Below are 113,706 nucleotides of genomic sequence, written 5' to 3' on the forward strand. Positions count from 1 at the left end.
CCCAACGCGCCCCAGTGGCAGGCGACACCTTCAGCCGCAACGCAGCCGCACGCCCGCTTAACCCTTCTTCAATCAATCTCTGAAACCGCGCCCGAAGAGCTTCCGGTAAAGGTGCCGACATGATCCATCCTCCCAAACAGGATGAATCACAATTCAGCTCTCATGGGAATCCCAACGATTCAGGTTTTTGGCGGGGTGCTTTAGAACGCAGTCATGCTCTGCCGGATGTCGGCGCAGAGCGCCTGCACATAGGCCGGCTGCCCTGTTCCGATGTAGAGGTTGATGAACTGCGTGCCGAGCTCCGGCAGGCCCGGCCCGTCGATCGGCACCATGTAATCGGCGAAATGCCCCTCCAGACGCGCGGTGATGGCGAGATCGGCGCTGACCGTGGCGTCGATGGTGGTGTCGCTGTCCGAATCGACCGCCAGTTCCCAATTCAGCCCCGCCGCGTCCAGCCGCCGCATCGCCTCTCCGCGAAAGCCGCAGGTGCGGGCAAAGGCGATCCGCAGCGGTCTTTGCCGCCAGGCCTGCCCGTCTGGCGCGCCGATCCAGCGCAGCGGAACCTCCAGCAGGCTTTCACCGCCCGGCTCCACCCCGGTTTCGGTGGTCAGGATGACGTCGATTTCGCCGCGCGCGAACTGTGCCTTCAGGACGCGGGTGAACGAGCTGACAAGTTGCACTTTGACTCGCGGGTGGTTGCGCGCCATCCGCGACAGCACCTGCGGAATCACCGGGTAGACGATGTCCGACGGCACCCCCAGCGTGACCTCGCCCTCCCAGCTCTGGTCGGTCAGGCGGGTGTAGACCTCGTCGTTCAATTCGACGATCTTCTGGGCGTAGCTCAGCAGCTGCGCCCCGGCCGGGGTCAGCGACACGCCCCGTCCGGTCCGGTCAAGCAACTGCTGGTCCAGCATCTCTTCCAGCCGCTTGATCTGCATCGACACGGCCGACTGCGTGAGGTTCAGAAAGCCCGCGGCCCGGGTCACGCCGCCGGATTGGGCGACCGCCACGAAAGAGCGCAGGGTGGTGACATCGAGATTTCGCACTGTTCACGTTCCGTGATGACTCGGGTCACATACATTCACTTCTCAAATCAATCACAATCCCCCAAATTCATCAACGGAAAACATCTCTCCTGATCAACACATCACTCATTCCGAAGGAAGACATCATGATCCGCGTCCTCGATCCGCTCTTCTCGCGGCTGGCCCGCCGCCGCCATTCAGACCGTGCCGGGACAAGGCTCGTCCCCGCCCTGATCGGCGCGCGGACTGCCGGACCCTGCGCCACGCAGGTCCGGCCACAGTGGAATGCCCCGGCGCATTGGGTCGAACCCGACAAGGATTGGTGAATGCCCGAGTTATCTTTGTGCGGTTTCCGATCCCTTCGCGCCTTGAAAAACGCGGCGAGCTTGCCAATATCGAACAGGAAAGTCCGGGCGAGACTGCCCGTTTTCGGAACCCAATACGGAGGCTTTTATGGCAGAGTATCAATCGGTCCGGGCAGCTGGCGTCTCCGGCGCACGCGCTGCCCAGATTGACGAAGGGCTTCGCGCCCACATGAACAAGGTCTACGGCACGATGTCCGTAGGCACTTTCATCACATTCCTGGCCGCCTGGGCGATCTCCGGCCTTGCCGTGACGACCGACCCGTCGGCAGGCGCGGTGATGTTCCGCGACGGCCAGTACCTGACCGGCCTGGGTCAGGCGCTGTACCTGTCGCCGCTCAAGTGGGTGATCATGTTCGCCCCGCTGGCGTTCATCTTCTTCGGGTTCGGCGCCGCCGTGAACCGCCTGAACGCCGCCGGCGTGCAGCTGGTGTTCTACGCCTTCGCCGTTCTGATGGGTCTGTCGCTCAGCTCGATCTTCCTGGTCTTTACCGGCCTGTCGATCATCCAGGTCTTTCTGACCACCTCGATCGCCTTCGCCGGCCTGTCGCTCTGGGGCTACACCACCAAGAAAGACATCTCGGGCTGGGGATCGTTCCTGATCATGGGCGTGATCGGCCTGCTGGTCGCCTCGATCATCAACATCTTCCTCGGCAGCCCGGCGATCCAGTTCGCCGTGTCGATCCTTGGTGTGCTGATCTTCGCGGGCCTGACCGCCTACGACACGCAGAACATCAAGAACACCTACATCCAGCACGCTGCGCATGGCGATCAGGACTGGCTGGGCAAGGCCGCCATCATGGGCGCGCTGAACCTGTACCTCGACTTCATCAACATGTTCATGTTCCTGCTGCAACTGTTGGGCAACCGCGAGTGACCTTTGGTTAACCGCGCGTACCAACACGCGCCAAACATGCTATAGGGAAAGGGCCGGTCGGGGGACCGGCCCTTTTCTATTGGGGCAGGACGGCGGGGAGACGACATGCCAATCATCACCGAAGACACGGTCAAGCGCGAGGCGGGAGACGGCGCGCTGGGCGCCTACGAGGCCTTGCTGTTCAGCGACAGCGGCGGGCTGACGCAGTTCGGCGCCTTTGTCGAAATCCTGTCACCGGGTGCCGCGTCGAGCCATCCCCACTGGCACGCCGAAGAAGACGAGATGGTCTACATGCTGGAGGGCGAGGTCGTGCTGACCGAGGGCGAAACTGAAACGCCGCTGACCCCCGGCATGGCCGCGACCTTTGCCGCCGGGGTCGACATCGGCCACCGGCTGGAGAACCGTTCTGACAGCCCGGCCCGCTACCTGGTGATCGGCACACGCGCCCCGCGCGACCGGGTGCATTATCCCGGTCAGGACCGGGTGCTGCACGTGGACCGCCCCCATGACGAGCGCCGCTGGAGTTCCGAGAACGGCGCCCCGGCCGATCCGCTGCCGAAATAGGCGCTCGGCCGGTCAGCCAAGCGGCCGCACCATGAACACGGTCGGAAAAACGATCCCACCCGGAAGGGGCACCGCCATGTCGCCTTGCGCGACAAACCCCATCGCCCTGTAGAAGGGCACGGCCGTCAGGGTGCTCTGGCAATGCATCCGCGCCATGCCGCTGTCCTCGGCCACGCGCAGGATATGCTCCAGCAACAGCCGCCCGACCCCGCGCCGGGTGGCGTCGGGATCGGTGGCGACGTGGCGGATGTGGCCGATCCCGGGCTGCGCAGGCCGCCGCCCCGGCGCCCCCAGCGACCAGCCCCCCGCGCCCAGCACGCGCTGTTCAGAGTCCTCGACCACGTAGAACAGGCCGGACGCCAAGAGGTCGGGCTGCGCCCGGGCGATGGCCGGGACCGCGGTGACCAGCGTCGAAGGAGGATAGTCTGCTGCCAGCAACCGAGAGTAGCTGCGCCGGAACAGCCGGTCGAGCGCGGTGATGTCGGATTGCCGAGCGGTGCGGAGTAAGATGCCTGCGGTCATGGTCGGCCCTCTTGCGGGGCAGGTCGCGCGCGGGTCCGCGCCCTGCCGGCGGCACCTGCGCATTCCGCCCCGGCGGCCAGGAATCTGGGGCCGAGACACGACAAAGGCCGCGCCGGGTGTTCTCCCGCGCGGCCCTAGAAAGACGTTCAGCCGGGTCGGCTTACTTGATCTTGCCTTCCTTGTATTCCACGTGCTTGCGCGCGACGGGGTCGAACTTGCGGATGGTCATCTTCTCGGTCATGGTCCGCGCGTTTTTCTTGGTCACGTAGAAGTGGCCGGTGCCCGCGGTGGAGTTCAGGCGGATCTTGATGGTGGTGGGCTTCGCCATTTGTCGTCTCCTGCAACGCGAGGCGACCCCCCGCGTGAAATCGGTGTGAGGCCCGCCTTTTACCTCAGTCCGGCCCCGAGTCAACACGGGAAACCGGCAAAAGAGTTGCGCGGAAGGCCTGTAAGCCGGATTCTGGTCTTGGCCGGGTCGCCCCGGCCTCAGACGGCCATTCCTCTGGGCCGCGCGTTGCCGCGTGGCTCTAGCTGCCAACCCGGATCGCTCGGGCGGAAGCGGCCCTGCGCCCGGAGGCGCGCGTGATCCCTATTCGGCATTGCTCCCGGTGGGGCTTGCCATGCGGGTCCTGTTGCCAGTCCCCCGGTGGGCTCTTACCCCACCGTTTCACCCTTGCCGCGCCCGAAGGCGTGGCGGTCTGTTCTCTGTGGCGCTGTCCGTCAGGTTGCCCTGCCCGGGAGTTACCCGGCACCGGTGCTTCGGTGAGTCCGGACTTTCCTCTCGCATCGCTGCAAGCGGCCGTCCGGCCTTCCGCGCCCGCCCGACATAGGCGGTGAAGGCGGGACGGTCAATGGCGTGCGCGCCGCGATCGGTGCGCGGCCAAGCGCGTTGCAACGCGCTTGCAAGGATTTTGCAAAATCCTTGGCCCCGGCCTTGCCGTTCAGCGCAAGAGCAGCGGCTGCCCCAGCCAGTCGCGCAGCGCCGTGGTGACTTCTTCGGGGCGTTCCAGCACCGGCAGGTGACCCGCGTCCTCGATCACCGTCAGCGTCGCCTTGGGGATCATCTCGGCCATGAAGGCGTGGCGTTTGACCGGGCAGAGCGTGTCCCCGGCGCCGCACAGCACCAGTGTCGGCACGCCGATGCGCCGCAGCGTGCCCTGCTGGTCGCGCCGCCGCTGCAACGCGCGCACCTGGCGGATGTAGGACTCGACCCCCAGCCCCAGCGCCATCTCGGCCACCAGCTCCAGCACCTCCTTGCGCTGCGGGCCGGGGGCGAGGCAGGAACTGGGGAATTCCTCGGCCAGCACCTCGCGCAGGCGGCCCATGCGGGCGCGGATGATCCGCGGGTCGCGCAGCGCCGCCGCCTGCGGGGTGTCGGCGCTGGAATGGGTGGCGATCAACGCCAGCCGTGTCACCCGGTCCGGTGCGCGGCGGAACAGTTCCAGCGCCACAATCCCGCCAAAGCCCAACCCTGCCAGCGCAAAGCGCCGCGGCGCCATGTCGAGCACGTTCGAGGCGATCTCCTCGATCCGCTCGCCCTGCGACACGGGCGCCGCCATGACCGCGTGGTCACGCGACAGATCGGCGATCTGCGGACCAAAGAGGCGGGCGTCGCACATCATCTCGGGCAGGAAGACGACGGTTTCGGGCATTCAGGCGATGGTCTCGATTGAATGCAGCCTGCCGTGGCCGCTTCTGGCTGTGATGCTGCTCACCCTTTTGCCCCTGTCAGGTCGCGATTGGGCGCACCCTAACAGACCGGGCAGCGGTTGAAAGAGAGGCACGGCGGCACGGAAGAAACCCGCCCTGCGGCGTTTGACCCGGTCGCGCGGCATGTCAGGCGTCATCGGTGGCCGCAAGGCCCTTGTCGGCGACAGGGCGGCGGGCCAGCAGGAGAGAGTGACCCCGGCAGGACGGGTCTTCGGGCACGTATGCCTCGACCGGCGCGCCGGCCGCCGCCAGCAGCGCGGCGTAGTCCTCGGGGGCAAGCGAGGCGTGGTAGACCGCTTCGCCTTCCACCTGGCCCCAGGCTTCGCCCGCAGAAGGCCCGACGGTCAGCAGCAGTCGTCCGCCGGGGGCGAGGTGGCGCGCGATCCGCGGCAAGGTCCGGCGCTGGTCGCGCGCATCAAGATGAAAGAAGCTGCCCCAGCCGACGATGGCATCGAAGCGCGCGTCCAACGCCAAGTCGCGCATGTCCGCCAGAACGACACAGGCCTCTGGCACGTGGCGGGCATAAAGGTCCAGCATGGCCGGGGCGGCATCGACGCCCGTCACCGCGTAGCCCTGCGCCGCGAGATACGCACCGATGGGCCGTCCCGAGCCGCAGCCGAGGTCCAGCACCTTGCCGCCCGGCGGGACATCAGCCAGCAGCCGGTCGAGCCAGGGTTTTTCGAACAGACTCTGGTCGCGCGACCGGTCATACCCCTCGGCAACGCGCTGGTAGACCTCGATCGTGCTCACCCGGTCTGGGCCACGATCTGGGTCCAGACCGCCGCCTCGTCCCAGACCGTCCATTCGCGCCTGAGGCCCCAGGGGCCGAATTCGGCGTGGCTGATGCCCATCACATGCAGATCGGCCCCGCTTGGCCGGCCGAAGGCGCCCCAGCCCTCGTGCCGCCCGGTGAGCGACCAGCGCAGCGCCGCGCGCGGCGGCATCTGCGGCTCTTCCATGCCGATCTTGTGGTGGATCTCGAACCGCGCCGAGGGCAGCGCCGCCCTGAGGCCCAGCCAGAAGGCATCCGCCGCCGCCCAGCCGTGCGCCTCGACCCCGCCGGGATGGCACAGATGGCAGGCGCGGTCGTACTGGTCGCGGATGACCGACAGGTCGCCGTCCATGATCCGGCCCAGCAGGGTGGCATAGCCTTCGCCCCACTGGTCGGTGTTGCCCTGCCCGGTGTAGGGGCCGGTCACGTCCACGCGCGGCGTGAAGGGCTGCGTTTCGGGGTCGAGGCCCGGCACCAGGCGGCGCGCCCAGGCCTCGGCCGTCAGGCCCAGCTGGCGCAGGATCGCTCCGGTGTCGGTCACGGTCCAGACGTCGCAGATCTGGTCGCGCTTGGCATAGCTGTCGATGATCTCGCGGTAGCGCAGCACCCGGCCGGTCGGCGGCCCCAGCGGCCCCGCCCCGCCATGGGTGGCGACCGACAGGATGCGCTGCGAGCCCAGCATGCCGATCCTCGGGTTGCCGCTCCAGATCACGTCCTCGCCCAGCAGACGCCGGTCCGGCAGGCTGACCAGCGTCGCCATGGCCGAAGCCGCGACCGTCTGCGCGCCGAACTGGATGCCGTCGCCGGCGCGCAGGATGACCTCGGGGTGATACCAGGCGCGCGCGCGGGTGGTCAGGCCACGGCCCTCCCAGATCTCGCGCGTCGCGGTCAGCAGGAAATCCGGAAAGCTGCCAAAGGTCGGATCAAAGCCCTGCATCATCTGCTGGCCCGCCAATGGGCGGCCTCCCTCGGGAAAAGGGCGCGCAACGGGCAGGTGCAGGTCTGGTCCAAGGGCTAACCTCCGGTTGTGAGTCCCGTGCAGGCTAGACGCCGCTCCCGGCGCTGTCCAGCGGCGGTCATGCCGGCAGGTCGAGGCCGCGAAACGGCGGAAAATCGGCGTAGCGGGCAGCCCGCGTCGCCGCGTTTTCAACGGGTTCCGCCCCTGCCTTCAACAGCGTGCCCCTGGGCGCGATGTAGCTGTCGATCCGCCGCTGCGGCACCGGTCGCCAGGCGATGTTGAAGGCGCAGAGCTTGGGGAAGAACCAGAGTTCGGAATGGTCCAGGTGATCGTGCAACCACCAGGCCAGGTCGCGCCAGTCGCGCCCCTGCGCGTAGCGGTCGGCGAACCAGGGGATGACGATGGAGGCGCCGGCAACAGGGCGGTCCGGCAGGTCCCAGATGTGGCATTCCAGCGGGTAGTCGTTGCGCGCGCAGTTCAGCCGGTGCGCATTGCCAAAGGCATTCAGCTGCGGCGAGCGGTAGCCGGAGCGGACAAAGACACGACCAAAGGTTTCCTCCAGCGGGTCCAGCAGCGTGGAGGCAAAGGCCCGCCCACGTTCAAGCGCAAGGTCAGGATCGTCCGGGATATTGCTGATTTCGTGAAAGTTTCCGATCTCGGAATACAGAAACTCGCGCATCCAGAAATGCCGCGACAGCCGTTCGCGCCCCAGCGTTTCCAGCGACCACATGGAGCGCGGCCGCCTCATCCCGGCAGGCTCCTGGCCCAGTCCAGCACCCGTGCCGCCACCGGGATCGACAGGCGCGGCGACAGCACGTCGCCGGCGATCAGGTGGCGTGCTGGGTCATCCTCGGGACCCAGTGTCACCTCGTGCAGCGTCGCGGGCGCGCCCCAGCGCGCGGCCACCTTTCGGGTGATGCGGTGGTCGACGATCTGGTCACCGGGATCAAAGACGAACAGCGCCGGGGTGCGCACCGCCTCGTGCCGCCGCCGGTGCACCGCCCTGACCGCCGCTCCCATCGGCAGCACCGCGCGGCTGGGATAGCGCGTGGTCCAGAGCCGGCCGTGTTCCGCGTTGCGCGGCTCGAACCCGATCTCCCGCCCTGCCATCCAGGGCAACCACCAGCGCGCGCCGGGCCAGGTGATCAGCGCCGACTTCGGGTCCGCCACGCGAAAGTTGGGCGATACCAGCACAATCCCCGTCACCCGGTCTGACATCGCCTCGTGCAGCGCCAGGGTGGCCAGCGTCGCCCCGGTGGAGGTGCCCATCAGCAGCACCCGGTCGCCCACCCGGCGGGCGATGGCCAGCGCTTCGGCGACGTCCATCATCCAGCCTTCGACCGTTGCCTCGGCCATGGCGGGGCCATCCTGCCCGTGCCCCTTGAGCCGGGTGAAGACGAGGTTCGCGCCCAGCCCCTCGGCCACCAGGTCCGGCACCGGGCGGATTTCGTCCGGAGCGGCAGAGAACCCGTGCACGTAGACCACCGCCCAGCCGCTGCGCGTCTCGGGCGTTTGCGCCCAGTGGACACGCTTGGCCGCGCCCGGGCGGAGGTTGGGCACGCGCGATTCGGTCACTGACAGCCAGGCGTCGATGCCGCCCTCCAGCAGGCTGTCGTCAAAGCGGATATTGGTCACCGCCGGTTCGCGCGGCGCCAGCAGCCATGCGCCCCCGGCCACGCCCAGCCCGGCCAGCGCCCAGCCCAGCATCAGGCACCGCCCTCGGGCGACCAGGTTTCGATGCGCGTCCAGTCCTGCACCAGCCGCCAGTCCGGCAGGGTCACGATCATCAGGTGCCCGCCACCGCTGCCCGCGGGCTGGTCATGGCTGCGGTCGATCCCGACGCCTGTCAGATGCGCCCGGAACAGCGCCCCGACCCCGCCATGCGCCACCACGGCGATGTCGCCCTCTGGCGACTCTGCCACCACCTGCCGCAGCGCGCGCAGGATCCGGGCCTGCGCGTCCACCGCGCGTTCCCATCCCCGGACGCTTTCCTCGGGTTGGGCAAAGAAGGCATCGGCCGTCGCCTCGAACTCCGGTCCGCGCAGGTAGCCGGTGGCGGAGCGGTCATTCTCGTGCAGGGCGTGCAGGATCCGGGGCGTAACGCGCTGTACGCCTGCCAGGCTCTCGGCCCCGTCGCGCGCCTTGCGTTCATCGCTGGACCAGATCGCCGCCAGCGGCGGGCAGACCTGCGCAAAGGCCGCGTGCCGCGCCCTGCCCCGTTCGGACAGGCGCCAGTCCGGCACCGGCACCTGCGGGTCGATCACCACGTCCGCATGGCTGATGTAGAACAGCCGCCTCACGCCAGCACCTCGGCCAGCGCCGCCTCGATCGCGTCCAGGCAGCCGGGGGTGGAAAAGCGGTGGTCGGCCCCGCGGACCAGCATCAGCCGCACGTCCGGGCTGTCGATGTGGTCCAGCAGGCGCAGCGCGGTCGCGCGCGACACTGCCTCGTCCTCGGTTCCCTGCAACAGGCGGACGGGCCAGTCCATGACCAGCGGCGCGCGCAGGACAAGGTTCCGACGCCCGTCCTCGATCAGCTTGCGGGTGACAAGGTAGGGGTCCTCGTAGGCCGACGGCATCTCGAGATGGCCCTGTTCGATGACCTTTTGCCGCTCTGCCTCGGTAAAGCCGGCCCAAAAGCTGTCCTCGGTGAAATCCGGCGCGGCGGCGATGCCGACAAAGCCCCGGATGTCAGCCAGCCGCCGCGCCAGCAGACAGCCGATCCAGCCGCCCATGGACGAGCCGACCAGCACCACCGGACCGGGCGCGGCATGGCGGATCACCGCCTCGGCATCACCCGCCCAATCGCCGATGCAGCCATGCTCGAACGCACCGCCCGACTGCCCGTGGCCAGAGTAGTCGAACCGCAGAAAGGCTCGCCCCGCCGATTCGGCCCAGGCCTCGAGGTGCAGCGCCTTGGTGCCCGTCATGTCGGAGCGGTAGCCCGACAGGAACACCACGCAGGGCCCCGCGCCCTCGGTCCGCGCATAGGCCAACGGCACGCCGTTCGGTCCCTCGATGTGTGAAATCGCCGCCATGTCGCACGCCCTCCCTGCGCCCGGACCATAACGGCAAGCCACGGGTTCCAAAAGGCTTTCTTGAAATTCGTTCCACCAATTGGGTCATCCCCTGACCCACCTGCACCGACAGCGGCGCCCCGCGCACCGACAGCGGCCAAATGGCAAATACGTTACCCTATTGTCACGTTACTATTGAGTAACGTATATTCACATCACACGGCCACGCCAAAAAGGAGCCTGGATGCCGCCCCCTTCACTCTCCCTGTCCGCCAATCACCGCTGACCTGCGATGGACGCGATCTTCAAGGCCCTGAACGACCCGGCCCGCCGCGCCCTGCTGGACAGCCTGCGCCGGCAGGACGGGCAGACGCTGTCCGAACTGGAAGAGCAGATCGACATGAGCCGCTTTGGCGTCATGAAGCACCTCAAGGTCCTCGAGGAGGCGCACCTGGTCACCACCCGCAAGGTGGGCCGGTTCAAGCATCACTACCTCAATCCGCTTCCCCTCAGGGAAGTCATCGACCGCTGGATCAACCCGTTGATCCAGCCGCAGACCCAGCTTTTGTCCACCCTCAAAGCCAGACTGGAGACCCCCATGAAACCCGATCTCGTCATGTCCACCTTCATCAACTGCACCCAGGATGCGCTGTGGGAGGCGCTGACACAGGGTGAGTTGATCTCGGCCTATCATTTCGCCTCGTCCAGGGTGACGGGCGACTACACCGCCCCCGGCGATCAGGTGGACATGCATTTCGACGCCGGTGGCGTGATGCTGTCGAACCGCGTGATTGCGATCGAGCCAAAGACCCGGATCGAGATGGCGTTCCTGCCGCAGTGGGGCGAGGACAGGACCGAGTCACGCTGCGTCTACCTGGTAGAGCCGCAGGCCACAGGGATGAAGTTGACGGTCGAACATTACGGGCTGACCGGCGCGCAGCCCGGCATCGAGGACGGTTGGGCGCGCTACCTGTCGGGGCTCAAGACCTGGCTGGAAACCGGCAAGGCGCACCGCTTTGCACCGCAGATGGCGGAGTAACCGCGGTTACGCCGTGTCTTCGGGCATGGAAAAGACGCCCTGCCAGGTGTCTTTCAGCCGTCGATGCTTTGCGCGAGGACCCGGCTGATCGTGGTCAGGCTCTCGCCGCTTTCCTCAGCCCAGGTGTTGAACGCCGCCTGCACCGCCGCCATGGCCTTTTTCGACGTTGGCGGTTTGTCCACCACGCCCTCGGCCTCCAGCCGCGCCACGACGGAGGACGACAGGATGTAGCTTTCCTTGCCCATGGAACGCATCACGTAGGCCCCGGTCGTGCCGCCCAGCCGCGCGCCCTTGGTCTTGAGCCAGTCCAGCAGGCCGGCGAAATCCTCGGCCGGCCAGTCGCCCACCCGGCGCCCGAACGAGCCGAATTCCGCCGCCGTCTCCTGCACCAGCACCGCGTTCTGCTGGATCGCCTCCACCTTGGGCGGGCTGCGGATGATGCGGGGGTCCGACAGCAACTCGTCGAACCAGTCTTCGGACATCAGCGCCACGCGCCCAACGTCGAAGTTGTAAAAGGCTTCTTCGATGTCGGACCATTTCTTTTCGACCACGGTCCAGCTAATCCCGGCCTGAAAGACCGATTTCGCCATGCAGGACAGCCAGCGATCGTCGGGGATGGCGGCCAGGGCGTCCGGTGTTTTCGGCACGGGTGTATCGGCAAATACGGCGTCCCGCCCGCCCTTGCGCTCTGCCGCGATGTCCAGAATTTCCGCAAACGTCCGCATCGCGCCCTCCTGTCAGGTTCCCGACCAGAGTGCGCCGCCACCCCGCCGGGCGCAACCCGTCACTGTTCCACTTCGTCGAGACCCAGCGCCAGCCAGCCGCCCAACAGGCTGAGACCGGCGAATCCGGCCAGCGCGACCAGCGGCCCAAGGGTGGCCAGCGCCGCCCCCAGCGCCCCCACGACCAGCAACAGAACGCCGATCGCCGTGTTCGCCAGCGCCGCGTAGGAGGACCGGGCGTCCTCGGGCGCCATGTCCACCAGGTAGACGGACCGCCCCTGCCGTACACCGTGATACGCCACCATCAGGCCGAACAGGATGGCCGGGATGACCCAGGGCGCGGCAGTCCAGCCTGCCAGGTCGGCCTGCACGGCCAGCGTCATGAACCCGGCGCCCGCCAGTCCCGCCAGCGCCAGCACAAGGCGCGAGGAACGGTCCGCCAGCCGCCCCCAGACGTAGGAACTGACGAACGAGGCCGCGGCCGAGGCCACCATCAGCGCGCCCAGCGCCTGCAACGCGCTTTGCCCGCCGCCCAACAGGACGAAATAGGGCGGCGCCAGCGCGGTGACCGTCAAGGCGCCGCGCGCGGCGATGAAGCGGCGGAACTGCGAGTCCTGCCACAGCGGTGTGAGGTCGATGGCCGGGCCAGTCTGCGGCCGAGACTTCTGTTCTTCGAGCCGCGAGAACAGCGCCGCCGCCAGCAGCCACAGGGCAGAGGCGGCCGAGATCGCCGCCAGCACCGGCCACAGCGCCTGCCCGCCGCCCAGGATCAGCGCGGCCGCGAACCCCAGCACCAACAGCGCCGAAGCGGACCCGGCGATCCCCGTCACCGCCCCGCGCCGGGTCTTTTCCACCGTCTTGCCCAGGATGTCCTTGTAGCTGACGGAACAGAGCGCGCGGCTCACCGCCAGCCCGGCCAGCGCCAGCGCCATGACCACGCCCAGCGTCCAGCCCTCCAGCGTCAGCGCCGCCAGCACGATCAGCCCGGCGCCCAGGCCCTGCCCCACCGACCCGCCGACCCAGGCCCATTTGCGCCGCGGCATGGCCTGCACCCGCCCGGCCAGCAGGATCTGCGGCACCAGCGCCCCGGCCTCGCGGATCGGCACGAACAGCCCGACGATCCCGGCCGGTACGCCCAGCGCCCCGCCCAGCCAGCTGAGCACCAGCTTGGGGTCGATCAGCCCGTCGGCCAGCTTGGTCATGGTCAGGGCGGCGGCGTGGCGCAGCCCGTTGCGGGCCTCGCGTGCGTCGACCTCCCCTGCCCCGGTCAGGGTCTCGAATACCGCCATGCGTGCTGTCGCCTCCCGTTCTCCAGTCATGGCAACGCCCGTGCGGCCGGAAAGGTTGCACCGCGCCCATGCGCGCCGCCGCCGACAGCCCGACCACGAAGCATGACAGCCGCTTGACACATTCCGCGCGTGCCTGCATCAAGCCGCGACACACCATACCCGCAACCGGGCGTTCCGTGGGCGCCGAACCGACGAGGAGACGAGGCCAATGGCCCAGATTTCCCTGACCTTCCCCGATGGCTCCAAACGCGACTATGACCAGGGCGTGACCCCGGCGCAGGTCGCCGAGAGCATTTCCAAGTCCCTGTCGAAAAAGGCCATCTCGGCCAGCGTCGATGGCGCCCACTGGGACCTGCAATGGCCGATCGACGGCGATGCCGCCATCGCCATCCACACCATGGCCGACGACGCGCCGGCGCTGGAACTGATCCGTCACGACCTCGCGCATATCATGGCGCGGGCCGTGCAGGAGATCTGGCCCGAGGTCAAAGTCACCATCGGCCCGGTGATCGAGAACGGCTGGTACTACGACTTTGACCGCAAGGAGCCGTTCACGCCCGAGGATCTCGGCCTCATCGAGAAGAAGATGAAGGAGATCATCAACAAGCGCGACCCGGTGACCACCGAGGTCTGGGAGCGCGAGCGGGCGATCAAGTATTACCAAGCCAACAACGAACCCTACAAGGTCGAGCTGATCGAGGCCATTCCGGGCAACGAGCCGATCCGCATGTACTGGCACGGCCACTGGCAGGACCTGTGCCGCGGGCCGCACCTGCAACACACCGGCCAGGTGCCCGGCGACAGCTTCAAGCTGATGAGCGTGGCGGGGGCCTATTGGCGCGGCGACAGCAAGCGCCAGATGCTGCAACGGATCTACGGTGTCGCCTTCCGGAACAAGGAAGACCTGAAAAAGCACCTGCACAGGCTGGAGGAGGCCGCCAAGCGCGACCACCGCAAGCTGGGCCGCGAGATGGACCTGTTCCACATGCAGGAAGAGGCGCCCGGCCAGGTGTTCTGGCATCCCAACGGCTGGACGATCTACACCCAGTTGCAGGACTACATGCGCCGCAAGCAGCGCGCCGGCGGCTACCGCGAGATCAACACCCCGCAGGTCGTCGACCGTAAACTGTGGGAGGCCTCGGGCCACTGGGACAAGTACCAGCACCACATGTTCGTCGTCGAAGTGGACGAAAGCCGCGACGGCGAGCACGATGACGCCGCCGTCAAGGACAAGTCCCAGACCCGCATCAACGCGCTGAAGCCGATGAACTGCCCCTGCCACGTGCAGGTGTTCAACCAGGGTCTGAAGTCCTACCGCGACCTGCCGCTGCGGCTGGCCGAATTCGGCTCCTGTGCGCGGTTCGAACCCTCGGGCGCGCTGCATGGCATCATGCGGGTGCGCGGATTCACGCAGGACGACGCGCATATCTTCTGCACCGAGGATCAGATCCAGGCGGAATGCGCGCGCTTCATCGACTTCACTGCCGAAATCTACCGCGAGCTGGGCTTTCCCGAGTTCGAGATCCGCTTTGCCACCCGCCCCGAAAAGCGCGTCGGCAGTGAGGAAAGCTGGGACTACGTGGAAGGCGCGCTGGAAAACGCGATCAAGGCGGTGGGCCGCGACTACACGCTGGAGCCGGGCGACGGGGCGTTCTACGGGCCCAAGCTGGACTTCTACCTGACCGACGCGATCGGGCGGGTCTGGCAGTGCGGCACCTTCCAGGTGGACCCGAACCTGCCGGAACGGCTCGGGGCGTCCTATATCGCGCCCAACGGCGAAAAGACCCGGCCTTTCATGCTGCACCGCGCGACCCTGGGGTCGTTCGAACGCTTCATCGGCATCCTGATCGAGGAACACGCCGGCAAGCTGCCGTTCTGGCTGGCACCGCGGCAGGTGGTGGTGGGCTCCATCGTGTCCGAGGCGGACGACTACGTGGCCGAGGTGGTGGCGGCGCTGACCCGCGCGGGCGTCCGGGCCGAGGCCGACATCCGCAACGAAAAGATCAACTACAAGGTGCGCGAACACTCGGTCGGCAAGGTCCCGGTGATCCTGGCCATCGGCCACCGCGAACTCGAGGAACGCACCGTCACCGTGCGGCGGCTGGGCGAAAACCGGACCGAGGTCATGTCGCTGGAGGAGATCACCGCCGCGCTGGCCGGTGAGGCGACACCGCCCGACCTGCGCGGCTGAGGTCTCGAACACGTTACTGTAAGGGCCGCGTCCTGCCGGGCGCGGCCCTTTTTTCATGCGCGCCCGGTGCCCCGGCCGCTGTCACATTTCGTGATCGGTGCGCCGCCGTCGTGCGCGCGCCGCGTGGCGGCTGAAACATTCTGCCCTGCAGCATGGTGAATTCGGCGGGTTTCGTTACATCGACCGCCGGGAAATCGTCCCGGGTCAGGCTTTCCGGACCTTGAAACTTCACGGCATCGACACGGGGCCGCACGGCCGCGTGATGCACGGGCCCGTGAGTCGCTTGTGGCACGGCGGGCCTGCACTCTGTGTCTACCGGATGGCCTGGACGCCACCGGCCAAGTTTCACAACACCCAGTCCCTGAAAGGAACTCACATGTCCTCCAAGATCAAGACCGCCGCTCTCGTTGGTATCGTCGCCGCCGCCGTTGCCGCCACGGGCGCGCATGCCGCCGACCAGGAAAAGTGCTTTGGCGTCTCGCTTGCCGGCGAGAACGACTGCGCCGCCGGTCCCGGCACCACCTGCGCCGGCACCTCGAAGGTCGACTACCAGGGCAACGCCTGGACGCTGGTCGACGCCGGCACCTGCGCCGAGATCGAACTGCCCGCCATGGCGGACGGCAGCGCGCGCATGGGGTCGCTCGAGGCGCTCGAGCGCGACCTGCCCCAGATGTGACATGACCCGGTCGGGGCGGGCCTTGCGCCTGCCCCTTCCGGCCTCCCCTCTCTCAGGACCGATCCGCCGCCCGCCCCACGCCGCAACCCGACGAGGCCTCCCATGTTCGACACCGCCAGGTCCCTGCCGCCGATGCCCGGAGTCGGCTACAAGCCGCAGCATTTCAAGGCGATCCTCGAGGATGCGGCCCCGGTCGGCTGGCTGGAGGTGCATGCCGAGAACTACATGGGCGAAGGCGGCCGCCCGCTGGCGCAGTTGCGCGCCCTGTCCGAGCGGTTTCCGATCTCCGTGCACGGCGTCGGCCTGTCGATCGGCGGCCCCGAGCCGCTGGATACAGACCACCTCGCCCGGCTGAAGCACCTTGTCGGCTGGCTCGACCCGGCCAGCTTTTCCGAACACCTGGCCTGGTCGACCCATGACGGCCATTTCCTGAACGACCTGCTGCCCCTGCCCTATACCCCGGCCACGCTGGGCCGCGTCGCCTGCCACATCGACCAGGTACAGGAGGCGCTGGGGCGGCGGATGCTGCTGGAGAACCCTTCGTCCTACCTGGCTTTTGCCGAAAGCACGCTGGAAGAGACCGAGTTCCTGCACGAACTGACCCGCCGCACCGGCTGCGGCCTGCTGCTGGACGTCAACAACGTCTTCGTCTCGGCCACCAACCTTGGCTATTCCCCGCAGGACTACATCGCGCGGTTCCCGCTGGAGGCGGTGGGCGAGCTGCACATCGCCGGCCACGACGAGGATCAGGACGATTTCGGTGCGCCGCTGCTGATCGACAGCCATGGCCGCGAGACGGCCGAGCCGGTCTGGACGCTGCTCGATCTCGTGCTGTCGCGCGCAGGTGCGCTGCCCGTTCTGATCGAATGGGACACCGACGTGCCGGACTGGCCGGTGCTGGCCGCCGAGGCGGCGCGGGCCGCGACGGCGCTGGCCCGGGTGCCGGCATGAGCGGACGGGTCCCGGTGTTGGGGGCGCTGCCCCCGTCGCCTGCGGCGACTCCGCCGGGATGTTTTCCGCCAGAAGAAACCCTGCGCGCGGGCACAGGTGACATAGCAAGCGCCACGGAAACAGCGTTGCGCGCCGGGCTGCTGGATGCCGTAGTCCCGGTTCCCGAGGGGCTGACCGATGGCGCGGGACGCCCGGCGGGGCGAAGATATTCGGTCTATCGCAACAACGTGGCGGTGGCCCTGCACGAGGCGCTGGAGGCCGGGTTTCCGGCGGTGGCGCGGCTGATCGGACCGGAGAACTTTTCTCGCGCGGCGGGGATCTACTTGCGCACAGAGCCACCCGCAACGCCGCTGATGATGCAGTATGGCGCGGGGTTTCCCGCATTTCTCGAAAGCATCGAAGCGCTGCGCCCGATCGGCTACCTGGGCGACGTGGCGCGGCTGGAGCTGGCCATGCGGCAAAGCTATCACGCCGCCGACGCGCCGGCGCTGGACCCTGTGCTGCTGGCCGGCCTGGACGAGGATGCCCTGCTGCGCGCGCGCCTGCGCCTCGCGCCTGCGACCCGGGTGCTGCGCTCGGCCTGGCCGGTGCTGTCGGTCTACCGCTACACGCTGGAGCCGGGCAGCCCCAAGCCGACTGCCCGCGCCGAGGAGGTGGTGATCACCCGACCCGGCCTCGACCCGCAGCCGCACCTGCTGCCGCCGGGCGGCGCGGATTTCCTGGCCGCCCTCGACGCGGGGGCCGCCTTTGGCGCGGCGCTGGAGCGGGCCGGCACGGATTTCGACCTGGGCGCCACGCTGCCCCTGCTGTTGCAGCAGGGCGCCTTTACCGACCTATTGACCGAGTGAGGACCCCGACCATGGACCGACTGCTATCCCTGCACCGCGCGCTGTTTGCCCCTGTCGAGCGGCTGGGCGACGCGCTGATCCCCCTGCTCACCCGGTTGGTCTTTGCCGCGACGCTGTTGGGGTATTACTGGGCCTCCGCCGGCACCAAGGTCTGGGACCGCAAGGGAGAGGAAGGGCTGTTCGACGTCTTCACGCTGGAATCCGGGGTCTATGCGCAGATGTTCCCCAAGGCCTTCGAGGCGGCGAGCTACAACACCGACAACCTCGGCTTTGTCTATGACCTGGTGGCCTATGCCGGGACGGTGGCGGAATGGCTGCTGCCGCTGCTGATCCTGCTGGGGCTGTTCACCCGCCTCGCAGCGCTGGGCATGATCGGCTTTGTCACCGTGCAGACCCTGGTCGACATGACCGGCCATGGCGCGGACCCGGGCGCGCTGTTCGATGCGCGCTACGGGCTGATCGACGAACGCACGCTCTGGATCTTTGCCCTGCTGTTGCTGGTGATCCGGGGGGCGGGCGCGCTGTCCATCGACAGGCTGCTGGGGCTGAACCCGCCGGCGCGGCCAGTCGCGGCCTGAGACTGCGCGGCAGGTGACCCAGGGTCAGAAATGCGCCTTGGGTTCGTCCGGCTTGCCCGCCGCCAGCGCCAGCACCCCGCCCAGCCCGGCAAAGGCGATCGGGAACATGGTGAAGACGTTGAAGCCGAAGCCATGCCAGAAGCCCGCCGCCGAGAGCAACAGCAGGATGCCGCCCCACAGCGCCCGCGCCTTGGCCATCGCGCCGCCGGCAATGGCCAGAAGCGGTGCGAGGATCGAGACGACGCGCACGGTCTGCGGGTCGTCGAACATGCCGAACATCTGTTCCACCTCGGACACGTTGCGCGCCAGCTCGGTGTAGCCGAAACCGAAAAAGCCCACGATCATGCCGAACACCCCGGCGATGATTCCCAATGTCAGTGCCGCGTTGCGCATGGCTGTGTCTCCTTGATCTGTCCGGTCACGCCAGGCCCAGCGCCGATTGCGCGGCCTTGTCCCAGCCCAGCACCATGCGGTCGCCGTCCACGACCAGCGGGCGTTTCATCAGCGCCGGATGCGCCGCAAGCAGCGCCTCGGGTGACTGCGCCCTTTCCGCCTCTGGCAGGCCGCGCCAGGTGGTCGAGCGGGTGTTCAGCAGGCGGTCTCCGAACGCCGCAAGCGCCGCATCGCGGACCGAGTCAGGCAGCCCATCCGCCCGCACGTCGACGAACTGTGCCTCTGGCAGGGCCTTTTGCGCCTTGCGGCAGGTGTCGCAGGTCTTCAACCCGTAGATGATCATGCTCAATCCCTTGGCAGCGTGCCCTGATGACACCGAAATAGGCAAACTTTCCGCGAAATGCGAGGCTTGGACTCTTGTATTTCGGCGATCTGCGCTAATCTCAGCGGCGTCACCGAGACCGATCCTGTCCGGACCGGGCACGGTGGCCATCCCCGGCGCGCTTCGGGGATGCACGTGACGACTTGAATAGGAGCACGGGAAGTATGCCGAATGGCACCGTGAAGTGGTTCAACACCACCAAAGGCTATGGGTTCATTGCACCGGAGGACGGCGGCAAGGATATCTTCGTCCACATCTCAGCCGTCGAACGCTCGGGGTTGACCGGGCTCGCCGACAACCAGAAGGTCAGCTTCGAGCTGCGCGAAGGCCGGGACGGCCGCACCATGGCCTCGGACCTGAAATTGCTCTGAGGCGCAGCCGGACGGCGCCGACGCGATGAAACGGGGGGACACGCCTCCTGTGCATGGTCTGGCGGCCGGCCTGCTGTCAACTTGATGAAAATGCTTGGCGAACCGCGCTATGTGGATCGGCTGGCTCGCGCTATGCTCCCGCACTGCACCGCTCCCTCGGGGCGGTCGCAACAGGCAGATGCCGGAGGCGCTCATGACCGCAACATGGCTGTCGTCAAGGCCCGTGATCTACGCCGCCAGCCTGGTCGGCATAGGGCTTCTCGTGATGGGGGTCCGGGTGTTCCCGCCCCTCACCCAGGGTGGCCTGCCGCGCAGCGGCCCGCCGCCGTTGGGCGCAGCGGCGGCCCCGGCCGATCCGGCCGCCTGGTGCCGCGAAACCCTCAGCGGCGTGAATTGCGCCTGCTTTGCACAGAAGGCGACAGAGGTCATGAATGCGCCGCACCGCCCCGTGCGCGGCCTGGTCTACGCCGACCGGTGGGACCTGGCCCGCGCGCAGGCCAGCGAAAGCTGCTGAGGCGCAGGATCAGGCCGCCTGAAGGCGCTGCGCCTCTTCACCGGCCAGCCGGATCAGCAGCTGCATATAGGGTTTTTCCAGGTCCTCGGTCCGCACCGCGGCATACATGCGCCGGGTCAGCCCCGCCTCGGTCAGGGGCCGCGTGATGTAGTCCGAGTTGTACTTGACCTCGCGCACCACCCAGTCGGGCAGCACCGCGATGCCGCGGTTCGACGCCACCAGCAGCAGGATCACCGCCGTCAGCTCCACCTGCCGGATCGCGGCAGGCTCGACCTTGGCCGGGGTCAGCAACTGGCTGAAGATGTCCAGCCGCGACCGTTCCACCGGGTAGGTGATCAGCGTCTCGCCGCGGAAATCCTGCGCCTCGATGTAGGGCTTTTCGGCCAGCGGATGCGTGGCCGAAGCGACGAAGACAGGCTTGTAATCGAACAGCGGAACAAAGGTCACGCCGGCCAGGTCCTCGGGGTCGGACGAGATGACCACGTCGACCTCTTCCTTCATCAGCGCGGGCAGCGCGTCAAAGGCGAGGCCGGGCTTGATGTCGACGTCCACGTCGCCGAACTTCTTGCGAAAGCCCTCCAGCACCGGGAACAGCCATTCGAAACAGGCGTGGCACTCGATGGCGATGTGCAGCCGCCCCGCCTTGCCCGAACGCAGGCCCTCGAATTCCTCCTGCAGGGCCTCGACCTGCGGCAGAATCTGTTCGGCCAGCCGCAGAAGGCGCATGCCCGCCGCCGACAGCTTCATCGGCTTGGACCGCCGAACGAACAGCTCGACCCCCGCCTGTTCCTCCAACCCCTTGATCTGGTGGGACAGCGCGGACTGGGTGATGTTCAGCTGGTCGGCGGCGCGCGCCACGCCGCCCGCCTCGTGAATCGCCTTGATGGTGCGCAGGTGCCGGAATTCGATGTGCATGGGACCCAACCCTCATCTGGCTCATGTTGATGTTGAGATTTATGAGTTTGTCTCACAATGCTGCGCGTGCAACAAGAGGGCAACTCATAAAGGACTCCCGTATCATGCAGCGCCCCGAGATCTCCTACGAATTCTTCCCGCCGAAAAACATCGAGGCCACTTTCCGCCTCTGGGACGCGGTCCAGGTGCTGTCGCCGCTCAAGCCGCGTTTCGTTTCGGTCACCTACGGCGCCGGGGGCACCACCCGTGACCTGACCCGCGATGTCGTGGCCACCCTGCACAAGCATTCCGGCCTGCGCACCGCCGCCCACCTGACCTGCGTCGACGCCACCCGCGAAGAGACGCTGGCGATTGCCGACGACTTTGCCGCCGCTGGCGTGACCGACATCGTGGCGCTGCGCGGCGACCCGCCCAAGGGCTCGGCCGGGTTCGTCCCCCACCCCGAGGGCTTTGCCAATTCGATCGAGCTGATCGAGTCGCTGGCCGACACCGGCAAGTTCACCATCCGCGTCGGCGCCTACCCGGACTGCCACCCCGAGGCCGGCTCGATGCAGGCCAACATCGACTGGCTCAAGCGCAAGCTGGACGCCGGTGCGACCGAAGCACTGACCCAGTTCTTCTTCGAGGCCGAGACCTTCTTCCGCTTCCGCGACTCCTGCGCCAAGGCCGGCATCGACAAGGCCGTGGTGCCGGGCATCCTGCCGATCGAGAACTGGAACGGTGCGCGCCGCTTTGCCGAGAGCTGCGGCACGCATATCCCCGCCTGGCTGATCGACGCCTTTGAGAAGGCCCAACGCGACGGCCGCGAGGACCTGCTGGCCACCGCCATCTGCACCGAGCTTTGTTCGGACCTGCTGGAAGGCGGCGTGGACAAGCTGCACTTCTACACGCTGAACCGCCCGGAGCTGACCCGCGACGTGTGTTTCGCGCTGGGCGTCACGCCCGAGGTGAAGTTCGAGCAGGTCGCCTGAACCTACGCAACACGGACATGGAAAGGGCCCGGCGTGATCGGTCGGGCCTTTGTGGATGAGTGGATTTTTGGGGTCAGGGTGCCATGTCCGCACTGAGCCCATCTCCCCTCCCGCTTTCGCCGTCGGTTTGGCAAAAGGTTTTTACTTTTTCCAACACTTGGTTCAGCCTCTTAACCCTGAGGACATGTTCAAGAGTCGGTCAATATGAAGGTAGTCGCCGCCAATCCAGATCAATTCGAAGCCGCCATCAAGCTGATGGCTTATTGCTTTATTGACGACCCGGTGTGCCGATACCTTTACCCAAGCACGTCCCAGTATCTCGAGTTTTTTCCTGAATACGTGCGCATTTACGGAGAGAAGGGCGTGGACTGTGGAGGTGCACATGTTTGCGGTGACCGCGGTGCTGCACTCTGGGTTCCACCGGATGTCCATCCTGACGAGGAGGCGTTAGATGCCCTCTTGGAGCGGAGTGTTGCGCCTGATGCGAAGGCCGAACTCTTCGAAGTTTATGCTGAATTTGATCGTGCGCACCCATCAGAGCCTCATTGGTTCTTGCCGCTGATGGGTGTTGATCCGTTCATGAAGAAACAGGGAATCGGTGCGGCCCTGATGGCGCATGGATTGAATATGTGCGATGAGGACGGAACAATTGCCTATCTCGAGTCAACAAAGCTAGAGAATGTCCCGTTCTATGAGAGATTTGGTTTCAGACCGCACTACACGATAGATGTTGGCGGTCACCCAAAGGTCGTCACGATGGTGAGACCAGCGAAGACCGCAAATCGCTAGGAAGTTGGTCGACTAGCAGATTGTGCGAACGGCCGAAAAGCCCGCTGAGCGGACCGCCGACACCCAAGTCTTCGCAATGACAAGAGGTTTCGCCCAAGCCAGCCCAAGCGGCGGCAAAGGGGTGGAGTGCTCGAGGGTCTATTCACCCTATGGGGCCGGGCCCGCCCGTGTCGTTAGCGCGGACAGGCCCCGGATGTGTTCCGGGGCCCGGCCGACTGCGTTGCTTACCGGAACATCGGCGGCCGCGCCTCGACCCAGGCCCCCTCGGCCTTGCCGCTCTCAGCCACGGCAAAGACCGCCGCCATCGACCGCAGTCCATCCTCGGCGCGCGGATAGAGATCCGCCGCCGGGTCCATCGCCCGCCCCTCCTTGCGCGCCCGGATCGCCTCGGCCAGGTCCGAATAGATGTTGCCAAAGGCAAGCGGCATGCCCTCGGCATGGCCCACCGTCACCCGGCTCGCGAGGTCGCCCTCGGGCGACAGCCCGCATTCGCCCCGCTCGATCACCTGCAGCCGCTGGCCCAGCGGCATCCAGAACAGCTGGTTCGGCTGCTCCTGCGCCCAGCGCATCCCGCCCTTTTCGCCGAACACCTGCAAGGTCAGCCCGTGCTGCCGCCCCAGCGCGATGGACGAGGTCCAGAGCCGCCCCACCGCGCCGCCGTCAAACCGCAGGTTCACCTGGGCGTCATCCTCCAGCACCCTGCTCTCGATGCAGGACACCGTGTCGGCCGACAGCCGCGTCACCTCCTGCCCGATGACGAAAGAGGCCATGTGCAGCGCGTGAATGCCGCAATCGGCGAATTGCGCCGACACGCCCGCCTGCGCGGGATCGTAGCGCCAGCGCACGCGCGGGTTGTCCGCGTCAGCCGCGTTGGCATGGTGGCCATGGGCGAATTCCGCCACCACCATCCGCACCTTGCCCAGGTCGCCGCGCGCCACCATGGCCCGCATGTGCCGCACCAGCGCATAGCCGGTGTAGCCGTAGTTGACCGCGCAGATGCGCCCCGTCTCACGCGCAAGGCCGACGATCTCCTCGCCCTCCTCGACCGTCATGGTCATCGGCTTTTCGCACAGCACGTGGAACCCGGCCTGCAAATAGGCCTTGGTGATCGCGAAATGCGTGGCGTTCGGCGTCGCCACGGTCACCAGGTCGATGCGGTCCTCGCGCGCCGTCTCGCCCGCCAGCATCTCTTGCCAGTCGCCATAGGCGCGGTCCGCCGCCAGCCCCAGCCGCTGCCCGTAGGCGCGCCCGGCCTCGGGCCGGTGGTCCAATGCCCCGGCGCGAAAGTCGAACGCCCCGTCCAGCCCCGCCGCCAGCCGGTGCGCCGGGCCGATCTGGCTGCCTTCGCCGCCGCCGATCAGGCCCCATCCCAGTTTCGCCATCACGTCTCCCTTTGGCGCGCTCACACCGGCGCGCGCTTGACCAGTCCCAGTTTCTCGCGGACCTCGGCGGGGCCGATCACCCGCGCCCCCAGCCGTTCGATGATGCCCACCGCGCGGTCCACCAGCTGCGCATTGGTCGCCAGCACGCCCTTGTCAAGCCACAGGTTGTCCTCCAGCCCGACGCGCACGTTGCCGCCCGCCAGCACGGCCGCCGCCACGTAGGCCATCTGGTTACGCCCCAGCGCAAAGGCGCTGAAACACCACTCCTTCGGCACGTTGTTCACCATGGCCATGAACGTGTTGATGTCGTCCGGCGCGCCCCAGGGCACGCCCATGCACAGCTGCACCAGCGCCGGGCCTTCCAGCACGCCTTCTTCCACCAGCTGCTTGGCAAACCACAGGTGCCCGGTGTCAAAGGCCTCGATCTCCGGCTTGACCCCCAGTGCGGTCATCCGCGCCCCCATGTCGCGCAACATGCCCGGCGTGTTGGTCATGACATAATCTGCTTCGGCAAAGTTCATCGTGCCGCAGTCCAGCGTGCAGATTTCCGGCAAACATTCAGCCACATGGGCCACGCGCTCCTCGGCACCCACCATGTCGGTGCCCGCCTCGCGGAGCGGCAGAGGCGCGGAGGTCGGGCCAAAGATGATGTCGCCGCCCATGCCGGCGGTCAGGTTCAGCACCACGTCGACCTCGGCGTCACGGATCCGGTCCGTCACCTCGCGGTAATAGTCCAGCCGGCGCGATGGCTTGCCGGTCTCGGGGTCGCGCACGTGGCAATGCACGACGGCGGCCCCCGCCTTGGCCGCGGCAATCGCGCTCTCGGCGATCTGTTTCGGTGAGCGCGGCACATGCGGGCTGCGGTCCTGCGTCCCGCCCGATCCGGTCACGGCACAGGTGATGAAAACCTCGCGGTTCATCTCAAGCGGCATCTTCTTCTCCCTTGTCTTCGATTGTTCGCAAGCGGATCAGCGCATCCACCGCAACCGCGCGCCCGGGCGCGCAGAGCAGCGGGTTGACCTCGACTTCCTCGACCTGCGCGGCATGGTCGGTGACAAACCCCTGCACCGCAAGCACAGCCTGCACGATCGCTTCCATATCCGCCGCGGCCGCGCCGCGATACCCCGACAGCAGAGGCGCGATGCGCAGCCGGGCCAGCGCCTGGCGCAGGTCCTCATCCGTCACCGGCAGCATCAGCGTCACTGTGTCCTGAAGGATCTCGGTCCAGACCCCGCCCGCCCCCAGCGTCAGCACGAATCCATGCGCCGGGTCGCGCAGCACGCCCACCAGCAGTTCCGCCACCGCGCCAGTCACCATCTCCTCGACCAGATAGCCCCGCGCGCCCATGGCCTCTGCCGCGGCCAGAACCTCTGCCGCCGAGCCAAGGCCCAGCTTCACCGCCCCGGCCTCGCTCTTGTGGGCAAAGCCCTCACCCTTCAGCACCACCGGAAAGCCGATCCCGGCCGCCGCCTGCGCCGCCGCCTCCGGCGTGGCACAGCGCACAAGGCGCGGCACGACCAGCCCATGCGCCCGCAACAGCGCCTTGGCCTCGCCTTCCGCGACCACGCCCATGGCATCTTTGGTCCCGAAATATCCCGGGGGAGTTGCCGCAGGCGACGGGGGCAGCGCCCCCACCTTCTCCGCCACCAGCACCGGCAGCGGGGCAACCTCCTGCCCCAGGAAGGCCGCCGCTGCAACCGCCTCCAAGGCGGCGGGAATGTCGCACAGCGGCACGATCCCCAGATCGACCAGCCGTGCCGCCACGTCCTCGGGCAGCGTCTCCACCAGGCTCGACAGCACCGCCAGGGGCGCCTCTGCCTGCACCCCCGCCATGGCCTCGATCACCGGGTCCCAGTCGGCCGCCGAACAGCGGTCGCCGCGCGGGAAATCCAGCACCACGATGCCGAGGCCGATGTCCTCGCCCGCCATCAGCCCGGCGAAACAGGCCCGCATCGCCGCGACATTGCCCCAGATATAGGTGTGGTAATCCAGCGGGTTGGCCAGCGCCACCCTGGGCCCCAGGGCCTCTCTCAAGGCCCCGCGCTGCGCCGCGACCAACGGAGGAAACACCACCGCGTGGCGCAGCGCCGAATCCGCCATCAGGCTTGCCTCGCCGCCAGAACATGACGCCGACACCAGCCGGCCCGACCGCAACGGCCCGGCCACATGCAGGATCTTCAGGGTCTCCAGCAAGGCGCCCAAGGACGATACCTGCGCGATCCCGATCCGCCGCAGGAAGGCGCGCGCGCCTGCGTCACTCCCGGTCAGCGAGGCGGTGTGCGACACCGCCGCAGCGTTGGCCTGCTCCGACGCCCCCAGCTTCAGCGCCACGATCCGCTTGCCCAGCGCCCGCGCCCGCGCCGCCAGCGCCTCGAAGCCGCGCACATCGCGGATGCCCTCGATATAGAGCCCCAGCGCTGTGATCCGCTCGTCCTCCAGCAGCGCCATGCCCAGCGCCGACAGGTCGACCTGCGCCTGGTTGCCGGCCGTGCCCACAAAGGCAATCGGCAGGCCGCGCCGCTGCATCGTCAGGTTCAACGCCACGTTCGAGCTTTGCGACAGGATCGCCACGCCGCGCGTCACAGGCACCAGCCCATGCTGGTCCGGCCACAGGGCCACCCGCCCCAGCGCATTCAGGAAACCGTAACAGTTCGGCCCCAGCAGCGGCATATCGCCCGCCGATGCCAGCAGGCGGTCCTGCAAGGCTCCGCCATCCGCCAGTTCCGCCTGCGCCTCGGCAAAACCCGAGGCAAAGCAGACTGCCCCCCCCGCACCACGCGCCGCCAGGGCAGCCACCGCCTCGATAGTCGCCTCTCGGTTGATGCCGATGAAACTCGCGTCCGGCGCCTCGGGCAGCGCCTCGATCGAGGCGAAGCACGGCGCGCCGCCGATCTCGGCGCGTGACGGGTGTACCGGCCAGACCGCGCCGTCAAACCCGAACTTTCGGCACTCGCGGATCACGTTTGCGCACCATGCGCCGCCCCCGATCACGGCGATGGAGCGTGGGTTCAGCAGGCGACCCAGCCGACTCATGACCGCCCTACCCGCCCCGGTAGGGTGGGTTTCCAACCCACCGCCCCCGACGCCATCACGCCCCCAGCGGCCGGAAGATCTCCCGGCTGATGATGTGGCGCTGGATCTCGCTGGTGCCGTCCCAGATCCGTTCCACCCGCGCGTCGCGCCAAAAGCGTTCGATCGGGAAATCGTCCATCAGCCCCATGCCGCCGAAAATCTGCAAGGAGGTGTCGGTCACCCGCGCCAGCATCTCGGTGGCATAGAGCTTGGCCGAGGCGATCTCGCGGTTGGCGGGCAGCCCCTGGTCCAGCCGCCAGGCGGCGGCAAGGGTCAGCCAGTCGGCGGCGTCGATCTCGGTCACCATGTCGGCCACCTGAAAACTGACACCCTGGAACTTGGCGATGGCCTGGCCAAACTGCTCGCGCTGCGCGGCGTAGTCCACGGCCAGGTCGAAACAGCGCCGCGCCCGACCGATACTGAAGGCCGCCACCGTCAGCCGGGTCGCGTAGAGCCAGGTGTTCATCACGTCGAACCCGCCGTCCACCTGGCCCAGCACCTGCGCGTCCGGCAGGCGGCAGTCGGTGAATTCCAGGATGCAGTTCTTGTACCCCCGGTGCGAGACCGAGCGATAGCCGTCGCGCACCACGAATCCGGGGTGGCCGCGATCCACCAGGAAACAGGTGATGCGCTTTTTCGGGCCTTTCGGCGTGTCGTCGATACCCGTGGCGATGAAGACGATGAAGAAATCCGCGTGATCGGCGCCGGAGATGAAATGCTTGGTGCCGTTCACCACCCAGTCGCCGCCCTGCCGCACCGCCGCGCATTTCATGCCGCGCACGTCGGACCCGGCCCCCGGTTCGGTCATCGCCAGCGCATCCATCCGCTCGCCCCGCACGGCGGGCAGCAGGTAACGCTCGCGCTGCTCGCCCTCGCAGGCCATCAGGATGTTCTGCGGCCGGCCAAAGAAATGCGTCAGCGCCATGCTGCCCCGCCCCAGCTCCCGCTCGACCAGTGTAAAGTCGAGATGCGACAGCCCCGCGCCGCCGACCTCCTCGGGAAAGTTGCAGGCGTAAAAGCCCAGCTCGATCACCTTGCGCTTGATCTCCTCGCCTAGCCCCGGCGGCACCTCGCCGGTGCGCTCGACCTCGGCCTCATGCGGGTAGATCTCGTTCTCGACAAAGCTGCGCACCGTCGAGACGATCATCTCCTGCTCTTCGCTCAATCCGAACTGCATCACGCGCTCCCTTGCCTTGCCGCGTCACTTAAGGGTACATCGCCCGGCATGACCGTGCAGAACGCCCCCCGAACCATGCCCGATGCGACACGCTCGGTCGCGCTGCTGCTGTTTCCGTCGTTCTCGAATCTCTGCCTTGCCAACGCGGTCGAGCCGCTGCGCGCCGCCAACACGCTGTCGCGCAAGCCGCTCTACAGCTGGCAATACCTGGGCCTGACGCGCGACACGCTGACCTCCTCCTCCGGCCTGCCGGTCACGCCCGAGGAAAGCCTGGCGCGTCACACGGGGGGCGACTACCTGCTGCTGCTGCCCAGCTATGGGACCGACGGGCTGGCCACCCCCGCCACCCTGCGCGCCCTGCGCGCGGCGCGCAAACGGTTTCGCACGCTGGTCGGGCTGGACATGGGCAGCTGGCTGATGGCCTCGGCGGGCCTGCTGGACGGGCGGCGCGCCACGCTGCACTGGGACGAGTTGGACCGCTTCGCCGAGACCTTTCCCGAGGTCGAGGCGCGGCCCGAACGGGTGGTGCATGACGGCGACATCCTCAGCTGCGGCGGCGGCACCACCGCGCTGGAACTGATGCTGGACCTGATCGGCCGCCATCACGGCCCGCTGTTGCGGCTGGAGGTGGCCGCGCTCTTCATGCACGGCGAGCGGCCCGAACCGCGGGACATGCCGCCCCGCCTGGGCGAGGACCAGCTGGTCGAGGCGGCGGTGTCGATCATGCGCCGCCACGTCGAGGCACCCTTGCCCGTCGCCGCCATCGCCCGCCGCCTGCACGTCACGCCCCGCGCGCTGGAGCGCCACTTCGGCGCTGTCCTGGGGCGCGGACCGGGCGCCACCTACCGCGCCCTGCGGCTGAACGCGGCGCGGCGGCTGGTGGAACAGACCCGCCTGTCAGTCAGCGAGATCGCGACCCGCTGCGGCTACGAGGACGCCTCGGCCCTGACCCGCGCCTTTCGCGCGGCCTTTGGCACCACCCCGCGCGACCTGCGCAAACTCCCCTGACGTCACCTTCGCTCTTGCCCCGGCGCGGGTTCGCGGTGATACAAGGCGCACCAACTGATATATCAGAATGGGAGGAGGGACACGATGACTGTCCAAGCGGGCTCCAACGTGAGCCTCGCCCGCCGCGCCTGGTCGATCCGGCGGCTGGCCTTGCGCATGGCCGAGGTCCAGGGCCAGGGCTACATCGGGCAGGCGCTCGGCGTCGCCGACGTGCTGGCCGTCAGCCATTTCCACGCGCTGAAATACCGTCCGGGCGAGCCTGACTGGGAGGGGCGCGACCGCTTTTACCTGTCGATCGGCCACTACGCCATCGCGCTCTATTCCGCGATGATCGAGGCCGGCATCCTGCCCGAGTCCGAGCTCGAGACCTACGGCATGGACGACAGCCGGATGCCCATGTCGGGCATGGCGGCCTATACGCCGGGGATGGAGATCACCGGCGGCTCGCTGGGCCACGGCCTCGGCATCGCCGTCGGCGCCTGCCTGGGGCTGAAGCGCAAGGGCAACCCCGCCTTCGTCTACAACATGATGTCGGACGGCGAGCTGGGCGAAGGATCGACCTGGGAGGCGGTCATGGCCGCCCGCGCGCATCACCTCGACAACCTGATCTGCATCGTCGATTTCAACGACCAGCAGGCCGACGGGCCGACGACGCAGGCGCTGGCGCAGGGCGCCGAGGCACCCAAGTGGGCGGCCTTCGGCTGGCACGCGCAGGAGGTCGACGGCAACGATCTGGACGCGCTGGTGGCGGCCTTCGACACCGCCCGCCAATTGGCCGAGCCGCGCCCGCGCGTCATCATCTGCCGCACCCAGATGTGCAAGGGCGTGCCCTTTCTCGAAGAGCGCGAGATCACCCACTTCGTGCGCGTCGCACCCGAGGAATGGGCCCGCGCCATCGCCCTCCTCGACGCCGACATTCCCGCCTGAGCCGGAGAGCCGCCATGCAAGAAGCCCCCATCGGCGCCACCTCGCGCCGCAAGTCGAAATACACCGCCCGCCGCGTCCCCGTCACCGAAAGCGGCGAGCGCCTGACCACCTCCGCCATGATCGCCTCCTTGGACGCGGAGGGCCGGCAGACCGTGGCTGCGCCCTTCGGACAGGCGCTGTGCGACCTCGCAAAAACCCGCGACGACATCGTCGGCCTGACCGCCGACCTGTCGAAATACACCGACCTGCACGTCTTCGCCAAGGCCTACCCGGACCGTTTCTACCAGATGGGCATGGCCGAGCAGGTGATGATCTCCACCGCCGCCGGTCTGGCGCGAGAAGGCTTTACCCCCTTCGCCACCACCTACGCGGTCTTTGCCTCGCGCCGCGCCTACGACTTCATCTTCATGGCGATCGCCGAGGAGAACCTGCCGGTCAAGATCGTCTGCGCCCTGCCCGGCCTGACCACCGGCTACGGCCCCTCGCACCAGGCGACCGAGGACCTGGCCATCTTTCGCGGGATGCCGAACCTGACCATCGTCGACCCCTGCTGCGCGACCGACATCACCCAGGCCACCCACGCCATCGCGGACCACCCCGGCCCGGTCTACATGCGCCTGCTGCGCGGCCAGGTGCCGGACGTGCTGGGCGACTACGGCTATCGCTTTCAGCTGGGCAAGGCACAGGTGATCCACGGCGGCAGCGACGTGCTGTTCATCTCCACCGGCTTCATGACCATGCGCGCGCTGGATGCGGCCAAGGCGCTGAAGGCCGACGGAACGGACTGCGCCGTGCTGCACGTGCCGACGATCAAGCCGCTCGACACCGCGACCATCCGCGCCGAAGCGGCGAAGACCGGCCGCCTCGTCGTGACGCTGGAGAACCATACCATCGTCGGCGGCCTGGGTGAGGCGGTCGCGGCGGACCTGATGCGCGCGGGCATCCACCCCGCCTTCCACTCCATCGCACTGCCCGACGAATTCCTTGACGCCGGCGCCCTGCCCACCCTGCACGATCAATATGGACTCTCGGTGAGATCCATCACCGCCCGCGTCAAATCGAGGCTCTGACTCCCCGGCTTCTTTGGTTTCAAAAATACCTCGGGGGGAGTTGCGGCACGCAACGGGGGGCAGCGCCCCCTCCCCGGCCAACCACAGGAAATCCAATGCTCTTGAAAGACAAGATCGCCGTCATCACCGGCGCCGCCAGCCCCCGCGGCCTCGGCAAGGCCACCGCGCGCCTCTTCGCCGACCACGGCGCGCGGGTCGCCATCCTCGACCTCGACGCCGCAGCCGCCCAGGCGGCCGCGACCGACCTGCCCGGGACGGGCCACATCGGGCTGGCCTGCGATGTCACCGACAAAGCGGCCTGCCAGGCAGCCGCCGAAGCCGCCCTCACCGCCTTCGGCCAGGTCGACATCCTGGTGAACAACGCCGGCATCACCCAGCCGCTGAAGCTGATGCAGATCGAGCCGCAGAACTACGACGCCGTGCTCGACGTCAATCTGCGCGGCACGCTCTACATGAGCCAGGCGCTGATCCCGCACATGCGGTCACGCAAGTCCGGCGCCATCGTCAACATCTCGTCGGTCTCGGCGCAGCGCGGCGGCGGCATCTTCGGCGGACCGCATTACTCGGCGGCCAAGGCCGGCATCCTCGGGCTGACCAAGGCCATGGCGCGCGAACTGGCGCCCGATGGCATCCGCGCCAACGCGGTCTGCCCCGGCTTCATCGCCACCGACATCACGGCGGGCAAGCTGACGCCGGAAATGATGGAGCAGATCCTGGCCGGCATCCCGATGGCCCGCGCGGGCGAGGCCTCGGACGTGGCGGGCTGCTGCCTGTTCCTCGCATCCGACCTCGCGGCCTATGTCACCGGCTCCGAGGTGGACGTGAATGGCGGCTCGCTGATCCACTGAGCGGGAAAGGGCCTTCGAAGGCCCTTTCAAACCGTTTTGGGAAAACGGTTGAAGCGGCTTCGAAGCCGCTTCAAAGCCCCTTGCAAGGGGCTTGGGAAAGGCGTTTCGAAACGCCTTTCCTCCTGGCTCAGGACGCCGCGACCGCCTCCTGCCGTTGCTCGCCCAGCCCTTCGACCCGCACCACCATCACGTCGCCGGGTTTCAGGAACCGCTGCGGCTTCATCCCCATGCCCACGCCCGACGGCGTGCCGGTGGCGATGATGTCACCCGGCACCAGCTTCATGAAGCGCGACATGTAGGACACGATCGTCGCCACGCCAAAGATCATGTCCGATGTATCGCTGTCCTGCACCGTCGCGCCGTTCAGGTCGAGCGACAGCTTCAGCGCCTGCGGATCGGGCACCTCGTCCGCCGTCACCAGCCAGGGGCCGGTCGGACCGAAGGTCGGCGCCGACTTGCCCTTGATCCACTGGCCGCCCTTTTCCAGCTGGAATTCCCGCTCGCTCATGTCGTTGATCACGCAGTAACCCGCCACATGCGACAGCGCGTCGGCCTCGGAGACGTAAAGCGCCTCCTTGCCGATCACCACGCCCAGTTCGACCTCCCAGTCGGCCTTGGCCGAGTTGCGCGGGATCACCACCGGGTCAAATGGACCAGACAGCGCCGAGGTCGCCTTGGAGAACAGGATCGGCTCGGCCGGGATCGCCATGTTGCTCTCGGCGGCATGCTTGGCGTAGTTCAGCCCGACGCAGTAGAAATTCGGCACCGAGGCAAGGCAGGACCCGATCCGGCCCGGCTCGGCCACCACCGGCAGGCTGGACAGGTCCAACGCCCGAATCCGGTCCAGCGCCTCCAGCGACACGCCCTCTCCGGCGAAATCCGCCACATGGGCGGACAGGTCGCGCACCTGCCCATCCTTGTCCAACATGCCGGGCTTTTCCTGGCCCGCGGCTCCGAAACGCAACAGTTTCATCTCTGTCCCTATCCTTCTTCCAGGGTCTTCTCTTGAATGCTCAGTCCGGCGATGGTGCGGCCGGCTGCTCCTTGCCGCCGGCCTCGGTGTCGAAGAAATCGGCCACGTTGACCAGCAGGTGATCCAGGTGCGCCTGCACCTGCGCCGCCACGGCGACGGCATCGCGCGCCCGCAACGCGGCGACGATCTGCGCGTGCTGGTTCAGCACCCGATCACGCGAGCGTTTGCGGCTGGCCGACAGGTAGCGCGCCCGCCACAGCCGCGCCAGCAGCGCCTGGTGCATCTCGGCCAGCACAGGGTTGCCGGCGGCCGCGGCGATGGCGCGGTGAAACCCCATGTCCAGTTCGAACACGTCCAGCATGTCGAGCGCGTCGTACTCGCGCTCCATCCGCTCGGCGACTGTGGCGATTTCGTCGATCTGCTCGTCACTTGCCCGTTCGCAGGCCAGCCGGGCCGAAAGCACTTCCAGCGCCGACATCACCTCGATGTTGTACGCCACCTCCTCGAAGCTGGGCCGCGCCACGATGGGCGAGCGCGCCGGGCGCAGCTGCACCAGCCCCTCCTTGGCGAGGATTCGAATCGCCTCGCGCAGCGGTGTCCGGCTGACGCCGAGGCCGGCGGCATGGTCCCGCTCCTTCACCGGGGTGCCGGGCGGCAGCACGCCGCGCAGAATGTCCCTGCGCAGCTGCGTCGCGATCTTGTCCGGCAAGCTGGACTCGGGCATCCGGCCCCACCTCTCTGGTTTGCAACCGTTTTTCCCGCGATCCCGGGCGGCGTCCCCTGAGCGGGATTTGGTATACCAAAAAACCTTGCCTGTCGACATGGCTTTGGTTAGCTTGCCTTCACCGGATGGCATACCATCCCACACAGGGGGCTCACCCCCGATCGTACAACGGCGGGACCACCCGTCGAAGGGAGGAACAGATGAAGAATCTTCTGACAACGGCGGCCGCCGTTGCCATTGCCGCATCCGCGGCTCAGGCGCAGGACGTGACCCTGCGCATCCAGACCCACTATGCCTCCGAGCATCCCTCGGGCCAGTTGGCGGCGATGTTCATCGACGACGTGCAGACCATGTCCGGCGGCGAGATCGCCATCGAGATGTTCTATTCGTCCTCCGTCGTCGCCACGACCGAGACCTTCGACGCTGCCATCAACGGCATCCTCGACTGCGACATGACCGGTGGCGCCTACCAGACGGGCAAGAACCCGGCGTTCCAGTTCGTCGGCGACATCATGGGCGGCTACGACACCCCGTGGCAGCAGATCTCCTGGCTGTACTACGGCGGCGGCTACGATGCCGCGCAGGAACTCTACAACTCGCAGAACATGCAGCTGATCGGCTGGTGGCTCTACGGCCAGGAATCGCTGTCCTCGTCCAAGCCGCTCGCCGGCCCCGAGGACCTGAAGGGCTGGAAGTTCCGTTCGCCTCCGGGCCTCGAGACCGAGATCTTCACCGAGCTGGGCGCAACCCCGATCGTGATGGACTTCACCGAGATCTTCACCGCGCTGGAAACCGGCATCATCGACGGCGCGGACGCCTCGGGCCTGTACAACAACGTGGGCCTGGGCCTCTATGACATCGTCAAGCACGCCACCTATCCCGGCTTCCACTCGATGCCGTCGGACCACCTGGCCTGCAACAAGGACATCTGGGACGGCCTGAGCGAAAAGCACCGCCGGATCATCGACACCGCGATGCAGAAGCTGACGCTGCACACCGCCCTGTCGAACGAGAAGAAGAACGCCGAAGCCGCGGCCGAGCTGACCGCCAAGGGCGTGACGCTGTACAACTGGTCGGAAAAGGACCGCGCCGACTTCCGCAAGGCCGCGCAAAAGGCATGGGACGGCTGGGCCGCCAAGACCCCGGAGGCTGCCGCCCTTGTCGCCAGCCACCGAGAGTACCTGAGCGCCCTCGGCCTCGTCGCCAAGTGATTGCCGGGCTAGTCGCCTCGTGACGACGCGGCGAGCCTTTCGCGAGGCTCGCCGTTTTTGTACCTGCAGCGCCCACGCGCGGCCCGCGCGCCCGGTTCCGGGTGCGTTCCGTCCCGGCGCCGCTGGCCAACCCATCCGCGACACCGGGGAACCCGTCCATGGAACAGCAGCACAGCGTCTGGCTGGGATCGCTCAGAAAGCCGGTCCGCGCCGCGATGATCGGCTTTTCTGGCCTGACCATTGCCCTCTCGATCTACCTGATCTTCAACTCCTCCATCGGCATGCACGAGATGATCCGCCCGCAGGGCAAGCCGATCGTGATCGTCACGCTGATCAGTTTCGCGCTCGCCCTGCTGTTTGCCTCGCTCTACCTCAGCGATGACCGTGGCCTGATCGAGCCCGAACGCACCGGCCCCTTCGACATCCTGTCGCTGGTCTGCTCGCGCCTGGCCATGCTGTCGATCGCCATCGTGGTGATCGTCATGTTCTACGAGGTCGTCTCGCGCTATGCCTTCAACGCACCGACCATGTGGGCAAACGAATTGTCGCTGTGGATCGCGGCCTTCCTGTTCATGCTGGCGGGTCTCTACGCCATGCAGCAGCGCAGCCACATCCGCATCTACGTCATCTATGACATCATGCCCCGCTGGATGCAGAAGGCCTCGGACTGCATGTCGGTCTTCCTGATCTGGGTGTTTACCGCCTGCCTGATCTACGGCGGCTACAACGACGCAGTGCGCCGGATGCTGCGGATGGAGACCTTTGGCACGGCCTGGGATCCGCCGCTGCCCGGCACGGTCAAGCCGATGATCCTGATCGTCATCCTGCTGGTGGCCATCCAGGCGCTGTCGAACCTGATCGCCGACTGGAACAAGGCCCCCGAACACCACAGCCCGGCCGACGAGATCGACGAACACGAGATCGAGCTGATCCGCCGCACCCTCGAACAGGACAAGAAGTAATGGTCGATATCGGCACCCTCTCCCTCATCCTGCTGCTGGCGATGTTCGCGTTGCTGGCCATCGGGATGCCGCTCGGCTTTGCTTCGGCCTTCCTCGCCGTCGTGACGCTGGTGCTCAAGTTCGACGTGGACGTGCTGTTCCGCACCTGGGGCCAGGGCCCGTTCAACGTGCTGGGCCAGGCGGTCTACCGGCAGATGACCAACTACGTGCTGATCTCGGTGCCGTTGTTCATCTTCATGGCGGCGCTGCTGGAACGATCCGGCATCGCACGCGACATGTATTCCTCGCTCAACGTCTGGCTCAGCCGGACACGCGGCGGCATCGCCATCGTGACGAGCGTCATGGCCGTCATCATGGCCGCCATGTCCGGCATCATCGGCGGCGAAGTGGTCCTGCTGGGCCTGATCGCGCTGCCGCAGATGCTGCGGCTGGGCTACAACCAGAACCTGGCCATCGGCACCATCTGCGCCTCGGGCAGCCTGGGCACCATGATCCCGCCGTCGATCGTGCTGATCTTCTACGGGCTGGTGACCGAAACCTCGATCAAGGCGCTGTTCACCGCGTCGTTCCTGCCCGGCTTCATGCTGGCCTCGTTCTTCATCCTCTACATCATCATCACCACCCGTCTGAACCCGGAAAAGGCCCCCCTGCCCAAGGAACCCGAGGATTTCAGCGGCTTCGGCACCAGCCTGCCGGCCAAGGTGATCTTTGCCCTGCTGCTGGTGCTGGCGGCGGTGAACTTCGTCATGGCGGTGTCGGCGGGCGGCGGCTGGATCGGCGCCTTTGTCAACCTGGTCTTTGCCGCCGTGCTGCTGTGGCTGACCTTTGCGCCCAAGGGGACGCTGTTCCTGACCTTCCTCTTCGTCATCTTCTCAGGTTTCTTTGCCCTGATGTTCCTGCGGGCGCTCTACTTCACCCTGACCGGGCAGAACAACCTGAGCGAAGGCACCGACCCGATCGTCATGGGCATGACCTCTGACCTGCCCTGGCTGGGCGGCACGCTGGTCTTCGCGCTGCTGTTGCTGGTCTTCGTCTTCGGCAAGTCGCGGATCGAAACCTCGTGGTCGATGGGCCGCGGCCTGGTGGCGCCGATCATCGTGATCGGCGTGGTGCTGGGGTCGATCTACGGTGGCATCACCGGCATCACCGAGGCGGCCGGCATGGGCGCGGTGGCGGTCTTCGTCATCGGCATGGTGCGGCGCGAGATGACCTGGGACATCGTCTGGGACAGCCTGATGCGCACGCTGAAGTCGACCGGCACCATCATCTGGGTGACGATCGGCGCGGCGGCCCTTGCGGCGGCCTACACCCTGGCGGGTGGCCCGCAGTACGTGGCCAACATGATCGTCGGCGCCGACATGCCGACCATGGGCGTCATCCTGGTGATGATGGTGATCTTTCTCATCATGGGCATGTTCATGGACTGGGTCGGCATCGTGCTGCTGGTCATGCCGGTGTTCCTGCCCATCGTCGTACGGCTTCCGGCCGAAGAGATCGGCTGGCTGGGCCATGTCGATGCGCGCTACATCCCGATCTGGTTCGGCGTGGTGTTCTGCATGAACATGCAGGTCAGCTTTCTGTCGCCGCCGTTCGGTCCGGCCGCCTTCTACCTCAAGTCGGTGGCCCCGCCACACATCTCGCTGACCGACATCTTCCGCGGCTTCCTGCCCTTCATCGCGCTGCAACTCTGTGCGCTGGCGGTGCTGCTGGCCTGGCCGCCGATGATCACGCTCTTCCTCGACTGAGCCTTGCCCGGACCGGCCGCCGTTGGCGGGCCGGTCCGGATCTCCCTTTCCCCCGGGTTTCGTCTGACCGAGAATGCCCCGGGGAGTCGCGGCAGCGCCCCAGGCCCACGGAACAGACCCATGCCCGCCATCGACCGCATCCAGACCGACCATTACCTGCTGCCCCTGCCCCGCGCGCTGAAGGATTCCATGCACGGGGTGATGACCGGTTTTGAAGTCGTGACCGCCCGCGTGACCGATGCCGAGGGCGCGACGGGCACCGGCTACACCTTCACCTGCGGCGTCAACGGCGGCGCCATCGCAGACATCCTGCGGCGCGAGATGACGCCGCGCGCGCTGGGCCGCGACGCCGACCTTGTCGAGGCGCTGTGGCGCGACCTGTGGTGGGATTTCCACTACGGCGGGCGCGGCGGGCCGACGGTGCTGGCGCTGTCGGCACTGGACATGGCGCTGTGGGACCTCAAGGCACGCCGCGCCGGGCTGCCGCTGTATCGCCTGCTGGGCGGCTTCGACCCTGCGGTGCCCTGCTACGCCGGCGGCATCGACATCGACCTGTCCCCGGCGGAACTGGTCGACCAGACCCATGCCAACCTGGCCAAGGGGCACCGCGCGATCAAGATGAAGGTCGGGCGCGACCGGCTGTCCGAGGACGTGGCCAAGCTGGCCGCGCTGCGCGACGCCTTTGACCCCGACATGCCGCTGATGGCCGACGCCAACATGAAATACACCGTCGACGGCGCCATCCGCGCCGCCCGCGCCTTTGCCGATTTCGACCTGACCTGGTTCGAGGAACCCATCGTGCCGGAACACCCCGAGGGCCACGCCCGCGTCGCGGCCGAAGGCGGCATCCCGGTGGCCAGCGGCGAAAACCTCCGCTCGGTCTGGGAGTTCCGCCAGGCCATCCTGGGCGGTGTCACCTTTCCCGAGCCGGACGTCACCAACTGCGGCGGCGTCACGCCGTTCCTCAAGATCGCCCACCTGGCCGAGGCCTTTCACCTGCCGGTCACCAGCCACGGCGCGCACGACATCACCGTGCACCTGCTGGCCGCCGTGCCCAACCGCAGCTACCTCGAGGCGCATGGCTTTGGCCTGGAGGCCTATGTCGAGACGCCCTTGCAGATCGTCGAAGGACGGGCCCTGGCCCCCGAGCGGCCGGGACACGGCATCGCCTTTGACTGGGACCGGCTGGAGCGGCTGCGCGCATGACCTGGTGGCCGGACTTGTGGCAGACTGCGGGAGCGAGGGGCCAGCCCCTCGCGCTCCCCGGGATACTTGTGGCCAGAAGAAACCTGACCCGTCTTGCAAGGAGATGACACAATGCCCCTGATGCTGACCCCGGAGCAGGTCCGGCAGTTCGAGTCGGAGGGTTACCTTGTCGTGGAGGATGTGCTTGACCCGGCGGTTCTGGACGCCGTAAAGGCCGAGTTTGCCGCGCTTCTCGACGATCTTTACGCCGGCTGGCAGGCCGAGGGCCGCGTGCCGCCCGCCGAAGGCAGGGATTTCTGGCAAAAGCTGCTGGTCGCCTACCAGGCCGGGTGCGACTGGTTCCAGCCGATGGACATCTCGCTGCCCGGCGGCGAGATCGCGCCGGACACGCCGTTCCACTTCGGCCCGGCGGTATTCGACATGCTGACCGCGCCGCGGCTGCTGGACATGGTCGAGGACCTGATCGGGCCGGAACTGACCTCGAACCCGATCCAGCACGTCCGGCTGAAGCCGCCCGCGACTGCCCTGCACGCCGACGAGGTCCGCGCCCACATCACCGCCACCGACTGGCACCAGGACCGCGCCGTCGCGCATGAAGGCGCGGACAAAACGCGGATGGTCACCGTCTGGCTCGCCGTGGGCGACGCGACGGTCGAGAACGGCTGCCTGCAGGTGGTGCCCGGCAAGCCGCGGATGTACCCGCATTGCCCACAGAAACAGACCGCGATCGCGCCCGGTTTCCTGGACGAGGAGGCCGCCCTGCCGCTGCCGGTCAGGGCCGGCGGCGCGGTGCTGTTCCACCCGCTGACGCCGCACGCCTCGCTGGTCAACCGCAGCGCGGCCTTCCGCTGGAGTTTTGACATCCGCTTCAACGTCACCGGGCAATCGACCGGCCGTGAGCATTTTCCCAGCTTCGTCGCCCGCTCGCGCGCGGCGCCGGAGACCGAACTGCGCGACTGGCAGGCGTGGAAGGCGATGTGGGAGGCCACCCGCGCCCGCCTCGCCCTGAAGCCGCACATCCCGATCCACCGCTGGCAGGCCGACAGCCCGGTCTGCGCCTGACACGGGTGCGTCGACACCCGTCCCGGACCTGATCCGGGACCCCGCCACAGGAGGCTCCGGATCAGGTCCGGGGCGCGCGTATGAGACCCCGAGGACCCAGATGAGCACCGTTCGCCTTTCCGACGCCGACAACGTCGTCACCGCCGTCACCCCGCTCCAGATCGGGCAGGAGGGCGCCACCCAGATGATCCCGCGCGGTCACAAGCTGGCCACGCAGGACATCCCCATGGGGGCGCCCGTCATCAAGTACGCCCAGGTCATCGGCTATGCCGCCGAGGACATCGCCGCGGGGTCGCATGTCCACACCCACAACCTCGAATTCCGCAACGTGGACATGGCCTACGAGTTCGGCACCAACCTGCGCCCGGCGAAACCGGCCGCCAAGCCTGACACCTTCATGGGTTATCGCCGCGCCTCGGGTCGGGTCGGTACGCGCAACTACATCGCCGTGCTGACCTCGGTGAACTGCTCGGCAACCGCCGCGCGCATGATCGCCGGGCATTTCACTCCGGAAAAGCTGGCCGCCTACCCCAACGTCGATGGCGTCGTCGCCTTTGTCCACGGCACCGGCTGCGGCATGGCCGGTCAGGGGTCGGAGGGGTTCGAGGCGTTGCAGCGGGTGATGTGGGGCTATGCCCGCAACCCCAACGTCGGCGGCGTGCTGATGGCGGGCCTCGGCTGCGAGATGAACCAGATCGACTGGCTGGTCGAGGCATACGGGCTGAAACCGGGCCCGCTGTTCCAGTCGATGAACATCCAGGACGTCGGTGGCCTGCGCAAGACTATCGAACTGGGCATCCGCAAGATCGAGGCCATGCTGCCGATCGTGAACGAGGCGCAGCGCACGGAATGCCCGGCCTCGGACCTGATGGTCGCCCTGCAATGCGGCGGTTCGGATGCCTGGTCGGGCATCACCGCCAACCCCGCCGTCGGCTACGCCTGCGACCTGCTGGTGGCGCAGGGCGGCACCGGGGTGCTGGCCGAAACACCCGAGATCTACGGCGCCGAACACCTGCTGACGGCTCGCGCGGTCAATCGCGAGGTGGGCGAAAAGCTGGTCGGCCTGATCCGCTGGTGGGAGGACTACACCGCCCGCAACAAGGGATCCATGGACAACAACCCCAGCCCCGGCAACAAGAAGGGCGGGCTGACGACGATCCTGGAAAAATCGCTGGGCGCGGCGGCCAAGGGTGGGACGACACCGCTGACCGGCGTCTACAAATACGCCGAGCCGGTCACCGCCAAGGGCTTCACCTTCATGGACAGCCCGGGCTACGATCCGGCCAGCGTGACCGGGCAGATCGCCAGCGGCTGCACGCTGGTGTGTTTCACCACCGGTCGCGGCTCGGCCTTCGGGGCGAAACCCTCGCCGTCGATGAAGGTCGCCACCAACACCGAGATGTACACCCGCATGACCGAGGACATGGACGTCAACGCCGGCACCATCCTCAGCGAAGGCAAGACCGTCGAGGACGTCGGCCGCGAGATCTATGCGATGTGGCTGCGCATGGCCTCGGGGGAGAAATCGAAATCCGAGGCGCAGGGTCTGGGCGATTTCGAGTTCGTGCCCTGGCAGATCGGCGCGGTGATGTGATGGTCCTGCGCATCGGTCTCTTCCGCGCCACGCCAGGGGCAGCCCGGGCCGATCGCCACGGAGCGGGCAAGAATTTTCGAAAATTCTTGCAAATTTCCGTGCGGAAATTTGGCCGCCCGGTGGCACCGGTTTCATGACCTCGGCGCTGCCGCTCTGCATCATCGGCGCAGGCTCGATCGGCCGTCGACACATCCAGATGGCGACCGAATCCCCGGCGATCCAGCTGACCGCCGTGGTTGAACCCCATCCAGAAACACGCGCCGCGCTGGCCGGGCAAGGCCTGCCCATGGTCGCCAGTATTGACGACGTGCCAACGGACACCCGCGCCTGCATCGTCGCCACGCCGACGCCCGACCATTGCCCGACCAGCCTCGCCGCGCTGGACAGAGGCTGGGCGGTGCTTGTCGAGAAACCCATCGCCGACACGCTGGACAACGCCCGCGCGGTCGCAAGGACCGCCGCAGACAAGGGCCTGCCGCTGATCACCGGCCACCACCGACGATGCCACCCCTTCGTGCAGGCGGCGCGCGAGGCGCTGCGCGAGATCGGCCCGCTGGTCGGCCTTCAGGGCCTTTGGTCCCTGCGCAAGCACGACAGTTACTACGATGTGCCCTGGCGCCGCCTGCCCGGCGCCGGCCCGCTCGCCACCAACCTCAGCCATGAGATCGACCTGCTGAACGTCTTCGCTGGCCTGCCGGTCGAGGTGACCGCGCTGACCTCAAGCGCCGCCCGGGGGCTGGAGATCGAAGACACCGCGTCGCTGGCCTTCCGCTTCGAAAGCGGCGCGCTCGGCTCTTTCCTGATCTCGGACGCCGGTGCCTCGCCCTGGGCCTTCGAGGCCGCCACAGCCGAGAACCCGGCCATCGCGCCCTCGGGCGAAGATTACATCCGCATCACCGGCACCCTGGGCGCGCTGGCTTTCCCCTCGCTCACCCGCTGGGGGGCCTCCGGCCCGGGCGAGGTGGAGTGGTCCAGACCGCTGCTGCGCCACGATGCGCCGACCTTCCCCAGGGTCGACCCGCTGCGGGTGCAGATCGACCGCTTTGCCGCCTGTCTCGACAGTGGCGCGGACGACGTCCTGTGCCAGCCGCGCGACGCGATCGCGGCGCTCGAGATGACATTGGCCACCGCCCTGTCGGGACTGACGCAGCGACCCGTGAGGCGCGGCGAGGTACCGGGACATTTCAAAGGAGTACTGACATGAGACTGACGGGCAAGAGCGCCTTCATCACCGCCGCCGGCCAGGGCATCGGCCGCGCCATCGCCGAGGCCTATGCGCGCGAGGGCGCCACGGTGACCGCAACCGACCTGCGCGCCGACCTGCTGGAGGGCCTGGACGGCACCACCTTTGCGCTGGACGTGACCGACAAGGCAGCCCTGACAACCGCCATCCAGGACGCCGCGCCGGACATCCTGGTCAACTGCGCGGGCTTCGTCCACGCCGGCCCCCTGCTGGACGCGACGGACGCGGAATTCGACTTTGCCATGACGCTGAACGTCCGCTCGCAGTTCCACGCCATGCAGGCGGCGGTGCCGGGGATGATCGCCCGCGGCGGCGGCTCCATCGTCAACATCGCCTCGATCGCGGGCAGCATCGTCGCGGCACCCAATCGGTGCATCTACGGCACCTCCAAGGCGGCCGTCATCGGCCTGACGAAATCCGTGGCGCTGGACTACGTGACCAAGGGCATCCGGGTGAACTGCATCTGCCCGGGCACCGTGGACAGCCCCTCGCTGCATGATCGTTTGCGCGCCATGGGCGACTACGAGGCCGCGCTGAAGGCCTTCAACGCCCGCCAGCCGATGGGCCGCATCGGCACACCGCAGGAGATCGCCCACCTGGCGGTCTACCTCGGCTCGGACGAAAGCGCCTTCACCACCGGGCAGGCGCATGTGATCGACGGGGGATGGGCCACCGGCTGACCCTGGCTCAAGGACCGGCGCACCGCTGCGCCGGTCCTCGCTGGCACAACCGCCCGGATGAGGCGCCCCGCCACTCCTGGCGGGACGTGTGTTTACCGTCACTTTGCCGATGACCGAACCCATCGGGCCCTCTTGACCTCCCCCCGCCCTGCCCCGACAAGACCCCATGGCCCAAGCCCAACCTCGCGAAGACAAGACCGCCGCCGGCGTCCTGCTGATGGCGCTGGCCGTGGTGTTCTTTACCTGCATCGACAGTTCCGCCAAGTGGCTGATCGTGGCAGGCCTGCCGGCGCTGCAGGTCGTCTTTGCCCGCTACACCGGGCACTTCCTCGTGGCGCTGCTGCTCTACGGGCTGCGTGATCCGGGGGCTTTCCGATCGAATGCGCCGGGACGGCAACTGTTGCGCTCGCTGTTCCTGCTGGGCAGCACCATCCTCAACTTCACCGCGCTGCAATACCTGCCGATCACGGTGACCACGACGATCATGTTCGCAGGTCCGGTCGTGGTCACGCTGCTGGCCATCCCGATCCTGGGCGAGACGGTGGGCCTGCGCCGCATCCTCGCCGTCTGTTCAGGCTTCCTCGGCGTCATCGTGGTGATGCAGCCCTGGGGGGCCGAGTTCCACCCGGCGATGTTCCTGTGCCTGGCCGCGCTGACCTGCGCCTCGCTCTATTTCCTGATGACCCGCCTGCTGGCCGGGATCGAGGCGAACGCCACGCACCAGCTGTGGTCCTCCGGCATCGCCGCGGCCACGCTGCTGCCCTTCGTGCTGTCGGGCTGGGCCTGGCCCACGGGCGGCGACTGGATCCCCTTCGTGCTGATCGGCATCTTTGGCGCGGTGGGGCACATCGCGGTGACCACGGCGCACCGCTGGGCGGATGCCTCCATCCTGGCGCCGGTGATCTACATCCAGATCTTCCTGGCCGCCTTTGCCGGCTGGCTGCTGTTCGACACGCTGCCCACGGTCTGGACGCTGGGCGGCGGCGCGATCATCATCGCCTCGGGCCTCTACATCTGGCAGCGCGAACGCAAGCTTCGCAAGGACGTGGTCCGCCCGGAACCGTCCCCCCGCTGAGTACGGCGCGCGCCAAAAAAAATCGTCCACGATTTTTGCAAATTCCGTCCACGGAATTTGGCCGCCCCACCCCGACGGCGCGCGCGGACGGGCCGCGCCCGACAAGGCCGCCGGCCTCAGCCGCGCCCGATGTAGGGCATCGCCGAGGCCATGACGGTCATGAACTGCACGTTCGCCCCCAGCGGCAAAGAGGCCATGTGCAGCACCGAGGAGGCCACATGCGCCACGTCCATCACCGGCTCGACCGCGATGGAGCCGTCCGCCTGTGGCACGCCCTTGGTCATCTTCTGCGCCATGTCGGTCAGCGCGTTGCCGATGTCGATCTGCCCGCAGGCGATGTTGTAGGGCCGCCCGTCCAGCGACAGCGAGCGGGTCAGCCCGGTGATCGCGTGTTTCGACGCGGTATAGGGGGCCGAGCCCCAGCGCGGCACATAGGCCGAGACCGAGCCGTTGTTGATGATCCGCCCGCCCATCGGATCCTGCCGGCGCATCCGGGCAAAGGCCGCGCGGGCACAGATGAACGACCCGGTCAGGTTGATGTCGATGCAACGCCGCCAGTCGGCCACGCTGATCTCGTCCACCGGAGCCCCCATGACCGACACGCCGGCGTTGTTGAACAGGGCGTCGATCCGGCCCCATTCTGCAACGGCCTTGTCAAAGGCCGCATCCACCTGCGCCTCGTCGACCACGTCGCAGGGCAGCGCCAGCGCGTTATCGTGGCTGTCCGCCATCTCGGCCACGCTCTCGGGCGTCCGCCCGACGATGCCGACGCGCCAGCCGGCGTCCAGAAAGACCTGAGCGCAGGCCTTGCCGATACCGCGGGCGCCGCCGGTGATGATGATGCTCTGACCCATGTCCCTGCGTCTCCTGTCTTCTTTGGTTTTGAAAATACCTCGGGGGGGGCCGCAGGCGGGGGGCAGCGCCCCCCTCCGACCTTGCCACCGGGCACGGCCTCAGTGGTTGTCGCGCGGCAGGTCCTTGCGGATGCGCTGGTAGGCGGTCGCCAGTTCCAGGCAGCCGCCATTGGCCAACTGCCCGACATGCGCGCGGTAGATCTCCTGCCAGGGGGTCTGGTTGACGATCACCGGCGCGGTCCAGGCCGCCTTGCGCGCCTCCCACTCGTCCTCCGGCACCAGCGCGTCCATGCGCGAGACATTGAGGTCCAGCCGCACCCGGTCCCCGGTCTTCAGGAACGCCAAGCCGCCGCCCACCACCGACTCGGGTGAGGCGTTCAGGATCGACGGGCTCTCCGAGGTGCCGGACTGCCGCCCGTCGCCCACCGTCGGCAGGTGGGTGATGCCGGCCTTCACCAGCGCGTCCGGCGGCTGCATGTTCACCACCTCGGCCGATCCCGGGTAGCCCACGCAACCCACGCCGCGGATGAACAGCACCGTGTGATCGTCGATGCCCAGGTCAGGGTCGTTGATCCGGTCGTGGTAGTCCTCCGGCCCCTCGAAGACCACGGCGCGCGCCTCGAACACGCCCTCGTTGCCGGGCTCGGACAGGAACCGCTTGCGGAACTCGGCCGAGATCACGCTGGTCTTCATCAGTGCCGAGTCGAACAGGTTGCCCGTCAGCACCTTGAAGCCCGCCTTGGTGCGCATCGGCGCGTCGTAGCGCTTGATGACGTCGGTATCCAGGCTGTCGACCCCGGCCAGGTTGGCGCCCAGGGTGTTGCCGGTCGCGGTCATCACCTCGGTGTGCAGCCGCCCGGCGGCCATCAACTCGCCCATCACGGCGGGCACGCCGCCGGCGCGGAAAAAGCTTTCGCCCAGGTATTCACCGGCCGGCTGCATGTTGACCAGCAGCGGCACGTCGTAACCCACCGTCTCCCAGTCCTTGACGTCCAGCTGCACCCCCGCGTGCCGCGCGATGGCCTGCAAATGCGGCGGTGCGTTGGTCGAGCCGCCGATGGCCGAGTTCACCACGATAGCATTCTCGAAGGCCTCGCGGGTAAGGATGTCCGACGGCTTGAGATCCTCGTAGACCATCTCGACGATACGCTGCCCGGTCTCGTAGGCCATGGCCATACGCTCACGGAACGGCGCGGGAATCGCGCTGTTGCCGGTCAGCGACATGCCCAGCGCCTCGGCCATGGCGTTCATGGTGCTGGCGGTGCCCATGGTGTTGCAATGGCCCAGCGAGGGCGCCGAGGAACAGACCCGCGCCATGAACTCCTCGTAGTCGATCTTGCCCTCGGCCAGCAGGCGGCGCGATTCCCAGACGATGGTGCCGCTGCCCGCGCGCTTGCCCTTCCACCAGCCGTCCAGCATCGGCCCGCCGTTCAGCGCGATGGCCGGCAGGTCGACCGTGGCCGCGCCCATCAGCATGGCCGGCGTGGTCTTGTCGCAGCCGGTGGTCAGCACCACCCCGTCGATGGGATAGCCATGCAGCACCTCGACAAGGCTCAGGTAGGCCAGGTTGCGGTCCAGCGCGGCGGTCGGCCGCTTGCCGGTCTCCTGGATCGGGTGGACCGGGAATTCCATCGGGATGCCGCCCGCCTCGCGGATGCCCGCCTTGATCCGGTCCATCAGAAAGACGTGGATCTTGTTGCAGGGGGCAATGTCGCTGCCGGTGTTGGCGATGCCGATGATCGGCTTTTCACCCTGCAACTCGTCGCGGGTAAAGGCCTGGTTCTGATAACGCTCGACATAGAGCGCGGTCATGCCCGGATTGTTGGGATTGTCGAACCACTCCTGCGAGCGGAAGCGCTTGTTGGCGCGCGTGTCGGACATGGTCTTCCTCCCCTGGGACGCGCCCGCCGATTCTGGCGGGTCTGGTGTCTTGTACGAGCATTTCAATTTGGTATACCAAATGCAAGCCGCTCGGGACAAACCGGGCGCGACGGGCGCACGGCGCCCAGCCCTGGGAGGACCTTCATGATCCGCAGCCTGGCCGCCTGTGCGGTGCCCCTTGCCCTGCTCCTTGCGGCCCCCGCCGGGGCCGAGGGCCGTCTCGACATCACGACGGTCAACGCCTGTGTCGCCACCTCGACAGAACTTGGCACCTCACCCAACGGCTGCGTCGACCAGGCCCATGCCCCGTGTTTGCAGGTGGACAGTGAAACGCCCGCCGTGGCGACGCTCTGTTTCGAAGAGACCCGCGCCGACTGGTCCGCCGCCATCTCCGCCCGCATGGCCACCCTGTCAGCGACCGCGCCCGAGCGGCTGGCCGCGCTGGCCGGGATCGAACTGAAATACGACCTGCTGACCGCGCTGGTGCAATGCGACCGGATGGAGGAACTGGCCCAGCTGCGCGAGATTGCCGCCGAGGATACCTTGCTGCAAAAGACCCGCTGCGCCGCCACCGCCTCGGGGCTGGCCTATGTCCGCCTGCTCTGGCGCCTGCCCGACCCCGAAACCGCCCCACAATCGCCCCCCGCCCAGGAGAAAGACCAATGATCGGAGAACCGCCCAAGCTGACGCTGATCAAGGGCACACCGCGCCCGACGGCCGCGCAGATCGCCGCCTTCCAGGGGGTCGAGACCGCGTTTCTCTGCGACGCCATGGGCGGCCTCGGCGCCATGCACACCAGCATCGGCCCCATCGGCTTTGGCCGCGACCTCGACTGCCGCGCGGCCGGCCCGGCCCTGGTGGCCGACAGCGGCCCCGGCGACATCATCGCGACCCTTGCCGCCGTGCACCGGCTGACGCCCGGCGACATCCTGGTGCACGCGGCCCACGGCCACCAGGGCTGCGCCACCATCGGCGACCAGCTCTCGGGGATGTTGAAGAACGCAGGTGCCGCAGGCTTCGTCACCGATGGTCCGATGCGCGACTACGCGGGCATCGTCGCCGCCGGCCTGCCCTCCTGGTGCACTGGGCTGAACCCCAACTCGCCCTTCACCTCCGGCCCCGGCACGCTGGGCGGCAGCGCGGTTGTCGGCGGCTGCCAGATCGCCACCGGCGACATGATCGTTGCCGACCGCAATGGCGTGGTGGTGATCCCCTTCGCACAGATCGACAAGGTGCTGGCCCGGTTGAAGGATGTGGCCCGGCTGGAGGCCGAACTGGAAGCCAAGGTCAAGGCGGGCTTCCGCGATCCGCTGGACCTGGACGCCATGTTGGCCGACGGCACTGCGGTGGAGATCGGGTAAGGGGGCGCTGCCCCCGTCGCCTGCGGCGACTCCCCCGGAGGTATTTGCGCAGAGAAGAAACACGGGCTTGCGCTTCTTCTTTGTGAAAATACTCCCGGGGTGAATGGTCCGCAGGACCAGAGGGGCAGCGCCCCTCGGCTTTCCCGATGTATCTGCAAATGGTCAGGCAAAGGCGCTCTTCGCACCTGCGCTCATCTGCGTCTTGAAGATCGAGGTGTTGTCCGGTGCCGGCGGCAGTGGCAGGGTCACGGGCACATTCTCGAGCCTCGGCGTCAGACAGGGCACCCCGGAGATCATCCGGTCCTGGAAATCCGCCCAGAACCTGCGCTGGCCGAGCGAATGAATGTAGCTCGACCCGCCGAGCAAGGGCCAGGCGTCGGCGGCCGCGCATTCGTAGAACAGGATCTTGCGGGCGCGGTCCGACAGGTTGGGCGCCGATCCGTGCAACAGGCGCACATGATGCACCGTCATGTCCCCCGCCTTGCCGGTCAGGGTGACGATGCGCTCCTTCTCGAACAGCGTGTCGTCCGGGTCGATTGCGCCGGCAAAGACGCCGTTCACATGGTGGCTCAGAACCGGTCCCCTGTGCGACCCGGGGATCACCATCAGCGGGCCGTTTTCCGGGGTCACGTCCTCCAGCATCAACCCGAAGGCCAGCAGCGAGTCGTTGGTGGCCGGGTAGAAGGCCCAATCCTGGTGCCACTCCACCGCCGCGCCACCGCCCGGCGCCTTGCAGTTCAGCTTGGCGGTGTTCAGCACCGTGTCCGGGCCGAGAAGGTCGTTCAGCACCTCGGTCACGCCGGAATGTTTCAGAATGCGGTCGTAGACCGGGTGTTGCTTGTGCGGCAGCTTGATCCGGGTCAGGCGCGGGGCGGCGGCCGAATGCCCCTTGTCCAGGTCGAAGCGGTCGTCGCTTTCAATGACCTGGCGCGAGGCCTCGATCAGGTCGTTGGTGACCTGCTGGAGCTCCGCCAGTTCGGCCGGTGTCACCACCTGCTCGACCTTGAGGTAGCCGTTTTCGGCGTAGAACGTTCTTTGATCCTGGCTCAGCATTGCCTGTCCTCCTGCTTATGGTATCGATACCATCGCAGGATCGAAGCTGTCAAACGGAGGCAGGGATGAGCGGTCAGCGCAGATGGGTGACGATGGGCGACGTGGCGCGCGCCGCCGGGGTCGGCAAGATCACCGTCAGCCGCGCCCTGCGCACGCCGTCCAGGGTCAGCCCCGAGACGCTGGAAAAGGTGCAGAAGGCCGTGATGGACCTGGGCTATGTCCGGGACGAAACCGCCGGGGCGCTGTCCTCGCAGCGCTCGCGCGTCGTCGGTGCGCTGGTCTCGACGCTGGAACAGCCGGTCTTTGCCACCACGATTCGCGGGCTGGAGGAGGGCCTGAGTGCAGGCGGTTTGCAACTGTTGCTGGGCAGCACGCGCTACGAGCCGGGAAAGGAGGCCCTGATGGTCTCCACCCTGCTGGGGCGCCGCCCCGACGCCCTGATCCTGACCAGCACCGAACATACCGAGGCCACCCGCCGCCTGCTGGACAATGCCCGGCTCCCGGTGATCGAGCTGTGGGAACTGCCGGACCGGCCGATCCACGCCGCGGTCGGCTTTTCCAACCGGGCGGCGGGGTTCGACATGGCGCGGCACCTGATCGGCAGCGGGCGCCAGCGCCTCGCCTTCCTGCGCACAAGGCGCGGCGCCGACACCCGCGCGGACCTGCGCCAGAAGGGCTATCTCGATGCGCTGGGCGGGCGGTCGCCGCGCATCCTTGCGATCCCGACGGGCGACGACCTCAGCGGGCCGGACTACGGCGCACGCGGGCTGACGCAGCTGCTCGACCGCTGGCCGGACACCGACGCCGTGGTCTGCGTTTCGGACGGGCTGGCGGTGGGCGCGCTGTGCGAGGCGCGGCGGTGCGGGCTGTCGGTGCCGGGCGACCTGGCGGTCACCGGCTTCGGCGACATCGACGTGGCGGGTGACGCGGCGCTGGCGCTGACCACCGTGCGCATCGACGGCGAGGCGATCGGCCGCGAGGCCGCGCGCCTGACCCTTGCCGCCACCTCGGGCGAGGACATCAGGGGCCAGCGCATCGACCTCGGTTACACCCTGATGCGCCGCGCGACCGGCTAGCCGCGCCCCTTTTTCGCCTCCTCCTCGAGGTCGAGCCCGTTCATCCGCGCGATGTGATCGGCGATCCAGGGCACGTAGTCCTCGGCATGTCCCTGCGCCTCGACCTGGGTGAAATACTGCCGCGTGGCGGACAGCATCAGGGTCAGCGCGCCCGCCTCCGCCGCCATGGCATTGGCATAGCGCACGTCCTTCGACGCATTGGCGATCGAGAACATGTGCGCGTCACGGTTGCGGTCTACCGCGTAGCTCATGAAGGTGTCGAAGAACCCGTTACCCATTCGGGATGAGCCGATCACCCGCTGGATCGTCGCCGGCGGGATACCCACCTTGGCGCCCAGCGCCGTCACCTCCGCATAGAGCGCGGCATAGCTCATGGCGATGGAGTTCATGATCAGCTTCATCTTGTGCCCCGCGCCGACCGGGCCCACGTGGTTGATGTTGCCCGCCCAGCACTGGATCACCGGCAGGATGCACTCGTAGACCTCCGGGTCCGCGCCCACCATGGCGTCCAGCGTGCCGGCCTCGGCCTCCTTGGGCGTACGGCCCAGCGGCGCGTCGACCAGGTGTCCGCCCTTCTCCGACAACTCCGCCGCCAGCGCCAGCGTCACGTTCGGATCGGAGGTCGAGCAGTCGACCACGATCAGCCCCGCCTTTGCGCCCGCCAGGATACCATCCGGGCCGTGAAAGACGCCCTGCACCTGCGGCGCGTTCGACAGGCAGATGTGGATGACGCCGCAGCGTTCGGCCATCTCGCGTGGGGTCGTGACCTCCTCGGCGCCGCGCGCCACCAGGTCCTCGACGGGCGCGCGGTTGCGGTTGCCCTTCACCACCAGCGGATGCCCCTTTTCCAGCAGGTTCTTGGCCATCCCGTGGCCCATCAGGCCCACCCCGATAAAGCCAACTGTCACCTTGTCGCTCATGCTCACCCCTCCCGGTCAAAGCGCCGGGGGTGGGACGGCGGGCGGGGCGATGCGGACCAAGGGGCCGCGAGCGGCGTCCCGGCGTCCACGGCCCTGCCAGACCGTTGACATTCCCGCCCCGGCTGGTTTCATTGCAAATGGTATACCAAACGGACCGCCACGCAAGCAGGTCCGGACCGCCGCAAACCCTGGGAGGACGATCATGCCAGCGACACGGGCCTGCGCCCCATGCTGACCTTCGCGCTTGCGGTGCTGTTCCTGATCATCACCCCCGGCCCCGGCGTGCTGTCCACCGCCGGGCTGGGCGCGGCCTACGGGTTCCGCCCCGGCCTTGCCTATGTCACCGGACTGTTCATCGGCACGAACCTGGTGGCGCTGGCGGTGATCTCCGGCCTCGCCGCCGTGGTACTGAGCGTCCCGGTCATCCGCACCGTGCTGATGGTCGCCTCCATCGCCTACCTGGTCTACCTCGCTTCCCGCATCGCCTTTGCCGGCAGCCGCATCGCCTTTATCGAGGCCAAGGCCCCGCCCGCGGTCCTGTCGGGCATCCTGTTGCAGGCGATCAACCCAAAGGCCTATGCCGTCAACACCACGCTCTTTGCCGGCTTTCCCTTTGCGCCGGACAACCTGGCGTTTGAAACCCTCGCCAAGCTGGTCATCGTCAACGCGATCTGGATTCCCATCCACCTCGGCTGGCTCTTTGCCGGGGCAACCCTGCACCGCCTGAACCTGCCGCAACAGACCCAACGCCGGATCAACTACGCCATGGCCGCCTCGATGCTGGCGGTGGTCGCCCTTGCCATCCATGCCGCCGGAGGCCGCAATGCCCAATGACGCCGCCATCGCCGAACTGAAAGCGTTGCTGGGCGACCGCCTGTCTACCTCCACCGCCGAACGCACCCAGCACGGCCGGAACGAGACCTGGTATCCCGTCACCCCGCCCGAGGCGGTGGCCTGGCCGGACACCACGCAGGAGGTGTCGGAGATCCTGAAGATCTGTCACCGCCACCGCTGCCCGGTGACCGCCTACGGCGCGGCCAGCTCGCTCGAGGGCCAGCACCTCGCCCTGCATGGTGGCATCAGCCTCGACATGACGCGCATGAACCGCGTGCTGGCGATCCAGCCCGAGGACCTGACCTGCGTCGTGCAGCCCGGCCTCACCCGCAAGGCGCTGAACGCGGCGCTGCGCGATACCGGGCTGTTCTTCTCGGTCGATCCCGGGGCGGATGCCAGCATCGGCGGCATGGCGGCCACCCGCGCCTCCGGCACCACCGCCGTGCGCTACGGCACCATCCGTGACAACGTGCTGGCGGTCGAGGCGGTGATGGCCGACGGCACGGTGATCCGCTCGGGCACCCGCGCGCGCAAATCCGCCACCGGCTATGACCTGACGCACCTGATGATCGGCTCCGAAGGGACGCTGGGCATCCTGACCGAACTCACGCTGAAACTGCATGGGCAACCGGAGTGCATCACCGCCGCCACCTGCCGGTTCGAGGACGTGCAGCAGGCGGTGGCCTGCGTCATTGCCACGATCCAGTGCGGCATCCTGATGGCGCGGATCGAACTGCTGGACCACATGATGGTGCGCGGCTTCAACGCCTATGCCAACGCCGGCCTGCCGGAAGAGCCGCACCTGTTCCTGGAATTCCACGGCGCCCCGGCCGCCGTGGCCGAACAGATGGCCAGCTTCGAGGAGATTGCGCAGGATCACGGCGGGCGCGGCTGGCGCACCGCGACCACCACCGAGGACCGCACCGCGCTCTGGGCGATGCGCCACAACGCGCATTACGCCTCGGCCGCGCTGGGCAAGGGCAAGCACATCCTGCCCACCGATGTCTGCGTGCCGATCTCGCACCTGGCCGAGGCCATCGCCCAGTCACAGGCGGATGCGCAGCGGCTGGGACTGACAGCCACCATCGTCGGCCATGTCGGCGACGGCAATTTCCACGCCGGCCTGTCGGTCGACCCGAACGACCCGGGCGAAATGGCGCGCGCACAGGCCTTCACCCACGCGCTGGGCGAAACCGCGCTGCGGCTGGGCGGCACGGTGTCCGGCGAACACGGCATCGGCATCGGCAAACAGGATTTCATGACCGCCGAACACGGCCCCGCGCTGGCCTACATGCGCGCGATCAAGCAGGCCTTCGACCCGCTTGGCATCCTCAACCCGGGCAAGCTGCTGCCCCCCGAACACGTTGCGAGGGCCGCCGAATGACCCGCTTTCTTTCCCTAGGCGAAATCATGGTCGAAATGGCCCCCGCCCCCGACCATCCGGGCCTGTTCCGGCTGGGCTATGCCGGGGACACCTTCAACTGTGCCTGGTACGCCCGCCGCCTTCTGCCCGCCTCCTGGACGGTGAGCTACGGCACCGTGCTGGGCGCGGACCCGATGTCCGACGACCTCGCGCGCTTCGTCACCGCGCAGGGCATCGCGGGCGACGCGCTGCGGCGCGATGCCACGCGCACCGTCGGCCTCTACATGATCCAGACGCGCGACGGCGAACGCAGCTTTTCCTATTGGCGCGGCCAGTCGGCGGCCAGGACGCTCGCGGACGATCCCACCTGGCTCGACGCCACGCTGGCCGACCGCAGCGTGATCCAGTTCTCCGGCATCACCCTGGCGATCCTCGCCCCCGAGGCGCGCAAGACCCTGTGTGCCGCGCTGGGCCGCGCCCGCGCCCACGGCACGCACATCGCCTTTGACACCAACCTGCGCCCGCGCCTCTGGGACAGCGCCGAGGCGATGCGCTCGGGCCTGCTGATGGGCGCCAGCGTCGCCGACACCGTGCTGCCCAGCTTTGACGAGGAACAGCTGGCCTTTCACGATGCCACGCCCGAGGACACCCTGCGCCGCTACCGCGCCGCCGGCGCCTCCTGCGTGGTGATCAAGAACGGCGCCGCCACCTTCCAGGGCTGGACCGAGGAGACCGGCAGCGTCACCTGCACCCCGCCGACCGTTTCGCAGGTCGTCGACAGCACCGCCGCCGGCGACAGCTTTGCCGCCGGGTTCCTGGCTGCCCGCGCCATGGGCGAAAGCCTAGCCACCGCCATGACCCGCGCCGCCACCCTGGCCTCGCAGGTCATCCAGCATCCCGGCGCGCTCGCGCCCCAGATCTTTGACGGAGAAACGCAATGAACATCCTGATCCTCGGCGGCGCCGGCCTCATCGGCCAGAAACTCGCCCGCGCGCTGGCCGCCCGCGGCACCCTGCGCGACAAGCCGATCAGCCGCCTGACCCTGGCCGACGTCACCACCCCGGCCGAGGTCGACGCGCCCTTCGATGTCCAATACCGGACCTGCGACATCACCAGCGCCGCCTCGATGGAGGAAACCATCGCGGCCGACACCGATGTGATCTACCTGCTCGCCGCCGTCGTCTCGGCCCATGCCGAACAGGACTTCGACTTCGGCTACAAGGTCAACATGCACGGCACGCTGAACGTGCTGGACCGCGCCCGCGCGCTGGGCACGCAACCGGTGCTGGTCTTCACCTCCTCCATCGCCGTGTTCGGCGGCGAGACCCCGCAGCCCTTCGACGATTTCTCGCTGCCCAACCCGCAGATCAGCTACGGCGCCCAAAAGGCCATCGGCGAGATCCTGGTCAACGACTACTCGCGCCGCGGTTTCATCGACGGGCGCGGCTTCCGCCTGCCCACCATCTCGGTCCGGCCGGGCAAGCCCAACCGCGCCGCCTCGGGCTTCATGTCGTCGATCTTCCGCGAGCCGCTGCAAGGCCAAGCCGCCAACTGCCCGGTCGACGAGGATTTCCCGCATTTCTACCTCTCGCCGCGCAAATGCGTCGAGAACCTGATCAAGGGCGCCGAGATCCCGCGCGACGCCCTCGGCCTGAACCACTGCATGACCATGCCCGGCCGGGTCTGGACCATCCGCCAGATGATCGACGCCATGACCGCCGTCGCCGGCCCCGGCCCGGCAAAGCTGATCACCTGGGAGCCGCAGCCCGAACTCGACTCCATCCTGAACGGATGGCGCATGGACATCCGCCCGCAAAAGGCCGCCCGCCTCGGCCTGGAACCCGACGCCAGCTTCGAGGACAACATCCGCTACTTCCTCGAGGACGACCTGCCGCAGTAGGCCCGGCCTTTCCCTTCTTTGGTTTGAAAAATACCTCGGGGGGAGCCTGCCACAGGCAGGCGGGGGGCGGCGCCCCCCCTTCCTCCCCAAAACAGGAGCACAGACATGTCGACCTTCGCACTCTATCCCAGCCTCAAGGGCAAGACCGTGCTGATCACCGGCGGCGCCTCCGGCATCGGCGAGGACATGGTCCGCGCCTTTGCCGCGCAAGGCGCCCGCACCGGATTCGTCGATTTCAACCGCGAGGCAGGCGAGACGCTGGCCGCCGAGGTCGAGGGCGACGTGGCCTTCGAATACTGCGACCTGCGCGACATCGACCAGCTGCGCGCCGCCTTTGCCGCGCTGGCCGACCGGCTGGGCCCGGCCACCGTGCTGGTCAACAACGCCGCCCGCGACGACCGCCACGGCTGGCAGGACGTGACGCCGGAATACTGGGACGAGCGCATGGCCACCAACATCCGCCACATGTTCTTTGCCATCCAGGCGGTGGCACCGGGGATGATCGCCGCCGGCGGCGGGTCGATCATCAACATGGGATCGAACAGCTGGTGGGAGGCCGGCGGCAACATGCCCGCCTACACCACCGCCAAATCCGCCGTGCACGGGCTGACCCGCACCATGGCCCGCGACCTCGGACCGCACCGCATCCGCGTCAACTGCATCGTGCCGGGCTGGATCATGACCCAGCGGCAGAAGGATCTCTGGGTCACGCCGGAAGCGATCGAGAAGCACCGCCAGCGCCAGTGCCTGCCCGACCTGATCGAACCGGTCTACCTGGCCCGCATGGCGCTGTTCCTGGCCAGCGACGACAGCGCCATGTGTTCGGCCAGCAACTACATGGTCGAGGCCGGCTCGATCTGACGGTTTCGGATCGCGTGCCGCGATCCGACCGGCCGGGGGCTCTGCCCCCGGACCCCCGGGATATTTCGGGCCAGAAGAAGACTGGGCGCGCGCGGCACCGGGCGGAGCGTCGACCTCCGCCCGGAGGGCAAGTCTATTCCGCCGCCATCTGACCGTAGGGGGTGGACAGCGAGATCGCACGCTCTTCGTCGGTCATGTTCTCGGCCACGCCTTCGAACAGCGGCGTCGAGAGATACCGTTCGCCGGTGTCGGGCAGCATGACCAGCATCACCGATCCGGCGGGCGCCTTTTCGGCCACCTGCATCGCCACGGCAAAGCTGGCGCCGCCGGAAATCCCGGTGAAGATCCCCTCTTCGGCCGCCAGGCGTTTCGACCAGGCGATCCCGTCCGGCCCCGCCACCGGCAGCAATTCGTCGTAGAAGCCGTTGTCGATGCTTTCCTGGAGCACCCAGGGGATGAAGTCCGGCGTCCAGCCCTGGATCGGGTGCGGATTGAAGTCGGGGTGGCCCTCGGTCGGCTGGTGGGCGGCGTTGCGGGTGTTGACGTAGCCCGAGCCGACGATGGCCGCGTTGGCGGGTTCGCTGAGAATGATCCTGGTGTCGGGGCGTTCCTTGCGCAGCAGCCGCGCCACCCCGGTGACGGTCCCGCCGGTGCCGTAGCCGGTCACGAAGTAATCCAGCTTTTCGCCGGCGAAATCGGCCAGGATCTCGCGCGCGGTGGTGCTTTCGTGGATGTCAGCGTTGGCGGCAGTCTCGAACTGGCTGGCCAGGAACCAGCCGTTCGCCTCGGCCAGTTCCTTGGCCTTGGTGTACATGCCGAAGCCCTTCAGCCCCTTGGGCGTCAGCACAACCTTGGCGCCGAGAAAGCGCATCAGGCGGCGCCGCTCGATCGAGAAGCTTTCGGCCATGGTGACCACCAGCGGATAGCCCTTGGCGGCGCAGACCATGGCCAGCCCGATGCCGGTGTTGCCGGAGGTCGCCTCGACCACCGTCTGGCCGGGTTTCAGCGTGCCGTCCCGCTCGGCCGCCTCGATGATGCCGATGGCGAGGCGGTCCTTGACCGAGGCCGCCGGGTTGAAGGCCTCGGCCTTGACGTAGACCGTGACGTGTTCGGGCGCGATGCGGTTGATGCGGATCACCGGCGTGTCGCCGATGGTGTCAAGCACGTTGTCGTAGCGGCGTCCGCGCCCTGAAGTGGTGCGTTGTGTCATGGTCGTCTCCCTGTTCCTGGCGGTCCGCTGGAAACGACGTATCGACGCCGCCCCGCGGAGCCCCGCGCGACAACAGCCTAACCGATTCTTTCACCCGGTGCAGATCTCTTCGGACGGCGGAACGCGCGCGGGGCGGCAGGGCTTCCCCTACCGCCCCGCGCCAGCACGCGCCCATCGGCGCCGGTCAGTTGACCGGCGTGACCAGCGGTTTGCCCTCGAGGAAGGCCGAGATGTTGGCCAGTTGCAGCTCGGCCATGGCGCGCCGCGTCTCGACCGTGCCCGATCCCTGGTGCGGTTGCAGCACCACGTTGGCCAGCTTCAGGAAACGCGGGTCGATGTTGGGCTCATTCTCGTACACGTCCAGCCCGGCGCCGGCGATGGCGCCCGACTCCAGCGCATCCAGCAGCGCGCCCTCGTCGATTGTCGACCCGCGCGAGATGTTGATCACCACGCCGCGCGGCCCCAGCGCCTGAATTGCCTCACGCGTGACATAGCCCTTGGTCGCCGGGCCGCCGACCAGCGCGATGACCAGGAAATCCACCGCCGTCGCCAGCGAGACCACGTCGCCGTGCCAGGTCCAGCCGGGCGTCTCCTTTTCGCTGCGCGAATTGTAGTGGATCTCGCACTTGAAGGCGGCCAGCCGGTCGGCGATCTCGCGGCCGATGCGGCCGAGGCCGACGATGCCCACCGTCGAGCCGGACACCTTGCGGCTGAGCGGCATCTCGCCCTCCTGCGCCCAGCGTCCCGAGGCGACATGCGCGTGACCGCGGATCATCGTGCGGGCCTGCGCGACCATCAGCGCCACGGCCAGGTCCGCCACGTCGTCCGACAGCACGTCCGGCGTGTTGGTCACCCCGATGCTGCGGGTACTGGCTGCCGCCACGTCGATGGCATCGTAGCCGACGCCGTAGTTCGCGATCACCCCCAGCCGCGGGAACAGGTCCATTTCGTCGCCGCCAAAGGGCTTGTGGCCTTTGAAGGCGATCGCCTTGATCCCCGACCGCAGGCCCAGGTCCAGGTCGGCCATGCCGGCCGGGCCGGACACGAAGGCCGACGGCCAGGCGCTGCTCAGCCGGTCACGCTCTTCGGGGTTGAAGGCGTCGCCGCAGATCAGAAGGGGTGTCTCGCTCATGTCTTGGCCTCGCTCACAGGAGTTTGCGGATGCGCGACAGCGCTTCCAGGATGTTCTCGGTCGAATTGGCGTAGGAAAACCGCAGGTAGCCTTCGCCCCAGGCGCCAAAGGAGGTGCCGGCGACGGTGGCCACGCCCGCCTCTTCGAGGAAGCGCGTCTCGGCCTGCTTTGACGTCAGCCCGGTGCCCTCGATGTTGGGGAAGGCGTAGAAGGCCCCGCCCGCATCGGCGCAGCGCACACCCGGCAGGGCGTTAAGCCCGGACACGATCACCTGTCGGCGTTCGTCGAAGGCGGCGACCATGTCGCGCACCGCGTCCTGCGAGCCTTCCAGCGCCGCGATGGCGGCATGTTGCGTCGCCGCGTTGACGCAGGAATGGTCATTGATGCAGAGCCGCGTCGCATGGTCCACCAGCGCATCGGGCCAGACCGCGTAGCCGATCCGCCAGCCGGTCATGGCGTAGGTCTTGGACCAGCCGTCCAGCAGGATCAGCCGGTCGCGGATCTCGGGGTAGTTCAACAGCGAGACATGCTCGCGCCCGCCGTAGAGCATGTTGGAATAGATCTCGTCCGACATCAGCGCCACCTGCGGGTGGTCCGCCAGCCCGGCAACCAGCCTGTCGATCTCTTCCTTGGGCGTGACGCCGCCGGTGGGGTTGGCGGGCGAGTTGATGATGATCAGCCGGGTTTTCGGGGTGATCTGCGCCAACACTTCTTCGGCGTTGAAGGCAAAGCCGTTCTCTTCCTTCAGCGCGATCGGCACCGGGGTCGCGCCCGAATACTTGATGACCGACTCGTAGATCGGAAAGCCCGGGTTGGGATACATGATCTCCGCGCCCGGTTCGCCGAACATCAGCACGGCAAAGAACATCGTCGGCTTGCCGCCCGGCACCACCACCACGTTGTCGGGGTTCACCTCGGCGCCGTGCCGGCGGTGCAGGTCCGCCGCTACCGCCTGCCGCAGCCTCGGCAGGCCGTTGGCGGGGGTATAGCCGTGGTGGCCGTCGCGCAGCGCCTTGATCCCGGCCTCGACGATATGCTCGGGCGTGCGGAAATCCGGCTGGCCGATGCCAAGGTTGATGATGTCGCGCCCCTCGGCCGCCAGCTTGCCCGCCCGCGCCAGCACCATGAAGGCCGATTCCGTCCCCAGCCGCGACATGCCCGCCGCGAGTTTCAGTTGCGTCATGATCCCTCCCGCACCGCCGTCCAGCGTTTCCCGATCTGGTATACCAAACCCCCAACAAGGAAAAGCGCCAATGGCGGCGCGGCGCCCGGGTGCATCTCCGTTGACTTGCGCGCCGGGTATTGTTTACGTGGAAACGAAAACGGGCCGGAAAGGCCGCAGCGAGGAGCATACCGCCATGACGGTCCCGCCAGAGACCATGGGCGACGGGTTGATCACCTATGCGCGTGAGGGGGACGTGGCGCTGATCGGGCTGAACCGCCCGGACAAGCGCAACGCGCTGTCGGACCGTTTCATCCTTGCCCTGGGACAGGCTGTGGCGCGCGCCACGTCAGAGGCCCGCGCCGCCGTGCTGCACGGCCACGGCGCGCATTTCTGCGCCGGGCTGGACCTGGCGGAGCATTCCGAAAAGCCGCTGTTCGAGGCGATCAAGGGTTCGCGCCTCTGGCACCGCACCTTCGCAACCATCGAACTGGGCGAGATCCCGGTGATCTCGGCAATCACCGGCGCGGCTGTGGGCGGCGGATTTGAACTCGCCGCCAGCACGCACATCCGCGTGGCCGAGCACAGCGCCTTCTTCGCCCTCCCCGAGGGCCAGCGGGGGATCTTCGTGGGCGGCGGCGGCTCGGTCCGCATCGCCCGGCTGATCGGTCCCGCGCGCATGGGTGACATGATGCTGACCGGCCGCTCTGTCGGCGCCGCCGAGATGGAGCGCTGGGGCGGCGTGTCCTACGTGGTGCCGGATGGCGAGGCGCTGACCCGCGCGACGGAGATCGCCGCGCGGGTAGCGCAGAACGCCCCCTTCACCAACTACGCCGTGCTGAACGCCCTGCCCCGCATCGCCGGCATGTCCTCGGACGACGGGCTGTTTACCGAGGCGATGGTTGCCTCGCTGGCGACGATGACGGACGAGGCGAAACAGCGCCTGCGCGATTTCCTGGACAAGCGCGCCGCCAAGGTACAGGCGCCGCCGCGCGCCGATGGCTGACGGTCGCCCCCGCGCCACGCCCCGGGTGGCGGTGAACCCGCTGGGCGACAGACCCGGCTATCCGAAACGCCCGCCGCGCAATCCGCCCATCCGCATGCCCCAAGGAGGACCGTCATGAACGCCGACGACCTGATCGCCATCGACATCCACACCCACGCCGAAGAACCCTGCTGCGGCCCCCGCGACGACGGTTACGACGATTTCCAGGCCGGCATGGCCAAGTACTTCAAGAACCCCGCCGGCGCCTCCGGCATGCTGCCCTCGGTGCAGCAGACGGCGGACTATTTCCGCGAACGCAAGATCGGCGCGGTGATCTTCCCCGTCGACGCCGAGCGCGAGACCGGCTTTCGCCGCTACTCGAACGAGGAAGTCGCCCAGATCGCCGCCGACAACAGCGACATCCTGATCCCCTTCGCCAGCATCGACCCGGCCAAGGGCAAGGCCGGCGCCCGCGAGGCGCGCCGCCTGGTCAGGGACTTCGGCGTGCGCGGGTTCAAGTTCCACCCGACCATGCAGGGCTTCTACCCGAACGACCGCTGGGCCTACCCGCTTTACGAGGCCATCGCCGAGGAAGGCGCGATCATGCTGTTCCACTCCGGCCAGACCGGGGTCGGCAGCGGCATGAGGGGCGGCATGGGAATGCGTCTGAAATACTCGAACCCGGTGCATGTCGACGACGTCGCCGTCGACTTCCCCGACACGCCGATCATCCTGGCCCACCCCTCTTTTCCCTGGACCGAAGAGGGGCTGATGGTCGCCCAGCACAAGCCCAACGTCTACATCGACATGTCCGGCTGGAGCCCAAAATACTTCCCGCCGCTGTTCGTGCACTACGCCAACACGATCCTGCGCAAGAAGATGCTGTTCGGCTCCGACTGGCCCGCCATCACCCCGGATCGCTGGCTGAAGGACTTCGAAGAGATCGACATCCGCGACGAGGTGCGCCCCCTGATCCTCAAGGACAACGCCCGCCGCCTGCTGAAGATCTGACCCGCGCCCGGCCCCCGGCTTCTTTGGTTTGAAAAATACCTCGGGGGAGTCGGCCGCAGGCCGACGGGGGCAGCGCCCCCTCCTAACCCTCACGACACCGGAGCGCGCCCATGACCCAATCCCGAGTCCTCATCGCCGGCGGCGGCATCGGCGGACTGGTGACGGCGCTGACGCTGCACCAGGTCGGCGTGCCCTGCACCGTCTACGAGTCCGTACGCGCGCTGAAACCGCTGGGTGTCGGCATCAACCTTCAGCCCAACGCCGTGCGCGAGCTGATCGACCTCGGTCTCGGACCGGAGGTGCTGGACAAGGTCGGCCTGCCCGCCCGCGAATGGGCGCTGGTGGGTCTCAGCGGCGCCGACATCCATGCCGAGCCGCGCGGGCTCGACGCCGGGTATCTCTGGCCGCAATACGCCGTGCACCGCGGCCGCTTTCACATGGCGCTGCATGACGCGGTGATCGAACGGCTCGGTCCCGAGGCCGTGCGCACCGGCTGCCGGGCCACCGGATACACGCAGACGGACCAGGGCGTGACCCTCCACCTTGACGGACCGGAGGGCGCTTTCACCAACACCGGCGATCTGCTGATCGGCGCCGAGGGCATCCATTCGCCGATCCGCGCGCAGATGCACCCCGATCAGCCGCCGATCCACTGGGGCGGCGCGCTGATGTGGCGCGGCACGACGCGGGCAAAGCCGATCCGCACCGGCTCCAGCTTCATCGGTCTCGGCACCGCGCGCCACCGCATGGTGATCTACCCGATCTCCCGTCCCGACAGCGACGGGCTGGCCGAGGTCAACTGGATTGCCGAACGGACGCTGGACGCGGGCGAGGACTGGACCAGGGCCGGCTGGTTCCGCGAGGTGCCGATCGACAGCTTCGTGCATCACTTCGAGGCCTTCCGCTACGACTGGCTCGACGTGCCTGCGCTGATCCGCGGCGCGGACCGCGCCTTTGAGAACCCGATGATCGACCGCGACCCGGTGCCCACCTGGGTCGACGAGCGCGTGGCCCTGCTGGGTGACGCGGCGCACGCGATGTATCCCACCGGCTCGAACGGGGCGAGCCAGGCGGTGGTCGACGCGCGCACGCTGGGCGCCTGCCTGATCGCCCACGGCGTGACGCCCGACGCCCTGCGCGCCTATGATGACCGCCTCTGCGGGCCGGTGTCGAACCTGGTGCTGCGCAACCGCGGCGCCGGGCCCTTTGGCCTGCTCGACATCGTCGATCAACGCTGCGGCGGCGTCTTCGACGACATCGACAGCGTGATCCCGGCCGCAGAGCGCGCCGCCTTCCTGGCCGACTACAAGGCCGCCGCCGGTTTCGCGATCGAGACCCTGAACGCCGCGCCGCCGATCATCGCGCCCGGGGCAAGGATAAAAGACGAAACCCCGAATAAATGATGTAATGCCATCATCCGGCATGGCACGCCCTCTCAAGGATGACAGAATTCCCCGCCGTCCCCCTGCTCTTTCTCGACGGACATCCTGCGAGTCGTTAGCGATAACGCCATCCGCCGAGGGGTCCCGGGAGGAGGCAGGTTTTCTTTGCTGACAAGACCCTGAGGCGTTGTTAGGCTCGGCCCCGGAACAAGGCCCGGGACAGGGCCCATCCAAACAATAACCGCTTGAACATCAGGCGGAACGTCCAATGGAGGAGACCACATGAAGAAGATTTTCCTGGCCGCCACGGCCCTCGCCGCGCTGACCGCACCGGCCTTTGCCGAGCGTTACGTGGTGATCACGCACACCCAGGGCACGGACCCCTTCTGGCCGGTGGTGGAAAAGGGCGCCAAGGATGCCGGGGCCGCCATCGGCGCGGACATCGAATACAACTTCGACCCCTCGGGTGACATGTCCGGCATGGCCAAGCTGATCGAGGCCGCCACCGCGACCGAGCCCGATGGCATCATCGTCTCGCTGCCCGACGCCGACGCGCTTGGCGGCGCCATCCGGTCCGCCGTCGACGCGGGCATCCCGGTTGTCACCATCAACTCCGGCCTCGAGTCGTCCAAGGCCGTCGGCGCGCTGATGCACGTCGGCCAGCCCGAGTACGAAGCCGGCAAGGCCGCCGGTGACCGCGCCAAGGCCGAAGGCGTGACCAAGGGGCTCTGCCTCAACCAGGAAGCCTACAACACCGCGCTGGTCGACCGTTGCACCGGGTACTTCGACGCCTTCGGCGCCGAGCTGAACCAGATCGACGTGTCGAACGACGTCACCCAGATCAAGACGCGCACCGCCGCCGCCCTCCAGGCGGACGAGTCGATCGACGGTCTGCTGGCCGTCGGCCCGCACGTCTGCGAAGCGGCCTGGGATGCCGTGCAGGAAGTCGGTGCCGACGTGCACCTGGCCTGCTTCGACATGTCGCCGGGTGTGATCAACCTGATCAAGGAAGGCCACGTCGCCTATACCATCGACCAGCAGCAGTACCTGCAGGGCTACATGCCGGTCATCGTGCTGCACCTCTACAACACCTATGCCGGCATGCTGCCGGGCGCCAACATCCCTTCGGGCCCGGGTTTTGTCGATGCAAGCAACGCGGCCGATGTCGAATCGCAGGCGGGCGTGAACCGCTGATCGCGACCTGACGACAGACAGGCAAGGGGACAGTTGGCGACGGCTGTCCCCTTTTTCGATACATCCACTCAGGAGGGGAAACCCATGTCCGGACGCAGCGAAGCCGACAGGCTGGCGCAGGAAAGTACGTTGATGCGGCTGGTGCGCCGCCCGGAGGCCGGCGCCTTCATCGTGATGATCGTGGTCGTGTCGCTGATCACGGTTGCCTCTGACTTCAAGGCCTTCAACGCGCTTGGGCTCAAGAACAACGTGGCCATCATCGCCCAGTTCGGCATCATCGCCACCGGCGCCGCCCTGCTGATGATCGCCGGCGAGTTCGACCTTTCCATCGGCTCGATGATCGGCTTTGCCGGCATGTCCATGGCGATGATGATGAAATGGGGCCTGCCCTTCGGCCTGGGCGAGGCGACGCCGTTCCTCGCCTTCCTCGTCACGATGATGATGACGCTGGCCCTGGGCTGGCTGCTGGGCACCATCGTGGTGCGGTCGGGGTTGTCCAGCTTTATCGTCAGCCTGGCCTTCCTGTTCTTCCTGCGCGGCGTGACCGAGGTGGCGTTCCGCCTGATCAACCAGTCCACGCAGATCTCCGGCCTGCCCGACTACAAGGAAGAAAGCTGGTTCGCCTGGATCTTTGGCGGCGAGGTCTTTGGCTGGTTCTACGATGCCTGGTTCTGGCTGGGCGGCAACCTCAACCGCCGGGGCGAACAGTGGGTCGAAGGTTTTGACGCCCGCTTCATGTGGTGGCTGATCATCGCCGGCGGAGCCTGGTTCGTGCTGTCGCGCACCCAGCTGGGCAACTGGATCTACGCCACCGGCGACAACAAGGACAGCGCACGCGCCAACGGCGTGCCGGTGAATACGGTCAAGGTCGGCCTGTTCATGTTCACCGCCTTCTGCGCCACCATGTTCGCCGCCTGCCAGGTGTTCGACACCAACACCGCCGACGCGGCCAAGGGCAACCTGATGGAGCTGAACGCCATCGCCATCGCCGTCGTGGGCGGAACGCTGATGACCGGCGGTTTCGGCTCGATCCTCGGCGTGGCCTTTGGCGCAGTGACCTTCGGCCTCGTGGCCAACGCGGTGTTCTACATCCCCTGGCTTGACGGGTCCTGGTATCGCGTCTTCGTGGGCGCCGTTCTGCTGGCCGCCGTCTTTGCCAACGAACGCATCCGCAAGCGCATCACGGGAGGAATTTGAGCCATGGCACAGCCATATCTTCGCGTCGAAAACATCGTCAAGAAATTCGGCCCCTTCATGGCGCTGAACGGCGTCAACCTCGAGGTCTACCCCGGTGAGGTGCACGCCCTGCTGGGCGACAACGGCGCCGGCAAGTCGACCCTGATCAAGACGCTGGCGGGTGTTCACCAGCCCACCAGCGGACAGCTCTACATCGAGGGCAAGCCGGTCAGCTTCCGGTCGCCCCGCGATGCCTCGGACGCCGGGATCGGCACGGTCTACCAGGACCTGGCCGTCAACCAGCTGATGAGCGTCACGCGCAACTTCTTCATGGGGCGCGAGCTGAAGGGGCCGTTCGGCACCCTGCGCATGGACGAGATGGACAAGATCGCCCATGATGAGATGCTCAAGATCGGGATCGACTTTTCCGACCCGACGCAGGCGGTCGGCACCATGTCCGGCGGCCAGCGCCAGACGCTGGCCATTGCCCGCGCCATCTACTTTGGCGCCAAGGTGCTGATCCTGGACGAACCGACCTCGGCGCTGGGGCAAAAGCAGCAGATGGAGGTGCTGAAGACGATCAAGAAGGTCCGCAAGCGTGGCGACATCGCGATCATCTTCATCACCCACAACGAGATCCATTCGCAGCTGGTGGCGGACCGCTTTACCTTCCTCGCGCTGGGACAGGTGATCGGCGCCGGCAAGAAGGGCGAGCTCAGCCACGACGAGATCCGCCGCCTGATGGCCGGCGGGGCCGAGATGAAGGACCTCGAAGGCGAACTCGCGGCCATCTGAGCCATCGGAAAAGCCTAAAGTTTAGGCCCGTCCCCCCCGAGGGGGCGGGCTTTTGCCATCGCATCGGCGGAACACGGCTTGCGCAACTCAAAACATATTGTCGGAATCCTAACTCACCCATAGGCTGAGGAAAAAACGAGCAGGTCTTTTGAAGAGCAGGTAATGTTATGCTTCAGTCCTTGGGTAAAGATCTCTGGACGGTCGAGGGGCCGACTGTCGAGGGCGCGGCGGGCTTCAGGTTTCCCACCCGGATGTGCATTGCGCGGCTGCCCGACGGCAGCCTCTGGCTGCATTCGCCGATCGCCCTGACCCCGGAGGTGCACAGCGCGGTCAGCAATCTCGGGCCGGTCCGGCACCTGATCGCACCGAACGATCTGCACTACATGTCCTTGCCGGCCTGGTGCGCCGCGCATCCGCGCGCGCAGGTGCACACCGCGCCCGGCGTCACGAAAAAATGCCTGTTGACCGGGACCGAAACTCCGCTGGGCGACACCCCGCCCGCGTCCTGGGAGGGCGTCTTTGACCAGGTGATGTTCCGCGGCAACCTGATCACCACCGAGGTCGTCTTTTTCCACCGCTCCAGCGGCACCGCGATCTTCACCGACCTGCTGCAACAGATGCCGGCGGGCTGGTTTTCCGGCTGGCGCAGCGTGGTGGCGCGACTGGACCGGATGACCGGCGACGCGCCCGCCGTGCCGTGGAAGTTCCGGCTGGCGTTCCGCGACCGGGTCGCGCTGCGGGCCGCCCTCGCGCGCGTGCGCGACTGGCCGGTGCAACGGCTTGCCATAGCGCATGGTCCCGTGGTGTCCACGAATGCCGGGACCGCGGTTCGGCATGCCTTTGCCTGGAGCGCCTGAGCGTCCCTGTCAGCGCAGCGCGATCCGTTCGGTCGGATAGGTGATGGTGACGCCGTCCTCGGCAAAGTGGTCAAACGACTTGCGCCAGGCGACATCGGGCCAGAACAACTCGACCTCGCGCCGCCAGGGGCGGTAGGCGGCAGTATAGAGCGTGCCGAACCCACGGTCGAACGCCAGCGAATAGAGCGGCGGCCGCAGGAAGGCGCTGACGAATTTTTCCTGCGTCTCGGGGTGCAGCGACAGGCGTTGCAGCAGGTAGCGTTCGCGCTCGACCGTGGCGGTGGAACGGGCGTGGCTCTTCCACTCCACCCGCTCCTGGTGGTTGGTGGCCACCGCCGCGTGGGTGATCAATGGCGGGCGGTCCGGCGCCAGGTAGGCGGTCGCGAAATCGCGCTGCGCGTCCAGCACGGTGACGTTGTAGCTCATGTGGCAGGGCACGCGGCGCAGCACTTCGCGCGCCTGGGCGGTCGTCGTGCAGGTTTGCAGGATGTAGCGCAGGATCAGCGGCACGCCGAACCCCTCGCCCGTCTCGCGCCGGCCGCCAAAGGTCAGCGAGGCCACGAGGCCTGCGTCGTTCATCCCGTCGACCAGCCCGAACAGCCCGTCCGAGGTGCCGATCACCTGCCGCCCCAGCCAGCCGGTCTTGAGCAGGATCGCGTCCACCGCCTGCGGGTTGTAATCGTAGTTGCGCACCAGCAGCGGCTCATCCCCGGACCAGATCGCCTGGCTGCACCCGGTCAGGTAGCGCGGCGGGCAGTAGACGCTGAGAAACCGCGCCTCCATGTCGCCGCCACCGGCCAGTTCGCACAGCTTTTCCCAGATCGGCACCAGTTCCGGCATGTGCGTTTGCAGCGCGCGGCGGCATTCCATGTAGGTCGGTCGCCCGGTCAGCCCCTCACGGGCCCACCAGCGCAGGTAGGCGTCGCGATAATCGGCAAAGAGCCCGGCCCACTTGGGGCCAGGCCTGGTTTCCGATACCGCTCTGAAGGTGAGGGACATCTTGTCCTTACATGATCTTGAACGCCGGGTCCTGGAAGGCCTGGGCCGAGGGTAGCGCCCGCGCCGAATAACATGCCTTGATCCCGGCTATCCACTGCTTGGCCTTCGGCGTCAACTGGAAGCCCTTGGTCATCGAGCGGCCGCGCGTCACCAGGATGCCCAGGTCGGCGCCCTCGTAACGGTAGTCACCCACATTGGAAATCCGCAGGAAAAACGCCTCGTCCTCGGTCTCGACCGCGCGGCGGTGATAGTCGAAACGGTCGTAGACCACCCGCCCGTCCGGCAGCATCTTGTAGATGCCCGACTGCGGCGCCCCGGTGATGATGTCGACCGAGTCGTCGGTGTGCTTGATCACCATCTGGCTCCAGCTGTCGATCATGTCCGGGTCGGACCAGCGGTTGTTCAGCTCATCCACGTCCAGCGTGAACGGCTTTTTCGAGAACTCCAGCAGGTGGAACAGGAACAGCGGCGCGTCGGCATGTGCAAAGGCCGCGTGGTTGGTCATGGAACTCGCGCCGGTGATGCGCGGGTTCAACTCGCCCAGCCAGATGTCGTCGTTCTTCTTGTCGATCAGGAAGTCTAGCTCGAAATAGCCGCGATAGCCCTCCTTGCGCAGCTGCTCGCCAAAGGCAAAGGTCAGCTCGCGCGCCTTCTGGCGCTGCTTGGGCGAAAACGCGGTCGAGAAGATCTCGTTCCCGCACCAGCCGCCGCGGTAGGGCGTCAGTTCCTTGAAGCCCACCAGTTCCGTCATCAGCGGGCCGACGATGGTGCCCTGCGAGGTGGCGCAGGCCTCGATTGCCGAGCCGCGGCAGTCGATCCGCTTCATGATCTTGATCTCGCCCTCGCCGACGATCTCGTGCTCATGCTTGCGGAAATCGGCCTCGGACTTGATGAAGAAGGTGGTGTGGCCAGAGTCGCCAAAGGCCGACTGCAACACCAGGTCGTCGCCCAGCCCGGCGTCCTTGCAGAGTTTCTTCAGGTGGGCATAGTCCTTGACCTCGGACAGCGTGTTCGGGACCGAAGGCACCCCGGCCTTGTTGCCGACGCGCACGGTCTCGATCTTGTTGTCCATGGCCTGCCGCAGCTTGGCCTTGGGGAACCAGACCTCGCCGCCCAGATCCTTGGCCAGTTGCTCGGTCTTCTCGTCGAACATCAGGAAGACGAACTTGGGCTTGCCGCCGCGCTTCTTGACGTAGTCGACCACTTCCTTGTGCTGCAGGAGGTAGTTGTTGATGTCCTCGATCGACTGGAACTCGTCATGCGGCATCTCGGAGGGGCACAGCACGTTGGGGTGCCGGCCGTCGAAACAGTCCATGTAGCAGATGTACTTGAAGTTCTTCACCCACTCGTCGAGCCCGAGCAGGTTGAAGTTCGTCGCAGAGACGAAATAGATGGGGTCCTGGTTGGTGTGAAAAAATCTCCGGATCTCGGAAATATTCGCCAGTGTCTTCTTCGGCATCAGTCAACCCTCTCCGTTGGATTTGGTCATGAGCGCTTGGAGCGCTTCTTTGGTGAAAACGCGCAGGCCAAGATCCGGGCGGAAGCCATGGATCTCGCTCACGTCGAGCGCCTGCATGAAGGCCATGATCTCCTTGCTGATGACCTGTCCCGGCACCAGGATCGGGAACCCCGGCGGATAGGGGATGATGAAGCTGGACGACACCAGTTCCTCACCCTGCTTCAGCTTGGCCATCGTGTCGTCGAGCGAGAAGTAATCGCAGTTGTCCTCCTCATAGGCCAGGAAGAAGGCCGAGCGGATGTCGCCCTCGGGCGTATCCGGTCCGGCGCGAAAGGCATCGTGAAACCGGCTGAAATCGGGCAGCGGCGGGACGTGTTCCACCAGGGCCGTCACCCGGTTCTCGAACGACCGCCGCTCCATCCGCGAGGCATCGTCGAGAAGTTCGTCCAGTTCCTTGGCGACTTCGACCAGCACCTCGATCAGGTAGGCGACCGAAGAGCGCGTGGTGCCGATGTTCGTCATGAACAGCACCGTGTTGCGCGAGGTCTTGTTGATCTGGATCCCGTACTTGTCCATCAGGATCTTGGTCTTGAAGGTGTCGCCGTCCCAGCCGGTGCCACCCACCGCCAGCGTGACCCGCGTGGGGTCCAGCACGAATTCGTCCAGGTTCCAGACGTTCCACTTGTCGACCCAGCCGTGATCGGGGTCGAAATAGCTTTCGATCCCGCTTTCGCGGTAATCCTCGGGGATCATGTCCTTGGCCGTCAGAACGCGGAAGTATTTTTGCAGCAAGGGATGCGAATGGATCGCCCGGCGGATCGCCATGGCGCTTTCCACCTGCCGCTGGACAAATTCGAACCCCTCCAGTTCCACCTGCCGGCGGCCGACGTCCAGCGAAGCGATGATCTGGTAGTTGGGGCTGGTCGAGGTGTGCGTCATGTAGGCTTCGTGGAAGGACTGTTCGACCTCGCCCTTGAAGTCCTGGTCGTTGACGTGGATCATCGACCCCTGCCGCAGCGAGGTCAGCGTCTTGTGCGTCGACTGCGTGGCGTAGGCCCGCACCCGCGCGTCCGGCGGCGGCAGCAGGCGGGTGTTCAGCAGGGTCTCCTCGTCGGCGCCCTCCAGTTCCTTCTGCTGCTTTTCCCAGGCGGCGGCGGCCTGCGGCGTGCGCAGCGACTCGCGCAGCGTGTTGGCGACGCCCATCGCCGTGCGCTGGCGATAGGTCGGGTTGAACCGCGCAAAGGCGAACCAGGCCTCGTCCCAGAGAAAGATCAGGTCCTTCTTGATGGCCAGGCATTCCTCCATCACGCGCTGCACGTTGTAGACCAGCCCGTCAAAGGTACAGTTGGTCAGGGTGATCATGCGGACCTGGTCCAGCTTGCCCGCCGCCTTCAGCTTCAGCAGGTGATGCTTGATCTCGCGCAGCGGGACCGCGCCGTACATCGAGTATTCGTGCAGCGGATAGCTGTCCATGTAGACCACGTTGGCGCCCGCCAGCACCATGCCGTAGTGGTGCGACTTGTGGCAGTCCCGGTCCACCAGCACGATGTCGCCCGGCCGCACCAGCGCCTGCACGACGATCTTGTTGCAGGTCGATGTGCCGTTGGTGGCAAAGAACGTGTGTTTCGAGCCGAAGGCCCGCGCCGCCATGTCCTGCGCTTCCTTGATCGGACCGCGCGGCTCCAGCAGGCTGTCGAGGCCGCCCGAGGTGGCCGAGGTTTCCGCAAGAAAGATGTTGGGCCCGTAAAAGGCGCCCATGTCCTGGATCCAGTGGCTGCGGCTGATCGACTTGCCGCGGCTGATTGGCATGGCGTGGAACACGCCGGTGGGCTGGCGCGAATACTCCTTGAGCGCGGTGAAGAACGGCGTCTTGTAGCGCCGGCTCACGCCCCGCAGGATGTTCAGGTGCAGTTCCAGAAAGTCCTCCTGGTTGTAGAACACCCGCCGGCAGCGGCCCAGGTCGCGCCCGGCGATATCCTCGACCGACCGGTCCGTCACCAGGTAGGCGTCCAGCTCGGGCCGAATCTTGGCGATCAGGCGGCAGGCTTCGGGGCCGTATTCATGCGGCTCCAGCGCATCCACTTCCTCGTCCTCGGCGACGCGGGACAGGTACTGGTTCAGGATCGGCAGTTCGTTGTGTGACTTCAGCGTCAGCCCCGGGCGCACCACGACCGCCTGCACGTTGTAGTTGAACAGGATGCCGATCAGCGCGTCCTCGAGCGAGGGCACGACAACCGCCTCGTAGATGAACGGGTCCTCGGTGCGGCGCATGCGTTGCAGGCTCTGGCGCAGGAACCGCTCCTGGTGCTCGGTCGTGTCGTCGACGATCAGCACCTCGAAATAGGGCCGGCCCAGTGCGCGCGCCTCGGGCGCGAGCGAGGCTTCGTCCTCGTAGTCCTCGTTGTCGTGGTCGTCCGCCGCCAGCGGGATGGATCGGCGGCGATAGGCGCCGGAGGTCAGCGCCCGCGCGACCCGGCGGAGCGAAACCGCGAGATCCTCGATGCTGTCGTTCTGCAACAGCCGCCGCAGGTGTTCGAAGTTGTGCGCGCCGGGAAAGGCCCAGTACCGCTCGATCGGCTCCAGCGCCTCGAACAGCATCTCTGCCGTCTTGCGCAGCTTCTTGCCCTGCGTTCCGCCGATGCCGTGGGTGTGCAGCCCTTCGACGGCTTCTCTCAGGGCGCTCCAGCGGTCCGCGCGCAATTGCGTCGCGCTGTAGTAGTCGCGGATTGTGGGCAGCTTGCCGGCCGATTTCTGCGAGTCCATGTATTGCCTCCCCTGTGGGACCGGCGCTCCCCGGTCTCCGTTGTTCAGTCAGCCCCGGTCTTGCCGTGAAACACCGAGAAATTGTGCGGTTGGATGTCGGGCCGTTCGACGTGGCCCAGCGCCGCGCGCGGATCCAGCGCCGCCTGCCCGCGGCGCGAGCCCTTGGCCGGCATCTCGAGCGCGCCTAGCGTGTGCAGGTAGGCGTCCGCGCCGCTGGTGCGGTCGTAGACGCTGAACTCGGCATCGCGGTCGCGAAAGCTTTTCAGCACCTGACCCAGGCCCTTCATGCCGGTTTCGCGCTGGCGGCGGACCATGTCCATGTCGACCTCGATCGGGAACATGTCCTCCTGCCCGGCCGACTGGTGCAGCACGGTGGCGGCCGGGTCGATCACGCAGGACCGCCCCACCCCGCCCGCGGCGAGGCCGTTGACGTCGAACACGTAGCACTGGAACTGCGCCGCCGTGGCGCGCGCGATGGCCAGTTCGGCGTCGCGGTCGGTGGTGCCGGTCAGCACCGGGTGCAGCAGCACCTCGACACCCTGCGAGGTCAGCTGCCGCGTGGTTTCCGGGAACCAGATGTCATAGCAGATCGACAGGCCGAAGCGGCCCACCTCGGGCACGTCAAAGACGCAGAACTCGGTCCCCGCGGTGACCCCGGTCTCATAGGGCCGGAACGGGAACATCTTGGAGTACTTCGCGACGATCTCGCCTTGCGGGTTGATCACGACCGAAGTGTTCTTGATCAGGCCGCTTTCCGTCCGCTCGAACATCGAGCCGGGGATCAGCCAGATGCCGTAGCGCTTGGCGTCTTCCTGGAACTGGTAGAGCGCGTCGTTGGGAAACGGCAGCGCGTAGCGGTCGAGCGGGCCGTAGGGCGCCAGCTCGGAAAACAGGACCATCTGGGTCCAGGGAAACCGCGCCATCAGAACGTCGATCCTGTGGCGCATCGCCTCGACGTTGGAGTGAAGCGCCGCGACATGCATCTGCACGCCCGCAATTGCAAAGGGAGTCATACGTTAGGTTCTCCGAAGGCGGGGCTCTGCTCGAAGGGGCCCCGCGCTGTTATTTTGGGTCAGGGGGTCGTGGTGCCCTGTCTAGCGCACCACCATAACCGGTCTGTCGGCGTGGCGCACCACGCGATCTGCATTCGACCCCACGAGGATGGTCATCAGTTCGTCCGGCGGATGCGAGGCCATCACGATCACGTCCGCCCCCGTGGCGCGCCCCGCCGAAATGATGTGCTCGGGCACGTGCCCGTGCCCCACGTGGGCCACGGCGCTGGTGCCTTCGGGGACGTTCTTCGCGATGAACCCCTCGAGGTCCTCCCGCATCTTCTGCAGGGCCTTCTGCTCGAAATCGGCCGGCAGGAAGGAGGCGATCGCCGCCGCCCCCAGGTCGTGCACGATCCCGAGCACATGCAGAGTGCCCGTGTTTCCGCAGAGCTTGACGGCCATCGGCAGGGCCTTTTCCCAGGACGCCGGGTGGTTCAGGTCGATCGGCATGAGGACGTTGTCGAACATGGTGGCCTCCTTCACGCCGTCGCCGGCGTCGGTTGGATGCGGCGACGCTGCATCATCACGACACCCGCCAGCAGCAGCAGCGCCGGCAGATACATCAGGTACTTCGACGGCTGCGACGCCTGCGACAGGACCTGGGTGATCTCCTGGTCCCAGTCGAGCCCCACCTCGGCCCCGGCACTGCCAAAGGCGACGTTGTCGATCATCACCTTGCCGTCGGCGTCCAGCACCTCGACGCCGGTGGCCAGCAGCCTGTCGGCCCCGGTTTCGCCCTCCGGCACCTTGAGCGGCGCGGTAAAGGTCACCGGATCGCCGACCGCGTTCAGGCCGTTGACCGTCAGGCGGATCTCGTCCCCCGGGTTGGCATCGGCGAACGCCTGTTCGAGTTGCGCCGGAGCCACGCTGTTGAACGGCGGCACGATCATGTCCATCCAGAATCCGGGACGGAAGATCGAAAAGGCGATCAGCAGCAGCAGCACCGTCTCGTGGATGCGGTTGCGGGTCAGGAACCAGCCCTGCGTCGCCGCCGCGAACAGCAGCATCGCGATCGTCGCGGTGACGAAGACAAAGATGCCGTGTATCCAGTCCACGTTGATCAGCAACAGGTCGGTGTTGAAGATGAACAGGAAAGGCAGCGCGGCCGTCCGCAGCGAGTAGAAGAAGGCCACGACACCGGTGCGGATCGGGTCACCCCCGGACACCGCCGCCGCGGCAAAGGAGGCCAGGCCCACCGGCGGCGTCACGTCCGCCATGATGCCGAAGTAGAACACGAAGAGGTGCACCGCGATCAGCGGCACGATCAGCCCGTTCTGCTGGCCCAGCGTCACGATCACCGGCGCCAGCAGCGCCGAGACGACGATGTAGTTGGCGGTGGTCGGCAGGCCCATGCCCAGGATCAGCGACAGGATCGCCGTCAGCACGAGGATGGCCATGATGTTGCCGCCCGACAGCACCTCGACCACGTCCGCCAGCGCCGACCCGACGCCGGTCTGGCTGACCGCACCGACGATGATGCCGGCGGTCGCCGTGGCGATGCCGATGCCGATCATGTTGCGCGCGCCGGCCTCCAGGCCTTCCTTCAGCTCGTGGACACCCTGTGCGACAGCGCCGCCCAGCTTGCCTTCGCCGCGAAAGATCGCCTCGATCGGGCGCTGGGTGAGCAGGATGAAGACCATGAAGGCCGCCGCCCAGAAGGCCGACAGGCCCGGCGACAGGCGGTCCACCATCAGCGCCCAGACCAGCACGACGACCGGCAGCAGAAAGTGCAGGCCCGACCGGATGGTCGGCCCCGGGATCGGCAGCTTGGTCACCGGCGCGTTGGGGTCCTCCAGCTTCAGCCGCGCTTCGCGGCAGGAGACGAACAGCAGCGCGACATATACCGCGACCAGCAGCACGAAGATGATGTAGCCGGCGGTCTCGGGGAACGCGGGCCGGATCCAGCCCATGCCGTAGTAGACGGCAAAGGACAGCGCGCAGATCACCGCGATGGTGAAGGCGAGGCTCATCAGCCAGGCGACCAGCGGCTTGGGCGCGACGGCGCGCGGCAGGCCCTGCAGGTTGGCCTTCATCGCCTCGAGGTGCACGATGTAGACCAGCGCGATGTAGGAGATGACGGCCGGCACGAAGGCGTGCTTGACCACGTCGAAATAGGGGATGCCCACGTATTCGACCATCAGGAAGGCCGCGGCGCCCATGACGGGCGGCATGATCTGGCCGTTCACGGAACTGGCCACCTCGACCGCGCCCGCCTTTTCCGACGAAAAGCCCACCCGCTTCATCAGCGGGATGGTGAAGGTGCCGGTGGTCACCACGTTGGCGATGCTTGAGCCCGAGATCAGGCCGGTCATCGCCGAGGAGACGACGGCCGCCTTGGCCGGTCCGCCCCGCATGTGACCCATCAGCGAAAACGCCACCTGGATGAAGTAGTTGCCTGCCCCGGCCTTGTCCAGAAGCGAGCCGAACAGCACAAAGAGGAACACGAAGGAGGTCGAAACCCCCAGCGCGATGCCAAAGACGCCTTCGGTGGTGATCCACTGGTGGTTGACCACCTCGGACAGGTTGTTGCCCTTGTGCGCGATGATGCTGGGCATCATCGGCCCCAGGAAGGTGTAGACCAGGAACACCGTCGCCACGATCATCAGCGCCGGGCCCAGCGCCCGGCGCGTGGCCTCCAGCAGGATAATGATGCCGATGACGGCAACGACAAAGTCCTGCGTGATCGGCGCGCCGACGCGCTGCGCGATCCCGTCATAGGCGACAAAGATGTAGAGCGAGGCCGCGGCCCCGATGATCGCCAGCGCCCATTCCCACGGCGGCACGCGGTCCTTGGGCGATCCCAGCAGGACGGCGGCGATCATGGCCAGGCCGATGAGCGGGATCCACCAGATCGCGGTGTCGTCCTTGGCGCCGTAGATGAACAGGAAGGTCATGATCGCCGGCACGCCGATCGCCAGGCCCATCTGCACGGGCGACCGTTCGGCCGGATAGGCGAGATAGGCCAGGAACAGCGCAAAGGCGAGGTGGATGGACCGCGTCTCGGTGTCGTTCAGGATCGTGTTGCTGCCGATCCACTTGATCAGGCCGATGTCGCTCGCATTCATGATGTAGGGGATCGGCGAGGCGATCCAGAGCTGGAACAGCGACCAGACGATGGCCGTGATCGTGATCAGCCGGACGATGGGCAGCGACGGCGATCTCCCGCCGGTGTCCGACGACGCGACCAGTGCGTCGAGCTCGGCCTGGCTGAGGCCGCCCTTGCCGGAGGCCTGGTTTTCGACCGCGGCCGCCTGGAATTGCTTGTCGTCGCTCATGATGTCCCCCTGTGCGCGCTGCGGCCCGCCGGTTTTCGGTATCGTGACCGCCCGATCCGCGGCCCCTGCCCTGTGGCGGGGCCGCGGAAGTCTTTCAAAGGGTCGGGATCAGTTGATCCAGCCGCGCTCGCGGTAGTACTTCTCGGCACCGGGGTGCAGCGGGGCGCTGAGGCCGCCCGAGATCATTTCCTCTTCCTTGAGCGTCGCAAAGGCCGGGTGCAGGCCCTTGAAGCGGTCGAAGTTGTCGAACACGGCCTTGACCACGGTGTAGACCACGTCATCCGGCACGTCGGCCGAGGTCACGAAGGTCGCCTTCACGCCGAAGGTCTCGACATCGGCGTCGTTGCCGGAATACAGACCGCCCGGAATCACCGCCTTGGCGTAGTAGGGGTTGTCGGCGACCAGCTTGTCGATCGCTTCGCCGGTCACCGGCACCAGGACCGCATCGACGGTCGAGGTTGCTTCCTGGATCGACCCGTTCGGATGGCCGACCGTGTAGATGATCGCGTCCACCTTGTTGTCGCCCAGTGCAGCGGACTGCTCCGCCGGCTTCAGCTCGGACGCCAGGGCAAAGTCATCCGTCGACTTGCCCATCGCGGACAGCACGACATCCATGGTCGCGCGCTGGCCCGACCCCGGGTTGCCGACGTTCACGCGCTTGCCGAACAGGTCGTCAAACGTGGTGATGCCGGAATCGGCGCGCGCCACGACGGTAAAGGGCTCGGGGTGGACCGAGAACACCGCGCGCAGCTTGTCGAACTTCTTGCCCTCGAACTCCGAGGTGCCGTTGTAGGCATGGAACTGCCAGTCGGACTGGGCCACGCCCATGTCCATGTCGCCCGCCGCAATGGCGTTGATGTTGGCGATGGAGCCACCGGTCGACGGCGCGGTGCACTTCAGGTTGTGCTCGGCCGTGCCGCGGTTGACGAGCCGGCAGATCGACTGGCCGACCACAAAGTAGACGCCGGTCTGACCGCCGGTACCGATGGTGATGAAACGCTCCTGTGCGGTTGCGGCGGTGGCCGCAAGGGCAAAGGTTGCTGCGACAACCACCTTTGTAAACTTGGACATTCTTTCTCCCTTTCTTGCGCTTTTTATCTTGGGACAGGCAAAGCACTGGCCTGTTGCAAGGCTACCATGTTCAGCCTTGGCTTCAAGTTTCGCGCCGAGTGACGTATCGGAAACGCGCAGCACGCCGCCCGGTTCCCGATCAGAAAACCGCCCCTTTCGGACCCTTGGGTCAGAAACTGGGCGGGGTACATGCGCTCACGACGATGCACGTCTTCTCGCCCACGTTGCGGAACCTGTGCGGCAGACGGCTGTCAAAGAGATAGCCGTCCCCGGGATTCAGAACGCGGACATGATTCCCGACCGTGACCTCGACGATCCCCTCGATGACGATCCCGGCTTCCTCGCCGTCGTGCTTCAGCAGGTCGGGTCCGGTGTCGGCGCCCGGCGGATAGGTTTCGTGCAGCACCTGCAACGAATGCCGCGATGCATCCCCCACCTGCCGCAGCGACAACTGTGCCGCGCCGCGGCCAAGCCCGAGGTCCTGGGGCGACAATTCGATGAACTCGTCCCCGGAGTAGAAGTACTTGGGCGCCCCGGCCTCTTCGACCTCGGTAAAGAACTCGGACATGGTCATCGGGATCGCGTCCAGCAGGCTCTTCAACGAAGCAACCGAGGGACTCGACTTGTTCTGTTCGATCAGCGAAATCGCCGCGCTGGTCAGACCGGCCCGGGCCCCGAGATCACGCTGGGACAGCCCCCGCGACTCTCGAATTGCCCTCAAACGGCCGCCTACATCCATGCTCGATTCGCCTCTAACCCTTGTCAAGAAAACTTGGCAGACCGGAGACAGCCGGGTCAAGTGAATTTTATCCTCCTGATATAAAAGGTATTTTGTGTCAGCCTGCCCGAAATTGACAAATAAAATAGACGTGCGATAAGGATATTTATCACCGTCAGCCGAGAGGAGAGCCCGGTCATGGCCACCACACGCAAAACCCCCACAGCGCGCAAGAGTCCCCGTACCGCCAAGACCGTCAAGGCGGCAGCGGCCCGTGCTGCCGCGACGGCCACGGCCGAAATCGTGACGCCCGCACCGGTGGCAGCCGCCGCCGCCCGCGCACCCGCCACCACCAACGCCGCGCTTTGGGCCCGCCGCGAAGCCGCCGTGGCACGCGGCGTCGGATCGGCCGCGCCGGTATTCGCCGCGCATGCCGAGAACGCCGAACTGTGGGACGTCGAGGGCAACCGCTACATCGACTTCGCCGGCGGCATCGCCGTGCTGAACACGGGCCACCGCCACCCGGGCGTGATCGCCGCCGCCAAGGCGCAGGAAGACCGCTATACGCACACCTCCTTCCAGGTGGTGCCCTATGAGCCCTACGTCGCGCTGGCCGAAAAGCTGAACGCGCTCGCCCCCGGCGATTTCGCCAAGAAGACGCTGCTGGTCACCACCGGCGCCGAAGCGGTCGAGAACGCGGTCAAGATCGCCCGCGCCTACACCCGCCGCCCGGGCGTCATCGCCTTTACCGCCGGATACCACGGCCGCACCCTGTTGACGCTGGGCATGACCGGCAAGGTCAACCCCTACAAGAAGGACGTCGGCCCCTTCCCGTCGGACATCTTCCGCGCGCCTTTCCCGGATGCCCGCGCCGGGATCACGGTCGAGGATTCGATCCGCGCGCTGGAAACCCTGTTCCTGACCGACGCCCAGCCGGAACGTGTCGCCGCCATCATCCTCGAGCCGGTGCTCGGCGAAGGCGGCTACCACCCGGTGCCGGTCGAGATGTGGCAGGCGCTGCGCGCGATCTGCGACAAGCACGGCATCCTGCTGATCTCGGACGAGATCCAGGCCGGCTTTGCCCGCACCGGCGCGTGGTTTGCCATCCAGCACTCCGGCGTCGTGCCTGACCTGATCACCTGCGCCAAGTCCATGGCGGGCGGCTACCCGGTCGCCGGCGTGATCGGCCGCGCCGACGTGATGGACGCGCTGGCCCCCGGCGGTCTGGGCGGCACCTACGGCGGCAACCCGGTGGCCTGCGCCGCCGCCCTCGCCGCCATCGAGGCGATCGAGGCCGAAGGCCTGCTGGCCCGCTCCACCGCGCTGGGTGAGAGCATGCGCGCCCGCTTTGCCGACATGGGAGCGCGCGTGGCGCCCTACCGGATGTGGGACATCCGTGGCCTGGGCGCGATGCTGGCGGTCGAATTCGTGACCGACTTCGAATCCGCGACCCCGGACGCCGCGCTGACCAAGTCGGTGATCGCCCATGCGCTGAAGCGTGGCCTGATCCTGCTGTCCTGCGGGATGCACGGCAACGCGGTGCGCATCATGGTGCCGCTGACCGCCTCGGACGCGATCATCGACGAAGGCATGGCCATCTTCGAGGCCGCGCTGGCCGAGGCAATCGCCGCCGAACGGACCCACGCCGCGGAATAACCGCGTGATATCAGGGCGGTGCGGGGCAACCCGCGCCGCCCTCTGGCGGTTCGCTCCCGGCTTGGTACACTCATCGGGTCAATGTCCGAACCAATCGCGACCTCGGAGGGTGCGCCATGTCCCATATCTTTCCCCGACACACCCGCCAGAGCCTGCCCGTCGCCGTCGGCGGCGAAGGCTGCTACCTCTTCGATTCGACGGGCAAGCAGTACCTTGACGCCTCGGGTGGCGCCGCCGTGTCCTGCCTGGGCCACAACGACAGCGTGGTGGTCGACGCCATCAAAGCCCAGCTTGACCGCGTCGCCTTTGCCCACACCGGTTTCTTCACCTCCGAACCCGCCGAGGAACTGGCCGACCTGCTGATCGCCAACGCGCCCGGCGACCTTGACCGCGTCTACCTCGTCTCCGGTGGATCGGAGGCGACCGAGGCAGCGATCAAGCTGGCCCGCCAATACTGGGTCGAAAAGGGCGAGCCGCAGCGGTCGCGCCTCATTGCCCGCAAGCAGAGCTACCACGGCAACACCATCGGCGCGCTCAGCGCGGGCGGCAACGAATGGCGCCGCGCGCAGTTCGGGCCGCTGCTGCTGGACGTCAGCCACATCGACCCCTGCTACGAATACCGCCTGAAACACGACGGCGAGAGCCCCGAGGCCTACGGGTTCCGCGCCGCGCAGGCGCTGGAGGACGAGATCCTGCGCCTTGGCCCCGAAACCGTCATGGCCTTCATGGCCGAGCCGGTCGTCGGCGCGACGGCGGGCGCCCTGCCCCCTGCACCGGGTTATTTCAAGCGCATCCGCGAGATCTGCGACAAGTACGGCGTGCTGCTGATCCTCGACGAGGTCATGTGCGGCATGGGCCGCACCGGCAGCCTGTTCGCCTGCGAACAGGACGGCATCGTGCCCGACATCGCCTGCATCGCCAAGGGGCTGGGCGCGGGCTACCAGCCGATCGGCGCCATGCTCTGCACCGCGCAGATCTACAAGGCGATCGAGGACGGATCGGGCTTTTTCCAGCACGGCCACACCTACATCGGCCACCCCACCGCCGCCGCCTGCGGGCTGGCCGTCGTCGGCAGCATCCTTGACCGCGGCCTTGTCCCGCGCGTGCGCGAACAGGGCGACAAGCTGGCCGCCAGGCTGCAAGAGCGCTTTGGCCAGCACCCCCACGTCGGCGACCTGCGCGGGCGCGGGCTGTTTCGCGGCATCGAACTGGTGGCCGACCGCGACACCAAGGCGGTCTTTGACCCCGCGCGCGGCGTCGCCGGCAAGATCAAGAAGGCCGCCTTTGCCGAGGGGCTGATCTGCTACCCGATGTCCGGCACCATCGACGGCAAGCACGGCGACCACATCCTGCTCGCCCCGCCCTTCATCATCGAGGACGCCCAGTTGGACGAGTTGGTCGACAAGCTGTCCAAAGCCATCGCGGCGGTGATCTGATCATGTTGCAACTCAACCGTTTCTCGGTCCTCGTCTTTGCCATTGCCCTGACGATCGCCTCGCTGGCGCTGTCGCTGTTCCAGCCGTGGTTCCTGATCGGCGTCGCGTTCTTCGGTTTCCTGACCGCGCTGGGGGTCTACGACGTCACCCAGACCAGCCATTCGATCCTGCGCAACTATCCGATTCTCGGCCACATGCGGTTTCTGTTCGAAGGCATCCGGCCGGAGATCCGCCAGTACCTGATCGAAAGCGACGCCGACGAAGAGCCGTTTTCGCGCGAACAGCGCAGCCTGGTCTACCAGCGCGCCAAGGGCGTCGAGGACAAGCGTCCCTTTGGCACCCGCCGCCGGGTCTACGACGCGGGCTATGAATGGCTGACCCATTCCGCCCAGCCGACAAAGATCGACGATTTCGACTTTCGCGTGCCGATCGGCGGTCCGGACTGCAAGCAGCCTTACAGCGCCTCGCTGTTCAACATCTCGGCGATGAGCTTTGGCGCGCTGTCGGGCAACGCGATCCTTGCGCTGAACAAGGGCGCAAAGGCTGGCGGCTTTGCCCACGACACCGGCGAGGGCAGCATCAGCCGCTATCACCGCGAGGGCGGCGGCGACCTGATCTGGGAGATCGGTTCGGGCTATTTCGGCTGCCGCACCGGCGAGGGCCGCTTTGACCCCGAACGGTTCCGCGACCAGGCCGCCGACCCGCAGGTCAAGATGATCGAGCTGAAGATGAGCCAGGGCGCCAAGCCCGGCCATGGCGGCATGCTGCCCGGCGCCAAGATCACCCCCGAGATCGCCGAGGCGCGCGGCATCCCGATGGGCGTGGACTGCGTCTCGCCGGCGTCGCACCCCGAGTTCCAGACCCCGATCGAGATGATGCAGTTCATCGGCAAGCTGCGCGAACTGTCGGACGGCAAACCGGTGGGTTTCAAGCTGTGCATCGGTCACCGGCGCGAATTCATGTGCATGGTCAAGGCGATGCTGGAAACGGGCATCGTCCCCGACTTCATCGTGGTGGACGGCAAGGAAGGCGGCACCGGCGCCGCTCCGGTGGAATTCGCCGACCACATGGGCATGCCGCTGGTCGAGGGGCTGACCTTTGCCCACAACACCCTGCGCGGTGCCGGGCTGCGCGACCGGGTCAAGATCGGCGCCTCGGGCAAGCTGGTGTCGTCATTCGCCATCCTCAAGGCCATCGCGCTGGGCGCCGACTGGGCCAATTCGGCACGCGGCTTCATGTTCTCGGTCGGCTGCATCCAGGCGCAGGCCTGCCACACCAACCATTGCCCCGTGGGCGTCGCCACGCAGGACCCGCGCCGCGCCCGCGCGCTGGTGGTGCCCGACAAGGCCGAGCGCGTGGCGCGCTTTCACAAGAACACCATGCACGCCATCGGCGAGCTGACCGCCGCCGCCGGCCTGCTGCACCCCGGGGAATTCCTGCCCTTCCACCTGCTGCTGCGCGAGGGTGAGCGCACCATGGTGACGGGCGACGAAATCTATCCCTACTTGCCCGAGGGATTCCTGCTGAACGACGACGCCGACGACGAAAGGGGTTACCGCAAGCGGTGGCGCCGCGCGGCGGCGGACAGCTTCCAGCCGTTCGACACCGAGACCCGGCGCGGCGCATGACCGACACGGACTTTTCGCCGATCGCGGACGCGGCCTGGCCCGAGAGCGTGGCCGACATGCGCGCGGGCTTTGCCGGGGCGCTGAACGTCTACCGCGTCATGGCGCATCACCCGGACCTGCTGCGCGCCTGGGCGCCGTTGCGCGAACACATCGTCAACCAGACCGCGCTGGGCCCCGAACTGTCCGAGGTGACGATCCTGCGCGCGGGCCATCGGCTTGGCTCGTCCTACGAATGGGACCAGCACATCGACCGCGCCCGCAAGCGCGGCCTGACCGACGCCCGCATTGCCTCCATCGCCGGCCCGTGTCAGGATATGGCCCCGCGCGACGCGATGATCGCGCGCGCCGTGGACGAGCTGATGGACAGCCACAGGCTGTCGGACGCCAGCATCGCGGCGATCACCCGGGACCTGGGCAAGCCTGCCGTGCTCGACCTGATCGCCACGGTTGGCTTCTACTCGGTGCTCGGCTACGCACTGAACTCCTTCGAGGTGCCGCTCGACGATGACATCGCCGAGGCGCTGCGCCAGACCCCCCTGAACCCGGGCGGCCGCTGACGGCCCCCGCCCGCGCACACCGCAAGCAAGAAAGGTGATCCCATGCTGAAATCCGTGACCGGTCTCAAGGACCTTCTCAAGGACCCGGCGATCCTCCGGACCCAGGCCTATCTCGCCGGCGACTGGGCCGATGCCGACGACGGCGCCACGTTCCCGGTGTCCAACCCGGCGCGCGGCGACACCATCGCCGAAGTGGCCGACCTGACCCGCGCCGAGACCGCCCGCGCCATCGACGCCGCCTATGCCGCGCAAAAGGAATGGGCGAAATGGACCGGCAAGGAACGCGCCGCCGTCCTGCGCAAGTGGTACGAACTGATGGTCCAGCACGCCGACGACCTCGCCACCATCCTGACCGCCGAGCAGGGCAAGCCGCTGGCCGAGGCCAAGGGCGAAATCCTCTATGGTGCCAGCTTCATCGAGTGGTTTTCCGAAGAGGCCAAGCGCGTCTACGGCGAAACCATCCCCGGCCACCAGCGCGACAAGCGCATCACCGTCATCAAGCAGCCCATCGGCGTCGCCGCCTCGATCACGCCGTGGAACTTCCCCAACGCGATGATCACCCGCAAGGTCGGCCCGGCGCTGGCCGCCGGCTGCGCCTTCATTGCCCGCCCCGCGGCCGAGACGCCGCTGTCGGCGCTGGCCCTGGGCGAACTGGCCGACCGCGCCGGCATTCCCAAGGGCGTGCTGTCGATCATCCCCTCCTCGCGCTCCTCCGCCATCGGCAAGGAATTCTGCGAGAACCCCAAGGTGCGCAAGCTGACCTTTACCGGCTCCACCGAGGTCGGGCGCATCCTGCTCAAGCAGGCCGCCGACCAGGTGATGAAATGCTCGATGGAACTGGGCGGCAACGCGCCCTTCATCGTCTTCGACGACGCCGACCTGGATGCCGCAGTCGAGGGGGCGATCATCTCCAAGTACCGCAACAACGGCCAGACCTGCGTCTGCGCCAACCGGATCTACGTGCAGGCCGGTGTCTATGACGCCTTCGCAAAAAAGCTGGCCGCCAAGGTCGAGGCGATGAAGGTCGGCGACGGCCTGTCCGACGCGCCGCAGTTCGGCCCGCTGATCAACGCCGCCGCCGTCGACAAGGTCGAGGAACACATCGCCGACGCGCTCTCCAAGGGTGCGAAGATCCTGACCGGCGGCAAGCGGCACGAGATGGGCGGCACCTTCTTCCAGCCGACCATCGTGACGGGTGCGACGCGCGAGATGGCCTTTGCCGAGGAAGAGACCTTTGGCCCGCTCGCCCCGCTCTTCAGGTTCGAGACGGTGGACGAGGTGATCGAGCTGGCCAACGACACGATCTTTGGCCTGGCAGCCTATTTCTACGCCCGTGACCTGGGCCGCGTGACCAAGGTGCAGGAGGCGCTGGAATACGGCATGGTCGGAGTCAACACCGGCCTGATCTCGACCGAGGTCGCGCCCTTCGGCGGCGTCAAGCAATCCGGCCTCGGCCGCGAGGGCAGCCACCACGGGATCGAGGAATTCCTCGAGATGAAGTACATCTGCACCTCGGTGTGACGATGACTTGGGCGGTCCGGCCTCGTCGCCGGTCCGCCCCGCCCTACTCCACCGCTGACCAGCCCGCCTCTTCAAGGAACCGCCGCGCGGTGCCGTAGATCGGCGCGGTCAGCCCCTCCGTCAGCATCTGCCGGGTGTCGAATTCGGCAAAGGCCGGGTGGCGCGCCCGGAACGCCGGCAGCCCTTCGTCCAGCGCCCGCACCAGCGCGTTCACCGCCGCCGGCGGGGCCGAGGCGCTGGTCACAAGCGTCGCCGCCAGGGCAAAGGTCTCCACGTCCGTCCCCTGCCCCGGATAGGTGCCGCCGGGGATCGCGCTGGCCAGGTAATATGGGTAATCCGCCGCAAGCTGCTCCACCAGCGGCCGCTCCAGCGGCACCAGGATCAGGTCGCAGGAGGCGAACAGCCCCTCGACCGCCAGGTTCGGATGGCCGATCACCAGGACCGCCGCGTCGATGTCACCGCTGCACAGCGATTGTTCCAGCGCCGAGGTGGCATAATCCGCCAGATAGCCGAAATCCGTCGCGGTCCATCCGGCCTGCGCCATGACCGCCTCCATCGTCGCCCGCCCGCCCGACCCGATCGGCCCGATACTGATCCGCTTGCCAGCGAGGTCGGAAAACTTGGAGATCCCGGCAGAGGCGCGGGCAATCACGGTGAACGCCTCCGGGTACAGCGACACGATGGAGCGCAGCGTGCGGTCCGGCCCGCGCCCGGCAAAGACATCGGTGCCGTCCAGCGCGTGCGACTGCCAGTCCGACTGCACGACCGCAAAGGTGGCGTCGCCGCGCCGCAGGGCGTTCAGGTTGTCGATCGACCCGCCGCTGGCGCGCACGACGCAACGGATGCCATGTTCCCAACGTCGGTCGTTGATCAGCGCACACAGGCTGCCCCCGGCAAAATAGTAGACCCCTTCGGGACTGCCGGTGGAGATACTCACCAGACGCGGCGGCGGTCCGGCCGATCCCGAAGGCACCGCCAGCATCGCCGCCAGCGCTATGCAGCCTGCCAGCGCCGCCAGCAGGGCGGCGCGCAGGCCGCGGGGGGGTCCGGACATCGACCTGTCTCCTCAGCCAGTGACCTCAGCGTAGAAAACCCCGCAGCGAAAGGAAAGCCCGCGCGGGACACGTTGCCAATGCGCTGCGGTCGTTTACAGTTTCACGGCAGGCACCACGGGCAGAGCGATGGAAAGCTATCAGCGACTGATCGACGTCATCTCCCTCGAAAGCCTGCGGATGCGGGTCGAACACTGGGTGCTGACGCAGGTCCTGGTGCCCGGCACGCTGGGCCAGATCGCCGTGGGGGCCTTTGCGCTGGCGCTGGCCTTCCTGGTCTCTGCCCGCGCCCGCCCCCGGCTGGAGCGGCTGTTCGACGCCGCCGGCCGCCGTTGGAGCTGGGGCCGCGGTTTCGGTGCGGCGCTGCTGGCCCTGTCGGTGCCGCTGCTCTGCCTGCCCGCCTTCCTTGTCGCCGCCTCCGTGGCCGGGCTCATGGGCCTGCCCAGCGGTCTCTTGACCGCGGCGCTGCAACTGACGGCGGCCTGGGTCGTGCTGCGGCTGCTCTCCGGGGTCATCCGCAACGTCTTTCTGTCGCGCGTGGCCTTCACGGTGGCCTTTGCCGTCACCGCCGCCAATCTGCTGGGCCTGTTCGAGACGCTGATCGTCCGGCTGGACCTGATCGGCATCAATCTGGGGTCGATCCACCTGTCGGTGCTCGACGTGCTGCGCGGCACGGTGCAGGTCACGCTTTTCGTCTGGGTCGCCCTGCTGATCGCCCACCTGGTCGAGAACCGGGTGGAAAACGCCCGCGGCATGGCGCCCTCGCTGCGCGTGCTGACCAGCAAGCTCCTGCGCCTCGGCCTGGTTGGCGTCGCGCTGATCTTTGCGCTGACCAGCGTCGGCATTGACATCACCGCCTTTGCCCTTGTCACCGGCGCGCTGGGCGTGGCGCTGGGCTTCGGCATGCAAAAGACCGTGTCGAACCTGATCAGCGGCCTGCTGCTGCTGATCGACCGGTCGATCAAGCCGGGCGACGTGCTGGAACTCAGCAACCCCTCGGACCGCACGGTGCAACTGTTCGGCTGGGTCACCGCGCTGAACGCGCGCTACGTTTCGTTGACCACGCGCGATGGCACCGAATGGCTGGTCCCGAACGAAGAGCTGATCTCGCAGCGCATCGTCAACTGGTCCTACAGCCACAACCGGCTGCGCCTGCTCACCCCCATCGCGATCGATTTCGAAAGCGACGTGCCGCTGGCGATGAAGGCCGCCGTCGATGCCGCCCTTGACACGCCGCGCGTGCTGCACAGCCCCGAACCGGTCTGCCGCCTGATGAGCTTTGGCGACAGCTGCGTCAACCTCGAGCTGCGCTTCTGGATCGAGGACCCGACCAACGGCATCATCAACGTGCGCAGCGACGTGCTGCTGGCGGTCTGGACCAGCTATCGCAATCACGGCATCCGCACCCGCCTCGGCCACCGTGACCTGCACATCAAGCCCGACTCCGAGCTGACGCTGCGCATGGACCGGCCACGCAGACCGACGCAGGACTGACGCGCCGCCTCGCGTCTTCTTCTGGCCGGAAATACCTCGGGGGAGTCGCGGCCCCGCCGCGACGGGCTCAGAGCCCCCAACGGACGGCTCGCCCAGGCGCGCCCTGCCAAGGCTGGGGAGGCCCGCCTCGCCCCTCTCTGGAACGGAACCAGCGCCATACTAGACGCGCCGCAGGCGCGTTCCGGGGACGGCGGGCGGGGCGAAATCGGCGCCGCAAGGCGACGAGGAGCGCCGTACCGCCGACCTCACCTGCCTCAGTAATCGCGCTCGAAATAGACGCCGATGCCGCTGCTCCCGTCCGAGCTCAGCCGCCCGCGCACGGTCACGCTGGGGTTCACCGTCAGGTTCAGGTTGATCTCGCTCTCGCCCTTGGCGTTCACGGTGACGTCGCTGTAGATGTTCTCGCCGATGTAGGTGCCGACCCGCGCCTGCGCGGTGCCGTCGTCCGCCGTGCCGATGTCCAGGTCCGACACCCCCAGCCCGCCGCGTAGCGAGTCCGTCAGGCCCAGCCCGCCGCGCCCGGACAGCGTCCGCACCGCGTTGGCCAGCTGCACCGCCTGCAAGGCCGACAGGTTGGTCACCGACTTGCCGAACAGGAAGAAGGACAGCGCCTCGTCCTGCGGCAGCTCGGGCACCGATCCCACGGTCAGCTCCGGCGACGAGGCCGGGCCTTCGATGGTGATGGTGATGTCGGTGTCCTCGACACGCGTCGTCGCGACAAAGCGGATCACCGGATCGAAACTGCCGCGCAGCGCCACCGACCCCTCGGTCAGCTCCAGCCGCCGCCCCAGCAGGTCCAGCCGGCCCCGGATCAGGTCGAACTGGCCGATCGGCACGACGTCCGCCGATGTTCCGCTCAGCCGCAGCCGTCCGCCCAGCTCGGCGTCCAGCCCGCGCCCGCGCACAAAGATCTTGTTCTCCGCCCGGATGACCAGGTCCAGCGGATAGGGCGGCAAGGGCGCCGCCCGCTGCGCCTCGGTCTTGTCGAGACCGGCGAACTTCAGCGTCAGCTGCACGTCCTGCGGCATCCCCACGTGGCGCAACCCGTCCAGCGCCGCGTAGCTGGCGCCGATGTTGGGAATGCGCGCCTCGACAGTGCCGAGGTCGATCACCCCGCCGATCGACGCGCCGCCGGTCAGCGCGCCCTTGACCTCGACCCGGCCGCTCGCGGTGGTTTCGAACAGTCCCGCCTGTTGCAGCACCGCGTCGCGCAGTTGCAGCACCAGATCGCTGGCAAAGGGAGGCGTCAGCGCCACCGGCCCCGACAGCTCGACCCGGCCGCCGTTGCCAAGGTTGGCCGCAAAGGATGCCTGCGCCTGCCCGCCGGACAGCCGCATCTCGCCGCCCAGATCGTTCAGCACGATGTTCTGCGCCGGCGCGGCAAAGCGCGCCCCGCTGGTCGACACGGTGCCCGACACCGCGCCCAGCGACGGCGCGCCGCGCAGCGCGATGTCAAAGGACAGCAGCCCCGTGACCACCTGCGGCGTGATGTAGCCGTTGGCCAGTGACAGCGGGGCCGAACCGTTCAGGTTCAGGTCCAGCGTGCGGAAATCCGTGGCCGTGGTGCCGCTGACCGTGGCACCGATCCCGGCGGGCCCGCTGCCGCGGAGGTCCACCTGCCAGCCCGATCCGGTCTGCCGCGCGGTCCCGGTCACGCTGGCCGGTCCGGACAGCTCAGACACGATCGACGCGAGGTTGGCCAGCCGCAGGTCCAGCGCCAGTTCGGCGCCGGACTCGGCCGCATAGCGGCCCGAGATATCGGCGTCGATGCCGCTGGCGTCCAGGCTGAGCGCGTCGATGCGGTAGGCGCCGCCCTCTTCGCGCGCGATGTTGACGTCCAGCTGGGTATTGCCGGTCAGCAACGGATCGACAGTCGGCAACCCGATGCCCAGCCCCTGCCCGCGCACCAGGGCGGTCAGCGTCAGCGGCCCGTCCAGCACCCCGCCCGAGGCCTGCGCCTCGAGCTGTGCTGCCCCGCGCAACGACATGCCCGCCAGCCCCGAAAACGGCGTCAGCGACGCGACGGAGGCGGTCAGCTGGCCATCCACCTCCGGCCCCCGCAGCCCGTCCGGCGTCACCGTGCCGACAAAACGCACATCCGCCGGCCCCGCCAACACCAGTTCGTCCACCTGGTAGACGCCGACCTCGTTGCGCGCGAGCTGGACGTTCAGCCGCGTATCCCCCGCCAGCAGCGGGTCGATGTCCGGCCGACCCAGGCCAAGCCCCTGCCCCCGCACCGAGGCGGTCAGGGTCAGCGGGCCGTCCAGCAGCGCGCCGTCTGCCTGCGCCTCGATCTGCGCGGCTCCGCGCAGCGGCATCCCCGCCAGCCCCGAAAGCGGCGTCAGCGACGCCGCAGAGGCGCTGAGTTGCCCGGTCACTTCGGGTCCGCGTTCCCCCGCCGGGTTCACCCGCCCGGCAAAGCGCGCGTCCACGACGCCGTCCAGCGTCAGGTCATCGATCCGGTAGGCGCCCGAGCTTTCCCGCTCCAGCTGCACGTCCAGCCGGGTCGTTCCCGCCAGCAGCGGATCGACCTGCGCCAGGCCCAACGCCACGTTCTGCCCGCGCAGCGTGCCCGACAGGGTCAGCGCCCCTTCCAGCAGCCCGCCCCTGGCCTGCGCCTCGATCTCGGCCGCGCCGCTCAGCGGGCGTTTCGCCAGCCCGGCCAGCAGCGCCAGCGACGGCACCCGCGCCGTCAGCGCGCCATCGACCGACAGCCCGCGCAGGCCACCCGGGGTCACGGTGCCGACATAGCGCAGCTGCACCGCGCCTTGCAGGTCCAGCGGGTCCAGCCTGATCGGCCCGTTCAGCGTGCGCGCCGCCGCCAGAGTCAGCGCCGTGCGCCCCGCAAGCAGCGGATCGACATCCGGTAGGCCCAGTTGCACGTCCTGCACCTGGCCTTCGGCGGACAGGTTGAACGCCGCGCCGTCGATCCGCCCCTCACCGGTCACACGCAGGTCCACCGAACCGGCCAGGTCGCGCCCCGCCAGGGTCGAGAACGGCGCCAGCGTCGACAGCGCCGCGTCCAGCCGCCCGGCGACCTGCGGCACCTCGCCGCCCAGGTCCACGGTGCCCCGGTAGGACAGACGGCCAGCCTCGGCCACGACGGCTTCGGCGTCCAGCGTCCAGGTGTCGCCCGCCTGGTCGGCGCTGACCACCGCCGTCGTCGCGCCCGACAGGCCCGGCAGGACCAGCCCGGTTTCCAGGATGCTCGCTTGCAGTTTTCCGCTGCTTGCCCCGGTGGCCAGCGTCCCGGTGCCGGTGATGCGCGCCTGCGGCGTGATCAGCGACAGCCGCTCGGCCCGCAGGCCGGATTCGTCGCGCACCGCGCGCAGGTCCAGCCGCCCCTCGCCGTCGATCAGCGGATCCAGCTGCGCGATCCCGGTGGCCAGATCGCGCGTCGTGCCGTTCAGGACCAAATCGAAGCCGCCCGTCACCAGGCCCAGCTCACCCGTGACCGCCAGTTCCGCGCCGCCCTCCAGCGCGATGCCAGCCAGCCCGGCAAAGCGTGACAGGTCCTGCGCCGCCACCTTCAGGTCCGGCGACAGCACCGGGTTCAGCGAGCCGGTCCCGAACAGCGACAGCCCGCCGGTCAGCCCGTAGTCGGCCCCGGAGAGGTCCATGTCGCGCAGATTGAACGGCGCGTCCGGCTGCCAGTCAAACCGCAGCGAGCCGTTCAGCGTCTCGCCCAGCGCCTGCGCCAGCGCCGCGTCGACCGGGGCAAGCCCCGTGCCCGACAGCGTCAGCGCGCCGGTGACGCGGGTCGCCGCGCGGTCGATCTCGCCCGAGCCTTGCAGTTGCAGGCGGTCCGCAGAACCTTCGGCCGTGGTCAGCCCGCGCGCGTCCAGCGTCAGCTGCCAGCCGTTGCCGCGCGCCGCGTCGAAGGTGCCCGACAGCGTCGCGCCCTTGATATAGGTCTGCGCGCCCGGCACTGGCAGCAGCACCTCGTCACCCGTGGGCGGCACGATGCGCCCCGACAGGTCCAGCCGCTGCGGCCAGCCATCCGGCGCCAGCGCCGCGTAACCCGTCAGCTCCAGCGCCTGCGCCCGCAGATCGAGGTTTTCCAGCTCGATCGAACCGTCCGAGCGCTGCACCGCCTCGGCCTTGAGCCGGATGTCATTGCCCAGGAATTCGCCGTAGGCGGGCGCCACCACCGGCGCCAGATCACCGCCGATGTCGAGCGAGAGGCGCTGCGTCTCGGCATCGCCGTCCGCGCGCAGCACGATCCGCCCGGCCAGCCGCTCGACGCCGTCGGTTTCCAGCTTGAGATCGGCGGCGAAATCGTCAACCGGGGCATCGCCGGTCACGCTCAGCAGCACCGAAGGGTCGCCCGGCAGGCCCAGCTTGCGCGCCACGAGGCCGCCCGCGGGCTCCTGGAACAGGGTATCCAGCCGCAGCACCCGCGAGGTGTTGGAATAGGCGCCCGACAGCTTGAGCAGGCCGCCCCGGTCCAGCCGCTCCACCTGAAGGTCGGCATCGCCCTCGCCGCCCGACAGCTGGGCATTGCCGGTCACCCGCAGCACAAGGTCCTCGGTGGCGACCGGCGCGCCCAGGGCGACCTCGCGCAGATCCAGCTGCGCGAGGCGCAGCGACACCGGCAGTTCAGGCAGGGCAAAGGCGCTGCGCGCCTCCGGCGCGGGCGGCGCATCGCTGGCCACGGTCACCGGCAGGCGCGGCACCTCGATCCGGTCGACGCTGATCTCGTCGATCTCGACCGCGCCGCGCAACAGCGACCCGCGCGTCCAGGTCATCGCGACGCCGGTCATGGTCAGCCAGACGCCATCGTCGTCGGCCACGGTGATCCGGTCGATGGTCGCGCGCGAACTCAGCGCCCCGGCAAAGCCTTCGATGCTGACCTCGCGCCCGGCGTCGGACAGCGCGTCCTCCAGCAGGCCCTGGATATAGCCCCGGTCGTCATCCTGCGCGAAACCGGCCAGTGGCCAGACGAGCAACACCAGCAAAAGCCGCAAGAAACGCATCAGAATGCCTGTCCGATCCCTATGTAGATCTGCACGCCGTCGCCGGTATCACCGGCCACCGGCCCCGCGACGTCAAAACGGATCGGGCCGACCGGCGTGTCGTAGCGCAGGCCCAGACCCGCGCCGGCGTGCCAATCGCCGGTGCCGTCGGGAAAGCTTTCGGCGCCGACATAGCCGGCATCGGCGAAACCGACCACGCCGATGCTGTCGGTGACATCGACGCGCACCTCGGTCGACAGGCCCAGGAAACTGCGCCCGCCCAGCCGGAGGCCGCCGTAATCCACGTCGAGCGAGCGGTAGGGTTGGCCGCGCACGCTGCCCCCTCCGCCCGAGTAGAGCAGGAAGTCCGGCGGCGCGTCCATCGCGTCGGGGCCGACCAGCCCCGCCAGCTGCACCCGCCCGGCCAGCACGATGCCTTCGTCGGCACCGAAGGCGCGGTAGCCGCGCATGTCAAAGGAATAGCGCCCGCCGTAATCGCTGCGGTTCAGGATGGTGAACGGCTCCAGCTCGGCCCGCAGGTAAAAGCCTTCGGTCGGGTTCAGCTTGTCGTCGCGCCGGTCGATCGTCAGCGCGCCGGGAAACGACAGCAGCGTCAGCAGGCGTTCGGGTTCGCCGGGCAGCCACAGGTCGGTGATCTGTGACCGGCTGTAGGAAATCCCCAGCTCGCCCGAGACCTGCTTGGAAAACGCCCGCGTCACGCCAAAGCCCAGCGCGAACTTCCGTTCGATGTAGTCGGGTTCGTCGTCGTAGCTGAGGCCCGTGGTGGCAAAGAACAGCGTGTCGGCGCCGTAGACGGCGGGTTTCTCGAACCGCGCCGTGATCGAGAAATCGGGGTTCATCCCGGTGCCGCCCAGCTGGGTGGCCTTGCCCTCGACGCGGAACCGTTCGGCCCCGCCCAGGATGTTGCGGTGCAGCCAGAAGCCGGACAGCCCCACCCCTTCGGAGGACGACAATTCCGCGCCAAAGCCGAAGCGGCGCGGCTTGCGGTCGGTGACGTCGATCACGATGTCCAGTTCACCGTCTGGCGAGGCCGTCTCGGCTTCGGTCAGGGTGACAGAGCGGAAGGTGCCGGTCGACCGCAGGCGGCTGGCCGCATCCTCGACCTCGACCGGGTCGAACACCTCGCCGCGCGGGATGCCGGCGATCTGGCGGATGCGCGCGGCGCGCACCGCGCTGTCCTCGGTCACGATCACGTCGCCAAAGCGCAGGCGCTGGCCCCGGTCGACGGTCAGTGTCACGTCCAGTTCCGACACGGGATGGCGCGCGGTGATCTTCTGGTCGGCGATCTGCGCCTTGGCGTAGCCCATGGACCGCCAGCTGTCGACCGCCACCTGCGCGGTGTCCCGCACGACGGTCGCCAGCGCCGGCTGTCCGGGGGCAAAGCCTTCGGGGATCGGCGCCCGCTTGTTGATCGGCGCGACCACCGCGCGGCCAAAGGTGAACTGCTTGCCGGGGTCGACCCGGATCTTGACGTGGTCGATGCGCGCCGGCGGGGCAAAGGGCGGGATTTCGGCCGCCTCGCGCCCGTCGAGCGTGATCCGCACCGTGGCCGAATAGTAGCCCTGCGCATACAGCGCCTCGACCAGCCGCGCATAATCGCCCTGCGCGGCGGCCAGGACGTCCTGCGGCGCGCTGTCGCCGCTGTCCTTCAGCGTGGCGAGAATCGATGCCGCGCGCAGGCTTTCCCCGATCGCGCCGTCCTCCTTGCCGACGATGGCAAAGGTCAGCTTTTCAAGGCTCTTGGCCGATTGCGGCAGGGTCAGGCAAATGCCTGTCATGGCGGCAAAAACCAGGGCACGCGAAATCGGTCGCAGAACCCGCACCCGCGTTCCGGACCACCCCAGGGGCCTGATCGCCCGCCTGCAGATATCTAGCCGCTCACCCATGCTCACAGACTATAAGATGATGCGCGGACGCATAGAGGCAAATGCAAATGACAGCAAGAATCAGCGCGCCTCCGTATCCCGTTTGCACAGGACCGGCTGGCGCAGGCGCCCTTGGCCAAGCCCCCGCCGGACCGGGCGCGCCGGCGCGCGGCGCGGAACCCTGTCACTGCCCTCGGGGCAACCGCCTCTCAGGCCAGCAGCGGATCGTCCATGAGGTCGTCTTCGGCCGGGTCTTCGTCAAGCAATGCCCATTTCCCGGCGTCATCCAGCATCATGCGTTCAAACAGCCCGCCCGGACCAAAGGGATCGGCGACAGACACCGGGCCGGGCGGCGGATCACTCGGGCCGGGATCGACAGGGCCGGGATCGGTCGGGCCAGGATCGACAGGCCCCGTCGGCGGCGGCGTCACGCCGCCCCAGCCCCAGAACGAGCCCGCCATCAGGTTGCCAAAGACGCCGCCCGCGCCGAACACGTTGCCCGACCAGATGTCCGGCGTGGAGGGGATGGGGTCCACGACCGGCGGTTCCTCGGGACCGGGGTCCTCGGGGGTCGGATCCTCCGGGCCCGGGTCCTCTGGACCGGGGTCCTGCGGTGGCGGATCCTCCGGCCCCGGATCTTCGGGGTCGGGATCGACCGGATCGGGAATGTCGGGTCCGGGCGTCTCCGGGTCGGGCGTGTCCACCCGCTCGCCGTCGACGACGCTGTAGCGTTCGGCGACGTATTCGCGCAGCACCCAGTCGGTGTAGGGCGGCTTCAACGCGCCGCTGTCGTCGGTGACCGCCGGGTCGAAGGCGGCGTACGTTTCGAACACGCCGGTCACCAGGGCCACCTCCGCCTCCGACAGGTTCTCTTCCTCGCCCCAGACGTCGTAACCTTGGAACCGCGTCACGGTCAGGTCGCCGCCATAGAGCGGCAGCGCGGCTTCGGCGAAATCGGTCGCATGGACGTGGTCGCTGTGCTCCTGGTCGAACCCGTCGTCTTGCAGCAGCAGGTCCTCGGGCGCGTGGCGCTCCATGATCGCTGCCAGAACCTGCGTCAGTTCGGTCGACGTGTAGCTGGCCGCGCCGTCGACGGTCACGACCTCGGGGATGGTGCCGTCCCACAGCTGTTCCAGGCTGGCCAGGCCGTAGGTGTCGGTCCCGCCGCCGTCGATTCCATCGGGCGTGCGCAGGAAATACAGCCGCACCTGCGGCGCGCTTTCCAGGTAGCTGCTGGCCACCTCGCAGGGCACGCCGCCCACGTCCAGCGTCACCGTCTCGTCGATCCAGTCCGCCGGATCGGCCCCGGCCATCTGCGCATAGGCGGCCTTGGCCCCGGCTTCGCGCATTTCCCAATAGGCGGCATCCTGACCGGCGTCCCCGGCGGTCAGGTAGACCGTGGTCTGCGCCTCGCCCGCGGAGATGCTCTCGGCCACTGTCGGGTTCATGAACAGCAGGTCGTCATCGGGATGTGCGACGATTGCCATGGCGCCGCCCGCTTCAACCGGGCTCAGCGCCGCGACCGTCAGGTCGATCAACTCGGCATCGCCGGGCAGCACCGCGCCGCGCAGGTCCGCCGTGCCCAGTCCCAGCGGCACCTCCGCCGCCCGTTCCGCCAGCAGGACGTCGTCCTTGAGGATCGACATCTGGCCTGTGTCGTCGATCAGCGCGCTGAAATGCGCGGTCTCGCCCGCCTGCAGGGCATCCTGCGCCACGAGGCGGTAGGTGCTGCCCCCCTGTGACAACGAGAACGCCAGGTCGTTCGAGGATCCCGCCTGGCCAAAGCTCAACTGCACGGGGCCGCCCGCCTCGCCCAGCGCGACCAGCGGACGCGAGCCGCCTCCCAGCCCGTCAAAGCGCAGGGCAACGTCGATCCGCAAGGGCCCGGTAAAGAGCCCGTCAATCACCGGCTGCAACATCGGACAATCGCATCCTTCAGGTCTCGGCACGGCAAGGAACCGGGGCCGTGCTTCCCCGGCCGGACCGCCCCACGGTCCGAATGGCGCCACATCCACGCCACGATCTTTGCACCCAGCGCCGCGATCCTGCCACAATCTGCGGGCGAAGTCCGTTCACTTTGCGGAAACACACCGTTGAATGGCGCAAATATCCACGGGCCTTTCAGACAAGGGTGCGCGTCCTCCGCATCGGCGTTCCGGCGGCGGATCGGTCGCCGGGTTGACCCGCCCTGCCCCGATCCGGATCGCCAAACGCGTGTCAGATCGACATGCGCCGCACCCGCGCCCCGCCGCGCCGCCGGGGCTGCGGCAAGGTCAGGTCCAGCGGCCGCAGCGGGCAACGCAGCGACTCGCGGATCAATGCGCAGAACACCGCCACCGCCGGGTCCGTGTCGGCAAAGGGTTCGGCCCGCAGCCAGGCGCGCACCGCCTCCGCCTCGTAGCTGGCGTCACCCGGCAGCAGCGCCAGCCATTGCATGTAGCCCATGTGGCCCAGTTCGCGCGCCCGTTCGGGCGTCGCGGCCTCGGCCTGCAACTGGATCAGGGTTCTCTCGATCGACATGGCACCCTCCGCGCCAGCGGGCGGCGGTGCCTGGGTGGGATCGGTCGTCTCTGAGGGCCGGAACGGTCCATCGTGCACGCCTTCTCCGGGGCACCCCGCCCGGGTTGAGTGAAAAGAACGTGCCGCCCCATGGCAGCCCGTAATGGCAGGTCTCCTGACTCGCGGGTCGTCGCGTCTCCCGTGCCTTCCCGGGGACAGCGCGTCCCCAGTGGCGTCTTTCGGGATGGCTCGCCGCTCACAGTTGCGGGGGCAGTCACGGTCTTGGGGGTCTCCCCGCACCGTGTTCCCTATTAGGCCGCTTTCGCAGTCACCATCGCGCCCACCCTGCGCCTGCACCCGCGCCCGGTCAAGCGGCCCCTTGCCCGCCGCGCGCCCCTGTCGCATGACAGATCGCAGAAGGAGCGCGGATTGGCCCAGATCACCTTGAAACAGCTCGAAGCGTTTGTGCAGGTGGCCGACCTTGCCAGCTTTCGCCGCGCGGCGGAGCGGCTGAACACGACGCAGCCCAACGTCTCGGCCCGGATATCAGCCGTCGAATCGCAGCTGGGCCTCAGGCTGTTCGACCGCGACGCAGGCTCGGTCCGCCTGACCCCCGCCGGGCGGCCCCTGCTGGCCAAGGCGCGCGCGGTGCTGGCCGCCGTCGATGGCTTTGTCGCCGCCGCGGGCGAGGACCAGCTGTTCGAGGGCATCCTGCGGCTGGGTGTGACCGAGATGATCGTGCACAGCTGGCTGGGCGCCTTCCTGCGCGCGCTCAAGGCACGGTTTCCCGGAATCGACGTGGAGCTCACGGTGGACCTCTCGGCCAACCTCTCGCCGCAGCTGTTTTCCCGCGCGCTGGACCTGACGCTGCAAAGCGGCCCCTTTGGCCGGCAGATCACCGGCGGCGAGGACCTGGGCGCCTTTCCCCTGGTCTGGGTCGCCGCCCCCCGGCTGGGACTGCACGGCCCGCCGCTGTCGCTGCGCGAGGTCGCGGCGCACCCGGTGCTGACCCATGCGCGCGGCACCCTGCCCTTTGAGCAGCTGCGCGACCACGTCGCCTCGCACCCCGACGTGTCTGTGCGCCTTGTGCCGTCCACCAACCTCGCCGCCTGCCTGCAGATGACGCTGGACGGGCTGGGCGTGGCCTGCCTGCCCGAGGTCATGCTGCGCGCGCCGCTGGCCGAGGGGCGGCTGATGCCGCTGCGCTACCTCTGGGTGCCCGACCCGCTGCGCTTTCGCGCGCGCTATGACAGCGAAACCGCGCCCTCCTACGTGGTGCGCGCCGCCGAACTGGCGCGCGACGTGGCACGTGACAGCCTGGATCCCGCCCGAGGATAAATATTCCTGATCCTTATCATCCAATCAAATAATTGGATCGGATCAAAGCGTGCCGTTACCCTGCCCCCGACACAGGAAGGGACATCAATCATGGGCATCAGGCTGGGCGTGGACATCGGCGGCACCTTTACCGACGTGGTGCTTGAGACGGGCAGCGCGCGGCACTCCACCAAGGTGCTGACCACCTATGCCGCCCCCGAGGATGCGATCCTCGACGGGATGCGGCAGGTCTGCGCCAAGGCCGGCGTGACGCCGCAGCAGATCACCCAGATCATCCACGGCACCACCCTGGCCACCAACGCCCTGATCGAACGGCGCGGGGCAAAGACCGCGCTGATCACCACCGAAGGCTTTCGCGACGTGATCGAGATGCGCACCGAAAGCCGGTTCGAGCAGTACGACCTGAACCTGACGCTGCCCCTGCCCCTCTTGCCGCGCAACCGCCGCTACACCGTGACCGAACGCATGGACGCCGACGGCCACCCCCTGATCCCACTGGACCGCGCGCAGGTGGTGGCGCTGACCGAGGTCCTGCGCGACGCCGGCTATGACAGCATCGCCGTCGGCCTGCTGCACAGCTACGCCAACCCCGCGCATGAACGGCTGATCGCCGAGGTGCTGGCCGAAACGCTGCCCGGCGTGCCGGTCTCGCTATCCTCGGACGTCTCGCCGCAGATGCGCGAGTACGAACGCTTCAACACCACCATCGCCAATGCCTACATCAAGCCGCTGATGGCCTCCTACCTCAACCGCCTGCGCGAGAGGCTGGCGGGCGAAGGCGCGGATTGCCCGGTCTTCCTGATGCACTCCGGCGGCGGGATCATGTCGCTGGAGATGGCGGCCGAATTCCCGGTGCGGCTGGTCGAATCCGGCCCGGCGGGCGGCGCGATCTTTGCCGCCGACATCGCCGCGCGGCACGGGCTGGACAAGGTGCTGAGCTTTGACATGGGCGGCACCACGGCCAAGATCTGCCTGATCCGCAACCAGACGCCCAAGACCGCGCGCGTGTTCGAGGTCGCCCGCTCCTACCGCTTCAAGAAGGGCTCGGGCATGCCGATCTCGATCCCGGTGATCGACATGGTCGAGATCGGCGCCGGCGGCGGCTCGCTGGCCCATGTCGACGCGCTGAACCAGATCCGCGTCGGCCCCGAAAGCGCCGGGTCCGAACCCGGCCCCGCCTGTTACGGGCGCGGCGGCGACCGCCCCGCCGTCACCGACGCCGACCTGGTGCTGGGCAAGCTGGACCCTGACAACTTCGCCGGCGGCTCCATCGCGCTGCACCCCTCGTCATCCGCCCAGGCCCTGATCGCCCACATCGGCGACCGGCTGGACATGGACGAAACCGAGGCCGCCTGGGGCCTGGCCGAGGTGGTGGACGAGAACATGGCCAACGCCGCCCGCGTCCATGCGGTCGAGAACGGCGAGGACCTGTCGGGCTACACCATGATCGCCTTCGGCGGCGCGGCCCCGCTGCACGCCGCGCGTCTGTGCGAAAAGCTGGGCGTGGCGCGCTGCCTCGTGCCGCAGGGCGCGGGCGTCGGCTCGGCCATCGGGTTCCTCCGCGCGCCCTTCAGCTTCGAGGCCAACCGCTCGGTCTTTACCCGGCTGTCGAATTTCGACCCGGTCGCGGTCAAGGCGCTGTTTCAGGACCTGCGCGAGGAGGCCGCCAGCTTTGTCCGCACCTGCGACGCGCGTTCCGACATCCATGCCGAGTTCAAGGTCTACATGCGCTACGCCGGACAGGGCTGGGAAATCCCCGTGCCGCTGACCGCCGAGGAGGCCGACGCGCCCGACGCCGCCAGTTTCCGCACGCGGTTCGAGACGGAATACACCGCCCTCTTCGGCCGCACGGTCGAGGGGATGGAGCCGGAAATCACCGTCTGGTCGGTCAACGCCTTCACCCGCCGCGACGCTGCCGAAAAGGCGCCGCCCGTCACCCCCACCGGCTCCGTCACGGCACCCGCGCAGCGCGACCTCTTTGACCCGGCACTTGGCCGCCGCGTGACCGCCGCCGTCGTCGCCCGCGATGCTCTGCCGCCGGGGGCCAGCGTCGATGGCCCGGCGCTCATCACCGAGGACGAGACCACCGTCGTCGTCCCCTCCAGCCGCGAGGTGCTGACACTGGCGGACGGTACGCTAGACGTCCGCCTGCCACAGACCGCCCGCACCGAACAGAAGGACGCCGCCCATGTCTGAACCGTCGAAAGTCGCCTACCAGGTCATGTGGACCCGGCTGATCTCGGTCGTCGAGGAACAGGCCCAGGCGCTGATCCGCACCGCCTTTTCCACCTCCGTGCGCGAGGCGGGCGACCTCTCCGCCGGGGTCTACGACGACGCCGGGCAGATGCTGGCGCAGGCGGTCACCGGCACGCCGGGCCACGTCAACGCCATGGCCGACGCGGTGGGCCATTTCATCCGCCGCATCGGCCGCCAGAACATGTTCCCCGGCGACGTCTACCTGACCAACGACCCCTGGGAGGGCACCGGGCACAAGCACGACATCACCGTCGTCACGCCGGTGTTCAACGCGGCGAAACTGATCGGCTTTTTCGCCTGCACCGCCCATGTCACCGACATCGGCGGGCGCGGCTTTGGTGCCGATGCCAACGACGTGCACGAGGAAGGGCTGTACCTGCCCATCATGAAGTTCGCCGAACGGGGCGAGACCGACCGCACCCTGCTCATGATCATCCGCGGCAACGTGCGCGAGCCCGACCAGCTGGTCGGCGACATCCACGCGCTGGCCACCTGCAACGAGATCGGCCGCCGCCGGCTGCTGGAGATGATGGAGGAGTTCAGCCTCGAGGACCTGTCGGGCATCTCCGACTTCATCCTGACCAACTCGCGCACCGCCACGCTGGAGCGGATCAACGCGCTGAAACCCGGCAGCGCCGAGGGGCACATGCGGATCGACGGCTATGACCGCCCGATCGACCTGCACGTCAAGCTGACCATCGAACCGGACCGCATCCTGGCCGACTGGACCGGCACCAGCGGCACGGACCGCAAGGGCATCAACGTGCCGATGGTCTACACCAAGGCCTATGCCTGCTACGCGCTGAAATGCGCCATCGCGCCCGAGATCCCCAACAACGCCGCCTCGCTGGCGCCGTTCGAGGTGACCGCGCCGGAAAACACCATCGTCAACGCGCTGTTCCCGGCCCCCGTCGCGCTGCGCCACGTCATCGGCCACATGGTCCCCGACACGGTCTACGACGCGCTGGACAAGCTGTTGCCCGACACCGTGCCCGCCGAGGGCGCGGGGTGTCTCTGCAACTTCCAGCTGTCATTGCGCCCTGCCCCCGGCGCGCGCAATGCCCGCCGGGCCGAGGTGCTGACCTTCAACTCCGGCGGCTCGGGCGCACGACCCGGCCTCGACGGGATGAGCGCCACCGCCTTCCCCTCGGGCGTGATGACCATGCCGGTGGAGGCGACCGAGCAGGCCGGCCCGGTGATCATCTGGCGCAAGGAACTGCGCCCCGACAGCGGCGGCGCGGGCCAGCATCGCGGCGGGCTGGGCCAGTTCATGCAGGTCGGCGCGCGTGAGGGCCACGAGTTCGACATTTCCGCCATGCTGGACCGCATCCACCACCCGGCGCGCGGCCGCCGCGGCGGCATGGCGGGCGGCGCGACCTCCATCACCCGTTCAGACGGGACCGCGATGCGCGGCAAGGGCCGCCAGAGCGTGCCCGAGGGCCAGCGCGTGGTGATGGAGTTCCCCGGCGGCGGCGGCTACGGCGACCCGGCCCAGCGCGACCCCGCGCAGGTCCGCCGCGACATCGCGCTGGGCTACATCACGCCGCAACACGCAGCGCAACATTACGGCATCCCCGAATCCGAAAGCGCAGAGATCCTGCTCCGCGCCCGCCTTGGAGACAGCTTCTGATGGCCACCCCCGGCTTTGCCCCGCGTCCCACCAAAACCTCCTATGACGTCGTCATCATCGGCGGCGCGATCATGGGCTCCTCGACCGCCTGGTTCCTGTCGGACAACCCCGATTTCACCGGATCGGTCCTGGTGATCGAACGCGACCCGAGCTATTCCATGTGCTCGACCGCGCACACCAATTCCTGCATCCGGCAGCAGTTCTCGGACCCGCTGAACGTGCGCATCTCGCAGTTCACGGCCGAATTCATCCGCGCCCTGCCGGACCGGATGCGCGACAGCCGCGCGCCGCGCCTCAACGTGCAGAACTACGGCTATCTCTACCTCGCCGACAACGACGGCTTTGCCGAGGTGCTGCGCGAAAACGCGGTGATCCAGCGCGCCGAGGGCGCCGAGACAGAGCTGCTGACCCGCGACGAGATCGCCGAACGCTACCCCTTCTACCAGCTCGACGACATCGTGCTGGGCTCGATCAACCGCAAGGATGAGGGCTACTGGGACGGCGGCACGCTGTTCGAGTGGTTCCGCCGCTCGGCGCGCGACCGGGGTGTCGAATACGTCGCCAACGAGGTGGTCGGCCTGACCCGCGCGGGCAACCGCATCACCGGCGTGACGCTGGCCTCGGGCGAGACCTTGGCCTGCGGCCATGTCGTCAACGCCTCCGGCCCGCGCGCCGCGCGCACCGCCGCCATGGCGGGCATCCCCCTGCCGGTGGAGCCGCGCAAGCGCTTTACCTGGGTCTTCACCTCGGAAAAGCCGCTGGACCGCGAATTGCCGCTGACCATCGACCCCTCGGGCGTACACGTCCGGCAGGACGGCCCGACGACCTACCTCGCCGGGTGCCCGCCGCAGGATGACCACCCGGTCGACCCCACCGATTTCACGATGCACCACAACCGCTGGCTCGACCACGCCTGGCCGATCATCGCCACCCGCATCCCGGCCTTCGACTCGCTGCGCATCGTCACCGAATGGGCCGGGCACTACGCCTACAACACGCTGGATCAGAACGCCATCCTGGGGCCGCACCCGGAGATCACCAACTTCCTGTTCCAGAACGGCTTTTCCGGCCACGGGCTGCAACAGAGCCCGGCGATGGGCCGGGGCCTCGCGGAATGGCTGACCTATGGCGCCTACCGCAGCCTCGACCTGACCCGCTACGGCTATGACCGCATCGCCGAGAACCGCCCGATGCTGGAAAAGGCCGTGATCTGAGACCCAACTCCGAAAGGCACCTGACATGAAGAAACTCGTTCTGACCGGCGCGGCCGGACGCCTCGGCTCCTACCTGCGCGAACCGCTGTCGAAACTGGCGGATGAACTCGTCTCGACCGACATCGCCGAAGGTGTGGGCAAGCTCTACCCGGGCGAACGCTACGTGCAGGCCGACCTGGCCGATCTCGACGCGATGCTGGCCGTGCTGGAGGGCGCCGACATGGTGGTGCATTTCGGCGCGATCGGTGACGAGGCGCCGTTCGACCAGATCCTGCAATCCAACATCGTCGGCGCCTACACCGTGTGGGAGGCCGCGCACCGCCACGGGCTGCGCCGGGTGGTCTACGCCAGCTCGATCCACGCCGTCGGCATGTACCCGCGCCAGCAGTTCATCGGCACCGACGTGCCGCACCGCCCGGACACCTTCTATGGTCTCGCCAAGTGCTTTGCCGAGGACCTGGGCCGGCTCTACTGGGAAAAGCGCGGGCTGGAGTCGGTCTGCCTGCGCATCCTGTCCTGCGCGCAGGTCACCAGCGCCCGGGCGCTGGGCACCTGGCTCAGCTATGACGACCTGATCCAGATAGTCACACGCGCCATCGACACGCCGACGACCGGCTTTAGCGTGGTCTACGGCGTGTCGAACAACGACCGCGCCCCGGTGGACAATTCCGCCGCGCAGTTCCTCGGCTACCGGCCGAAGGACAACGCAGAAAAGTACGCCGCCGAGATCCTCGCCCAGGAAGGCCCCGCCGACCCGACCAACCCCGAGCATATGTGCCACGGCGGCGTCTTTGCCGTGGTCCCTCTGGGCGAAAGCGGCACGGCGCGGATGAAGATCGTCGACGACCGCAAGGACAGCTGAGACGGCGAAACCGCCCGCGCCCACCGCGATGAGGGCGCGGGCCTGTCGGACGGCCCGTCAGCCAGTCGGGTCGAACGCCAGCATCTTGCGCAGCAGCCGGCGCAGCTCGGCCGCTTCGGCGGGGCTCAGCCCCGTCGCGGCGCGCGCCTCGTGCGCTTCGAAGGTGTCCATCAGGCCGCGCACCCGTTCTGCCCCCGCCTCGGTCAGGCGCAGTTCCATCGCGCGCCTGTCGTCCTCGGGCACGCGCCGGACGACCAGCCCGTCACGCTCCATCTGGCCGACCATCTTGGTCATGTGCGCGCGCTTGATCATCAGCGCCCGCGCCAGGTGCCCTTGCCGGATGCCGGGATTGTCGCGCAGCAGCATCAGCACCGACAATTCGCCCGGCCGCACACCGGCCCCCTCGAAGGCGGCAAAGAAATCGGCAAAGCTGCGCAGCTGCGCCAGCCGCAGCAAAAAGCCGACCGACCCGTAAAGCGGGCCATAGTTGACCGCAGGCTGCGCGCCGCTGTCGGGCCGGTCCTTCGCGCTCATCTCGTGCCCCTGTCCCCGCCACGCCGGACAGGCCCGTCGCCCGCCGTGGAAATCGCCCCTGCCCGGCGCATCGCCGTCTCCTGCCGCTGGTGTCACCATTGTTTCCCAGCAGACAATATTTTCCGGCCAAGTCAACAACCGCGCGCAGCATGGGGGCGCGGCGCGGTGCGGCATCCTCCCTTGCACCCCCGCGCCCACCCCGCGATAGTCGGGCGTCACAGGAATCCGGAAATGTCGATGGACATGCAATTGGTTGCCAGGTGCCGCAACGTCGGCACGCTCTACCCGACCGGCTACGACGAAGACCCGGACCGGCTGGGCGGCATCCTGGTCGACCGGCTGGACATCGCCGCCGGCGGGGTGGTGGCGATCATGGGGCCATCCGGATCGGGCAAGTCCACGCTGCTGAGCCTGCTGAGCGGGCTGAAGGGGGAAAACACCGTCTCCGCGCAGGCAGGCGCATCGGAACTGACCCTGCTGCCCGGCTCTCCCGACGCCGCCGACCTGCTGGCCCATGACGTGCCCCGCGCCGGCACCGTCGGCTTTGTCTTCCAGGACTCGCACCTGATGAAAAGCCTGTCGGTCGCGCTGAACACCGACATGGCGCGCGTGCTGACGCACCCGAGGCTGGACCGGGACACCTTTGCCGCGCTGATGCGCGATTTCGGTCTGGTCCGGGACCAGTCCGAGGACAGCGGCGCGCAGGCGCTGCGCAAGACGCCCGTGGCGACCCTGTCGGGCGGCCAGCAGCAGCGCGTCGCCGTGGCCCGCGCGCTGGCCGCCGAACCGCGCCTGATCTTCTGCGACGAACCGACCAGCAGCCTGGACCCCAGGACCGCGCGCCGCATCATGACCCGGCTGCGCGACTGGGCGCGCGGCGCGGGCGCCACCGTGCTCTGGGTGACCCATGACGAGGATCTCGCGCTCGAGATCGCCGATGCCATCCTCTGCGTCGCCGATGGGCGGGTGCTGTCGGACGATGGCCGCCCGCGCGCCCTGCCGCCCGAGGCCGGTGCCGATGCGCGCCGCGCCCTGCTCGAGGACCTGCGCCGCCCCGCCCGCGACCTGCCCGCGCTGAGCCGGGACCTGATCGCCACACAAGGCCTGCTGCTGGACCCCACGGCGCGGCAGCGCGCCCAGGCCAACGCCGGCTCCGGCGCGCCGGTCCGGCGGGCGCATTTCAACCTGCCCGGCATCGCCCATTTCATCCTGCGCTTTGTCCTGGCCGAGCTGTTCCCCGCCCGCACCGGCAAGGCGCGCGGGACCGGCGCGCGGCACCTGCTCACGCTGCCGCTGCGCTTCAGCCGGCCGACCTTTGCGCTGATCGTCCTGCTGGGCATCCTCGCCGCCTATGCCACGCTGTTCGGGTTGGCCCTGCTTGACGCCAAGTTCGCCCGCGACCTGTCGCGCCCCGAGGTGTCGCATTACACGCTGGAGCGGTTTGGCGACGTGGCCAGCGGCGCCGACGACCTGCTGTCGCTCAGGGCGCTCAGGCGCATGGAGGACGACCTGTCGCAGCGCTTTGCCGCCCAGATCGCCGAGGGCGCGCGCCCGCCGCAGGTCTTTGGCCGCCGGCTGGAGCTGAGCGCCCGCACCGCAGACCTGCGCGGCGGCTGCGAGGACGCGCGCAACCGCGCAGGCAACGCCGTGCTTGTGGTCTTTGACCATGACGAGCCGCTGTTTCGCGACCTCGCCGTGACCGGCGGCGGCAGCATCGGCGCGACGCCCCCCGCCGACCTGCGCGGTACGGCCTTCGTCACCCCGGATTTCCTGCAACGCCGCCTGGGCATCGGCCCCGGCGACCCGGTGCCCGAAGCCTTCTGCCTCGGCAGCGAAAAGAACCTGGCGCGGGTCCAAATCGCCGGCCTGCTGCGCGACATCCCCGGCTCGCGCGTGCTGAGCGCCGAGATCGCCATGACCAACGACGCCTGGCTGCGCATCATGAAAGAGCCGGACATGAAACCCAACAGCTGGGGCAGCGGCTGGCCGCCGTTCGAAAGCGCCGCGCTCTACTTCGACGCCGAATATGCCGAGCCGCTGTTCTGCACCATCGACGAATGCGAAGGCCGCCCCGACCTGTTCGACCGGGTCTACGGCCCCAGTTACAAGCTGAACGACGACGCGCTGGCGCAGGTGCGTCGGCTGTTGTCCATCGCGTTGGGCAGCCGCCAGTTGCTGATTGCGGTGGTGCTGGCCATGGCGGTCAGCATCGGCATCGCGGTGGCGCTGTCGGTGCAGGCCTTCATCGCCTCGAACGAACGCTTTCTCAGCATCATGCGGGCGGTGGGCTACCGGCTGGGCCACATCGCCCTGCTGATGGTGGCCGAACTGCTGGTGATCACGCTGGTCGCGGCGGCGGTGGCGGTGGGCGTGCTGGCGGCGCTGCACGGGGTCTTTGCCGACGACGTCGCCCGCATCTGGGACCTGGAGCCGGGTTGGCTCACCTGGTCGCCCGCAACGACCTTCCGGGCCATCACATTCGCGTTCTACGTGGTGGCCGGCGTCGGGCTCTGCGTGGTGGGCTGGTGGTGGGCCTCGCACCGCCACGTTGGACAGAAACTTCAGGGTGTGTGACCCTTGGCGCGCGACGCGCCAGACGAAAGGAGACCGGCCATGAGACATGTGACCTTCCCGGCGCTGATCGGCCTGGTCCTGGGCGCCGCGCCCGCGCTGGCGCAGGTGCCGCCGGTCTGCGACGCCGCCCTGATCGGGCTGGCGCAGGCGCGCATGGCCGCCGAACCGCAGGCCATGGCCTTTCTGCGCGATGCGACCCCGGTGCTGGACCCAGTGCCGCCCGCCGGCGCAGATGCCTACGGCGCGCTGTTCGGAACGGCCATGCAGGGCTCGCCTGACCCTCTCGACTTTTTCACCGACGGCGCCTTCGTTCACGACGCCTGCATCGAGGTCACAGGGACGCTCAAGACGACCCTGAAAAAGGTGCCCATCCGCTCCAACACCGGCCTGCCCGTGCCGGTCTCGATCTATGTGTTCCAGCAGGGCGACCTGGCGAAAAAGACGATAGCGGGATCGACCAGCGCCCAGACGAACCTGCGGGTCAAGACAGGGTCATTCCTGATCGACCCGGCCCTGCGCGGCGCGACACCCCGCCTGACCAGTGCCGAAGATGCGTTCAGGAACTTCGCCCTCTCCGCCTACGTCTCGCAGGACCAGGAGGCGACGCTGACCGGCAGCCTGGATCGTGCGGGCGATCACCAGTGGTTCGCGCTCGACCTGCGGCAGGGCGCGGGACGGCAGCTGGCGGCTGTGGTCTGCGACCAGCCCTGCGACGCCTACCTCGATGAGCTGAAGGCCCGCCTGCTGGCTGGCAGCGGCCCGGTTGTCGCGCGCCCCGCACCCGAGCCGCCCGATGGTCCGACACCGCCCCCCGCCGCGCCCGACTTCGCCGGTGACCGCCTGTCGGTCGTCGTCCTGACCCACGATGGCGCCATCACCGCGACCGAGGACATCGACCTTGCCGGATGGGTCGCGGCACAGGGGATCGACGATGCCGCCCGCCGCCTGTTGCAGGAGACCCTGACCGGCTTTCTCGGGCCCTCGGCGGCGCGCGACCTCTCGGCGCTGTTCGACCTTGGCCTGCTGGCCGAAGATCTGCGGCCGCTGGCCATCGACAGCACCGATCACGCCTACCGCATCATCCTGCGCCAGCCCGAACCGCCCGCGCCCGTCCTGCTGCGCGGCGTCGACGTGGTGCTGGCGCAGCCCTCCGGCAGCCCCGTGCTCGACCATTGCCGGATCGAGGTCGAAGTCAGCCACCCGGACCACGACCCGCTGATCCTCGACACCGTGCTGGACCTCGACAACACCGACCGGACCGAGTCGGGGGATGAGAAGTTCCTGCGCTTCTACACCCAGGCCCTGCCAGAGGCGCCGGTGCTGGCGGAACCCGTCGACAGCCTCAGCCTGCGGGTCTACCCGGCGGCCGATTTCGCGCTGTTCGAAGGGTCCCAGCCGAAACCGTCCAGCTGCACGCTCACCTGGGCCAACCGCTTTCCGAAACAGTCCTTCGAACTGGCCGAGGTCGACGTGCAGACCGCCCTGCCGGTGCTGCTGACCCGGGACGGCAAGGTCATCTTTCACAACGTGACGCTGCGCAGCACCGCGCGGCCGGTCTTTGTCCTGCTGTTCAACGCCACCGGGCTGACCGATTCCAACGGCGCGCCGCTCAACCCCGAGCTGTTTCCCGGCTGGAACACCCGGCGCGGCGGACGCGACCTGCAGGCGGCGCTGGGCATCATGGCGCGGGCCGCGCATGACCTCTTTTCCCGCCGGGTCGATGACATGTTCATCGCCGAAGCGGCAGGCGGGCTGGACAAGGGCTTTCTCGACAAGGTGCCGTTCGAGCGGGAGACGCTGGCGCGCATGGCGGCCAGCCTCAAACCCGGCGAGGTCGGCCCCTTCAACCTGGAAAACGAGGTGCGCAACCTCGCCAATTCCACCGCCGCCCTGCCCCGCTTTGTCATCCTCGGCCGCTCCGGCCTGCCGCGCGACACCGATTACTGCGCCACCATCCCCGACATCCCCGAGGACGCACTGGCCGGGTCGCTTCTGATCGACTTTCTCAGCCGCGACGCCACATTCGACCTGTCGCCCGCCGCGCAAAAGGGCCTGATCGACCCACCGGGACCGGAAACCTTTGCCACGGCCGCCGCGCGCCTGGCCGCGCGCTGCCCGGACGACGGCAGCGGGCTTGTCCACTGGGTCATCACGCCCGACACCGCCGACGCGCTGGCGCTGCTGGACAACCTCGAAACCGTCGCGACCTACATCTTTGGAGGCCTCGAATGATCCGCCTTGCCTGCCTTGCCCTCGCCCTTGCGGGACTGGCCGACACCGCTGCCGCGCAGAACGCCGCCAGTTTCGTCAGCCGCGACGGCACCTGTGTGTCGGACCTCTACGAGGTCATCTCGGGGTTTGAACGCAGCGGCAACAGCGTCACCGTGCGCGCCCAGCAGATCAAGTCCGGCCCGCTGGCGGCGCAGCCGATGACGCAGTCGGTCATTCCGCCCTTCACCCCGGTGAAATGCTACGCCCGCAACGACGAGCTGGTGTTGATCCTGGCCGAAGAGGGCCAGAACTACTGCGGCTGGGTGCCCGCCACGGCGCTGCTGGGCGGCGGCGGGCAGGACGATGCCGCCTCGCCGTTTTCGCGCGGGCTGGCCTGCCCGACGCTGAAACCGCTGCAAGTGTCGGACTACTGCCGCAAGAAGGAGGCGCTGGGCAGCTATGAGGCGCTCTGCGAGGAGCTGCGCCAGGAGGACGGCGACTTTCAGCGCAACCCGATCGAGACCAAGTTCCTGACCTGGAACGCCGACGCCCTGAACCCCGCCGAACGCACCGCCGTCACCCGCTACGCGGAACCCGACCGGGCGCAGGCCCTGGCCGGGGACCTGTCGATCTTTTCGGTGTTCAAGGTCTGGGACGTGGCCGCCGGCCCGGACGGCGAGGATCTTTTCGTGCTGATCGGCCCGGACCAGAAGACCGTCGAAGGCTGGGTGCTGGAGCAGTCCGGCACGGTCTGGTTCTCGCGCCTGACCACCTTCTTCAACGGCGGTTCAAACGCGCCGATCCTGACCGAGGCCCCCGGCACCACCGCCGCCGAACCGCTGGCCGAGGTGCCGCCCAACCTGGCCGCCATGCTGTCGGCACCCGAGGATTTCGACAAGTACCCGGTGCTGGTCGACAACCGCGCGCCCGCCGCCATCGCCGGAACGACGCAGAAACCGCACCTGGAAATCGCCTTCATCGGCGCGCGCTGCGGCGAGGGGCAGCTGTGTTCCACCCCCGGAGGCGAACGCGTGGTGGACAAGATCGGCCTGCTCGATGCGGTCGACATCCTCTTCGTGATCGACGCCACCGCCTCGATGGAGGCCTATTTCCCCATCGTCGCCGAGGAGGTCGCCGAGATCGCGCTGGAACGCGCGTCGACCACCAACCGTTTCGGCGCGGTCCTGTACGGCGATTTCCTCGACCGCCGCGCCACCGCGCCGGGCGACCCGATGCAGATCCGGACCGCCGTCGACCTGACCGAGATCTATTCCGGTGACGAGTTCGAACCGCTGCTGTCGCAGCCGCTGTTTATCGCCGACGCGCTGGGCGACCGCCCCGAGGCCGCCTTTGCCGCCGTCGAACAGGCAATCCGCGCCGCCGACTGGCGCGATGAGGGCGTGCGCATCGTCGTCCACCTGGCCGACCACGGCGACCGGGCCGAGGCGCCGGAGTCGCTGGTGGCGCTGATGCAGGCGCAGAACGTCCTGTATGTCCCCATCGCCGTGCGCGGCGACTTCATCACGCAGGTCAACGGCGCCTTTGCCGCGCAGACCCAGCGCCTGCTGGACCGCAGCCGCGTCGACGGCGTGCCCATGGGGATCGACACGCAGGTGACCTATGACGCGAACGGCGCGCAGACCGGGGACGAGGCCCGCCTGCGCATCCGCCAGTCGCTGCGCGGCGCGACCGAATTGCAGGACGTCATCAGCACCCAGATCGCCAGCATCCTGCTGAGCGGCGAGGAAAGCACCATCGCCGAATCCAACCGCTATCCCCCCGGCTACGCCCAGCTGGTCGCCGCCGCGCGCAAGATCTACGGCATCGACCTCGACGACGTCCAGGGCTCGGCCGAGGCGCGGACGCTGGCCGCCAAGGGCTATGTCGAGGTGCCGCCGCAGGGCGATTCCGAGGACTGGGAGTTCTTCGCCGCGATCAGCCCGCGCGAGGTCAAGCTGCTGGCCGACCAGTTCGACATCCTGTGCAAGTCGATGCACGACAGCGGCGCCGAGGCCGACCTGTCCGGCGCGCTGCGCGAGGTGATCGAGATCCTGACCGGCGATGTGCTGTCGCGCGACAACGCGCTCTACTTTGCCTATTTCGACAACCGCGACGACATCCCGCTGGTCAACCGCACCATCCTGGGCGAGGGCATCCTCGACCTCGGGCAGGACCTCAACAGCTTTTCCTCGGCCACCCGCGACAAGGTCGAAAGCTACCGGCGCGAAACCTGCCGCACCCGCAAGCTGCTGCAACTGATCGACTCCAACTACAGGGTGGACCGCCCGTATGAGACCGGGCCGGACGGCGCACCCGGTGACCTGGCCTGGGACGAGGCCGAACAGGACTACGACGACCTGCGCGCGCGCAAGTTCACCTGGCCGCGCATCGGCATCGGCAACGTGCAGACGGTCTACCTGCCGCTGAGCTACCTGCCCCGCCCCTATGACGAGATCGCGGTGCGATGAGTCCCCTGACACCGGTGCAGAACGCGGGCCCCTACTACCATTTCCGCAGCCGGACCCGCTATGCGCAGGCGCGGGCGGACCTGCTGGGCTGGTACATCGCCGAGAGGCGGCCCGATCCGGATGCGCCCTTTAATCTGGCCGCTTTTTCGGCACGGATGTCGCAGGACAGCCCGCTGCTGACGGCCTTGCAGGCGCGCGGCGACGCCCCCGCGACATTGGGCGCGGCGCTGGCCTACCTGCGCGGCTGCCTGTCGGTGTCCGAACAGACCTGGCCGCAGGCCGAAGGCTTTGAAACCGCGCTGGCCGGGGTCCTGGCCGGGCGCGAAAGCCCGGATCGGCCGGCCGAACCCGCCCCTGTCACGCCGCCGCCCGAACCGCCTGACGCGGCCTCTGCCCCCCGCCGTCGACGCCCCCTGCGGCGGCTGGTCCTGCTGCTCCTGCTGCTGGCCGGCGGCTGGATCGGCTGGCGCCTGGCCGAGGTGACGCAGGAACGGCTGGCCCTGGCGCAGCGGTTGGACCGAACCCTGCCGGAGTTCGTGGACGCCCTGTCCGGCCTGTCGCTGACGCTGCCGGGCTATGCCTCCAGCTGCCTCGACCCCCGCACCTACACATGCGACGTCACCGCCCCCGGCCATGCCTATGATACCGAGGTCCGCGCCGACCTGCGCGCCGCCTACGACGGGGCCAATCGCCTGCTGGCCGGGCTGGCCCCGCTGGCGCAGGAGGGCACGCCCGCCTGGTTCGTCTCGGCCCCCGGCAGCGACTGCCCGCTGGACGGCGCGGATGTGCTGGACAGCGACCGCGCGCTGGTCGCCGGGCTGTGCCGCTTTCGCGAGCGGCTGACCGAATACACGCTCTGCCTCGAAGGGCACCCGGCGATCACCGAACGCCAGTGCACCGACCTGCTGCGGTTGGCCATCGCCGACACGCTGTTCGACTGCACCGATTGCCCCGCCCGCCCGGCCAACGTCTTCAACCAGCGGCTGGAATGGCAGCGCGAGGTGCAGGCGGCGGCAGGGCTTGCGGTGGCGGCGGGACAGATGGCGGCACCGGGGCGGGTGCTGTCCATCGCCTTCCGGCGACTGGAACAGGACGTCGCCTGGGCGCGCGACACCGGGCAGACCTGGGCCGCAGACCTGCGCCGCTAGCGCGCCGCCCCTGCCGCCAGCCCCCAGACCGCGCCCAGGACGGGTACCG

At 67.9% G+C, this 113,706-nt stretch carries 99 protein-coding genes, 1 other RNA gene and 1 riboswitch (1 of these 101 only partly in view); of the genes, 56 read left to right on the plus strand and 44 right to left on the minus strand.

The window, feature by feature from the left end; genetic code table 11:
- Window positions 1-200 precede the first annotated feature (200 nt).
- Window positions 201-1,046: a LysR family transcriptional regulator gene (locus tag MAA8898_RS11755; protein WP_094021220.1), complete on the minus strand. Its 846-nt coding sequence runs from the start codon at window positions 1,044-1,046 to the stop codon at window positions 201-203.
- 125 nt (window positions 1,047-1,171) lie between these two features.
- On the opposite strand from MAA8898_RS11755, the gene MAA8898_RS11760 reads away from it, so the two are divergent.
- The 3 genes from MAA8898_RS11760 (at window position 1,172) to MAA8898_RS11770 (ending at window position 2,828) form a co-directional block, all read left to right on the plus strand.
- A complete protein-coding gene (locus tag MAA8898_RS11760; protein ID WP_094021221.1) occupies window positions 1,172-1,351 on the plus strand; it encodes a hypothetical protein in 180 nt (59 codons plus the stop codon).
- Window positions 1,352-1,478: 127 nt separating this feature from the next.
- Window positions 1,479-2,264 carry a Bax inhibitor-1/YccA family protein gene (locus MAA8898_RS11765; RefSeq protein ID WP_094021222.1) on the plus strand — a complete coding sequence of 262 codons (786 nt, stop codon included), beginning with the start codon at window positions 1,479-1,481 and terminating at the stop codon, window positions 2,262-2,264.
- A gap of 105 nt (window positions 2,265-2,369) precedes the next feature.
- Window positions 2,370-2,828 (plus strand): cupin domain-containing protein, encoded by a 459-nt coding sequence (locus tag MAA8898_RS11770; protein WP_094021223.1) that lies wholly within the window; start codon window positions 2,370-2,372, stop codon window positions 2,826-2,828.
- Window positions 2,829-2,840: 12 nt separating this feature from the next.
- On the opposite strand, the gene MAA8898_RS11775 is transcribed toward MAA8898_RS11770, so the two are convergent.
- The 10 genes from MAA8898_RS11775 to MAA8898_RS11820 form a co-directional block, all read right to left on the minus strand.
- The gene (locus tag MAA8898_RS11775; protein WP_094021224.1) at window positions 2,841-3,350 is read right to left on the minus strand and encodes a GNAT family N-acetyltransferase; all 510 of its coding nucleotides are present in this window, start codon (window positions 3,348-3,350) and stop codon (window positions 2,841-2,843) included.
- 160 nt (window positions 3,351-3,510) lie between these two features.
- The gene (rpmG, locus tag MAA8898_RS11780; protein ID WP_005856346.1) at window positions 3,511-3,678 is read right to left on the minus strand and encodes a 50S ribosomal protein L33; all 168 of its coding nucleotides are present in this window, start codon (window positions 3,676-3,678) and stop codon (window positions 3,511-3,513) included.
- A gap of 105 nt (window positions 3,679-3,783) precedes the next feature.
- Window positions 3,784-4,165: RNase P RNA component class A (gene rnpB / locus MAA8898_RS11785), an RNA gene on the minus strand.
- A 126-nt stretch (window positions 4,166-4,291) separates the two neighbouring features.
- On the minus strand, window positions 4,292-5,002 hold the full coding sequence (locus MAA8898_RS11790; RefSeq protein WP_094021225.1) for an alpha/beta fold hydrolase: 711 nt from the start codon (window positions 5,000-5,002) through the stop codon (window positions 4,292-4,294).
- Between the two features lie 184 nt (window positions 5,003-5,186).
- Window positions 5,187-5,810, minus strand: a complete 624-nt coding sequence (locus tag MAA8898_RS11795; RefSeq protein WP_245853382.1) for a class I SAM-dependent methyltransferase — start codon at window positions 5,808-5,810, stop codon at window positions 5,187-5,189.
- Complete coding sequence (locus MAA8898_RS11800; RefSeq protein WP_306456427.1) at window positions 5,807-6,787, minus strand: ester cyclase; 981 nt, start codon at window positions 6,785-6,787, stop codon at window positions 5,807-5,809. The genes MAA8898_RS11795 and MAA8898_RS11800 overlap by 4 nt, the downstream gene beginning before the upstream one ends.
- Window positions 6,788-6,908: 121 nt before the next feature.
- Window positions 6,909-7,520: a hypothetical protein gene (locus tag MAA8898_RS11805; RefSeq protein ID WP_094021227.1), complete on the minus strand. Its 612-nt coding sequence runs from the start codon at window positions 7,518-7,520 to the stop codon at window positions 6,909-6,911.
- A gap of 14 nt (window positions 7,521-7,534) precedes the next feature.
- Entirely contained in the window at window positions 7,535-8,497 is a 963-nt protein-coding gene (locus MAA8898_RS11810) for an alpha/beta hydrolase (protein WP_094021228.1), read from the minus strand.
- Window positions 8,497-9,090: a histidine phosphatase family protein gene (locus tag MAA8898_RS11815; RefSeq protein WP_094021229.1), complete on the minus strand. Its 594-nt coding sequence runs from the start codon at window positions 9,088-9,090 to the stop codon at window positions 8,497-8,499. The genes MAA8898_RS11810 and MAA8898_RS11815 overlap by 1 nt, the downstream gene beginning before the upstream one ends.
- Complete coding sequence (locus MAA8898_RS11820; RefSeq protein WP_094021230.1) at window positions 9,087-9,827, minus strand: alpha/beta hydrolase; 741 nt, start codon at window positions 9,825-9,827, stop codon at window positions 9,087-9,089. The genes MAA8898_RS11815 and MAA8898_RS11820 overlap by 4 nt, the downstream gene beginning before the upstream one ends.
- Before the next feature lie 271 nt (window positions 9,828-10,098).
- On the opposite strand from MAA8898_RS11820, the gene MAA8898_RS11825 reads away from it, so the two are divergent.
- Window positions 10,099-10,845 (plus strand): ArsR/SmtB family transcription factor, encoded by a 747-nt coding sequence (locus MAA8898_RS11825; RefSeq protein WP_094021231.1) that lies wholly within the window; start codon window positions 10,099-10,101, stop codon window positions 10,843-10,845.
- 53 nt (window positions 10,846-10,898) lie between these two features.
- Here MAA8898_RS11825 and MAA8898_RS11830 read toward each other — a convergent pair whose 3' ends face one another.
- Both MAA8898_RS11830 and MAA8898_RS11835 read right to left on the minus strand, forming a co-directional pair.
- The gene (locus MAA8898_RS11830; RefSeq protein WP_094021232.1) at window positions 10,899-11,570 is read right to left on the minus strand and encodes a DNA-3-methyladenine glycosylase I; all 672 of its coding nucleotides are present in this window, start codon (window positions 11,568-11,570) and stop codon (window positions 10,899-10,901) included.
- A 59-nt stretch (window positions 11,571-11,629) separates the two neighbouring features.
- Window positions 11,630-12,886 (minus strand): MFS transporter, encoded by a 1,257-nt coding sequence (locus MAA8898_RS11835; RefSeq protein WP_245853383.1) that lies wholly within the window; start codon window positions 12,884-12,886, stop codon window positions 11,630-11,632.
- A gap of 178 nt (window positions 12,887-13,064) precedes the next feature.
- On the opposite strand from MAA8898_RS11835, the gene thrS reads away from it, so the two are divergent.
- The 5 genes from thrS (at window position 13,065) to MAA8898_RS11860 (ending at window position 18,100) form a co-directional block, all read left to right on the plus strand.
- Entirely contained in the window at window positions 13,065-15,047 is a 1,983-nt protein-coding gene (gene thrS / locus MAA8898_RS11840; protein WP_094021234.1) for a threonine--tRNA ligase, read from the plus strand.
- A gap of 376 nt (window positions 15,048-15,423) precedes the next feature.
- The gene (locus tag MAA8898_RS11845) at window positions 15,424-15,723 is read left to right on the plus strand and encodes a BufA1 family periplasmic bufferin-type metallophore (RefSeq protein WP_094021235.1); all 300 of its coding nucleotides are present in this window, start codon (window positions 15,424-15,426) and stop codon (window positions 15,721-15,723) included.
- 102 nt (window positions 15,724-15,825) lie between these two features.
- Window positions 15,826-16,674, plus strand: a complete 849-nt coding sequence (gene bufB, locus MAA8898_RS11850; protein WP_094021236.1) for an MNIO family bufferin maturase — start codon at window positions 15,826-15,828, stop codon at window positions 16,672-16,674.
- A 125-nt stretch (window positions 16,675-16,799) separates the two neighbouring features.
- Window positions 16,800-17,522 carry an HvfC/BufC N-terminal domain-containing protein gene (locus MAA8898_RS11855; protein ID WP_245853384.1) on the plus strand — a complete coding sequence of 241 codons (723 nt, stop codon included), beginning with the start codon at window positions 16,800-16,802 and terminating at the stop codon, window positions 17,520-17,522.
- A gap of 11 nt (window positions 17,523-17,533) precedes the next feature.
- Complete coding sequence (locus MAA8898_RS11860; protein ID WP_094021238.1) at window positions 17,534-18,100, plus strand: DoxX family membrane protein; 567 nt, start codon at window positions 17,534-17,536, stop codon at window positions 18,098-18,100.
- Window positions 18,101-18,124: 24 nt separating this feature from the next.
- On the opposite strand, the gene MAA8898_RS11865 is transcribed toward MAA8898_RS11860, so the two are convergent.
- Together MAA8898_RS11865 and MAA8898_RS11870 are read right to left on the minus strand one after the other, a co-directional pair.
- The gene (locus MAA8898_RS11865; RefSeq protein WP_094021239.1) at window positions 18,125-18,493 is read right to left on the minus strand and encodes a hypothetical protein; all 369 of its coding nucleotides are present in this window, start codon (window positions 18,491-18,493) and stop codon (window positions 18,125-18,127) included.
- A 25-nt stretch (window positions 18,494-18,518) separates the two neighbouring features.
- Window positions 18,519-18,836: an arsenate reductase family protein gene (locus MAA8898_RS11870; RefSeq protein WP_094021240.1), complete on the minus strand. Its 318-nt coding sequence runs from the start codon at window positions 18,834-18,836 to the stop codon at window positions 18,519-18,521.
- Window positions 18,837-19,039: 203 nt separating this feature from the next.
- On the opposite strand from MAA8898_RS11870, the gene MAA8898_RS11875 reads away from it, so the two are divergent.
- Window positions 19,040-19,246 (plus strand): cold-shock protein, encoded by a 207-nt coding sequence (locus tag MAA8898_RS11875; RefSeq protein WP_094021241.1) that lies wholly within the window; start codon window positions 19,040-19,042, stop codon window positions 19,244-19,246.
- Window positions 19,247-19,439: 193 nt separating this feature from the next.
- Entirely contained in the window at window positions 19,440-19,760 is a 321-nt protein-coding gene (locus tag MAA8898_RS11880) for a hypothetical protein (protein ID WP_141194838.1), read from the plus strand.
- Window positions 19,761-19,769: 9 nt separating this feature from the next.
- Here the strand turns inward: MAA8898_RS11880 and MAA8898_RS11885 are convergent, their stop codons facing one another.
- Window positions 19,770-20,675 (minus strand): LysR family transcriptional regulator, encoded by a 906-nt coding sequence (locus MAA8898_RS11885; RefSeq protein WP_094021243.1) that lies wholly within the window; start codon window positions 20,673-20,675, stop codon window positions 19,770-19,772.
- Window positions 20,676-20,779: 104 nt separating this feature from the next.
- Here MAA8898_RS11885 and metF point away from each other — a divergent pair, with 104 nt between their 5' ends.
- Window positions 20,780-21,646 (plus strand): methylenetetrahydrofolate reductase [NAD(P)H], encoded by an 867-nt coding sequence (gene metF, locus MAA8898_RS11890; protein ID WP_094021244.1) that lies wholly within the window; start codon window positions 20,780-20,782, stop codon window positions 21,644-21,646.
- 204 nt (window positions 21,647-21,850) lie between these two features.
- Entirely contained in the window at window positions 21,851-22,435 is a 585-nt protein-coding gene (locus MAA8898_RS11895) for a GNAT family N-acetyltransferase (protein ID WP_094021245.1), read from the plus strand.
- Between the two features lie 224 nt (window positions 22,436-22,659).
- Here the strand turns inward: MAA8898_RS11895 and MAA8898_RS11900 are convergent, their stop codons facing one another.
- From MAA8898_RS11900 to MAA8898_RS11915, 4 genes are read right to left on the minus strand one after another with little or no spacing between them, the layout of a single operon-like run.
- Window positions 22,660-23,817, minus strand: a complete 1,158-nt coding sequence (locus tag MAA8898_RS11900; RefSeq protein ID WP_094021246.1) for a Gfo/Idh/MocA family protein — start codon at window positions 23,815-23,817, stop codon at window positions 22,660-22,662.
- A 20-nt stretch (window positions 23,818-23,837) separates the two neighbouring features.
- Complete coding sequence (gene bcoG / locus MAA8898_RS11905; protein WP_094021247.1) at window positions 23,838-24,749, minus strand: 3-dehydrocarnitine:acetyl-CoA trimethylamine transferase BcoG; 912 nt, start codon at window positions 24,747-24,749, stop codon at window positions 23,838-23,840.
- A complete protein-coding gene (locus MAA8898_RS11910; protein WP_094021248.1) occupies window positions 24,739-26,850 on the minus strand; it encodes an acetate--CoA ligase family protein in 2,112 nt (703 codons plus the stop codon). Before MAA8898_RS11910 ends, bcoG begins: the two co-directional genes overlap by 11 nt.
- A 55-nt stretch (window positions 26,851-26,905) precedes the next feature.
- Entirely contained in the window at window positions 26,906-28,066 is a 1,161-nt protein-coding gene (locus MAA8898_RS11915) for an acyl-CoA dehydrogenase family protein (protein ID WP_094021249.1), read from the minus strand.
- 48 nt (window positions 28,067-28,114) lie between these two features.
- On the opposite strand from MAA8898_RS11915, the gene MAA8898_RS11920 reads away from it, so the two are divergent.
- From MAA8898_RS11920 to MAA8898_RS11935, 4 genes are all read left to right on the plus strand, one after another.
- Complete coding sequence (locus MAA8898_RS11920; RefSeq protein ID WP_245853387.1) at window positions 28,115-29,074, plus strand: GlxA family transcriptional regulator; 960 nt, start codon at window positions 28,115-28,117, stop codon at window positions 29,072-29,074.
- Window positions 29,075-29,158: 84 nt separating this feature from the next.
- Complete coding sequence (locus MAA8898_RS11925) at window positions 29,159-30,001, plus strand: transketolase (protein ID WP_094021251.1); 843 nt, start codon at window positions 29,159-29,161, stop codon at window positions 29,999-30,001.
- A 14-nt stretch (window positions 30,002-30,015) separates the two neighbouring features.
- Window positions 30,016-31,071, plus strand: coding sequence for a transketolase family protein (locus MAA8898_RS11930; protein WP_094021252.1), 1,056 nt, complete (start codon window positions 30,016-30,018; stop codon window positions 31,069-31,071).
- Window positions 31,072-31,166: 95 nt separating this feature from the next.
- Window positions 31,167-31,919 (plus strand): glucose 1-dehydrogenase, encoded by a 753-nt coding sequence (locus MAA8898_RS11935; protein ID WP_094021253.1) that lies wholly within the window; start codon window positions 31,167-31,169, stop codon window positions 31,917-31,919.
- A 127-nt stretch (window positions 31,920-32,046) separates the two neighbouring features.
- On the opposite strand, the gene MAA8898_RS11940 is transcribed toward MAA8898_RS11935, so the two are convergent.
- Together MAA8898_RS11940 and MAA8898_RS11945 are read right to left on the minus strand one after the other, a co-directional pair.
- Window positions 32,047-32,892 (minus strand): fumarylacetoacetate hydrolase family protein, encoded by an 846-nt coding sequence (locus tag MAA8898_RS11940; protein ID WP_094021254.1) that lies wholly within the window; start codon window positions 32,890-32,892, stop codon window positions 32,047-32,049.
- 40 nt (window positions 32,893-32,932) lie between these two features.
- Complete coding sequence (locus MAA8898_RS11945; RefSeq protein ID WP_094021255.1) at window positions 32,933-33,616, minus strand: GntR family transcriptional regulator; 684 nt, start codon at window positions 33,614-33,616, stop codon at window positions 32,933-32,935.
- A gap of 200 nt (window positions 33,617-33,816) precedes the next feature.
- Here MAA8898_RS11945 and MAA8898_RS11950 point away from each other — a divergent pair, with 200 nt between their 5' ends.
- The 9 genes from MAA8898_RS11950 to MAA8898_RS11990 all read left to right on the plus strand — a co-directional run bounded on the left by MAA8898_RS11950 (window position 33,817) and on the right by MAA8898_RS11990 (window position 44,394).
- Entirely contained in the window at window positions 33,817-34,827 is a 1,011-nt protein-coding gene (locus MAA8898_RS11950; protein WP_094021256.1) for a TRAP transporter substrate-binding protein, read from the plus strand.
- A 158-nt stretch (window positions 34,828-34,985) separates the two neighbouring features.
- Complete coding sequence (locus tag MAA8898_RS11955; protein ID WP_094021257.1) at window positions 34,986-35,789, plus strand: TRAP transporter small permease subunit; 804 nt, start codon at window positions 34,986-34,988, stop codon at window positions 35,787-35,789.
- Window positions 35,789-37,534 carry a TRAP transporter large permease gene (locus MAA8898_RS11960; RefSeq protein WP_094021258.1) on the plus strand — a complete coding sequence of 582 codons (1,746 nt, stop codon included), beginning with the start codon at window positions 35,789-35,791 and terminating at the stop codon, window positions 37,532-37,534. The genes MAA8898_RS11955 and MAA8898_RS11960 overlap by 1 nt, the downstream gene beginning before the upstream one ends.
- A 120-nt stretch (window positions 37,535-37,654) precedes the next feature.
- Window positions 37,655-38,740: a mandelate racemase/muconate lactonizing enzyme family protein gene (locus MAA8898_RS11965; protein ID WP_094021259.1), complete on the plus strand. Its 1,086-nt coding sequence runs from the start codon at window positions 37,655-37,657 to the stop codon at window positions 38,738-38,740.
- A gap of 111 nt (window positions 38,741-38,851) precedes the next feature.
- Window positions 38,852-39,802 carry a phytanoyl-CoA dioxygenase family protein gene (locus MAA8898_RS11970; RefSeq protein WP_245853389.1) on the plus strand — a complete coding sequence of 317 codons (951 nt, stop codon included), beginning with the start codon at window positions 38,852-38,854 and terminating at the stop codon, window positions 39,800-39,802.
- Window positions 39,803-39,902: 100 nt separating this feature from the next.
- Window positions 39,903-41,396 carry a UxaA family hydrolase gene (locus tag MAA8898_RS11975; protein ID WP_094021260.1) on the plus strand — a complete coding sequence of 498 codons (1,494 nt, stop codon included), beginning with the start codon at window positions 39,903-39,905 and terminating at the stop codon, window positions 41,394-41,396.
- Between the two features lie 133 nt (window positions 41,397-41,529).
- A complete protein-coding gene (locus MAA8898_RS11980; RefSeq protein WP_094021261.1) occupies window positions 41,530-42,600 on the plus strand; it encodes a Gfo/Idh/MocA family protein in 1,071 nt (356 codons plus the stop codon).
- Window positions 42,597-43,319: an SDR family oxidoreductase gene (locus MAA8898_RS11985; protein WP_094021262.1), complete on the plus strand. Its 723-nt coding sequence runs from the start codon at window positions 42,597-42,599 to the stop codon at window positions 43,317-43,319. The genes MAA8898_RS11980 and MAA8898_RS11985 overlap by 4 nt, the downstream gene beginning before the upstream one ends.
- A 166-nt stretch (window positions 43,320-43,485) precedes the next feature.
- The gene (locus MAA8898_RS11990; RefSeq protein WP_094021263.1) at window positions 43,486-44,394 is read left to right on the plus strand and encodes a DMT family transporter; all 909 of its coding nucleotides are present in this window, start codon (window positions 43,486-43,488) and stop codon (window positions 44,392-44,394) included.
- 116 nt (window positions 44,395-44,510) lie between these two features.
- Here the strand turns inward: MAA8898_RS11990 and MAA8898_RS11995 are convergent, their stop codons facing one another.
- Window positions 44,511-45,248 carry an SDR family oxidoreductase gene (locus tag MAA8898_RS11995; protein WP_094021264.1) on the minus strand — a complete coding sequence of 246 codons (738 nt, stop codon included), beginning with the start codon at window positions 45,246-45,248 and terminating at the stop codon, window positions 44,511-44,513.
- Between the two features lie 99 nt (window positions 45,249-45,347).
- Window positions 45,348-47,129, minus strand: a complete 1,782-nt coding sequence (locus tag MAA8898_RS12000) for an IlvD/Edd family dehydratase (protein ID WP_094021265.1) — start codon at window positions 47,127-47,129, stop codon at window positions 45,348-45,350.
- A 144-nt stretch (window positions 47,130-47,273) separates the two neighbouring features.
- Between MAA8898_RS12000 and MAA8898_RS12005 the strand changes: the two genes are divergently transcribed.
- Both MAA8898_RS12005 and MAA8898_RS12010 read left to right on the plus strand, forming a co-directional pair.
- Window positions 47,274-47,795, plus strand: coding sequence for a hypothetical protein (locus MAA8898_RS12005; protein WP_094021266.1), 522 nt, complete (start codon window positions 47,274-47,276; stop codon window positions 47,793-47,795).
- Window positions 47,792-48,490, plus strand: a complete 699-nt coding sequence (locus tag MAA8898_RS12010) for an RraA family protein (RefSeq protein WP_094021267.1) — start codon at window positions 47,792-47,794, stop codon at window positions 48,488-48,490. Before MAA8898_RS12005 ends, MAA8898_RS12010 begins: the two co-directional genes overlap by 4 nt.
- Before the next feature lie 162 nt (window positions 48,491-48,652).
- On the opposite strand, the gene MAA8898_RS12015 is transcribed toward MAA8898_RS12010, so the two are convergent.
- Window positions 48,653-49,543: a phytanoyl-CoA dioxygenase family protein gene (locus MAA8898_RS12015; protein ID WP_094021268.1), complete on the minus strand. Its 891-nt coding sequence runs from the start codon at window positions 49,541-49,543 to the stop codon at window positions 48,653-48,655.
- Between the two features lie 65 nt (window positions 49,544-49,608).
- On the opposite strand from MAA8898_RS12015, the gene MAA8898_RS12020 reads away from it, so the two are divergent.
- Complete coding sequence (locus tag MAA8898_RS12020) at window positions 49,609-50,619, plus strand: LacI family DNA-binding transcriptional regulator (protein ID WP_176445140.1); 1,011 nt, start codon at window positions 49,609-49,611, stop codon at window positions 50,617-50,619.
- Here the strand turns inward: MAA8898_RS12020 and MAA8898_RS12025 are convergent.
- Entirely contained in the window at window positions 50,616-51,539 is a 924-nt protein-coding gene (locus MAA8898_RS12025; protein ID WP_094021270.1) for an NAD(P)-dependent oxidoreductase, read from the minus strand. The genes MAA8898_RS12020 and MAA8898_RS12025 overlap by 4 nt on opposite strands.
- A 228-nt stretch (window positions 51,540-51,767) precedes the next feature.
- Between MAA8898_RS12025 and MAA8898_RS12030 the strand changes: the two genes are divergently transcribed.
- From MAA8898_RS12030 to MAA8898_RS12050, 5 genes are all read left to right on the plus strand, one after another.
- On the plus strand, window positions 51,768-52,373 hold the full coding sequence (locus MAA8898_RS12030; RefSeq protein ID WP_094021271.1) for a LysE family translocator: 606 nt from the start codon (window positions 51,768-51,770) through the stop codon (window positions 52,371-52,373).
- Entirely contained in the window at window positions 52,363-53,757 is a 1,395-nt protein-coding gene (locus MAA8898_RS12035; protein ID WP_094021272.1) for an FAD-binding oxidoreductase, read from the plus strand. Before MAA8898_RS12030 ends, MAA8898_RS12035 begins: the two co-directional genes overlap by 11 nt.
- Entirely contained in the window at window positions 53,754-54,677 is a 924-nt protein-coding gene (locus MAA8898_RS12040) for a sugar kinase (protein WP_094021273.1), read from the plus strand. The genes MAA8898_RS12035 and MAA8898_RS12040 overlap by 4 nt, the downstream gene beginning before the upstream one ends.
- Window positions 54,674-55,636 carry a D-erythronate dehydrogenase gene (denD, locus tag MAA8898_RS12045; protein WP_094021274.1) on the plus strand — a complete coding sequence of 321 codons (963 nt, stop codon included), beginning with the start codon at window positions 54,674-54,676 and terminating at the stop codon, window positions 55,634-55,636. Before MAA8898_RS12040 ends, denD begins: the two co-directional genes overlap by 4 nt.
- A gap of 105 nt (window positions 55,637-55,741) precedes the next feature.
- Entirely contained in the window at window positions 55,742-56,497 is a 756-nt protein-coding gene (locus MAA8898_RS12050; RefSeq protein ID WP_094021275.1) for an SDR family NAD(P)-dependent oxidoreductase, read from the plus strand.
- A gap of 133 nt (window positions 56,498-56,630) precedes the next feature.
- Here MAA8898_RS12050 and MAA8898_RS12055 read toward each other — a convergent pair whose 3' ends face one another.
- From MAA8898_RS12055 to MAA8898_RS12065, 3 genes are all read right to left on the minus strand, one after another.
- Window positions 56,631-57,707, minus strand: coding sequence for a PLP-dependent cysteine synthase family protein (locus MAA8898_RS12055; protein ID WP_094021276.1), 1,077 nt, complete (start codon window positions 57,705-57,707; stop codon window positions 56,631-56,633).
- A 184-nt stretch (window positions 57,708-57,891) separates the two neighbouring features.
- The gene (locus MAA8898_RS12060) at window positions 57,892-58,839 is read right to left on the minus strand and encodes a 2-hydroxyacid dehydrogenase (RefSeq protein WP_094021277.1); all 948 of its coding nucleotides are present in this window, start codon (window positions 58,837-58,839) and stop codon (window positions 57,892-57,894) included.
- A 13-nt stretch (window positions 58,840-58,852) separates the two neighbouring features.
- Complete coding sequence (locus MAA8898_RS12065; protein ID WP_094021278.1) at window positions 58,853-60,022, minus strand: pyridoxal phosphate-dependent aminotransferase; 1,170 nt, start codon at window positions 60,020-60,022, stop codon at window positions 58,853-58,855.
- Between the two features lie 175 nt (window positions 60,023-60,197).
- Between MAA8898_RS12065 and MAA8898_RS12070 the strand changes: the two genes are divergently transcribed.
- From MAA8898_RS12070 to MAA8898_RS12100, 7 genes are all read left to right on the plus strand, one after another.
- Window positions 60,198-61,007, plus strand: coding sequence for a crotonase/enoyl-CoA hydratase family protein (locus MAA8898_RS12070; protein ID WP_245853391.1), 810 nt, complete (start codon window positions 60,198-60,200; stop codon window positions 61,005-61,007).
- 114 nt (window positions 61,008-61,121) lie between these two features.
- Window positions 61,122-61,997 carry an amidohydrolase family protein gene (locus MAA8898_RS12075; RefSeq protein WP_094021279.1) on the plus strand — a complete coding sequence of 292 codons (876 nt, stop codon included), beginning with the start codon at window positions 61,122-61,124 and terminating at the stop codon, window positions 61,995-61,997.
- 110 nt (window positions 61,998-62,107) lie between these two features.
- Window positions 62,108-63,400, plus strand: a complete 1,293-nt coding sequence (locus MAA8898_RS12080) for a flavin-dependent oxidoreductase (RefSeq protein ID WP_094021280.1) — start codon at window positions 62,108-62,110, stop codon at window positions 63,398-63,400.
- A 261-nt stretch (window positions 63,401-63,661) separates the two neighbouring features.
- Window positions 63,662-64,573 carry a sugar ABC transporter substrate-binding protein gene (locus tag MAA8898_RS12085; protein ID WP_094021281.1) on the plus strand — a complete coding sequence of 304 codons (912 nt, stop codon included), beginning with the start codon at window positions 63,662-63,664 and terminating at the stop codon, window positions 64,571-64,573.
- Between the two features lie 84 nt (window positions 64,574-64,657).
- Window positions 64,658-65,770, plus strand: coding sequence for an ABC transporter permease (locus MAA8898_RS12090; RefSeq protein WP_094021282.1), 1,113 nt, complete (start codon window positions 64,658-64,660; stop codon window positions 65,768-65,770).
- Between the two features lie 3 nt (window positions 65,771-65,773).
- On the plus strand, window positions 65,774-66,544 hold the full coding sequence (locus tag MAA8898_RS12095) for an ATP-binding cassette domain-containing protein (RefSeq protein ID WP_094021283.1): 771 nt from the start codon (window positions 65,774-65,776) through the stop codon (window positions 66,542-66,544).
- 179 nt (window positions 66,545-66,723) lie between these two features.
- Entirely contained in the window at window positions 66,724-67,401 is a 678-nt protein-coding gene (locus MAA8898_RS12100; RefSeq protein WP_245853393.1) for a DUF4336 domain-containing protein, read from the plus strand.
- A gap of 9 nt (window positions 67,402-67,410) precedes the next feature.
- Here the strand turns inward: MAA8898_RS12100 and MAA8898_RS12105 are convergent, their stop codons facing one another.
- The 8 genes from MAA8898_RS12105 to MAA8898_RS12140 form a co-directional block, all read right to left on the minus strand.
- Window positions 67,411-68,400: a C45 family autoproteolytic acyltransferase/hydrolase gene (locus tag MAA8898_RS12105; protein WP_094021285.1), complete on the minus strand. Its 990-nt coding sequence runs from the start codon at window positions 68,398-68,400 to the stop codon at window positions 67,411-67,413.
- A 7-nt stretch (window positions 68,401-68,407) separates the two neighbouring features.
- Window positions 68,408-69,859 (minus strand): biotin carboxylase, encoded by a 1,452-nt coding sequence (locus MAA8898_RS12110; protein WP_094021286.1) that lies wholly within the window; start codon window positions 69,857-69,859, stop codon window positions 68,408-68,410.
- A 3-nt stretch (window positions 69,860-69,862) separates the two neighbouring features.
- A complete protein-coding gene (locus tag MAA8898_RS12115) occupies window positions 69,863-72,622 on the minus strand; it encodes an aminotransferase class I/II-fold pyridoxal phosphate-dependent enzyme (RefSeq protein WP_094021287.1) in 2,760 nt (919 codons plus the stop codon).
- Between the two features lie 44 nt (window positions 72,623-72,666).
- Window positions 72,667-73,635 (minus strand): carbon-nitrogen hydrolase family protein, encoded by a 969-nt coding sequence (locus MAA8898_RS12120; RefSeq protein WP_094021288.1) that lies wholly within the window; start codon window positions 73,633-73,635, stop codon window positions 72,667-72,669.
- Window positions 73,636-73,716: 81 nt separating this feature from the next.
- Window positions 73,717-74,142 carry a universal stress protein gene (locus MAA8898_RS12125; RefSeq protein WP_094021289.1) on the minus strand — a complete coding sequence of 142 codons (426 nt, stop codon included), beginning with the start codon at window positions 74,140-74,142 and terminating at the stop codon, window positions 73,717-73,719.
- A gap of 11 nt (window positions 74,143-74,153) precedes the next feature.
- Window positions 74,154-76,949 (minus strand): TRAP transporter permease, encoded by a 2,796-nt coding sequence (locus MAA8898_RS12130; RefSeq protein ID WP_094021290.1) that lies wholly within the window; start codon window positions 76,947-76,949, stop codon window positions 74,154-74,156.
- A 108-nt stretch (window positions 76,950-77,057) separates the two neighbouring features.
- A complete protein-coding gene (locus MAA8898_RS12135) occupies window positions 77,058-78,020 on the minus strand; it encodes a TAXI family TRAP transporter solute-binding subunit (RefSeq protein WP_094021291.1) in 963 nt (320 codons plus the stop codon).
- A gap of 169 nt (window positions 78,021-78,189) precedes the next feature.
- Window positions 78,190-78,759 (minus strand): cupin domain-containing protein, encoded by a 570-nt coding sequence (locus MAA8898_RS12140; RefSeq protein WP_094021292.1) that lies wholly within the window; start codon window positions 78,757-78,759, stop codon window positions 78,190-78,192.
- Window positions 78,760-78,936: 177 nt separating this feature from the next.
- On the opposite strand from MAA8898_RS12140, the gene gabT reads away from it, so the two are divergent.
- The 5 genes from gabT to MAA8898_RS12165 all read left to right on the plus strand — a co-directional run bounded on the left by gabT (window position 78,937) and on the right by MAA8898_RS12165 (window position 85,536).
- Window positions 78,937-80,394, plus strand: a complete 1,458-nt coding sequence (gene gabT, locus MAA8898_RS12145; protein ID WP_094021293.1) for a 4-aminobutyrate--2-oxoglutarate transaminase — start codon at window positions 78,937-78,939, stop codon at window positions 80,392-80,394.
- Window positions 80,395-80,510: 116 nt separating this feature from the next.
- A complete protein-coding gene (locus tag MAA8898_RS12150) occupies window positions 80,511-81,830 on the plus strand; it encodes an aspartate aminotransferase family protein (RefSeq protein WP_094021294.1) in 1,320 nt (439 codons plus the stop codon).
- 2 nt (window positions 81,831-81,832) lie between these two features.
- Window positions 81,833-83,458: an FMN-binding glutamate synthase family protein gene (locus tag MAA8898_RS12155; RefSeq protein ID WP_176445141.1), complete on the plus strand. Its 1,626-nt coding sequence runs from the start codon at window positions 81,833-81,835 to the stop codon at window positions 83,456-83,458.
- Window positions 83,455-84,015 carry a carboxymuconolactone decarboxylase family protein gene (locus MAA8898_RS12160; RefSeq protein WP_094021296.1) on the plus strand — a complete coding sequence of 187 codons (561 nt, stop codon included), beginning with the start codon at window positions 83,455-83,457 and terminating at the stop codon, window positions 84,013-84,015. Before MAA8898_RS12155 ends, MAA8898_RS12160 begins: the two co-directional genes overlap by 4 nt.
- A 42-nt stretch (window positions 84,016-84,057) precedes the next feature.
- Window positions 84,058-85,536 (plus strand): NAD-dependent succinate-semialdehyde dehydrogenase, encoded by a 1,479-nt coding sequence (locus MAA8898_RS12165; RefSeq protein ID WP_094021297.1) that lies wholly within the window; start codon window positions 84,058-84,060, stop codon window positions 85,534-85,536.
- A gap of 43 nt (window positions 85,537-85,579) precedes the next feature.
- On the opposite strand, the gene MAA8898_RS12170 is transcribed toward MAA8898_RS12165, so the two are convergent.
- Entirely contained in the window at window positions 85,580-86,590 is a 1,011-nt protein-coding gene (locus MAA8898_RS12170) for a TAXI family TRAP transporter solute-binding subunit (RefSeq protein ID WP_094021298.1), read from the minus strand.
- 127 nt (window positions 86,591-86,717) lie between these two features.
- Here MAA8898_RS12170 and MAA8898_RS12175 point away from each other — a divergent pair, with 127 nt between their 5' ends.
- On the plus strand, window positions 86,718-88,082 hold the full coding sequence (locus MAA8898_RS12175; RefSeq protein ID WP_094021299.1) for a mechanosensitive ion channel family protein: 1,365 nt from the start codon (window positions 86,718-86,720) through the stop codon (window positions 88,080-88,082).
- A 254-nt stretch (window positions 88,083-88,336) separates the two neighbouring features.
- On the opposite strand, the gene MAA8898_RS12180 is transcribed toward MAA8898_RS12175, so the two are convergent.
- The 4 genes from MAA8898_RS12180 to MAA8898_RS12195 all read right to left on the minus strand — a co-directional run bounded on the left by MAA8898_RS12180 (window position 88,337) and on the right by MAA8898_RS12195 (window position 97,443).
- A complete protein-coding gene (locus tag MAA8898_RS12180) occupies window positions 88,337-93,058 on the minus strand; it encodes a translocation/assembly module TamB domain-containing protein (RefSeq protein WP_094021300.1) in 4,722 nt (1,573 codons plus the stop codon).
- Window positions 93,058-94,836 carry an autotransporter assembly complex protein TamA gene (locus MAA8898_RS12185; RefSeq protein ID WP_176445142.1) on the minus strand — a complete coding sequence of 593 codons (1,779 nt, stop codon included), beginning with the start codon at window positions 94,834-94,836 and terminating at the stop codon, window positions 93,058-93,060. The genes MAA8898_RS12180 and MAA8898_RS12185 overlap by 1 nt, the downstream gene beginning before the upstream one ends.
- Window positions 94,837-95,132: 296 nt before the next feature.
- A complete protein-coding gene (locus MAA8898_RS12190; protein ID WP_094021302.1) occupies window positions 95,133-96,842 on the minus strand; it encodes a PIG-L family deacetylase in 1,710 nt (569 codons plus the stop codon).
- A gap of 298 nt (window positions 96,843-97,140) precedes the next feature.
- Window positions 97,141-97,443, minus strand: a complete 303-nt coding sequence (locus tag MAA8898_RS12195; RefSeq protein ID WP_094021303.1) for a hypothetical protein — start codon at window positions 97,441-97,443, stop codon at window positions 97,141-97,143.
- 127 nt (window positions 97,444-97,570) lie between these two features.
- Window positions 97,571-97,773, minus strand: a riboswitch (cobalamin riboswitch).
- A 78-nt stretch (window positions 97,774-97,851) separates the two neighbouring features.
- Here MAA8898_RS12195 and MAA8898_RS12200 point away from each other — a divergent pair.
- The 5 genes from MAA8898_RS12200 to MAA8898_RS12220 all read left to right on the plus strand — a co-directional run bounded on the left by MAA8898_RS12200 (window position 97,852) and on the right by MAA8898_RS12220 (window position 104,722).
- Window positions 97,852-98,760, plus strand: a complete 909-nt coding sequence (locus MAA8898_RS12200; RefSeq protein ID WP_094021510.1) for a LysR family transcriptional regulator — start codon at window positions 97,852-97,854, stop codon at window positions 98,758-98,760.
- A 90-nt stretch (window positions 98,761-98,850) separates the two neighbouring features.
- Complete coding sequence (locus MAA8898_RS12205; protein WP_094021304.1) at window positions 98,851-100,956, plus strand: hydantoinase/oxoprolinase family protein; 2,106 nt, start codon at window positions 98,851-98,853, stop codon at window positions 100,954-100,956.
- A complete protein-coding gene (locus tag MAA8898_RS12210) occupies window positions 100,949-102,646 on the plus strand; it encodes a hydantoinase B/oxoprolinase family protein (protein WP_094021305.1) in 1,698 nt (565 codons plus the stop codon). The genes MAA8898_RS12205 and MAA8898_RS12210 overlap by 8 nt, the downstream gene beginning before the upstream one ends.
- On the plus strand, window positions 102,646-103,860 hold the full coding sequence (locus MAA8898_RS12215; protein ID WP_094021306.1) for an NAD(P)/FAD-dependent oxidoreductase: 1,215 nt from the start codon (window positions 102,646-102,648) through the stop codon (window positions 103,858-103,860). Before MAA8898_RS12210 ends, MAA8898_RS12215 begins: the two co-directional genes overlap by 1 nt.
- 25 nt (window positions 103,861-103,885) lie before the next feature.
- The gene (locus tag MAA8898_RS12220; RefSeq protein ID WP_094021307.1) at window positions 103,886-104,722 is read left to right on the plus strand and encodes an NAD-dependent epimerase/dehydratase family protein; all 837 of its coding nucleotides are present in this window, start codon (window positions 103,886-103,888) and stop codon (window positions 104,720-104,722) included.
- Between the two features lie 57 nt (window positions 104,723-104,779).
- Here MAA8898_RS12220 and MAA8898_RS12225 read toward each other — a convergent pair whose 3' ends face one another.
- Window positions 104,780-105,256, minus strand: coding sequence for a MarR family winged helix-turn-helix transcriptional regulator (locus MAA8898_RS12225; RefSeq protein ID WP_094021308.1), 477 nt, complete (start codon window positions 105,254-105,256; stop codon window positions 104,780-104,782).
- A gap of 237 nt (window positions 105,257-105,493) precedes the next feature.
- Here MAA8898_RS12225 and MAA8898_RS12230 point away from each other — a divergent pair, with 237 nt between their 5' ends.
- From MAA8898_RS12230 to MAA8898_RS12245, 4 genes are read left to right on the plus strand one after another with little or no spacing between them, the layout of a single operon-like run.
- Complete coding sequence (locus MAA8898_RS12230; protein WP_176445143.1) at window positions 105,494-107,830, plus strand: ATP-binding cassette domain-containing protein; 2,337 nt, start codon at window positions 105,494-105,496, stop codon at window positions 107,828-107,830.
- Window positions 107,831-107,869: 39 nt separating this feature from the next.
- Complete coding sequence (locus tag MAA8898_RS12235; RefSeq protein ID WP_094021310.1) at window positions 107,870-110,062, plus strand: hypothetical protein; 2,193 nt, start codon at window positions 107,870-107,872, stop codon at window positions 110,060-110,062.
- The gene (locus tag MAA8898_RS12240; protein WP_094021311.1) at window positions 110,059-112,509 is read left to right on the plus strand and encodes a vWA domain-containing protein; all 2,451 of its coding nucleotides are present in this window, start codon (window positions 110,059-110,061) and stop codon (window positions 112,507-112,509) included. Before MAA8898_RS12235 ends, MAA8898_RS12240 begins: the two co-directional genes overlap by 4 nt.
- Window positions 112,506-113,657 carry a hypothetical protein gene (locus MAA8898_RS12245; protein WP_094021312.1) on the plus strand — a complete coding sequence of 384 codons (1,152 nt, stop codon included), beginning with the start codon at window positions 112,506-112,508 and terminating at the stop codon, window positions 113,655-113,657. Before MAA8898_RS12240 ends, MAA8898_RS12245 begins: the two co-directional genes overlap by 4 nt.
- On the opposite strand, the gene MAA8898_RS12250 is transcribed toward MAA8898_RS12245, so the two are convergent.
- On the minus strand, window positions 113,654-113,706 hold the 3' portion of the coding sequence (locus MAA8898_RS12250) for a hypothetical protein (RefSeq protein WP_094021313.1). Its footprint extends 439 nt past the window's final position; only the last 53 of its 492 coding nucleotides appear in the window; the start codon falls outside the window, past its right edge; the stop codon is at window positions 113,654-113,656. The two genes, MAA8898_RS12245 and MAA8898_RS12250, sit on opposite strands and share 4 nt — an antisense overlap.

The sequence above is a fragment of the Antarctobacter aquimaris genome (assembly GCF_900184945.1).
Classification (GTDB): Bacteria; Pseudomonadota; Alphaproteobacteria; order Rhodobacterales; family Rhodobacteraceae; genus Maliponia; species Maliponia aquimaris.

Coding starts and splice junctions, on each gene's coding strand:
- MAA8898_RS11760 (WP_094021221.1), top strand. CDS start 1,172: ATGATCCGCGTCCTCGATCCGCTCTTCTCGCGGCTGGCCCGCCGCCGC.
- MAA8898_RS11765 (WP_094021222.1), top strand. CDS start 1,479: ATGGCAGAGTATCAATCGGTCCGGGCAGCTGGCGTCTCCGGCGCACGC.
- MAA8898_RS11770 (WP_094021223.1), top strand. CDS start 2,370: ATGCCAATCATCACCGAAGACACGGTCAAGCGCGAGGCGGGAGACGGC.
- MAA8898_RS11775 (WP_094021224.1), bottom strand. CDS start 3,350: ATGACCGCAGGCATCTTACTCCGCACCGCTCGGCAATCCGACATCACC.
- rpmG (WP_005856346.1), bottom strand. CDS start 3,678: ATGGCGAAGCCCACCACCATCAAGATCCGCCTGAACTCCACCGCGGGC.
- MAA8898_RS11790 (WP_094021225.1), bottom strand. CDS start 5,002: ATGCCCGAAACCGTCGTCTTCCTGCCCGAGATGATGTGCGACGCCCGC.
- MAA8898_RS11805 (WP_094021227.1), bottom strand. CDS start 7,520: ATGTGGTCGCTGGAAACGCTGGGGCGCGAACGGCTGTCGCGGCATTTC.
- MAA8898_RS11810 (WP_094021228.1), bottom strand. CDS start 8,497: ATGCTGGGCTGGGCGCTGGCCGGGCTGGGCGTGGCCGGGGGCGCATGG.
- MAA8898_RS11820 (WP_094021230.1), bottom strand. CDS start 9,827: ATGGCGGCGATTTCACACATCGAGGGACCGAACGGCGTGCCGTTGGCC.
- MAA8898_RS11825 (WP_094021231.1), top strand. CDS start 10,099: ATGGACGCGATCTTCAAGGCCCTGAACGACCCGGCCCGCCGCGCCCTG.
- MAA8898_RS11830 (WP_094021232.1), bottom strand. CDS start 11,570: ATGCGGACGTTTGCGGAAATTCTGGACATCGCGGCAGAGCGCAAGGGC.
- MAA8898_RS11835 (WP_245853383.1), bottom strand. CDS start 12,886: ATGACTGGAGAACGGGAGGCGACAGCACGCATGGCGGTATTCGAGACC.
- thrS (WP_094021234.1), top strand. CDS start 13,065: ATGGCCCAGATTTCCCTGACCTTCCCCGATGGCTCCAAACGCGACTAT.
- MAA8898_RS11845 (WP_094021235.1), top strand. CDS start 15,424: ATGTCCTCCAAGATCAAGACCGCCGCTCTCGTTGGTATCGTCGCCGCC.
- bufB (WP_094021236.1), top strand. CDS start 15,826: ATGTTCGACACCGCCAGGTCCCTGCCGCCGATGCCCGGAGTCGGCTAC.
- MAA8898_RS11860 (WP_094021238.1), top strand. CDS start 17,534: ATGGACCGACTGCTATCCCTGCACCGCGCGCTGTTTGCCCCTGTCGAG.
- MAA8898_RS11865 (WP_094021239.1), bottom strand. CDS start 18,493: ATGCGCAACGCGGCACTGACATTGGGAATCATCGCCGGGGTGTTCGGC.
- MAA8898_RS11870 (WP_094021240.1), bottom strand. CDS start 18,836: ATGATCATCTACGGGTTGAAGACCTGCGACACCTGCCGCAAGGCGCAA.
- MAA8898_RS11875 (WP_094021241.1), top strand. CDS start 19,040: ATGCCGAATGGCACCGTGAAGTGGTTCAACACCACCAAAGGCTATGGG.
- MAA8898_RS11880 (WP_141194838.1), top strand. CDS start 19,440: ATGACCGCAACATGGCTGTCGTCAAGGCCCGTGATCTACGCCGCCAGC.
- MAA8898_RS11885 (WP_094021243.1), bottom strand. CDS start 20,675: ATGCACATCGAATTCCGGCACCTGCGCACCATCAAGGCGATTCACGAG.
- metF (WP_094021244.1), top strand. CDS start 20,780: ATGCAGCGCCCCGAGATCTCCTACGAATTCTTCCCGCCGAAAAACATC.
- MAA8898_RS11895 (WP_094021245.1), top strand. CDS start 21,851: ATGAAGGTAGTCGCCGCCAATCCAGATCAATTCGAAGCCGCCATCAAG.
- MAA8898_RS11900 (WP_094021246.1), bottom strand. CDS start 23,817: ATGGCGAAACTGGGATGGGGCCTGATCGGCGGCGGCGAAGGCAGCCAG.
- bcoG (WP_094021247.1), bottom strand. CDS start 24,749: ATGCCGCTTGAGATGAACCGCGAGGTTTTCATCACCTGTGCCGTGACC.
- MAA8898_RS11910 (WP_094021248.1), bottom strand. CDS start 26,850: ATGAGTCGGCTGGGTCGCCTGCTGAACCCACGCTCCATCGCCGTGATC.
- MAA8898_RS11915 (WP_094021249.1), bottom strand. CDS start 28,066: ATGCAGTTCGGATTGAGCGAAGAGCAGGAGATGATCGTCTCGACGGTG.
- MAA8898_RS11920 (WP_245853387.1), top strand. CDS start 28,115: ATGACCGTGCAGAACGCCCCCCGAACCATGCCCGATGCGACACGCTCG.
- MAA8898_RS11925 (WP_094021251.1), top strand. CDS start 29,159: ATGACTGTCCAAGCGGGCTCCAACGTGAGCCTCGCCCGCCGCGCCTGG.
- MAA8898_RS11930 (WP_094021252.1), top strand. CDS start 30,016: ATGCAAGAAGCCCCCATCGGCGCCACCTCGCGCCGCAAGTCGAAATAC.
- MAA8898_RS11935 (WP_094021253.1), top strand. CDS start 31,167: ATGCTCTTGAAAGACAAGATCGCCGTCATCACCGGCGCCGCCAGCCCC.
- MAA8898_RS11940 (WP_094021254.1), bottom strand. CDS start 32,892: ATGAAACTGTTGCGTTTCGGAGCCGCGGGCCAGGAAAAGCCCGGCATG.
- MAA8898_RS11945 (WP_094021255.1), bottom strand. CDS start 33,616: ATGCCCGAGTCCAGCTTGCCGGACAAGATCGCGACGCAGCTGCGCAGG.
- MAA8898_RS11950 (WP_094021256.1), top strand. CDS start 33,817: ATGAAGAATCTTCTGACAACGGCGGCCGCCGTTGCCATTGCCGCATCC.
- MAA8898_RS11955 (WP_094021257.1), top strand. CDS start 34,986: ATGGAACAGCAGCACAGCGTCTGGCTGGGATCGCTCAGAAAGCCGGTC.
- MAA8898_RS11960 (WP_094021258.1), top strand. CDS start 35,789: ATGGTCGATATCGGCACCCTCTCCCTCATCCTGCTGCTGGCGATGTTC.
- MAA8898_RS11965 (WP_094021259.1), top strand. CDS start 37,655: ATGCCCGCCATCGACCGCATCCAGACCGACCATTACCTGCTGCCCCTG.
- MAA8898_RS11970 (WP_245853389.1), top strand. CDS start 38,852: ATGCCCCTGATGCTGACCCCGGAGCAGGTCCGGCAGTTCGAGTCGGAG.
- MAA8898_RS11975 (WP_094021260.1), top strand. CDS start 39,903: ATGAGCACCGTTCGCCTTTCCGACGCCGACAACGTCGTCACCGCCGTC.
- MAA8898_RS11980 (WP_094021261.1), top strand. CDS start 41,530: ATGACCTCGGCGCTGCCGCTCTGCATCATCGGCGCAGGCTCGATCGGC.
- MAA8898_RS11985 (WP_094021262.1), top strand. CDS start 42,597: ATGAGACTGACGGGCAAGAGCGCCTTCATCACCGCCGCCGGCCAGGGC.
- MAA8898_RS11990 (WP_094021263.1), top strand. CDS start 43,486: ATGGCCCAAGCCCAACCTCGCGAAGACAAGACCGCCGCCGGCGTCCTG.
- MAA8898_RS11995 (WP_094021264.1), bottom strand. CDS start 45,248: ATGGGTCAGAGCATCATCATCACCGGCGGCGCCCGCGGTATCGGCAAG.
- MAA8898_RS12000 (WP_094021265.1), bottom strand. CDS start 47,129: ATGTCCGACACGCGCGCCAACAAGCGCTTCCGCTCGCAGGAGTGGTTC.
- MAA8898_RS12005 (WP_094021266.1), top strand. CDS start 47,274: ATGATCCGCAGCCTGGCCGCCTGTGCGGTGCCCCTTGCCCTGCTCCTT.
- MAA8898_RS12010 (WP_094021267.1), top strand. CDS start 47,792: ATGATCGGAGAACCGCCCAAGCTGACGCTGATCAAGGGCACACCGCGC.
- MAA8898_RS12015 (WP_094021268.1), bottom strand. CDS start 49,543: ATGCTGAGCCAGGATCAAAGAACGTTCTACGCCGAAAACGGCTACCTC.
- MAA8898_RS12020 (WP_176445140.1), top strand. CDS start 49,609: ATGAGCGGTCAGCGCAGATGGGTGACGATGGGCGACGTGGCGCGCGCC.
- MAA8898_RS12025 (WP_094021270.1), bottom strand. CDS start 51,539: ATGAGCGACAAGGTGACAGTTGGCTTTATCGGGGTGGGCCTGATGGGC.
- MAA8898_RS12030 (WP_094021271.1), top strand. CDS start 51,768: ATGCTGACCTTCGCGCTTGCGGTGCTGTTCCTGATCATCACCCCCGGC.
- MAA8898_RS12035 (WP_094021272.1), top strand. CDS start 52,363: ATGCCCAATGACGCCGCCATCGCCGAACTGAAAGCGTTGCTGGGCGAC.
- MAA8898_RS12040 (WP_094021273.1), top strand. CDS start 53,754: ATGACCCGCTTTCTTTCCCTAGGCGAAATCATGGTCGAAATGGCCCCC.
- denD (WP_094021274.1), top strand. CDS start 54,674: ATGAACATCCTGATCCTCGGCGGCGCCGGCCTCATCGGCCAGAAACTC.
- MAA8898_RS12050 (WP_094021275.1), top strand. CDS start 55,742: ATGTCGACCTTCGCACTCTATCCCAGCCTCAAGGGCAAGACCGTGCTG.
- MAA8898_RS12055 (WP_094021276.1), bottom strand. CDS start 57,707: ATGACACAACGCACCACTTCAGGGCGCGGACGCCGCTACGACAACGTG.
- MAA8898_RS12060 (WP_094021277.1), bottom strand. CDS start 58,839: ATGAGCGAGACACCCCTTCTGATCTGCGGCGACGCCTTCAACCCCGAA.
- MAA8898_RS12065 (WP_094021278.1), bottom strand. CDS start 60,022: ATGACGCAACTGAAACTCGCGGCGGGCATGTCGCGGCTGGGGACGGAA.
- MAA8898_RS12070 (WP_245853391.1), top strand. CDS start 60,198: ATGACGGTCCCGCCAGAGACCATGGGCGACGGGTTGATCACCTATGCG.
- MAA8898_RS12075 (WP_094021279.1), top strand. CDS start 61,122: ATGAACGCCGACGACCTGATCGCCATCGACATCCACACCCACGCCGAA.
- MAA8898_RS12080 (WP_094021280.1), top strand. CDS start 62,108: ATGACCCAATCCCGAGTCCTCATCGCCGGCGGCGGCATCGGCGGACTG.
- MAA8898_RS12085 (WP_094021281.1), top strand. CDS start 63,662: ATGAAGAAGATTTTCCTGGCCGCCACGGCCCTCGCCGCGCTGACCGCA.
- MAA8898_RS12090 (WP_094021282.1), top strand. CDS start 64,658: ATGTCCGGACGCAGCGAAGCCGACAGGCTGGCGCAGGAAAGTACGTTG.
- MAA8898_RS12095 (WP_094021283.1), top strand. CDS start 65,774: ATGGCACAGCCATATCTTCGCGTCGAAAACATCGTCAAGAAATTCGGC.
- MAA8898_RS12105 (WP_094021285.1), bottom strand. CDS start 68,400: ATGTCCCTCACCTTCAGAGCGGTATCGGAAACCAGGCCTGGCCCCAAG.
- MAA8898_RS12110 (WP_094021286.1), bottom strand. CDS start 69,859: ATGCCGAAGAAGACACTGGCGAATATTTCCGAGATCCGGAGATTTTTT.
- MAA8898_RS12115 (WP_094021287.1), bottom strand. CDS start 72,622: ATGGACTCGCAGAAATCGGCCGGCAAGCTGCCCACAATCCGCGACTAC.
- MAA8898_RS12120 (WP_094021288.1), bottom strand. CDS start 73,635: ATGACTCCCTTTGCAATTGCGGGCGTGCAGATGCATGTCGCGGCGCTT.
- MAA8898_RS12125 (WP_094021289.1), bottom strand. CDS start 74,142: ATGTTCGACAACGTCCTCATGCCGATCGACCTGAACCACCCGGCGTCC.
- MAA8898_RS12130 (WP_094021290.1), bottom strand. CDS start 76,949: ATGAGCGACGACAAGCAATTCCAGGCGGCCGCGGTCGAAAACCAGGCC.
- MAA8898_RS12135 (WP_094021291.1), bottom strand. CDS start 78,020: ATGTCCAAGTTTACAAAGGTGGTTGTCGCAGCAACCTTTGCCCTTGCG.
- MAA8898_RS12140 (WP_094021292.1), bottom strand. CDS start 78,759: ATGGATGTAGGCGGCCGTTTGAGGGCAATTCGAGAGTCGCGGGGGCTG.
- gabT (WP_094021293.1), top strand. CDS start 78,937: ATGGCCACCACACGCAAAACCCCCACAGCGCGCAAGAGTCCCCGTACC.
- MAA8898_RS12150 (WP_094021294.1), top strand. CDS start 80,511: ATGTCCCATATCTTTCCCCGACACACCCGCCAGAGCCTGCCCGTCGCC.
- MAA8898_RS12155 (WP_176445141.1), top strand. CDS start 81,833: ATGTTGCAACTCAACCGTTTCTCGGTCCTCGTCTTTGCCATTGCCCTG.
- MAA8898_RS12160 (WP_094021296.1), top strand. CDS start 83,455: ATGACCGACACGGACTTTTCGCCGATCGCGGACGCGGCCTGGCCCGAG.
- MAA8898_RS12165 (WP_094021297.1), top strand. CDS start 84,058: ATGCTGAAATCCGTGACCGGTCTCAAGGACCTTCTCAAGGACCCGGCG.
- MAA8898_RS12170 (WP_094021298.1), bottom strand. CDS start 86,590: ATGTCCGGACCCCCCCGCGGCCTGCGCGCCGCCCTGCTGGCGGCGCTG.
- MAA8898_RS12175 (WP_094021299.1), top strand. CDS start 86,718: ATGGAAAGCTATCAGCGACTGATCGACGTCATCTCCCTCGAAAGCCTG.
- MAA8898_RS12180 (WP_094021300.1), bottom strand. CDS start 93,058: ATGCGTTTCTTGCGGCTTTTGCTGGTGTTGCTCGTCTGGCCACTGGCC.
- MAA8898_RS12185 (WP_176445142.1), bottom strand. CDS start 94,836: ATGACAGGCATTTGCCTGACCCTGCCGCAATCGGCCAAGAGCCTTGAA.
- MAA8898_RS12190 (WP_094021302.1), bottom strand. CDS start 96,842: ATGTTGCAGCCGGTGATTGACGGGCTCTTTACCGGGCCCTTGCGGATC.
- MAA8898_RS12195 (WP_094021303.1), bottom strand. CDS start 97,443: ATGTCGATCGAGAGAACCCTGATCCAGTTGCAGGCCGAGGCCGCGACG.
- MAA8898_RS12205 (WP_094021304.1), top strand. CDS start 98,851: ATGGGCATCAGGCTGGGCGTGGACATCGGCGGCACCTTTACCGACGTG.
- MAA8898_RS12210 (WP_094021305.1), top strand. CDS start 100,949: ATGTCTGAACCGTCGAAAGTCGCCTACCAGGTCATGTGGACCCGGCTG.
- MAA8898_RS12215 (WP_094021306.1), top strand. CDS start 102,646: ATGGCCACCCCCGGCTTTGCCCCGCGTCCCACCAAAACCTCCTATGAC.
- MAA8898_RS12220 (WP_094021307.1), top strand. CDS start 103,886: ATGAAGAAACTCGTTCTGACCGGCGCGGCCGGACGCCTCGGCTCCTAC.
- MAA8898_RS12225 (WP_094021308.1), bottom strand. CDS start 105,256: ATGAGCGCGAAGGACCGGCCCGACAGCGGCGCGCAGCCTGCGGTCAAC.
- MAA8898_RS12230 (WP_176445143.1), top strand. CDS start 105,494: ATGGACATGCAATTGGTTGCCAGGTGCCGCAACGTCGGCACGCTCTAC.
- MAA8898_RS12235 (WP_094021310.1), top strand. CDS start 107,870: ATGAGACATGTGACCTTCCCGGCGCTGATCGGCCTGGTCCTGGGCGCC.
- MAA8898_RS12240 (WP_094021311.1), top strand. CDS start 110,059: ATGATCCGCCTTGCCTGCCTTGCCCTCGCCCTTGCGGGACTGGCCGAC.
- MAA8898_RS12245 (WP_094021312.1), top strand. CDS start 112,506: ATGAGTCCCCTGACACCGGTGCAGAACGCGGGCCCCTACTACCATTTC.